Here is a 115,343-nt window from a genome sequence, read left to right on the forward strand (position 1 = left end):
GTCCAACGGGGCAAATGTAGGGCTTACTTGTGTATATGCCAAGTTTTGGGGTGGATATTTTGCGAAAGTGTGCTGAAGAACATAAAAGTTCGCTTTGCCTGCTTGTTGATGTGCTAACAGGCTGATGAACTTTCGCCGTAGCGGGGATTAGTTGGCCGCTAACGCGGGAGACAGAAGAACATAAGGACATAAGGACAGAAGATTTGACGTTTGTGCTTGCCGCTTACCGCGGGAACATAAGAACATAAGTTTTCATAAGATACACATAAGGCCGCTGCGCGGCGGACGGCCACGGACTATCGTCCGGGTGGCCTCAAGAAACATAAGGGCTGACGCCGTAGCGGGACTTGGTTGGCCGCTAACGCGGGAAACAGAAGAACATAAGAACATAAGGACATAAGGCCGCTGCGCGGCTGCGGCCACGGACTGACGTCCGCGTGGCCGGAAGGGACACAAGGGCTGGCGCTGAGAAAGGTGGGCGGTGGATTGTTATTAGGCTGACGCAAAGCGGGTTTTTCTGTTACGGGAGGGCGGATTTTCTGTTATGAGGGAGCGGATTTTCTGTTTCTCCGACCGATTCCTCTCTCTGGCACAAGTGTTTTTTGGGGATTTTGGGGGTGAAAAGACGGGGTGTGATGAGTGATAATTGATAATGGCTGAACAGAAAGTACTCTCTACATATAGGAGCACTGAGATGCCGTGCAATGTGCACCACTGCAGGAGGACACAGACATGATATTGGCGCGGACAGTATAAATACGGTGAAAGTTTACTGTCGCTTGTACCACCATTGAATATATGATGGACATCAAGCCACGGGTAAAGATAAGCACGCACAAAAGCATATGGGTAAGTTTGCGGGAGATGAATACTCGCGTTCTGTATTTTTTTTGTAAGTTTGCCATAATTTGTAAATCACACGACATATATAATATATATAATGAAGCACAAAAACTATTTGTTGGGTTTTGTTTTGGCTGCAATCGTTTGCTGCAGCTGCGCCCATTCCTCGATAGGCAATTTGGTAGGCAGCGACCGCGATGAACATGGCTGTATTGGCTCAGCTGGATATACATGGAGCTATGCCCTGCACAGTTGCGTCAGACTGTGGGAGGCTGGTACACGCTTTGACGCCGGCCCCGAGCAGGTATTCCTTATATATAGTGCCGATTCTACATTTGCCGAAATTTTTCCGTCAAGTAGCAAGTCGGTACTTTGCAAACGTGTTAAGGGCACGAATGTGTGGAAACCGCGCAAAGGACACGAAGAAGTGTCGATACAAAACGGCGTTACTTGCGTCAAGGTGAACAATTATAATTATACCAGGGCTAACGACTGACACAGCACACTGTAGCCCACAACTCAAAGCACAAGCACCAACAAGAGCCAATCGCATTGGGCCCTTGTTGGTGCTTGTATGGTTTGTATGGAAAAGGACAAGTGACGTCCGGACTACAACCATGGGGTATAAAATGAAGCAGCATGCGCCTCACGGCGAACACTGCCTCTCGTCATTTACCTAAAAAACACTATTACCTTATAGCTTGTAATACCTTTATATTGAATGGCAGGCAGATGTGACGCGCTGCGCATTGTTTTGTCATTTTACGTTTGCAAATGTAGTGCTTATTTTCGTTCGCTCCAAACTTTTTAGACAAAGCGACGGTTTTTGTCGACGAATTTGTCGTTATGCAACAATTATGCAAGTTGTATTCATTTTGTGTCAGTATATGAGGATAATTACTACACGTTTGCCACCACTGCGGGGCAAGAACAACTTAATACAACCTTTGTAATAAACGCCGATGACAGGAGCCTCAACAGCATTATAAAGCGCTTGCGTATGGCTTTACAAAACCTCGACGCAATTTCTTTTGACTTCCTTGAAAAGAACACGCATTGTTCGTCCTTACAAAATCGCCTTGTCAAGCCCTGACCGCGCACAGCTTTTTCATACGCACATGATAGGCAACAAGCACCATGGCGCCTGTGAGCACCCACGACAACGGGTATACTTGCAACAACTGTGCGAACCCATGGTAATGCGGACTCACCACAAAGACCCACACCATGCGCAACACGCAGGTGCCGAACACGGTCATGATGGTGGGCAACATGGACTCACCCATGCCACGCAAGGCAGAACCCGAGATTTCGTAGCTGCAGGCCAAGAACTGAAATAGCAGGACGCCCTGCATACGTATGGCTCCGTAGTGAATGACTTCGGGGTCGGCGGTGAAGAAACTGAGGAAGAAGTGGTTCTGCCAAGTGAACAGAGCGTTGGCAGCGAAACAACCTACAAGGCCCATCAACATGCAGATGCGGAAGATGCGACGCACGCGGTCGTATTTGCCAGCACCATAATTCTGACCAATGAACGATATGGCCGCACCGTTGCAAGCCACGATGATGTAGTAGCAATAATACTCAAAGTTGACAGCCGCAGCCGAGCCCGCTATGGCCGCAGAGCCGTAGCCATTGATGGCACTCTGCACCACCACATTGGACAAGGAGAATACCATGCCTTGCAAACCTGCCGGCACGCCAATTTGCAGCATGCGGCGCAGCTCTTTGCCATAAATGCGCATGTGGTTGAACTGCAACTGCAATGCACCCTTTTCACGACGCAGCAACACGACTATACATGCGGCACTGACCATATTGGCTATGGCTGTGGCGATGGCCACACCCTCAACACCAAGGCCGAAGCAGATGACCAACACGAGATTAAGCACGGTGTTAATAACACCAGCCACCACCAAGATGTAAAGCGGACGGCGGGTATCGCCCACACTGCGCAAGATGGCGGCTCCAAAATTGAATATAAGAAAGAAAGGAATGCCCACAAAGTAAAGACGCAGGTAGAGCACGGCCATGTCGAGCACATCGGCCGGGGTGTCCATCAGTTCGAGTATGGGCCGCGACACGCCTATGCCGATAAGCATCAGCAGCACACCACTGACGACGCTGACCAATGACACGGTGCTGACGGTGCGTCGCACACCCTCGTCGTCGCGCTGACCAAGGTGATTGGAGAGCACAACATTGGCACCCATCGATATGCCAACAAAAAGGTTGATTAGCAGACTGATAACGGGTGCGTTACTGCCCACTGCGGCCAAAGCTTTGCTGCTGGCAAAGCGTCCGACCACGGCTACATCGACAGAATTGAACAACTGTTGCAACAAGCTGCTGGCAGCAAGCGGCAGGGCAAATATCAGTATTTTCATAAAAAGAGGACCATTGAGCATGTCCACTTTGGTTGAAGTCTGACTCATCGTATTATGTGTCGTTATTATAAGTAGGTGCAAAGGTACATCTTTCGGCAGGACTGAGGCTTACCCTTATGACCGTTTTTGGTTTATTTACACGTTACAACCGAGTTATAGAAGGTGCAACGCACATAATGCGCCCCACCTTGGAGTGTTACAGACTGACGCAGCGATAATACATGATTATCAATAAAGTAAGCACCACAACACTCTTGACGATAAACAATATTTATAAAAAAGTTGTCTTAAAAGTGGGGAAAAGTGGGGGAAAATCCGTACTTTTGGAAATTCTTAGGAGATATGATGAGATTTACAGGTACAATCGATGCCAAGCTCGATGCCAAAGGGCGCGTGTTTTTGCCGTCTGACTTCCGCAAGCAACTTGCTGAGTCAGACCCACGGTTGGTATTGAAACGCGATGTGTATCAGCCTTGTCTTGTGATATATCCCTATGCGGTGTGGAATGCCGAGGTAGACGCGTTGCGTGCAAGACTCAACCGATGGGACCCTCGGCAGGCTATGCTCTTCCGCCAGTTTCTGGCCAATGTGGAGGTGTTTACGCTCGATGGTAACGGCCGCTTTTTGATTTCACGCAAAATGCTTGACGCTTGCGCCATCACCGACCGCACAGTGCGCTTTATGGGCGTTGACGACCGCATTGAGGTGTGGAGCGTGGCACAGAGCGCCAAACTGCTGATGAGCGACAGCGATTATGCAGAGTCGCTGGCCAAAATCATGGGTAAAACACCCCTTATGGACAACGATCACACCGCAATATATTAAAAACTTTAACCATATAACACCATACAGCGTGTATCATATACCAGTTTTACTCAACGAAACAGTGGACGGGCTTAACATTAAGTCCGGTGGCATCTATGTAGATGTGACCTTTGGCGGAGGCGGACACAGCCGCGAAATATTGCGGAGGCTTAGCGATGACGCCCACCTCTACAGTTTTGACCAAGACGCCGATGCAGAGCAAAACATACCTGATGGCGACAAGCGCTTTACCTTTGTGCGGAGCAATTTCAGGTATCTGAAGAACTGGATGCGCTACTACGATGTGGAGCATGTTGATGGCATACTGGCCGACCTTGGCGTGTCGAGCCACCATTTTGACGATGAGGAACGCGGTTTCTCGTTCCGCTTTGATGCCCCCCTCGACATGCGCATGAATGAACGCGCTGGTGCTAACGCTGCCGATGTGGTGAACAAATATGACGAGGAGCGGCTGGCTAACGTGTTTTACCTATATGGCGAAATGAAAAACAGCCGCCGGCTGGCTTCGACCATTGTCAAGGCACGCAGTGCAAAGGCTATTTGCACCATTAACGACCTGCTTGAGGTGGTAAAGCCACTCATGCCACGCGAAAGGGAGAAAAAGGACCTGGCGCGCGTGTTCCAAGCCCTGCGCATAGAGGTTAACCACGAAATGGAGGCGCTACAAGAGATGCTTGAAGCGGCGTTGCAGGTGCTGCGGCCGGGCGGACGGTTGAGCGTGCTCACCTACCACTCCCTTGAGGACCGTATGGTGAAAAACTTTATTCGCGCCGGACGCATTGACGGCAAGGTGCAACAGGACTTTTACGGCCGCAGGCTGACGCCGTGGCGGGCCATAAACAACAAGGTCTTTTTGCCTTCGGCACAGGAGCAGACCGAAAATCCGCGAAGCCGCTCTGCCAAATTGCGCATTGCCGAAAAACTCTGACTCTACCACATTACCATCAAGACTATAACAACAGAACATGAGCAAGAACGATATGCCCGAAGCCGCTACCGACAACAGGCGCCCTGACTCTGAGGAACAGGAAATTGAACGCGAGGAACAAAATGCCCTGCAAGCTCTGCGCGAACTGACTGCTGACGAGGATACGCCCGCAGGAGAGTCGCGCAGCAAAATTACCTTGGCCTCGATATTGGGCGGCGACATATTGGGTGGACGCTGGTTCAGACGCCAATTTTGGTATATTGTGATGGTTGTGGCCATGATTATTGTGTATGTGAGCAACCGCTACTCGTGCCAGCGGGAAATGATTCAGAGCAAAATGCTGACCGACACGCTGCTCGACCGCCGATATAAGGCGCTGACCCGATCGAGCCAACTCAAAGAGAAAACGCGACGAAGCTGCATTGAGGGGGCTCTGACCGACACCACACTGCAAACGGCCAACACGCCATCGTTTAACTTGAAGGTGGACGAATAGGCTATACGCTACAACGCACATACAATATATTGTATAATAGGCATAAACATTCTTTGTAACACTCTCCTCTCACTACAAACAAGTTGAAATGAATTTCCCCGTCAAGCAAGTTACTAAGCGCTACGCTGTCATAGGATCAGTGTTGGTGCTGGCAGGTCTTTCCATATTAGGAAAGGCCATCTACATCATGACGGTAGAGAAGAACTTTTGGGAACAGGTGAACGACCGCTTTATCAAGGAGAATGAGGAAGTCATACCCACGCGCGGCAACATTCTGGCCGACGACGGTGAGGTGCTGGCAGCCTCATTGCCCGAGTACAAGCTATACATGGATTTCATGTCGTGGGAGAAGGACCCCAAACGACGCGCCAAAGAGCAATTTAACCGCGACAGTTTGCTGCACGCCAAAATGGACTCTATCTGCACGGGCGTACACCGTATATTGCCCGACATAGACCCCGCAGAGTTTAAGGAATTGCTATTGAAAGGCCGCGAGAAGGAGAGCCACCACTGGCTGCTATATAAAAAGCGTGTATCGTATATTACCTACCGACAACTCAAGCAGTTGCCTTTGTTCAAGATGTCGGCCAATGTGGGCGGCTTTCATACCGAAGAGTTCAAAATGCGCAAGAACCCGTTCGGCCACCTGGCAGCACGCACTATTGGCGACCTGTACAAGACCGACGGCAAACCGCGCACAGGACTTGAGTTGAGCTTTGACTCTATTCTGCGTGGCGAGAAGGGGTCGGCACACCGCCAAAAGGTGCTCAACCGCTACCTTACCATCATAGACAAACCCGCCATAGACGGCTACGACGTGATGACCACACTCAACGTAGGCATGCAGGACATCTGCGAAAAAGCTCTCTCGGACAAGCTTACCGAGATCGACGCCAACTCGGGCGTGTGCATACTGATGGAGGTGGGCACCGGCGACATTAAAGCCATGACAAGTCTGCGCCGCATGGCCGACGGCAGCTATCAGGAAATAAATGCCGATGCTGTAAAGAACCTGTACGAGCCAGGGTCGGTGTTCAAACCCATGTCGTTCCTTGTCGGCATGGACGATGGCTACATACACATGACAGATATAGTGGACGTGGGCTGCGGTATTAAAGAGATGTACGGCCGCAAAATGCGCGATGCCAACTGGCGCTCGGGCGGCAGCGGTGTGGTAACTGTGCCACAAATTCTGCAAAAATCGCTCAACGTGGGCGTAAGTACACTCATCGACCGCGCCTACCACGACAATCCTCGCAAATTTGTTGAGGGTATCTACCGCATTGGTGTAGCCGAAGACTTGAAGATACCTATTCCGGGCTATGCCAAACCCCGTATCCGCATGCCAAAGGCTGACGGATCGAACTGGTCGAAAACGGCTCTGCCATGGATGAGCATCGGCTACGAAACTCAAATTCCGCCTATCACCACAGTCAACTTCTACAACGGCATTGCCAACAACGGCAAACTATTGCGGCCACGTCTGGTTAAGGCCATTCTGCACAACGGCGAGGTGGTCAAGGAGTACCCCGTAGTGGTGCTGCGCGAACACATGGCCAAGGCCGAAGCGGTGAAGAACATACAAGACTGCCTTGAAAGCGTGGTGAGCGTGGGACTTGGCAAAAAAGCCGGTTCACCCTACTTCCACGTGTCAGGCAAAACGGGTACCGCACAGGTATGGACCAAAAGCGGCTTTGCCTCACAATATCTTGTGTCGTTTGCAGGCTATTTCCCGTCTGAAAAACCGCTTTACTCGTGCATTGTGTGCATACAAAAGGGCGCCCCAGCTTCGGGCGGCGGCATGTGCGCACCAGTGTTCAAGCGCGTGGCCGAAACTGTGATGGCACAACGCAGGTCGGACGACTACACTGCCGCACGCGACTCCAACAACTGCCTCAACCCGGTGGTGAGTGCCGGCAGTCTGACAGCCGCACAGTCTGTACTCGAACAGCTCGGCATCAAGTTCACTTCGCCCGTCAACACCGAGGACGCACCACTCACCTGGGGCCACTGCAACACCACGAGTCAAGGGCTTAACATGAACGTGGTTGAAGAGGTGAAGGGCAACATTGTGCCCGATGTGCGCGGCTATGGTTTGCGCGACGCCTTGTTCCGCCTCGAAAAGCTCGGACTCAAAGTCAAAGTGCGCGGCATAGGACGTGTAACGCAACAAAACATGCAGCCCGGCTACCATTTTAAGCGCGGCCAGCAAATCGAAATCATACTTGGCGACCCCGAGGATATACCGGCTGCCGAACGCGACACGACACAGCAAAATGCCGAGCAGGCCAAGGCGCAGCCCAACGAGCCTGAAGACTCCGAACTGACGCCCACAGCCGCTGACGAAAAGAAGTACCAGCAGACTGAGCAAGCGCAGCAGCAAAAGATGCAGGAGCGAAAGGCTGAAAAGGCCAAGCAGAACCAGGCTGAGCAGGAAAAGAAAAAGCAAGCGACACAGTCTAAGCCCAAAAAGCAACCGGCTATAGAGCCCAAGCAATCGACAACATCTGCCCAAAAGAAGAGAGACAAAAGGGCCGACAACAAGAAGGCCAAGCCGTCCGCAACTTCTTCAGACAAAAAGGAAAGCAAGAGGGGCACCACAAAGAGTGCAAACACCAGCAAAAAGCATAAGCCGGCAGACTAAAGCCGTAAGTCTTTTGCAAAAAGCATGCCAAGCAAGCTAAGAAGCAAACAACATAGTCAACAACATATATCTACATAGACACTACAATGAAACTATCAGACGCACTGAAAAAAGTAACAGTTGTAGCCGCAAAGGGCGATCTGCAACGTGAAATAACAGGTGTTAATATTGACTCAAGAAAAGTGGCAACCGGCGACCTGTTCGTAGCCGTAAAGGGCACGCAAGCTGACGGTCACCTTTACATACCCAAAGCCATAGAGCAAGGTGCTGCGGCAGTATTGGTAAGCGAACCCATACCAGCCGACACCCCCGATAGTGTGACGTACGTGCAAGTGGCCGACACCGAAGATGCTGTGGGCAAAGTGGCCACACAATTCTACGGCGACCCCACCACCAAACTCAAGCTGGTGGGCGTAACAGGCACCAACGGCAAAACAACCATTGCCACAGTGCTCTACAACATGTTCCGCGCCTTCGGCCACAAATGCGGCCTGTGTTCAACAGTGTGCAACTACATTGACGGACGTGCCATACCCGCCGACCACACCACTCCCGACCCCGTGACTCTGAACAAGCTCCTGGCACAAATGGCCGACGAGGGGTGCGAATACGCCTTTATGGAATGCTCGTCACACGCCATACACCAAAAGCGTATTGGCGGTCTGCGCTTTGTAGGCGGCATATTTACCAATCTCACACGCGACCACCTCGACTATCACAAGACGTTTGAGAACTATCGCAATGCCAAAAAAGCCTTCTTCGACGGACTGCCCAAGGGAGCCTTTGCCATAACCAATGCCGACGACAAGAACGGCATGATTATGGTGCAGAACACACAAGCCACCGTGCGCACCTACTCCACCCGCACCGTAGCCGACTACAAAGGCCGCATTCTGGAGGAGAGCATCGAAGGCATGCTGCTCGACATCGACGGACGCGAAGTAAGCGTGCGCTTTGTCGGCCGTTTCAACGTGTCAAACCTGCTGGCGGTATATGGTGCCGCACTGATGCTGGGCAAGACACCCGAAGACACCCTGCGCGTGCTGTCAACGCTGCACCCCGTCAACGGACGTTTCGAGGCCATTCGTTCGCCCAAGGGCTTCAGTGCCATTGTCGACTATGCCCACACGCCCGACGCCTTGGTCAACGTGCTCACCGCCATCAACGAAATTGTGCGCGGCAAGGGCAAAGTCATCACCGTGTGCGGCGCCGGCGGCAACCGCGACAAAGGCAAGCGCCCGCTCATGGCACAGGAGGCAGCCAACCGTTCTGACCGTGTAATTATCACCAGCGACAACCCACGTTTTGAGGAGCCACAGGACATCATCAACGACATGCTTGCCGGCCTTACCGACGAGCAGAAACAAAAGGTCATCAGCATTGTCGACCGTCGTGAGGCCATACGCACAGCCACCATGCTGGCCCAGCCCGGCGATGTGATACTCGTAGCAGGCAAGGGCCACGAGCCCTATCAAGAAATCAAGGGCGTAAAGCACCACTTCGACGACCACGAGGAGATAAAGAAAGCCTTTGGCATCAACTAACCACCAACCAACACCCAATATTTCGCAACAATGTTATACTACCTTTTCCGTTTCCTCGAGCAGTTCGGCGTGTCGGGTTCGGGCATGTGGTCCTACATATCATTCCGTGCACTCCTGGCCCTCATTCTGGCCCTTGTCATATCGGCATGGTTCGGTGAGTACTTCATAAAGTGGATGAAGCGCCACAACATCAGCGAGACACAGCGCGATGCCAGCATCGACCCCTTTGGCGTGCAAAAGATTAACGTGCCATCAATGGGCGGCATTATCATCATCGTGTCGATACTTGTACCATGCCTGTTGCTCGGCCGTCTGCGCAACATCTACCTCATACTGATGCTCGTCACCACCGTATGGTTAGGCCTGTTGGGCTTTTTAGACGACTACATCAAGATATTCAAGAAGAACAAGGACGGCCTCCCCGGGCGTTTCAAGATAGTGGGGCAAGTGTTGCTCGGGCTGTTTGTCGGACTCACGCTCTACCTCAGCCCCGATGCCACCATACGCGAGAACATCGAAATGCAGCAGCACGGCCAAACTACCGAAATCGTGCACAAGAGCCAAGCCGTCAAGAGCACCAAGACAACCATACCCTTTGTCAAGGAGAACAACTTCGACTACGCTGAGCTTGTAAGCTTCTGCGGCAAGTACAAGACACAAGCCGGTTGGATAGTGTTTGTGCTTGTCACGATATTCGTCATCACAGCCGTATCGAACGGAGCCAACCTCAACGACGGCATGGACGGTATGGCCGCGGGCAACTCCGCCATTATATTCATAGCCCTTGGCATACTGGCCTACGTGTCAAGCCACATAGAGTTTGCCTCATACCTCAACATCATGTATGTACCAGGGTCGCAGGAGCTTGTCATATTCACCTGTGCCACAGTAGGCGCGCTCATCGGTTTTCTATGGTACAACGCCTACCCGGCACAAATATTCATGGGCGACACCGGTTCGCTCGCCATTGGCGGCATCATAGCCGTGTTGGCCATCATCATTCACAAGGAGCTGCTCATACCCATACTGTGCGGCATATTCCTGCTCGAGAGCCTCAGCGTCATACTGCAAGTTGAATGGTACAAGCTCGGCAAGCGCAAAGGCGTGAAGCAGCGCATATTCAAGCGCACGCCCATTCACGACAACTTCCGCGTATTACCCTCGCAGCTCGACCCCGAGTGCAAATATCTGTGCAAGTGGCCGCATGGAGCATGGCACGAGTCAAAGATCACCATACGCTTTTGGATAACCACCATCATACTTGCCGCGCTCACCATCATTACATTGAAAATAAGATAACACAACAAGATAAGTAGGTGTTCAAAATTATTTTTACATTGAAAGTGCATTATCGGGGCGCATATGTTCCCTTCGGGTGAGGGAGCATAGCGGGCTATGTGACCGAGGCCGAAGGGGACAGATGCGTCTCGAGAATGTGCTTTCAATGTGAAAATGACACCTGCTGATTGTATAAAATAATTTTGAACACCTACTTACAAATGAAACTAGTAGTATTAGGAGCAGCCGAGAGCGGCGTAGGAGCCGCCATCCTGGCCCAGAAAGAAGGGTATGAAGTATTTGTGTCAGACATGGGCAGCATCAAGCCGCGCTACAAAGCGATGCTCGACGCCCACCACATAGCCTGGGAAGAAGGACACCACACCGAAGCCAACATACTGTCGGCCGACGAGGTAGTAAAAAGCCCCGGCATACCCGAAACAGCTCCCATGGTGGCCAAGCTCATAGCACAGGGCACCCCCATACTCAGCGAGATAGAGTTTGCCGGCCGCTACACCGACGCCCGCATGATATGCATCACAGGCAGCAACGGCAAGACAACCACCACATCACTCATCTACCACATCATGCGCAAGGCCGGCATAGATGCCGGATTGGCAGGCAACATAGGCCACAGTCTGGCACTGCAAGTAGCCGAAGCCCCCCATAGCACCTACGTGATAGAGTTGTCGTCATTCCAGCTCGACAACATGTACAAGTTCCGGGCCAATGTAGCCGTGCTGCTCAACATCACCCCCGACCACCTCGACCGCTACGACTTCAAGATGCAGAACTACGTTGACGCCAAGATGCGCATACTGCAGAACCAAACGGCCGACGACACCTTTGTATATTGGAAGGAAGACGAGCACGTGCCCAACGAGCTGCCCAAATACAGCGACCCGAGCGCCAAGTGCGGCTTTACCGACGAAGCGCAACCCGGTTCGGCCGGCTATGCGGCCAACGGCACATTCGTAGTCAACGCACCAGTACACTTCGAAATGCCACTCAGCCAGCTTTCATTGCCCGGCCGCCACAACCTGCGCAACTCGCTGGCAGCCGCCATAGCCTGCCTGGCCGCCGGCGTTAGCCCCGAAGTTGTACGCCAGGGCCTGTCAGACTTCCCCGGGGTGGAACACCGCCTCGAAAAGGCCGGCACCGTCAATGGCATACACTTTGTCAACGACTCCAAAGCCACCAACGTAGACGCCTGCTACTGCGCGCTCGAAAGCATGACCACCCCCGTAGTACTGATATTGGGCGGTAAGGACAAAGGCAACGACTATGCCGAAATCATGCCATTTGTCAAGCAAAAGTGCCGTGCGCTGGTATATATGGGTGCCGACAACAGCAAGCTGCACGCCAATTTCGACGCAACAGGCCTGCCCACGGCCGACACCCACTCCATGCGCGAGTGCATGGAGCACGCCGTAGCCCTGGCACAGCCCGGCGACACCGTGTTGCTAAGCCCGTGCTGCGCCAGTTTCGACCTGTTCAAGAACATGGAGGACCGCGGCGAGCAGTTCAAGGCATGGGTCAAGCAGTATGGCGAGGCAAAGTAAGCCACCAACCACACACGTAACGAAACAAAAGAGCCTGCCTGGCAGCAAACAAGCAATGCAAGCCAAGCCAGAACGCTAAATACAAGAAAGGACACAACATGGGTTTCTTTACCAGAAAAGACAAAAGCGAAAGCACCACACCGCAAACGCACGCCCTGCCAAAGTTTGAGGAGAAAGTCGAACGCGAAACCACGCGTCTCGGCTCCCTGTTCATGGGCGACCGCGTGATATGGATTGTCTACTTCTTCCTGTGCGTCATATCACTTGTCGAGGTATACAGTGCCGCCAGCACACTATCGTACAAGTCGGGCCGCTTTTGGGAGCCGCTTGTCAAGCAAGCCCTCTTCTTAGGCGCCGGCACCATCATCGTACTGTTGGTACACCGCATACCATGCCGCATGTTCAAGATACTGCCCATACTGTCCATACCCCTTTCGGTGCTACTACTTATGATCACCCTGTTGTCGGGCGCAGCCACCAACGACGCGGCACGCTGGATAAACTTAGGCTTCATACAGTTCCAGCCCTCCGAAATAGCCAAAGGCTCCCTCATCATCACCGTAGCCCTCATATTGGCACGCACCCAGCGTGAAAACGGTGCCGACAAGCGAGCGTTCAAAATAATCATGTGGGTTACCCTGCCCATAGTAGGCTTAATATTCACCGAGAACCTCTCAACCGCTGGTCTGCTCTTTGGCGTGGTGCTGCTCATGATGTTCATAGGACGCGTGCCACTGGTGCAGTTAGGCAAGCTGTTGGGCGTCATGACCCTCTTGGGCGTGCTGATGGGCGTGTTAGTATACCTGTCGTCTGACGTGCCCTTCCTCCACCGTTTCGAAACGTGGAAAGAGCGCATCGAGACACACTTTGGCGGCGATGAAGACGCGCGCGATGCCGACCCCGCCACCTACGACATAGACAAAGGCGCACAAGTAGCCCATGCCAACATAGCCATCGCCACGAGCAACGGCATAGGCAAAATGCCAGGCAACTCCGTGCAGCGCGACTTTCTTAGCCAAGCCTTCTCCGACTTCATCTACGCTGTCATCATCGAGGAAATGGGACTTTGGGGCGCAGCCATCGTAGTATTCCTCTACATCATACTACTGTTCAGGGCCGGACGCATAGCGAGCCGTTGCGAGCGCAACTTCCCCCCCTTCCTTGTCATGGGCCTGACACTGCTGCTTGTCACCCAAGCCATGGTCAACATGGCAGTAGCCGTAGGCCTCTTCCCCGTCACAGGGCAGCCACTGCCACTCATCAGCCGTGGTGGTACCTCCACACTCATCAACTGCTTCTACATCGGCATGATACTGAGCGTGAGCCGCTACGCCAAACAAGTCAAAACCCCCGTCCACACACAGTTCGACGGCCCCATGAGCGACATCAAGCACGAGTAAGGCACGCCTACGCAGTAGTACGACCTAACCGCACTCAAGCATCAAACGCAAGCACTAATGGGGGCGACGCGTCCCCGCGTCGGGAATGATGCGATGAATGTTCATACACACAAATTAAAGGCTCACAGACAGCGCTAATTACACGCCTGTCTGTGAGCCTTTGCTTTTATCGCCTATGCGGGGACGAGGCTGCTGAAAAAACCGACGCAGCACGAGGCTGCTGAAAAAATTCCCGACGCGAGACGCGTCGCCCCCATTAGAGCTTGCGTTTGGTGGTAACGCTTGGTGCTTGCGTTTGGTGCTAGAAGAAGCGCGAACACTAATGGGGGCGACGCGTCTCGCGTCGGAAAAGATGCAATGAATGTTCCTACACATAAAATAAAGGCTCACAGATAGCGCTAATTACACGCCTGTCTGTGAGCCTTTGCTTTAATCGCCTATATGCAGCACGAGGCTGCTGAAAAAATTCCCGACGCGAGACGCGTCGCCCCCATTAGAGCTTGCGCTTAGAGGTTTTAGTGGTAGCGTTTGGTGCTTGCGTCCTAAATCAGCAACACAGCGCGCTACCAGCTAATTCAGCGCACCATCACACGTTCTGTGCGCAACAGCGCACCACCCTCCCCCATGTAGCGCACAACGTAGGCACCACGCAGGGCAGAGGCCGAACGCTGCCATTGAGCATACCCATCGGGGGAACCTGCAAAACACAAGCGGCCATCAACCGCATAAACCATCACACGCTGCACAACAGGCGAAGCCGTTACCCCATCAATGCCCGACACCAACGCATCAATTTGTGCATCAAGCCAAGGGATACGCGTCTCAAACCATTCCTTCACCTCCCGCACATTGGCAGCCACCGTGGGGAAACCACCTTCGGGGTCGGCAAGCAAACGGCTGGCGTCAATAGCCCGCCCATAATTGCGGGCAAGCGAGTCAGCCATTTCCGTCACACGCGCCATCAGTTTGGGGCGCACCTCCTGCCACACGTCAGCATACAGTTTTACCAATTCGGGACGGGCGAAACAAGCCGGACCATAAAACTGTCTGATTTCATGCACCGAAGCCCACTGCCCCGGCTTGCGGTAGTCCGTATCAAAATCCCACAGAGGCCCCATGCGCAAAGGCGCAGAGTAGCGGTCGTCCTTTATTACAAAAATGTTAGAGCCGCAGCCGTCCCAAGTGCCCAATATGTCGTGTGCCAGGAACCAAGCCATGAGCGAGCGCGTGTCAAACAAGTCGTCGATGGGCTGCCCGCCATACAAAGCGTCCTCAAAGTTGTTGAGCGTATTCTTAATGTAAGCATACGAGTCAGCATCAACCTCCGCCCCATCGGGATACTTAAAAGTGTAAGCCATCGTATACGGCAAGTGGCCAGTGTGCAGCGTGCTGTCGGTAGTGTTCCACCAGTAAGGGTCACACTCCATAATGTAGCCGCTGGCAGATATGTTGCAGCGCGACGGCCCCTCCTTCACCGTCTCGCTGAGCAAATACAAGCCGCGGTAGCGCCCGTTGAGCACAAGGTTCACATAGCGGCTCGCCGGCTTCCAGCCCAAGCCACACAAGCGGCTCACCTCTGGCCCGATGATGCTCTTAAAGTCCCTCGTAGTCAGTTGGTTGAGCAAGGCCCAATGCTTATTGTTAAACACACTGCTGCCCCGCTGCAGCAAATCGCTCTTAGCCTGCAACTTCACCTTGTAAGACGGATTTTCGTAGTAAGCACTGGTATTGCCACGCATACGCAACGTTATGCCCGAAGCATCAACCCTATAAGGGCCACTGTCGTAAAGCACCGAGTCGGCAAGCGTCATCACCATGCGCCCCGTCACAGTGGTGCGGTTAGTAATACCCATACCCGTACACCCCTCTGGTGCCGTCACAAAGTCACACGTAGGCAGGGAACCGTCCGTAGTAGTGACCGTCAGCACCGGAATGTTAAACGCAGGCAACATGGCCACCGTGTCGGCAGCCGTTTGCGCGCGTCCGGTCACAACGGCCAGGGTAGCAGCCCCCACAGCCATCAAGCGCATAAGTTGTTTGAAATGCCACATCATATATTAAGTAGGTGTTCAAAATTATTTTATACAATCAGTAGGTGTCATTTTCACATTGAAAGCACATTCTCGAGGTACATCTGTTCCCTTCGGCCTCGGTCACATAGCCCGCTATGCTCCCTCACCCGAAGGAAACATCTGCACCCCGATAATGCACTTTCAATGTAAAAATAATTTTGAACACCTACTTATGTTACAATAGCGTCAACGTTTCATCACCTCCTCAGTGCGCAGCACCTCACCATTACGCCCTATCGAGCGCAAGATGTAAGCCCCGGGCACAGACGTTTGGGTAGCACGCACCCATTTGGCACAAGCGTCTGGCGTACCCTCAAAACAGAGCCGGCCATCGGCAGCATACACCTTCATGCGCTGCACAGCCCCCATGGGGGCCGCCGTCATGCTACTGTCAGACTGCACCACCAGCAGATTCTCAATATGTTCGTCGAGCCAAGGAATGCGCTCGGCAAACCAATCCTCCACCGCCTTCGCGTTGTCGGCAATAGTGGGCAATGCCCCCCAACGGGCGGCCAGCACGCGACTTGAGTCAACAGCCTCGCCATAGTTAGTACACAGCGAGTCGACCACCGCCTTTACACGCTCTTGCAGCAAGGGGCGCACCTCACGCCACAGGTCCACATACTCCTGCACCAGTTCGGGCCGGCTGAAACACGCCGCGCCATAAAATTGCTGAATGCGGTGCACCGAGGCCCACTCGCCCGACCGCTTAAAGGTGCTGTCAAAGTCCCACAATGGTCCCATGCGCAAGCGCGAGTCCCTGCGGTCGTCCTTTATCAGGAACATGTTCGAGCCACAGCCGTCCCACGTGCCAAGAATGTCGTGTGCCAGGAACCAACCCATGAGCGAGCGCGTGTCAAACAAGTCGTCGATGGGCTGTCCGCCATACAGCGCGTCCTCAAAGTTGTTGATCGTGTTGCGTATGTAAGCAAACGACACCGCATCTATCTCGTCGGCATCAGGATATTTGAAAGTATAGCCCATGGTGTAGGGCAAGTTGTTCGAATGGAAATTACTGTCGTTCTTGGTCCACCAGTAAGAGTCGCACTCCGTCACATAGCCCTCGAGCGGCACATTGCAGCGTCCCTCGCTCTCCTTCACCGTTTCGATGAGCAAGTACACACCACGATAACTGCCATCAATCACCAGATTGACAAACCTGTTGGCCGGCTCCCATCTTGTGCCGCAGAGCATGGCCACCTGCTGCCCCACCATGGTCTTGAAGTCGCGTGTAGTCACTTGGTTGAGCAAGGCCCAATGCTTGTTGCGATAAATGCGCTCGCCACGCTGCAGGAGGTCGGCGCGTTGCTGCAATTTCAGTTTGTACGACGGAGTCAGATTGTAGGAACTTGTGTTGCCGCGCATGTGCAACGTGATGCCAGTCGAGTCGGGCTGGAAAGTGCCGCTGTCGTAGAGCAACGAATCGCCGAGCGTCATCACCAGTCGCCCCGTCACAGTGCTCTTCCGCACAATGCTCTTTCCCACGCAGCCGTCGGGGGGCGACACATAAGTACTCTTGGGCAGTTTGCCCTCAACAGTAGTAATGTTCATGAGCGGCAAGTTAATTTGGCGCAACTGGTCAACTATGCTGTCAGACTGGGCAGCCGTTTGCGCACGACTCGCCACACAGGCCAAAGCCGCAAAAGCCACTGCCAAGGCAAGACGAAAGGTATGTGTGATATAAAACATTGAAATGGATAGCTTTGTTTATGATAAAATGATAGGAACTTCGGAAACCGCAACAACAGGGAACGCAAGCATCAATGCAATGGGGCGACGCGTCCCGATGCTGCTGAAAGAATGCCCCGACGCGAGACGCGTCGCCCCCATTAGTGCTTGCGTTTCTTCAAGCACCAAATACTACCAACAAACGCTAACTCTAATGGGGGCGACGCGTCTCGCGTCGGGGCATTTTCCAGCAGCCCCACAACGTGTCACCCCATTAGTGCGTGCGTATTTTTAATGAATAATACGGCAGATAGTCAGAGCACAATATATCAGTGATATTGACGCTTCAACTATCTGCCGTTGTCAAGTAAGGTTCAGTCCCTCGGTGTGGTGAGTCAGAGCTTTTCGGCCTCCGTCCAATCCTTGTAGGGGTAAGTGCGCAACGACGAGTTGTAATACTTGCGGTCGCCCGTCACCTCGCGCCCCACAAAAGGCGCGCGCTCATAGTCCTCATGCTCGCTGCCCAGCTCCACCTCGGCCACCACGAGCCCCTGGTTGTCGCCATAGAACTCGTCCACCTCGTAGGTGTGGCAGCCAACGGGTACCAGCCAGCGCGTTTTGTCGATGATGCCAGGCTCACACAGCCGCATGAGCGACAGAGCCTCATCCTTGGTTATTTCCTTTTCAAATTCGTAGCGCGACAGTCCACCGTTGAGCGAGGGCCCCTTGATGGTGAGGTAGCCCTTGTCGTCGCGCAGCCTCACGCGCACCGTGCGCCCGCGCCCACTGCAGATGTACCCCTGCATGATGCGGCTGTGCGATGCGGATAGCGACTTGTAGTCGCCCACAACCAAAAATTTGCGTTCTATTTCGAGTGGCATACTTATGCAGTTATCATTACGCTTGCACAAAATAGTAAGCGGCCATTCCCAGCACGAGCAGCAAGAATAGTACACCCACTATGCCAAACATGACATTGCGTGCTTGTTTGCGTTCCATGGCCTCACGGGCCTTCTTTTTAATAGCATGTTTTACTTTCATGGTCATATAGAGTTTAATACGCGGGCAGAAATGGCACACGGGCTGTCATGCAGACGGGCAGGTCAGTCGAGTGCCTGCGTTCATTACCGGTTTGTCGTTAACACCTGCAAGTAGTGCAGCACCCCCCTGCTTGCCACCCCGTCAACCCATATTACTGCCAACGGTTAGAGTTAAATCAATTTACGTGCGTCAATCAATTCACACGGTGGCGGCACTTATTCGTTGCCCTTGTCGGCAAACTCCATAAGGTAAGCCTTAATAAAGCCATCGATTTTGCCGTCCATCACCCCGTTCACATCGCTCGTTTGAAAGCCCGTGCGGTGGTCCTTCACGCGTCGGTCGTCAAACACGTAGCTGCGTATCTGGCTACCCCACTCAATCTTCTTCTTGCCAGCCTCAATCTTGGCCTGTTCTGCCTTGCGCTTTTGCAGGGCACGGTCGTAGAGTTGTGAGCGGAGCAGACGCATGGCATTCTCACGGTTCTCAAGCTGCTTGCGGCTCTCGGTGTTCTCAATCAATATTTCCTCAGTCTCGCCAGTGTCGGGGTCGGTGTACTGGTAGCGCAAGCGCACACCCGTCTCCACCTTGTTCACATTCTGGCCACCCGCACCGCCTGAGCGGAAGAGGTCCCACGATATTTTAGACGGGTCGACATACACCTCGATGGTATCGTCCACCAATGGGGTGACAAACACCGATGCAAACGACGTCATGCGCTTGCCCTGCGCGTTGTAGGGCGACACACGCACCAGGCGGTGCACACCATTCTCGCTCTTCAGGTAACCATAGGCCGAGTCGCCCTCAATCTCCATAGTCACCGTCTTGATGCCAGCCTCATCGCCGTCTTGCAGGTGCGATATGTTGCACTTGTAGTCGTGCGCCTCGGCATAGCGCATATACATACGCATCAGCATCGAAGCCCAGTCCTGGCTCTCGGTGCCACCGGCACCCGAGTTAATTTTGAGCACACACGACATTTGGTCCTCCTCCTGGCGCAGCATGTTGCGCAGTTCGAGTTCCTCGATGGCCTCCATACACTTGCTGTAATTGTCGTCCACCTCTTCCTCGGTCACCATCTCCTCCTTGTAAAAGTCGAAGGCGAGGGCGAGTTCGTCAACAAGAGTCTTGACGTGCTTGTAACCTTCAATCCACTTTTCAATGCCCTTCACCTTCTTCATTTGTTCCTCAGCGCGTTTGGCATCGTCCCAAAATCCGGGGTCCTGTGTGCGCAGCTGCTCCTCTTCGAGCTGCATGGTTTTGGCGTCAATGTCGAGGTACTTGTAAAGGGCCGCCACGCGGTCCTGGGCATCTTTAAGTTGGTCAGAAGTTATCATTATATAGTCGTTATGTTTTTACTATTCAACAGCGGATTATCTGGTTAAGGGACTGACAAACTGTCGGGGTAACAAGTAAGCATACTGTACACCACTTGTTATGTTAAAGTCAGAGTGACGAGAAGCCCGAAAGGCTTGGCAAACTTACCTGTTACGCCGCAAACTTGTTTACTTGTCAACCATTTCCGCCTGCGCGTTATTCAATTCAGCGTGTCACGCCTTGGCAGCGGCCTCAGCCTCAGCCTCGGCATATATTTGTTCTATCTGTTCGGCATAATGCTCATACACCACGCGGCGGCGCACCTTGAGCGTGTTGGTCAGCTCGCCATTGTCCATGGTGAAGGGGTGCGGCAGCAGAATGAAGCGCTTTATCTGCTCGTAGTGGGCAAGATCCTGCTGCAGCGTTTCGATGCGCTCGGTGTAGAACTTTATTATAGCAGGGTGTGTGCATAGTTCCTCGCGCGATGCCACGCTGATGCCCTTGGTCTTGGCATAGTCCTCGAGCAACTTGTAGCTTGGCACAATGAGCGCACTCACAAACTTGCGTTTGTCGGCCACGATAACCGCCTGGTCAAAGTAGCGGTCGAGCACCAGTTTCGACTCTATCATCTGCGGGGCGATGTACTTGCCATTCGATGTTTTGAACAAATCCTTGATGCGCTCACGCAAAAAGAGTTCGCCATTCTTCATATATCCCGCATCGCCCGTGTGGAACCACCCGTCGGCATCGATGGCCTCCTTGGTCTGCGAGTCTTTTTTGTAGTAGCCCGGCGTGATGGTCTTGCCGCGGAGCAGTATCTCATTGTTCTCGCCAAACTTTATCTCTATCTTGTCAATAAGGCGGCCTACCGACCCTATTGTGACGGGCTTGCCCGGTATGTCGCACGACACGGTGGCCAGGCTCTCGGTCAGGCCGTAGCCCACCACCATGTTGATGCCGGCGGCATGGGCAAACACCTCCACCTCGGGTGACACAGCGGCGCCGGCTGTGGGGAAGAAGTTGGCACGCTCCAGGCCCAGCGTCTTGCGCAGCAGCTTGATAATGGTTTTGTCGTAAAGCTTGTACTGCAAGCTCAGGCCCATCGGGGCATTCTTGCCCTTCGCCTTGTAATTCACCCAGTAGCGCTTGCCCACCTCGAGTGCCTCGCGTATGAGTTTGCGCTCCATAAACGAGCCGTTCTCCATCTTTTCGAGCACAGCCTGGTACACCTTTTCCCAAAATCGGGGCACGGCACACATGCACGTGGGGTGCACCTCCTGCATGGAGCGCTGCACGTCGGCCGGACGCAGGTTGATGCACTGCAGTGCACCCTCGGTCAAGCCCAGATAACACCATGCACGCTCAAAGATGTGGGTGTAGGGCAGGAAGTTGAGAAACACATCGTCCTCGCTCAAGGGCAGCACGGCATCGTTCACACGGAAGCCCTCACGATACTGGCCGTAGGTGAGCATCACGCCCTTGCTCTGTCCGGTGGTGCCGCTGGTGTAGAGTATGTTGCACAGGTCGTCGTAGTTGGCATCGGCCTGACGCTTTTTGTATTCATCTTTCAAGGCCTCCGAAATGCCACCAGCCAGTTCCTGTTTCAAGAAATCGGCAAAGTACACCGACAGGTGGTCGGTGGGGTTTTTCTTCACCTTGGGGTCGAATATGATGATGCGCTCGAGCGTGCGCGCCACAGATATCACACTGAAAGCCACATCGTACTGCTGCTGTTCACCTACAAACAAGAAGCGCACCTGCGCATCGTTAAGCATGTAGGTTATTTGTGCAGCACTGCTTGTGGCATAGAATGGTATGGTCACCGCGCGTATGCCGTAGGCACCAAAGTCAACATAGTGAGTTTCGGGTTTGTTCTGCGAGAATACGGCAATATTCTCCTGCACTCCCACGCCCAGGCGCAACAGTGCAAAGGACACCTTTTGCACATTCAGGGCAAACTCTTTCCACGACACGGGCACCCACTTGTTGAGGTCGTAATCGCGATAACTGAGTGCGGCACGGTCGCCGTACTTTTTGGCTTGCTCAAGAATGAGCTTTGACAAGTGACAGATATTTTGCATAGCATGCAGTTTTTTGGGGGCAAGCCCAATGGCGAGGGATGCAAGCGCAACCGGCCAATGTGGCATACATATTATATATATGCGTGTGCCACGCGGACTTCCTGCCCCGTTAAAACGCCTTTTGCCGCCAATGCCCCACCCTAATGGTGCAACACCGCGGCTCTTTGCGTTTTTAGTAATTAAGGAAAGGATGTAAACATCTTTCACGCAAAGGTATTTATTTCTTTGCAAACGTACAACAAAATACGGGCTTATTTGTGCGCTCGTGCCACCAAGCGGCCAAGCGCCAAACGGGGTGCTGCCACGCGGTGCTACGACAGCGGGAGGGCGGTTTGCCCGTTACGGGAGAGCGGATTTTGCGTCGGACGGACTGATTTTCCGCCCTCCCGTAACCGAAAAACCGCCCTCCCGCAAGTGTTCCGCCCGTCTGCCGACGGTGTATGTCCCGTGGCCGACGAATCTGCTGCCACAAGGCGCATGGTGCATAACTTTATATTGCGGTCCGGTAAAACGCCGAAACGCAACTTTTTCCGTCTTAAACCCTTTATAAATAGGGCTTCATGCCCTTTATTTCAAAAAGTAAGCTCCTTTAGTTAACTGTACATAGCCGCAGAACTTTTATTGGCATAAAAGCGAATCACGAAATATGGCAGCGACCACGTTGCCCGTGACACCTTTTTATGCTTTGGAGTTTTACCAGAAAGCAATATGTTACAATCGCTCACGGATCGCACCGATAGCACGGATTTTTTTGCTTGTGCAACGTGCTTTAGCACCACGGAGATGACGGATTTTACGGATTTTGTGAGCATTGCATGCTCACTTCGCTATTAGCTCGTTGCTGCAACCAGGTACCTTACTACATAATCTGTGCTAACGTATTTTGCCACGGGTACGTTACGGGCCCCAATAGCGAAGTGAGCATGCAATGCTCACAAAATCCGTAAAATCCGTCATCTCCGTGGTGCTAAAGCACATTGCATAAGCAAAAAAATCCGTGCAATCTGTGCGATCCGTGAGCGATAATATCAGAATGGGTTAACCGCACAGCAATAATAACTTTATGCGGAATGTAGCGAAATATTATGCACATTATGCAATTTTTATTTGCATAACTCGTGCAAGTTGTAATATTATTTGTATATTTGCAGCATAATTACAAAACAAACACAAGCAGGTGTTCAAATTTATTTTTACATCGAAAGTGCGTTGTCGTGAAGCAAGTGCCTCCTTCGGGCAAAGGGCCATAGCGGGCCATGCCGCTTAAAGCGGAGGAGGCATATGCACCGGGCTACGCACCTGCGGCATAAAAACGGCGCCTGCTGATTGTATAAACACCTATTTATAAATATGAGCAACAGATTGCAGCGCCTTGAGGTGCTAAGAGTGATACTTGCCAGCAGCAACAACCTGAGCAGCCACGAGGAAATACTTGGCGAATTGGCCCAAAATGGCTGCCAGGTGACACAAGCCACCCTGTCGCGCGACTTGGCCAAACTGCACGCCACAAAAATTCTCACGCCCGACGGCTACCGCTACATACTGCCCGAAAGCCCCATGTACCACCGCACGGTGAAACCCGACGTTGTGCCGCACTATCTGCGCAACAGCGGTTTCTTGTCTATTGCCTTTTCGGGACACATGGCGGTGCTCAAAACACGACCGGGATATGCCGCCGGACTGGCATCGGACATTGATGCACACAAGCTGAGCAGCGTGCTCGGCAGCATAGCCGGCGATGACACCATTCTCATTATCATACGCGAGGACTGCACCCGACAGGAGTTTACCGACGAGCTGGGCAATGTGATACCGGCCTTGCGCAGCATCATTCTTTAACGACTATATGCACGCGCCAGGCGGTGCGTACAGCACTTACTTTACTGCATACTTAACACAACCCACAAATAAACTTAACAACGTAATGGAAGAATACGACGATGACATAAGAGTAGTCGTGGCAGACGCCAGCCACGAGAAATACGTCGACACCATACTTAAAACCATAACCGATGCTGCCAAGGTGCGCGGCTCGGGCATTGCAAGCCGCACACACGAGTATGTGGCTACCAAAATGAAGGAGCGCAAGGCTATTATAGCCCTCTACGGCGAGGAGTTTGCCGGCTTTTGCTACATCGAGAGTTGGGAGAACAAGCACTATGTGGCCAACTCGGGCTTGATAGTGGTGCCTAAGTTCCGCGGCCACCACCTGGCCACCCGCATCAAGCGCCTGGCCTTCTCGCTGAGCCGTGTGCGCTGGCCGCACGCCAAAATATTTGGTCTGACCAGTTCGGGCCCCGTCATGCGCATCAACACCTCGTTGGGATATGTGCCAGTGCCGTTCAGCGAACTGACGCAGGACGATGAGTACTGGAAGGGCTGCGGTACACCCGATGCGCCATGCTGCATCAACTGCGATGTGCTGGCACGCACCAAGCGCAAATACTGTGTGTGCACGGGTATGCTCTTTGACCCCGAACGCCACCCTGACGCCAAACTGCCGGTGGAAATTCCGCAGGACGTGCTCGACTTTATCAAAACGCACGAGGCGTAAGGGAACCATCACTTGACAATTTAATACAACACACAACACTCTCAACACGCTATATATCATGTCAAAGAAGAAAGTAGTGGTTGCCTTTAGCGGCGGCCTTGACACATCATACACGGTTATGTACCTGGCCAAAGAAAAAGGGTACGAGGTATATGCAGCCTGCGCCAACACGGGCGGCTTCAGCGCCGAGCAGCTCAAGACGAATGAGGAAAACGCCTACAAACTGGGTGCCACAAAGTATGTGACACTCGACGTAACACACGAGTACTACGACAAGAGCCTCAAGTTTATGGTGTACGGCAATGTGCTGCGCAACAATGTTTACCCCATCTCGGTGTCGTCGGAACGTATATTCCAGGGCATGGCCATTGCTCGCTATGCCAAGGAGATTGGCGCCGATGCCATTGCACACGGCTCAACGGGTGCGGGCAACGACCAGGTGCGCTTTGACATGACCTTCCTGGTGATGTGCCCCGACATGAAGATTATCACCCTTACACGCGATGGCAACCTGTCGCGCAAGGAGGAGGTGGACTACCTCAACCAGCATGGTTTCAAGGCTGACTTTACCAAACTTAAGTACTCGTACAACGTGGGTATTTGGGGCACGAGCATCTGCGGCGGCGAGATATTGGACTCTGCACAGGGGCTGCCCGAGAGTGCTTACCTCAAGCAGGTGACCAAGCAGGGCACCGAACAGCTCAAACTGACCTTCGAGAAGGGTGAGCTCAAGGCCATTAACGGCACACGCTACGACGACCCCATCGAGGCCATAACCAAGGTGGAGGAGATTGGCGCTGCCTATGGCATAGGCCGCGACATGCACGTGGGCGACACCATCATCGGCATCAAGGGCCGTGTGGGCTTTGAGGCTGCCGCACCGGCGCTTATCATTGGTGCTCACCGCTTCCTCGAAAAGTATACGCTCTCGAAGTGGCAGCAGTACTGGAAGGACCAGGTGGCTAACTGGTACGGCATGTTCCTGCACGAGAGCCAGTATCTCGAACCGGTGATGCGCGACATCGAGGCCATGCTCACCAGCTCGCAGCGCAATGTGAATGGTACGGTTATTCTCGAACTGCGTCCGCTTGGTTTCAGCACAGTGGGCGTGGACAGTCCCGACGACTTGGTTAAGACTAAGTTTGGCGAATATGGCGAAACACAGAAGGGCTGGACGGCTGAGGACGCCAAGGGCTTTATCAAGGTGCTCAGCACACCACTCAGAGTGTACTACGCTAACCACCCCGACGGGGAATAAGTAGGTGTTCAAAATTATTTTATACAATCAGTAGGTGTCATTTCCACATTGAAAGCACATTCTCGAGGCGCATCTGTTCCCTTCGCCCTCGGTCACATAGCCCGCTATGACCCCTCACCCGAAGGAAACATCTGCGCCCCGATAATGCACTTTCAATGTAAAAATAATTTTGAACACCTACTTAACTACGACAAAACGCTTCTTTACATGATACGAATTGGTATTATTGGCGGGGCCGGCTACACGGCCGGCGAGTTGTGCCGCATATTGCTCAACCACCCGGAGGCCGAAATCGTGTTTGTCAACAGCGAGAGCAACGCCGGCAACTTGCTGGCCGAGGTGCACGAGGGGCTGTATGGCGAAACGGATATGCGGTTTACCGACCAGCTGCCTTTTGACCAGGTGGACGTGGTGTTCTTTTGCTTTGGACATGGCAAGAGCACCAAGTTCCTGGCCGAACACTACATTCCGGCTGATGTGCGCATCATCGACCTGGCACAGGACTTCCGTCTGGAGTCGGACGACAATGACTACATTTACGGCTTGCCCGAACTCAACCACTCTAAGATACAGAATGCACTGCACGTGGCCAACCCGGGCTGCTTTGCCACTTGTTTGCAACTGGGCTTGCTGCCGCTGGCCGAGGCCGGACTGCTCAACGGCGATGTGATGGTTAATGCCATTACGGGCTCAACGGGTGCGGGGGTGAAGCCGGGGGCGACGACGCACTTTTCGTGGCGCTCGGGCAACATGAGCATCTACAAGGCTTTCGAACACCAGCATGTGCCCGAAATCAAGCAGTCGCTGCGCCAGTTGCAGCCGTCGTTTGACAGTGAGATTGACTTTATACCTTACCGCGGCGACTTTCCACGCGGCATCTTTGCCACGGAGGTTATCAAGTGCGATGCGCCCATCGACGAGATTGAGGGCTACTACCACGACTTTTACAGCGAGGCGCCGTTCACCTTCTACATTGACAAGCCGGTTGACTTGAAGCAGGTTGTCAACACCAACAAGTGTCTTATACATGCCGAACGTCACCGCGACAAGTTGCTCGTGACGTCGTGCATCGACAACCTGCTCAAAGGGGCGTCGGGACAGGCTGTGCAGAACATGAACCTTATGTTCGGCCTTGAGGAAACGACGGGCCTGCGACTCAAGCCTGTGGGATTTTGACGGGTATGGCCTATAAGGGCAAAAGCGCCAAACGCTAACACCAAACGCTAGCTCTAATGGGGGCGACGCGTCTCGCGTCGGGAAAATATGCAGCTATTATTTAGTAGAGACTGAATTTCCTTCCTTTATCTATCCCGACGCGGGACGCGTCGCCCCCATTAGTGCTTGCGTTTCTTCGCAGCGCAATTTTGGTGCGAACCAAGATCTGAAACTTCAATATAACATTGCTCAACATGACTTTATTTCCAGTATATCCACTCTTCGACATCAACATTGTGAAAGGCAAAGGCTGCCATGTGTGGGACGACAAGGGGCAGGAGTATCTTGACCTGTATGGCGGACACGCTGTGATTAGCATAGGACATTGCCACCCGCACTACGTTGACATGCTCACCAAACAGCTTAACACGCTGGGCTTCTACTCTAACTCGGTAATCAACACGCTGCAAAGCCAACTGGCCGAAAGGTTGGGACAGGTGTGTGGCTACCCGGACTATCAGCTGTTCTTGATTAACTCGGGGGCCGAAGCTAACGAGAATGCCTTGAAACTGGCTTCATTCCACACGGGACGCAAGCGCGTGCTGGCTGCGGGAAAGGCTTTTCACGGCCGCACCTCGCTGGCTGTGGAGGCTACCGACAATCCTAAAATTGTGGCACCTGTCAACAGCAACGGCCACGTGACTTTCTTGCCACTCAACGACTTGGCGGCCTTTGAGGCTGAACTGAGCAAGGGCGATGTGGCTGCGGTGATTGTGGAGTGCATTCAGGGTGTGGGCGGCATACGCATGGCCACGGCCGAATTTATGCAAGGGCTGCGCAAGGCTTGCGACAAGACGGGCACGGTGCTTATTTGCGACGAGATACAGTGTGGCTACGGCCGCTCAGGCAAATTCTTTGCTCACCAGCATCTTGGCGTGAAGCCGGACATCATTACTTGTGCCAAGGGTATTGGCAATGGTTTCCCGATGGGGGCAGTCATCATCTCGCCCAAGTTTGAGGCGGTGTATGGCATGTTAGGCACTACCTTTGGCGGCAACCACTTGGCTTGTACGGCGGCCCTTGCGGTGCTCGACGTGATTGAGCAAGAGCAGCTTGTGGACAATGCGGCCAAGGTGGGCGCTTACTTGATGGAGGAGCTTAAAAAGCTGCAACAAACCGATGCGCACATTGTGGACGTGCGCGGCGAGGGCCTTATGATTGGCATTGAATATGACCAGCCTATCAAAGCGCTGCGCAACGCGCTTGTACACGACGAGCATGTGTTTACGGGAGCGGCCTCAACCAACATTCTGCGTTTGCTGCCACCGCTTACGCTCTCGCTCGACGAGGCCAAACTGGCTGTGGAGCATATCAAGCGGGTGAGCAAGGTGCTCGATTAACACTTTCGTTTACAAACAAAGCAACCAACCTCTAATGGGGGCGACGCGTCCCGCGTCGGTAATTTATGTTTGAATCATTGATATTCATATACATTCATTACCGACGCGGGACACGTCGCCCCCATTAGTGCTTGAGTTTAGTGCTTGAGTTTGGTGCTTGCGTTTGGGAGTTGCGTCCGTTCGTATATTTGTGTTTTACCGGACAGAAAACGGGTTGACAAGTAAGACTATCCTTACCTGTCAACCCGTTAACCTGTTTACCTGTCAACCAGTCAACCCATCATTTGAAACCCTCGATAGAGTTGCTGATTATCACGGCCAGCACAATGGCGGTGATGATGGCGTAGAGCCAATCGCGGTCCTTCAAAAAGTCGATGAGCGAAAGGAGTACACGCATGATGGGGGTGAGTATGAGTATGAGCACACCAGTCTGTATCCAGCCCACCGCGGAGAACGAGGCAAGACCGGCAAAGATACCGCGCAAGGTGGTGTAATCGGCATGCGCTGCGGCATTGCCGTAACTAAAGTTTTGGTAGTCGGCAAGGTCGAATGGCTCACTGCCGTGGTTGACCAAATAGATGATGCCGCCCACAAAGGCTACAAGGCAGGCCAACGACACGCCTATGCGCAACGTGTTGCCCACAAGCTGCTGCATGTCGTACTTTTGGCGCTCAGCCGTTGATGTCGTATTGTTGTTCATTGTCAAATTGCTTTAGGTAGTTAATATTTGCCGCCGAAGCCTTGCCATATCATGTTGATGGCTACAAGCACGATGGCTATGCAGAATATCTGGCGCAGCACGCTCACATTGAGGCGCTTGAGCAGACGGGCACCCGTCAAGGCACCGAACAACACGCCTATCATGACGGGGCAGGCTATGCCGGGGGCTATCACGCCGCGCTGCACATATATGACGGCCGAGGCACAGGCGGTTACACCCATCATAAAGTTGCTGGTGGTGGTGCTCACCTTGAAGGGCACCTTCATCATGGCGTCCATGGCCAGCACCTTGAGCACGCCCGAACCTATGCCGAGTATGCCCGACAGCACACCGGCCACGTACATCACACCAAAACCGCCACCAACGTGGCGCAACTGGTAGCTCTTGACGGTGCCGTCCTTTTGGGGCCATGTGCCAAACAACTTGAGACGGCGGGCGGCCTCGGAGCCTACCACGCCGTCGTGGTCGCTCTTGCGGCGCTGCTGCATGGCAGCGGTGAGCAACAACACGCAACCGTAGATGACGGCTATGACGTTGTTGTTAAGATAGATGGCCACCGCAGCACCGCACACGGCACCTATGGTGGTGGCTATCTCGAGGAACATGCCAAGGCGAATGTTGGTGATGCCCTCCTTGACATAGGCTGAGCCTGAGCCGCTTGATGTGGCTATTGAGGCTACAAGGGCTGCACCTACGGCATAGTGAAAGTCTATGCCAAAGCCGAGTGTGAGCACGGGTATCACTACCACTCCGCCACCAAGGCCCGTGAGTGACCCTAACAGGCCGGCGCAGTAGGCTGCCAGCAGCAGTATCAGGGTGAATGCGAGTAAAGTCATTGCGTTTCTGTGTTATATTTATTTGTTATACTTGTCGTTATGTGCGCTTTCGGAGCGCAAAGTTAAGCATTTGCTTTTGAGTATGTGCGCCCTCCCGCCCATAAGATTGGACCGCGGCCCTGGCACTGCGCGCTTTGTGACAGCCATACAAAAAGCCCCCACAGTGATATACACTGCAGGGGCCAGCAAAAATGAAATCTTATGAAACGAATTAAAAGTCTATATGACTCTGCGAGAGTTTACTGTTCCTTAGCCACGCCAATTACCACGCGGTTTGAGTCGTTGTCTTTGAAAGGCTGTACGGTGTCGCCCTTGAAGCCTGAGGTGAGGCGTGAGGCATCGATGCCATACTTCTCGACGAGTATCTTCACTACGCGGGCAGCACGCTTTTCGGAGATGTTGCGGTTGATTTCGGCATTGCCTGTGCCGGCATCGGCATAACCCATCACTTCGGCCTTGGCTGTGGGGTGATTCTTCATCCACTGTGCAAAGTCGCGGAGCTTGCCTTCCTCGGTATCGCGCACGGCCGATGAGCCAATGGTGAAGAATACTTCGGTCTTGGTCTCTGCCAACTGACGCACAACTGGCTTTGGTTCGGGCTTGGGCTCGGGTTTAGGCTCGGGTCTGGGCTCGGGCTTGGGAGCTGGAGCGGGTGCGGGTGGCAGTAGAGCGGGTTCGCTGGGCTTTTCAGCGCGGCCGCGGCCTATCTTAAAGTTTACGCCGAGCAAGGCTTGCAACTGCCAGTCGCCCTTGCCGTTGAGCTTTGAGTTGAATCGGTCGTGCAGGTTGTTGGCAGTAACCTCGAGGTTGATGCCTACAACACGGCTCACCTCGGCGTCGAGCTGCATGCCCACACGGAAGTTGTGTACCAGGCGGTCGTCGTCCCAACGCAGGTTGAGGTTATTTTCGGCAGCGGTGTTGGCCATGCCGTTAAGGTCGTCGTTGTCCCAAGCATAACCAAGACCTACGCCACCAAGCAGGTAGGCGTTGAGCACATGGTGCTTTTTAGGTGCAAAGGCATTGCACAGGTTGAACATAAGGTCGAGGTTTGAGGTAACGAACTTGTAGTCGTACGTCTTTCCCAAACTCTTGAGTCCACCCTTTTCATTGATGCCGCTCACGTGCAGACGGGCGCCCACAACGGGGGTGAACATACCACCTACGCTCACGGCGCCAATAGGTGTGATGAGCTTTTTGGCATCGTAGTTGGTAAAGGTTACTTGACCGCCACCCTGTACGCCAACAAAGACGTAGGGGTAATCGGCCTTCTTTTCGCCGCTCTCTTGTGCAAAAGTGGCTTGTGTGGCCATGCCTGCCAGCAGAACTGAGGCCATTAGGGTCTTGAAGTTTATCATCTATTGGGGTTTTAATTGTTTCCTTTGCGCGCAAAGTTACATAATGTTTTGATATGTTGCAAAAGTTTGAGAGCGTTTCTATATACCGCAGGCCCGTAAAATGTGGCACTTGTCGCTCTGATGCGCACAAAACACTACCCACAAGCGGATATACAACACAAAAGGAGCGCAACCCGCAGGCGCGCTCCTTTTGTTAAATATATTAAGTTAATAGCATCAAGCAGTCATTACTTGGTGCCGTCCTTCTCGGTCATGTCGGTTGGACGCATCGACACAGTGATGCAGTTGTTCTGCTTGAGCAGCACGATGTTGACAAAATCCTGAATATCCTTCGGCGTGATGCTCTTGAGGGTAGCCTCGTAGTTGGTGCGGAGGTCCTTGCCCCAGAGTGTCTTTTGCATGATGAGTCCGTGCCAGTACTCGTTCTTCTTCTGGTTGTCGGCATAGTCCTTGAGTTCGAAGGTTATCACCTTGCTGAGTTCGTCGGCTGTTACACCCTTGGTGGCGATGTCGTTAATGCCTTGCTTCATGAGCAGCAGGGCTGAGTCGAGTTTGGCGGGCTTTACAGGGCACTGTGTGATAATTTGGTAGCTGTCGTACTTGCCAAAGTCGGCCTGTCCGTCGGTTGACACGCTGTAAGCTATGCCGGCGTCCTCGCGAATGCTCTTGAGATAACGCTGTGTAAGCACGGCGCCAAGGGCGTTGACCACGGCAGCCTCCTTCATAGAATAAGGAGTCTTGCCCTGATACATCTGCACGATGATGGCCTGCGGTGTCTCCATGGCACGGAAGAAGTTGTTGCTGCGGGCACCGTCTACGGGGTCGTTCTTTACGTCAACATACTTCTCGCGGCTCTTTACGCCCTTGAGCGGTGCGATGTACTGTTCGGTGAAGGCGCGGAGTGAGTCTACGTCGATGGCTCCAGTAAAGTAGAAGTCGAAGTCGCCGGCTGCGTTGAAGCGCTCAGCATAGAGCTTCTTGATAGTCTCGTAGTTGGCTTTGTCCAGATCGGCACGCTTGAGGCCATCGCACAAGGGGTTGTGGTTGTAGATGGTGTTGACGAGCGAGTCGCTGAAGGCCTTCATGGGCTGCTTTTCAGCATTTTCGAGCGCTGACTTGAGGTAAGACATCGTGTTGTCGTAAGCATCTACATCGTTGGCGGGAGCCTGGAAACGGAGGTAGATGAGTTCGAAGAGCGTGCGGAGGTCCTTGGGAGTGGCAGAGCCTGCGATGTTCTCGGTAAGGTTGCCCAGATTGATGCTGCAGCTTACTTGCTTGCCGGCAAGTTTCTTTTGCAACTCGGTGCTTGTAAAGTTGCCAACGCCAGTTGAGTTCATCACAGTGGGGAGGAGCTTGGTGTTGACGCGGTCCTTGGTGATGATGCTGTTGTTACCGCCAAAGCTGGTGGCAGCAAACTGCACCTCAGAGTCGTTGTAGTCAGTCTTTTTGTAGAACACGCGTGCGCCGTTGGGCAGTGTCCAGCAGGTGTAGCCAAAGTCGGCCTGCGTTTCCTTGGCTATCTTGCCCTTCTTGGGCAATACTGGCACGAGGGGCTCGTTCTTTACATTGTCAACATAAGCCTCCACCTTGGCAGCTTTGGCAGCAGCAATGGCCTGCTTGAACTGGTCGGCAGTGGGCACTGTCACGCCCTCCTTGTCGGGGTACATGGCCAGACACACAAAGTTGGTGTCGGTGCGGGCAGTGAGTTCTTTGAAGAGGTCTGACGCTGCGGGGGCCGTCATCTGCATCTGGCCCATTTGCTGTGCAAGCATCTTGTAGGTGTTGTACTCGTCCTCTACTGATGGTATGGGGTCATTCTCGAGGAAGTGACGCACATACTGCGGCACGTAGAAACCGTTCTGCTGCTTCTCGCGGTTGTTGTAGATAGTCTCTATACCGCTGAGGAACTCCTCGCTGGCACGGTTTATCTCGGTGGCAGTAAAGCCAAACTCGCCGGCGCGCTTAACCTCGGTCATTACGGCCTCGAGTGCCTCCTTGTCCTTGCCGGGTTTGGGCAGGATGTAAATGGTGTAGGCGTCCTTAGTCTTGGCTATGATATAGTTGCCATCTGAGGCCTGTGCCGTAATAAAGGGGCAGTCGGGCTTTTGTGCAGCCTCGTCAAGACGTGCGTTGATGGCGCTCGAAGCCAAAGTCTCAAAGTACTTTACAGTGAGATATGCCGGCGTGTTCTTATATTCGTCGGGCACGAGGTGGTCGTGCTTGAACAATATTTCGATAACAGCCTGGCTCTGCTCCTTGTCCTTGTCGATGATGTAAATGGGCTGGTTGGTGTCGGGCACGGGGTAGTGCTCGTAAGCAGCGGCGTTTTCGGGCATCTTGATGGGCGAGAAGAGTGCCTTTATCTTGGCCTCAACCTTGTCGACATCGATGTCGCCCACAATGATGATGCCCTGCAAGTCGGGGCGGTACCACTTCTCATAATAGGCACGCAGCTCGGCGGGCTTAAAGTTGTCAACCACGCTCATCAAACCGATGGGGAAGCGGTGGCCATAGCGTGAATTGGGATAGAGGGCGGGCAGATTGCGCTCGAAGATGCGGCTTGAGGCACTTGAGCGCATACGCCATTCCTCGTGAATGACACCGCGCTCCTTGTCAATCTCCTTGGGGTCGAGCGTCAAGCCATCGGCCCAGTCGTGCAGAATGAGCAGGCACGAGTCAACATTGCTGTCGGTTACGGGCACATCGTCAATGTTGTACACTGTCTCGTCGGTTGAGGTGTAGGCATTGAGGTTCTGGCCGAACTTCACACCGATGCGCTCACAGAACTTGATGAGCTTGTCGTCGGGGAAATTGTCTGTACCGTTAAAGCACATGTGCTCGAGGAAGTGGGCCAGACCGCGCTGACTTTCCTCCTCCTGCACCGAGCCTACCTTCTGTGCGATGTAGAAGTTGGCACGGTTTTCGGGCAGATTGTTGTGACGGATATAATAAGTCAATCCGTTGGGCAATTTGCCTATGCGCACAGCCTTGTCTACGGGCAGCTGTGGCATTTGCTGGGCCATCACTGGCACTGCGATGAATGCCACGAGCAACAGCCATAAAGCTTTGAGTTTGTTCATTGTTATTAGGTATTTGATAATTACTTTTGATAATATGACGCGGGCAAAGGCGGGTTTGCTACAAAAAGAGGCCGTTTCTTTTAGCAATCTCCAACAATTCACTGTCGTTCCTCTCTGTCAAATAGCTCTTCATCATTTGATACAGATCGCTGATCACAGCCTCGTCCTTTATATTATATATGAGCATGATAAGCTCGTTCTTTAGGGGTTCGTCAGGGTTCAGTGTCAGTGTAGCCATAGTTGTACGTTTATATCATTATGCTATCTATCACTGCAAAAGTAGGCATTTCCGCTTACACTTGCTCTAATTACGAAAAACATTTTGTAAATTCGCGACAAATTATCACGACGCACAGATGATACGCAAATTCGACTTTTTGGTAATTGGTTCCGGTGTGGCCGGAATGAGTTACGCCCTCCAGGTGGCCGCCTCGGGCAAAGGTAAGGTGGCCCTCGTTTGCAAAACCAGTATTGAGGAGGCCAACACGGCCAAAGCACAAGGCGGCGTAGCCTCTGTCACCAACCTCAAGGTAGACAACTTTGCCAAGCACATCAAAGACACGATGATTGCCGGCGACTACATATCCGACCCCCGGGCCGTGGAGCAGGTGGTAAAAAATGCACCCGCTGGCATCGAACGCCTGGTAAAGTGGGGCGTAAACTTTGACAAGAAAGAAGACGGCTCCTTCGACCTTCACCGCGAGGGTGGTCACTCAGAGTTCCGCATTCTGCACCACGCCGACGACACGGGCTTCGAAATACAACGCGGACTGATTGAGGCCGTGCGCCATCACCCCAACATCACCGTGCTCGAGGACCACTTCGCGGTCGAAATCATCACACAGCACCATCTGGGCATTGAGGTCACACGACGCACGCCCGACATTGAGTGCTACGGTGCCTATGTGCTCGACCCCGACACACACAAGATTGACACCTTCCTGTCACGTGTCACCGTGCTCAGCACCGGCGGTTGCGGAGCCGTGTATGCCACCACCACCAACCCCGAGATTGCTACCGGCGACGGCATTGCCATGGCTTACCGCGCCAAGGCTACCGTAGAGGGCATGGAGTTCATACAGTTCCACCCCACCGCACTCTACAACCCACGCGAAAAGCACCCCGCCTACCTCATAACCGAGGCCATGCGCGGCTACGGCGGCATACTGCGACTGCCTAACGGCGAGGAGTTCATGCAGAAGTATGACAAGCGTCTGTCGCTCGCCCCGCGCGACATCGTGGCACGCGCCATCGACAAGGAAATGAAAATTCACGGCCTCGACCACGTGTGCCTTGACGTAACGCACAAAGACCCCGAGCAAACCAAGCAGCACTTCCCCAACATCTACCAGAAGTGCCTCTCCATCGGCATCGACATCACCAAGCAGTACATTCCCGTAGTGCCGTGTGCCCACTACCTCTGCGGCGGCATCAAGGTCGACCTCAACGCTTGCTCGTCCATTCACCGTCTCTACGCCATTGGCGAGTGCTCATGCACCGGGCTGCATGGCGGCAACCGTCTGGCCAGCAACTCGCTCATCGAGGCAGTAGTTTACGCCGACACAGCAGCCAAGCATTCTATTGAGCACATCGACGAGTACGACTTCAACGACCGCGTGCCCGAATGGAACGACGAGGGTACGCTCTCCAACGAGGAGAAGGTGCTCATAGCACAGGACGTGAAGGAGGTGGAACAGGTTATGTCGGCCTATGTGGGCATTGTGCGCTCCGACCTGCGCCTGAAGCGTGCTTGGACACGCCTCGACTTGCTCTACGAGGAGACTGAGGAACTTTACAAGCACGTAAAGGCTACCCGCGACATTTGCGAGCTGCGCAACATGATTAACGTGGGCTACCTCATCACCCGCCAGGCGCTCGAGCGCAAGGAGAGCCGCGGTCTGCACTACACCATCGACTATCCCAAACACGCTTACGACCAGAACTAAGCCACGCCACGCATATATATAATAAAGCGCTGATACGCTGCATTCCCTGTGAGGAATGCCCGTATCAGCGCTTATTCATTGGCGAACCAACCTGCACACTGCAGGTTGTGTCAAACGCACATTGTGTCAATTATAGCTCTGTGCAAAACCGAGGTTGAAGAAGTGAAGCACATCGTCCTCCATCACATAGTTGTCAGCTACAAGTTCGAAGTAGCCGCTAAACTTGTTGGCTTCGGGTGCTACATTGCGGGCTTTGACAATGAATGTAACCTCTGCACCAGCCTCGATGTCGGTCGTATAGCCTTCTGACATGTAATTGACATTTGAACCAAATTCCATGTAGTAAGCATTGCCTTGATCATCTCTAAAATGCTGGCCCAAATCATTACGGAAAGCAACGTTTCTCAAGTGCTTGCCCGTGTTGTTCTTCAGCTTGAAGTACAAGTACACATCGTTAGTGTTTGCGTCGCGCTAAGCCTGCACAAAGGTGTACGACAGTTTGCGGTCGTTGGTCTGCACGCCATTGCTCAGCACACGATTGTCAGCAATTCTCAACTTTTCGAGCGCAATGCCGCTGTATCGCTCCATTCCAAGCGTGTTCGAAGTGGCCTGCACATAGAGCCACACGTTGCGCGCGCTGTTTGTCTCGTCAAAACGTTTCACACGGATTTTCAGCTTGACAGACTCCCCTGCCAGCACCGACACATTGCTCAGGCCTTCCTTATATTCACCACCATTAAGTGAGAAGTTCATGCTATAGCGCAAGTCATTGTTCAAATCATCGCGCGAAAGGCCAAGGTTTTGCCACGTGTCCACACTGAGAGCAAGGTCTTGCACGTCTTTGCCCGATTTGTTTGTAATTGTCATGTCCACTATGAGCACACTACCCACACGGGCGCAACTATCAACGGTTGTCTTGAAATACTTTGGAAAGAGGTTGTTGTCTGCACTTTCCTCTTTTTCTTCTTCGCACGATACAAAGGTGCCGATCATGCAAATTGCGGCAATAATCATTGCCATGTACTTAAACAATTTCATAAAGTAATGCTTGAATTTGTCGGCAGCACAGCTCCACGCCCTTAATGGTACTTGGGCCGCTGCCAAAGGTTTATAATATTAACGCTGCAAATTTAACGTGCACGCGGCAAACACACTTCATTACTTTTGATGATATTTAAGCGTAATGCGCACAAAGAGAGGCAATACGCTGTCAATCACGACAGCATATTGCCTCTCTTTGTATATATTATATATGTGTAGTAATACGCGCTTTACTCGCAGCTCATCACCATTGTAGTAGTGCCGTTTGTCAGCGTCAGGGCATTGTCGGCATTGTAGCCAATGGTGTATGTCGTACCGTCGGCCAAGGTAACTGAGCCTGTGCCAGTAGCCGCATCGTAGGTGTAAGTGCCTGAACCTTCAGGGATAGCCTCTGTTTGATAGGCACAAGTACCATCGGCGTTGAACTGGATATAGAAAGTGCCGTCAGCGTTGCCCCAGAAGAGGTTCTCGCCGGCAATAGCCACGCCCTTTGAGGGTATGCCGTTGAAAGCAATAAGCTTTTGTTCATACACCTTGCCCTGGTACACCTCATAAATGAAGAGCTGCACACTCATGCGTGTCTTGCTTGTCTGACGCGCTAAGTATACGTGCATGGGTGATCTAAAAGGCGTGTTGGCAAAGTCGAGTGTCGACATGCCCACTTTTGCGTCATAGCTCAGCGTGCCGTTTGCGGCCACATAAGTGTCGGTGCCGTCTGTCATATAAAGTGTGCCAACGGTGTCTACCTTCACAGTGGGCTGTGCACCATCTTCGGCAGCCGGAACTACGGTTTTCTTGAGCGAGAGAGCTACATAATAGGTCGTGCCATCGTCAGTATTCTCCGATACCCAAGTACCCAAACTCTCCTGTGCATCATAGGTGGTGAGTGCCGGCATGTCGGTATCGGTGCACGAGGCCAGGCCCCACACGGCTACCACGGCCATGAGCAACTTGCTGATATATTGTTTCATTGTTGTCATTGTGTTATCAGTTTCTTACGGTTAATAACCCTCGTTTTGCTTGATGTTCTTGTTAGCCTGGGTTTCCTGCTGTGGTATGGGCCATGTAAAGCGTATGTTGTTGGCCTCAACCTCAAGGTCTTGCCAGCCGGGAGTGCTCACGAGCACAGGGTTCTGGAACTGCTGTGCGGCCATGCGCTTAAAGCCTAAGTGCCAGCGCTTGAGGTTGTCGAGGCGGAAGCCCTCACCCACAAACTCGCGTGTCCACTCGTCCTGCATCACCTTTACAAGTGCTGCACCCGTCACATTGTCGCCAATATAGTCGGCACTTTCGTTGTAGTCGGTTTCGCCCACGTAACGGTTAATGCGCAGTTCGTTCAGAGCTTCGCGTGCGGCAGCCTCGTCGGGATTTGCCTTGCGCAGGTTAGCCTCAGCAATGATGAGGTAAGCCTCTGAGGCACGGAAAGCCTTGGTCATGTTGTAATTCTGAGAATACCATATATTCTGCTTGCGCAATGTGGGGTTACCCACATATTTGGTAAATACCACGCCACTCTCGGTGTCGCCACTGGCCGTGCTGATGTCGGCAGAAAGTCCAAGCTGATCCAAAGTGGCCAACTGGTAGCCGTTCTGTGTGCCGTAGCCAAAATAGAAAGTATTCTGCCCTTGCTGGTTTTGGAAACTGAAATACACCTGGCGGCGCACATCGTTATCAGAGTACATGTCTACCAAACCCTTGGTGGGCAAGAAATCGGGGTTCATACCTTTCAAGTCGGTGTTCAGGTCGGCTGTAATGATGTTGTAGTTTAGGAAAGTGCCGTAGCTACCCGACAGTTCATCAGGTGTTTGCAGCGGTTCGTAGATTATTTCGCTTCCCTTGTCCAAAATCCAAAGGTCGAGCACGTCGTTTGCGCCACTGGCCAGTGAGTAGTTTTCGCAAATAGTTTTTGCCTCCTCTATGGCCTGGTCGAACTTGTGCTCATACAGATAGAAGCGGGCACGCAGAGCCGTCACGCAGTCAGCGTTGGGCTTGTAGATGCTGGGGGCAATCTGTGCCGTAGGCTTTACACCCTCGTTATATTCGGCCACCTTGTCAAAGTATGCCATGGCGTGGTTCAAGTTAGCCTCAATGGTGTCGCAAGTGGTCTGCAATGAGGCACGTGCGGGCTTGGCCTCGCTGCTCACTGTCTCCACTATGGGCAGACCGAGTTCGTTGGCAGCCGTTTCGGGCTCATAGTCCTTGCAGTAACGTGTTACCATGCGGCTGTAGGCATAAGCGCGTGCAAAGTAGGCAGTAGCCTTAATGTTGTAGATGTTGGCCTTTTGTTGGTCAGACAGCGTGCTGCTGTTTTCAAACTTGCCAATGTTCTGCAGTATGAAGTTGGCCTGCAATATCACCGAGTAGTTGTTGGCCCAAATAATGTCGCCACCAAACTGGCTGCCGGTGAAACGCCAGCTGTGCTCTTGCGAATAGCTGGCTGAAGTCAAACGCTGGTTGAACAAGTCGCTCATCACATCGGTCAGGTAGGCGTTTGAGCCACTGATGTCCGAACGCAGGATGGCGAGCAAACCATTGTACTGGTTTGTAGCATCGTTGTATGTCTTCCACGACTCCTTGTCCGTCAAGCTGTCCGTCGGGAGCTGGTCAAGTTCGCACGAGGTGAACAAGGGCAGCGCAAGAGCCGAGCAAAATATAGCTTTAAGAATATATTTGTTCATTTTATGTAATGCTGTTTAAGTCACTTAATCGTTTAGAAAGTCACGTCTACGCCCAATGTATACTGGCGTGTGGCAGGATAGTTGCCCGCAGTGAGGTTTGAGTCAACCTCGGGGTCCACACCTTTGAACTTGGTCACGGTGAACAAGTTGCGGCCAGTGAAGGTGATGCGTATATTCTCAAAGAAGCGTGTAGCTTGCATCCACGTCGCGGGCAGGTCGTACGACAACTGCAAGTTCTTCAAACGCATGAACGATGAGTTTTCGAGCAGATGGGTGTCGAACTGCGAGTTGTACTTAAAGGCAGGCAGAATAGCGTGGTCGCCCGGCTTCTTCCACATCTGCAAAGCATCGCGGTCAAGGTTCATACCTTGAGTGGCTGCACTCGATGAGGTGTTGAGATAGTAGTCGTTGTTAACCATGTACTTGCCCAGTACGTATGCGAAGTCGGCAGCGAGTGTCAAGCCCTTCCAGCTCACCTGGAAACCAAAGCCACCATGGTGCGGTGCAAAGCGCTTCTTGCCAGTGTCTTGATAGAGGCTTTCAATCTGGCTCTCGTCCTTGGTCATTGTTTCGGGGTTGTAGGTGTAGCCTGCCTCTCCGCTGTAGCCCACCTTGTACCACATGGGGGCACCGTCCTGCTCGTCCACGCCAGCAAAGATTGGCATGTAGTAGTTCAAGCCCTTGCCTACCATATAGCTAATCAACGCACCCTTGTTGTCCCACTGGTCAAGGCCGTAGAACAATTTGTCTATCTTGTTGGTGTTGTATGAATAGGTAGTGTGGAAGTTTACGTACCAATCCTTGGTGCGCACAATGTCGTAGTTGATTTCCACTTCAACACCGCGGTTGGTCATTTCGCCAATGTTCTTCATCATGGCACTCATACCTGTGGTGTAAGGCAAGGGCATGCTCATGAGCATGTTCTTGGTCTTGCGGTTGTACCAGTTGAAGTCGAGGGTGAGCTTGCCAAAGAATGAGGCTGTCAGGCCCACATTGGTCTGTATTTGCTTTTCCCAGCCAAGGTCTGAGTTGGGGAACTGTGCGTAATACGAAGCCTGTTCGCCGCCATACTGCGTGTTGCCCGAGAGTGAGAGGTGGGTGTAGTTACCGATTGAAGAGTTACCGGTTGAACCCACGCTGGCCTTGAGTTGCAAGTTGGTGAGCCATGTCGAGGCGGGACGCATGAAAGCCTCCTGCATCATGTCCCACATCACACCGCCACTGTAGAACATGGCGCGGCGGTTCGACTTACCAAAGCGTGACGAGGCATCAGAACGCACGGTAAAGTTGGCATAGTACTTTTGCTTGAAGTCATAGTCGGCACGGCCGAAGAATGACAGGTACTCGTACTTGTAGTTCGATTCGCTTGCGGCTGCTGGCACCGTACCGGCACTGAGGTTGGTCAGGCGGTCGTCGAGCAAACCATCTGCCTGGGCTGTAAACTCATCGTAGCTGGCCTTTATGCCCTCCTGGCCAACCAGCAAAGTAAAGTGGTTGTTGTCGTTGATGTTGAACTTGTACTCGGCCGTATTGGTGATGGTCCAGGAACTTGATTGTACCGATTGGCGTGCCGCTGAACCCGTGCCGCCACCAGCCAACTGGGCATAACTTGGCATAATCACACTCTTCAATCGGTTGCCAATGGCATACAAACCGAGTTGAGAGCGCAAGGTCAAGCCTTTGACGGGAGTGATTTCGGCAAAAGCTGTTCCATTATATACGAGGTTCTCTACTTTGCTCGGTGCGGCGTCAACATAGTAGTTAGGGTCAAATAGTATGCCCCAAGAGTCAGTGCCCCATACCTGGTGCGTACTCTTCATTGAGTAAGGTTCCCAATAGCGTGGCCAGCTGGCTGCTACAGTTGAGGGCGAATTTACGTTGTCCGACCGAGTGTCGGCAAAACGATTGGCACTATTCTCTGAAAAGCCGATTGATTGTGCAATGCCAAACTTCAGCCAGTCCTTTGCCTTGGTTTCGATGTTGGTGCGCAGTGTGGTACGCTTCACGCTCGAACCATAAGTAATACCATTCTGCTTCAAGAATGAGGCCGACACATAGTAAGTGGTCTTTTCTGAACCGCCGCGAATGCTAAAGTCGGTAGTGTGCAGGGGGGCGGCATTGTCGAACATGTGCTTTTGCCAGTCGGTGTTGGCACCATGTCCTTTGAAATATGCGTATGTTTGCGGATAGATAATACCGTTCTCGAGTTGGAAGTCGAGCAATTCGTCAGCACTCATCGGGTTGCCAATGCTGCGTGCCAACTGGCTCCAGCCCACATTCTGGCTCACGTGTATTTGCGCCTTTTCGTTGCTGCGGCCTTTCTTTGTGGTGATGTAGATTACACCATTGGCGGCACGCGAACCATAGATGGAGGTGGCCGAAGCGTCCTTCAGTGTGGTGATGCTTTCAATATCACTCGGGCCGAGCATTGAAAGCATGGCAGCACCGGCAGGCACGCCGTCTACCACAATAAGCGGTTCTGAACTGGCAGAGAGCGAACCCACGCCACGCACATTGATAGATATATTTTGAGTAGTACCCACATCACCCGAGTTGTTGGCAATGTTAAGGCCGGCCACCTGGCCCTGAAGGGCATCAGCCACATTGGTAGCAGGCTTGTTCTCAACAACTGAACCGCCAACTTTCTTTACCGAACCTACCACAGTACCAACCTTCTTGGCTGTACCGTAACCAATCACTACGGCTTCGCCCAGTTCGTTGTCCTTCAATACCACCTGTACGTTGCCTGCCACGCTGACGGTGGCGGTGTTCATACCGATGTACGATACCATGAGCTTTTTGGCTGAGGCGGGCACGCCGCTCAGCTTAAAGTTACCATTGGCGTCGGTGGTGGTGATTACCTTGGTGCCCGGCACGCGCACGGTGGCACCCATCACGGGCTGGCCCTGTGCGTCGGTCACGTGTCCGGTCACAAGCTTCTGTGCCGAAGCTGTGGCTGCTGTCAAGAGCAGGCCGGCTCCCATGAGCACTAACTTTTTGTTCATATTGATAACCATTTAGTTAAACATTTCGTGTTGTTTCGGTGTGCGGCACCCTCGGTGTGCGCTTGCACAACTTGCGGCGCAAGTAGGGCAGGCAGCCGAAGTTGCTGAAAAAACCGACGCGGGACGAGGCTGCTGAAAAATGCCCGACGCGAGACGCGTCGCCCCCATTAGAGCGCAAATTCCTGGCATAACAGTTCTTCCCATGGCTTCAAATCCGCTTTTTAACCTGTCAATCTGACAGAAAACGCAAGCACTAATGGGGGCGACGCGTCTCGCGTCGGGGCTATTTTCAGCAACCTCGCCTCAGTCCGTGCGCTGTGTCTGCCCAAGCTCATGCAATATCTTCTGCCTCGTCACCTCGGCATAGCGCTGCGTGGTGGCCACACGGGCATGGCCGAGCATAGTGCTGACACTCTCGAGCGACACGCCGCGCTGCAGCATAAGGGTGGCAAAGGTGTGGCGCCTCATGTGCACAATTTAAGCAAAAGCAACGGAAAGTGAAGATGAGAGAAATGAACTGCAAGTGGTTGAGAATGAGCAATATTTCATAATTCTGCCAATTGGCTGCAAAGCAAAGCCGAGCAGGATATTGAGTTATTTCAGTTACCAAACCGTTAGCGGTCAGTTACCGAAACCAACACTGCTAACGAGGTGAAAAACAAATAGTTTGTCACCAGTGTTTGTTGCACTGTTCTGCACAACTTTCAATGACAGAGAATGCTTACTGATTGATTATTTTTGCAAACTAAAAAAGTAAGCAGATGAAAGTTGAAAAATTCAAGGTGCTGCTCTACCTTAAAAAGAGCGGATTGGACAAGAACGGTAAGGCTCCCATCATGGGACGCATCACCCTCAACCGAACAATGGCGCAGTTCGGTTGCAAGTTGTCATGTACGCCAAAGTTATGGAATCCACGTGAGAGCAGACTTGACGGCAAGAGCAAAGAGGCTGTGGAAGTGAACGCCAAGATTGACAAACTGTTGCTGGCAATAAATTCAGCCTACGAGTCACTTGTGGAGCGCAAGACGGATTTTGACGCAAAGGCGATAAAGGATCTGTTTCAATGCAGTGCAGACACTCAGATGACCTTGTTGAAGCAGCTTGACGCCATCATTGCGGACATTGAGTCAAGAATCGGCATCGACTACAAGAAAGGCACGCTTCCAAACTACCAGTACACTCGCCTGACATTGGTATTGTTCGTCAAGAAGCGTTATGGAACTGACGATGTGGCATTCGGTGAGCTTGACGAGCAGTTTATCCGTGAGTACATGGACTTTTGCTTGGACGAGAGAGGTCTTGCACTTGATACAGTCCGCCACTATCTCGCCATCTTGAAGAAGACCTGCCGAATAGCTTTCAAGGCAGGACACTCCGAGCGTTATCATTTCATGCACTTCAAGCTACCTCAAAAGAAAGAGAATCCACCAAAGGCATTGACACGTGAGGACTTCCTGAAAATTCGTGACCTCGAAATACCAGAGCGAAGAAAATCGTTGGCTTTGACCCGTGACCTTTTTCTTTTCGCTTGCTATACAGGCACGGCTTATGCCGATACGGTTTCCATCACGGAAGAAAACCTCTTTCGTGATGAGGAGGGCAGCCTTTGGCTGAAATACCACAGAAAGAAGAACAAGATGCTTGCACGTGTGAAGCTGCTGCCAGAGGCGCTTGCCATGTTGGAGAAATACAAAGACCCGACAAGACCTACTCTTTTACCGCCACAGGAATTTCGAGTGTTGAGAGGTAACATGAAAAGTCTCCGAGTACTATCTGGCATAAGTATGGATTTGGTCTATCATGTTGGACGGCACAGTTTCGCATCGCTCGTTACGCTCGAAGAAGGTGTTCCGATAGAGACTATCAGCAAAATGCTTGGTCACAACAACATTCAGACCACGCAAATCTATGCACGTGTCACCCCGAAAAAGCTATTTGAGGATATGGACAAGTTCATCGAAGCTAACAAGGACTTCAAGTTTGTCCTGTAATATTATCACAAAATAAGAAAGGAACATAACAATGAGAAGTACATACAAGCAGTTTTATTATATCAACCGTGGCAGAGTAAAGGCAGACGGAACCACATCTATATTTTGCCGTATCACGATTGACGGCAAAGTGTCAGCCATAGCAACAGGTCTTTACTGTGCTCCCGAAGAATGGGACACGAAAAAAGGTGAAGCCAAGAATGCAAGAGTGAACGGACAACTGCAAGCGTTCAGACTAAGAATTGACGAAGCCTACGAGCAGGCAACAAAGGAAAAGGGCATCGTTACCGCCGAGATTCTGAAGAATGTTATTGTTGATGCAAATACTATCCCGATGACATTGCTTGCCACTGGCGAGGAGGAGCGTGAACGCCTTAGGCTGCGCTCTATCCGTATTAACTCAACATCTTCTTATCGCCAATCTAAGACATCGCAGCTAAACTTGCGAGAGTTCATCGGGTTACGAGGAATGAATGACATTGCATTTGAAGATTTGACTGAGGAATTTGGCAAATCTTATAAGTTGTTCTTGATTGGCAAAGGGTATAGTGCATCCAATACGAACCATAATCTTTGTTGGCTGCAACGCTTGGTTTATATCGCTGTTGACAGAGGTCTGCTGAAATTCAATCCATTGGAAGATGTCGGATATGAAAAGAAAGGCTCACCAAAGCGTAGACATATATCCAGAAATGACTTGCTGCTCATTATGGAGACTCCTATGGAGGATAAGGCTTTGGAGTTGGCACGCAGAATGTTTGTTTTCTCCAGCCTTACAGGTTTGGCTTATGTCGATTTACGTAACCTGTATCCACACCATATCGGGATGACGGCAGACGGTAGAAAATACATCCGTGAGAAAAGAGCAAAGACCAACAACGAAGCGTTCATTCCCTTGCACCCGATAGCTGAACAGATAATGTCGCTATACAATACAGCGGATGATAGCAAACCAGTTTTCCCTCTTTCTTCACGTGATTCCATGTGGTTTGAATTTCATTCACTCGGTGTGGCTTTGGGTATAAATGAGAACCTTACCGCACATGTTGCAAGACATACATTCGGAGTAAACATGGTTACTTCGGGCATATCAATGGAAAGCATCGCCAAGATGATGGGGCATTCCAATCTGCGAAGCACCCAGGTCTATGCCGTCATCACCGATGACAAGATATCCAAGGATATGGATAAGCTGATGCAGCGCAGAGAAACAAAAGAAACTGACCAGAATAAAAATAAGGAGGACAGGAAATGAACAGAGGTGTTATAACAATCAGTGAGAGCGGAACGGTATCCATGCCGACCGATACTGTATGGATGACCATGCAGGAGATTGCCGACATGTATAATGTATTCGGCTGCTATGTGCGCAAGGCTGTCAAGGCTATATTCAAGGATGGCATTCTGAAAGAGCAGGGTGTATGCCGTCATGTCAGGAAGAACGACCGCATCAGCTATGATGTGTATAGCCTTGAACTCGTCATTGCGGTAGCCTTCCGTATTGACAGCATTGAGAGCAGAGCCTTTCGGGAGTTCATCATGCAGTCCGTCATCGGCAAGCAGACAAGCCGCACTAAACTGGTCTGTATCTTTACAGAGAACGCAATGGCATAGACCTGCCATAAAGCAACGTTCCTTGGAGGCTTTGCGCCTCCAGCCACTTGGGCGAACCACCGCAGTGTGTTTTAGCATGGTATTAGATTTATACAGGTAACACAAATGATACTCGGCAAACACGAACAACTCGGTATAGCCAATAAAACGAGGCGACAACCTATAACAGCCACACTCGGTAAGTTATACGTTGTCGCCTTGTTCATTTCACACACTCATCAAGGACATTCTCCTACACACCTTTCATTCTGTACGCTTCACGATAGTTAGCCATCAGAATCTTCTGAATGTCGGACTCGTGGTAAAGAATCTTTCCGCCAAGCTGGATATACGGGATGACACCGTTGTTTCGGTAGTCCTGCAGGGTTCTTCGGCTCAGTTGCAGCCTGGCGCAAAGCTCCTTGTCCGTCATGAACCGCTCACCGCCAAGCATGGGGCGGTAGTTCATCACGGCACGTTCAAAATTGTCAACCATTCGGTTGAGGTGGTTCACGATATGGTTCATCCACTCGCTGTTTCTTGTCATTACTTCATTGCTCATAGTTGTCTCGTTTTATTGTTGATACTTACGTTACTCGGTTTACTTGCTGCATTGGATAAAGTGGCTGTTGTATATTGACTGCCTAACCTGTGCGCTTGCGAAAGCGCATGTCCTTTTTCTTGTCCTCCACTACTGCTACGATAGCCATCACGTCCTCCGGCTTGTAGTAGGTCTTGTGGCTGATTTGCGTATAAGCCAAAGTTCCGTTGTCCCGAAGCGTCTGCACTGTCCGTGGGCAGATGTTGAGCGTCTGACACACGTCCTGCGTATCGAGCCACTTGTTCATGGTCTTGTCCTCACTGCGCTCACGGATTCTGTCCATGCGCTTCACGAAGTTCTCCAACTGGGCATCAAGATAGTTGAATGCCTCTTCCTCGAATACGATGAATCCCATACTTTTCTTTTTTCTAAGTTTATACTATGTTATATGTCGCAAAGCTCCACGCATATGCTGTGCTCCACGCTTGTGAGTGCAAAGATAGGCACGGCAATCTAAAAACAAGCGTTTTCAATTTCTGTGGCAGTATGTTGCAGTGGTTTGATACACTTCAAGTCCTAAACCGATAGGAAAAACTTGCACGACTGCAACGAATACATGAACAATGATGAGTTGAGAAATACGTTGAAGTTCTCACAACTATCTCGGTATGCAAATAAGCAAGCCACAACTAAATTGCCACGTTACACCCAATCAGTTGCATGGCTGCACTCAGTACACTTACTTTGCACCCGACAATCGGTCAATGGAGCAAACCGTGACCACTATACTAACAAATAAAACAGCATAAGCTATGGCAAGAACAAAAGATGCAGTCTTGGCTCCTGAGCAAAAGGAGCTGATGGAAAAAGAGTATTTGGATTTTGTTAAACCATCTACGTATGGCAACAAAGCCAATCCAAGTAGTTGTAATTCTCTCTATGATGATGTAGAGAACCCAGAGTTGAGAGCAATTGTAGAGAAAGTTGCTGCAACAACTCCCTATCGAGAGGAAACATCAACGAACGAGGCTCAATCGCCACCGAATCCGCTGAAGCGCATCAGCGGCAAGCAGCGCAAGGCAACTTTGGAGGAGTATCAGCAGACCTTCCTCCAAGTTCCAAGGATTGACGGCCGCAAGCCGGTCTTCGTCAGTTCCGATGTACGAGACCGTCTTGATCGTGTCGTCCACATCCTCGGAGGGAGACGCATGAGCGTATCGGGCATCATCGAGAACATCGTGCGCCACCACCTAAGCCTTTATGAAGAGGACTTCGAGGCTTGGCGCAAATTGTGAGAATTAAGGTCTGCGACCTTGGACGTGGATAGCTGAAAGGCTGTAGTTCCAACTAACGTGTTCTGAGAGGGAGCGAGGTTATGTTTTGGGAACCCCAAAACGCCTCGCTCCACCATGAGGGCGGAGGAATTTTGCTCCCGGCGGTCGCAGAAAGTAAGTGTACCAACTGTAAACAGTATATCGAATGACAAGCATACATGAACAGGACAAGAGAAAGGGCGGAAGACCGCCCACGGGCAGGGTTCGCAAGTTGTCGAAGTCTGTCACGGTGAAGTTCTCGAAGCCAAGCTACGAGGCATTGAGACTGAGGGCGAGAAAAGCCAATCGCAAGTTGGCGGAGTATATCCGTGAGTCCGCCTTGAACGGCGAGGTGGTCAGCGGACACAACGCAGAGACGGTAGCCATCGCCAAGAACCTCATTGGCATGGCGAACAACCTCAACCAACTTATCAAGCTGTCGCATCAGAGAGGTTTCCATGAGACCCATGTATATGTGGTGGACTTGTTGAGAAGATTGAAAGAAATCCTTGGCGAGTATCGCCAAGCAAGTTATAAACCTAAGCCAAGCAGTATGGGCAGAAAGGAGGATACCACATGATAGGCAAGCTAAAGAAGGGCAGCTCATTTGGTGGTTGCATCCGCTATGTTACAGGCAAGGACGAGGCAAAAATCATCGCCTCGGATGGTGTGTTACTCGGCACGAATGCCGAGATGACGCAAAGTTTCGAGCTACAGAGGCAGCTAAATCCAAGGATTAAGAAGCCTGTGGGACACATTGCACTCAGTTTCAAGCCCGAGGACAAGCCACGTTTGACGGATGAGTTCATGGCTAAGATAGCCCTTGAATACATGAAGATGATGGGTATCAACGATACCCAATTCATTATCGTAAGGCATCACAACACGGACAATCCACATTGCCATATCGTGTATAACCGCATCAACAATGAGAGCAAACTCTTATCAGACAGGAATGATTACAGGCGTAATGAGCAGGTGACCAAGGCTCTAAAATCCAAGTATGGACTTACTTACGGAACGGACAAGAGCAAGACTAACACTCGCAAATTGCGCAATGCAGAGCGTGCAAAATATGAGATTCACAATGCCGTTAAAGGTGCCTTGAAAGCCGCAGATAGCTGGCAGAAGTTCAAGAATGAACTTGCAAAGCGAGGTGTTCACTTGGAGTTAGTCTATAAGGACAAGGAGAGAACCAAGGTGCAAGGTATCCGTTTCTGCAAGGATGGATATAGTTTCAAGGGGACACAGATTAGCCGAGACTATAGCTTTGGCAAACTGAATGCGAGATTTGAGGGAATGGAGAAACACGTTTCATCAAGAGACAACTCTACTCTGCAATACGAGCAAGGCTATCACAAGAGCAACGATGAGCCATCCATGTCGGATAGCAGCCAAGACCTTTGGAACGGCATTTCTTCCATTAGACTTTTTGCTTCTGGCGACGCTCAGACCTTTGAGTCTTTCCCAGAGGACGAATCATCCAAGAAGAAAAAAAAGAAACGCAGAAGAGGCTTTAGCCTTTGATGCAAGTTACAAACCATTCAAACAACAAAAGAAATATGAAAGAAGAACTATTGGAAGCCATCTACGGCACAGTTGAGAGATTGGAGCAGAAAGTCGATGAACTTTCTGCCTCACCAAAGAATACAGAGGCGGAAAGCACTCCGGTCTCTGTAAGTGTTAATATAAGCAAGCTTGAAAAAGCAATCCTTGCTATGGCTGTAAAAGAAGGGGAGTCTATTGACAAATTGGTAAGATTAAGAGAGGCTATCTGCATCTTTACCGACCTTACCAAGAAAGAAGCAAGTAACGGAGAACAGCGAAGCAAACTCTTGTTTGATGCAATTAATCAGGTGAAACAAGAGCTGAATGCCACATCAAAAAATGTGCAGGACAAACTTCACGCAATGGGTAATACACCTCTGAAGAAAGTTGTGACTCATCGCTTCGAGCCAACTTCAAAGTATGTTCTTCTTTTCATTGGTGGCTTGGCTCTATCTCTTGTTCTCTCCATTTGGGGCAATCTCACCCAATGGCGAGAGCGCCAAGATTGGGAGGAGGCAGATTTGAAGTATCGGGCTTTGAAGATGGTGCTTCCATCCGACGACCCCAATGTTCGATACATCGAAAAGAATTTTTCTGTATGCCCAAATAAAGAAGTTATTGAGAAAGTGAGAACTCATGTAAATATTTACGAGGACTCAATTCGCTATCATAACGAAATGATACAGATGGCAGCAATTAAAGATAGCATGGCTAATAGCCTATTTAAAGAAGCGAATGAAATTAAAAAGAAAATTAATCAGAAATAATAGACAACGACCATCTGGTACAAGCGCATCCTTCGTTTCGACAAGATTAAGACCAACGGCATTCGCATCGTATTCGATAGTGCAAGGGCTTGTCCGTGCATCAACAATGTTTCAGCATACTAAGGAAGAATTATACTCTGCAAAGGAAAGGATAGAAATGTAAATAAACCGTGTCTAACTATAACTTTTATAGCTTGACACAGTTTATCTTGAACTCTCAGCAACTAACGCTGCGGCTGAATTACTCAATGGTAAAAAACATTTCTGGGCACAACTTAGACCTATCATAGACAGAAAGTTCTTCTTTAGATGTGTGAAAATCTATGCATAGTACACACGCTTTTTGCAGATAGTCTGCTATTTTTCGATCATTTTCTTTAACTCCTTTTCTATATTTTTTTTACATCTATATATTTTTCTTTTGTCATCTTTTATATAATTATCACATATAAAAAAAGTTTGATGATAATTTCTGCCTTTTATAGTTAATACTAATCTTGGAGGCAATTTAATTATGTCACAGAGAGTTGCATTCTGTAAGAGTTCATACAGTTCTTGGATTAAAATATCATTATTAATAATGTATTCATTATCATCAAAATAATTTTTTACTAATATTTGCTTACAAACTTTTTTGTTTATAAGGTTAGGATGTATGCTATTTTTACAACAATCACATAGGCAAAACAACCCACAAAAACAAAATATTTTTAGTAATTTATTCATGAATATAGTGTATTTTTATTTATAAAACTCATCCAGCAAGATAGTAGAGCCTTTTACTTGTGGAAATTCGCTTAGGTGTAATTAATATATTCTCTACAAGGTATAAAACCTATGTAGAGAATATATTTTTAAATCCCTATGGTTTCATAGCATGTTTTATAACTGCTTTAATTACACTTTTAAACTCATACTTAGTTTTTTGACCTGGATCAACTAAGACATCCGTGTTAGGAAGCATTTTTGTATCTTCAAATAATTTATTTGGAGTTACATAACTCTTTCCTAAGAAAGACTCTTCACCTTTAATTTCTTTATCTGAAACAGCTCTCACACCTTCTCTTGCGAAAGTAGAGCAATTACGAGACATACCTTTGTAGCCTTTATTTAACTTAATTTCATTTTGTAATGCCTTTTTTGCTCTTTTATCTGTTTGATAATTAGTTGAAATCTTAATAATTCCATCAGGATTACTATTTTCACCACTATTGAAATTATTAGTTTTCATTTCTTTCATAGTTACTTTCGTATCTATTAAAAATAGACCTCTAACACGCTCATCATGTCTCGCTTGTTCAGGAGAATACGAACTAATTGGGAATAGTCCATAGACTGTGATTGTCCCATCTGGTACATATTTTTTCTCTTTAGTACTCCAAGTATAATTGTCAACACCAAAGGCCGCATGCCCATAAGCATCAGGTTGTGATGCCCAAATAATCAGATAAGAATCCTGTCCGTTAGGGTCAATAATTTTGATTGGGTTGTTGAGACTAAAGCAATAACTATGAATATTAGGATACTTATCTTGCTTAGGGTCTGTTCCCAGCCAAATGCTCAACCTCGGTTCATAGTACCTCGCCCCATAGTAATACAATCCCGTCTCCTCGTCGAATTCCTTCGCATTGAAAAGATAAGGCGTATTCCAAATATTGTTGCGCTCCTCAATGAACACTTCACCGAAAGGAACATACTCAATGTGTTGCACCACATCGCCTTCAAGGTTGGTGATGTAACTACTGCTACCCAAGTGGTCTGGGTGATAGTAGAACTGCATCTTCTCGTATGTATCGCCTTCTTGGAAGTTATTCTTTGCAGCTCTCGCTAAAGCTCGTATCTGAGCAGCCTCCAAGCTGCCGTCATTGCAGCAGAAGCCCTTGCCATCGACATAGTCGTTATTGTCCTCGCCATTGTACGGCACTGCAAAGGTTGCATAATTATCCTTGATAACCTGCAACTGCTGAGTATATTTAACTTTATAATCAACAGACAAGCCATCGGTCTCACTGCCTGCATACTGGATGCGGCGTGGGTCCGAACCGTAAGAGTCGAAGTCACCAATCTTGGAAACGACACGCTGACTACCAATGTAGATGTGCTTGGTGTAGCGTCCGCCTTGGTTGGCAACCAAATATGGACTTACATACAAAGAGAACTTGGCTGTGTTCGTGCGACCTCCTGCAAACTCGGAATTTACATACACTTGGTCACTTTCGCCAGATGTTTTCACTGTGCGCTCACCATCAGCATCATACCAATAATTGGTTACAAAGCCGTTATCGTCAGAGGCAAGGAGGCGGTTCTCCTCATCCCACTTGAGTTTGCGCTCTGCGGTTTTCTCGTCAGTCACACCGTCCTTCTTTGTACGGCTTGTGTTGACATAAACAAGATTACCGTTAGCATCATACTCATAAGCATGATTGTTGTTCACATTCTCACTCTCCGAAGGCGTTTCCTCCGTGCGATAATTTACATCTGTCACATGTGCAAGCTGGAACTTCTTGCCTGTCTCTGTTCCATAGGTGTATGACAAATCATAACCTGCATTCAACGTACCGTTGAACTGCACATTGTTCTGCGTGAGAATCTGACGCTTCGATGTGATACGGTGCATGTTGTCGTAACCCATCGCAAGAGTGTAGCTTGCGGTCTTGTTGTCTGCACCTGTATATGTACCAGTTGCACTAACAAGACGATAGAGGGCATCGTAAGTATAGTTATGCGCCATCTGTCCACCAGCCTTGCCACTCTGTGGCACTGACGCACCATTCACCACGCTGAGCACATTGCTCACCGCATCGTAAGTGTAGGCATTGTCCATGATGGTATTGCCACCACTGTTCACGGTGAGGTTCTGCAATCTGCGGCGCTGAGGATCATAGGTGTAGAAAGTCTCCGCACCGTTGCAATACTTCAAATATGTGCGCTGCTCAAACTTGTCATAGCCGATCTTGCTCACATAGTCGTAGCCGTAAGACTTATAGCCATGCACCTTTTCAAGCTGACCGCCGAGGTTGTAAGAATAGGTAATCTTCTCCTCGTCTGGATAAATCATCTCCAACAGACGGTTATGACTGTCGTATGTCCACTGCGTAACGTATGTTGCAATCGCCTGGTTAGGCACAATCATCGTGCGGCGGGTCTTCGTCACCTTGCCCATCTTGCCATAGAAATACTCAATGGCACCCGTTCCGTCCTCACGGAGCATCAAGCGACCGATGCGGTTCTGAGAAGCGTTGCGACCACCATAGTAATACTTCACATTGTTCTCCGGGTGGTCAGGATAGTTGATGCCTGTCAGACGCTGATAGTCGTAATCATAGGTGATGAACTTGCCTTCCTTTGCAAGGTTGGCAGTCTGCTTAGTCAGCACATTGCCGAGCGCATCGTAAGTGAAACTTGTGATGCCGCTTGCAGGATGGTTCACCTCAGTACGGCGGTCACCCATGTCGTAAGTAGAGGCCGTTACATTGCCCTCCGTGTCGGTGACACGAACAAGTCGCTGTATGCCGTCATACTCAAACGAGGTGGTAATCTCACCGTCAGGACCGCTCTTCTGGATGGTCTTCAAGGTCTTGCCACTGCCATTGGTATGGGTAGCCTGCACATTATGAAGCGCATCCGTTACGGTTGTAACGAGAGTATGACTGCTATTGTCAACTGTATATGCCGTAGTTGTCGTAGAGTTGTCCGGCAATGTCACTGAGGTGGCACGGTCGAGCACGTCATAAACAGTAACCGTTGGAGAAACATTGTCAAATGACTTGCTGAATGTGGACTTCGATCCGGTTCCTTCCGTTGTAGGATAGAAAGCCTTTGCCACACGTCCGAAAGCGTCATACACGTTTCTTCCGCTGACTATCATCACGTTCTCGTCCTTGGCAGAGTATCCCTTGGATGCACTTGTCACAACACCGTCCTTCTTCACCTGCACGGCTCTTCCGAAACCGTCAACGAACGTAACGGTCTCCAAGTCGTCGTTAGGGTGCTGGATGTCGTAGTGCTTGGTCACTGCGTAAGCAGGAGCGGTAATGCCACTCTCACCAAAGGTAGCCAATGGCTGATACTCAAAGGCGATGGCATAAGGCACGCCCGTAGCCAACTCATTTGGACCACGCACGCCAGTAATGCGACCGAGGTCATCTACATCAGTCTCGTAGTAGAAGTTGTTGAGGTCACGATGCTCCTTGGCAATGCCATAACGATAGTCGAAGTTGCCTTGCTCGCTGCGGTAACCCCACGCATCGTCAATACGCTCCACATACATGTTCATTTCCGGCTCATAGCGGTACTTGTACCACATGCGCTGTCCCTTGCCGTTGGCAGGGAGGGTCTTCTGGATGATGTTGCCGTAAGAGTCGTACTTGTAATCAGTAACTGCCGCACCGTCATTCAACTGCTGCGTAATCTGGGTGATGTGGTTGGCATAGTTGGTGTTGTACTTTGCCGTCACATGGTGGTAAAGCGAGCCGTCACCGCCAGTCACCGTAACATCTATTGGAAGTCCGAAGATATGCTTCGCTGCATTGTCCGTGTATTTAATGGCGGTTGCATAGTCAAACTTTCCGTTTCCGTCCTCGCCAAGGTTTCCCTTGTCGCTGTACTTGTAGGACTTCAACTCACCATGATAGCCATTGAGGTAGTACTCATTCCATGCCTCGGATGTAACCACACCGTTTGCCGCTCCCTCATACTGCAAGTTTGCCGTATAGCGGAGAGGTACGAATGCAGATGCACGGTCACTCCAAAGGTTCACGTCACGCTTTGCGAACGTGTACTTGTCACCGTCGGCAGTCAGATAGTAACTGTCGTAGCGATTCTTTGTCTCCGTGTATTTGTTGCCGTTGGCATCCTCCACGGAAGTAGCAGTAACATTGCCCTGCGTGTAGTAGTTGGCAACATCGTAGTTCTCAACAGCCTGTCTGTAAACAGAATTGCCATTCTCCGTGTCGAGGTTCTTGGTGATAACCTCACCGAAACCGAGGAACTCACGCTCATGGCGGTCACGCTTTCCGTCCTTATACTCAAAGGCGGTTGTCATGACTGGACCATCGTCATGGATTCCGTCGTCAATCGTCAAGGCAGACATTACCCACTTGCCACCAGGAAGGCCGTAGGTCGGAGTGGTGTGGGCATAGTCCAATGTGAAAGTTCCGCCCAAGGAATTGGTGACTGACTTCAACATGTTTGTCCTGCCAATGGCAGAGCGTGTAACCTTCAACTCGCTTTCCTTCTCAGACTCAACGATGTCAAGATAACCGTCACCATCAACATCCTGCAATGAATAGGTAGGGCGGTTGATGCTATGTGAGGTGGAAGCACCAGGGTTGGTTGAAATCTTGATGCTTATAACAGGAATGTTGATGGTCAAAGTGAACGCTGCGTTTGCAGACTCTGATGTAGAGGCTGATTCACTAAGCGCACTTGCACCCTTCCAACTGATAGGCTCGTCAAAGCCATTGCCTGTATTGAGGGCAACAGTGATACCGTCACCATTCTTCCATACCTTGTCAGGAAGACCGTCAGAATTGATGTCGATAAGATTATACTCCTCTTCGCTTTCAGAGGTTACGAGACCGAAACCTGCTGAGAAACTACCAGAGGCCTTGTTTATACCTTGGTATTTCTCATCTTCAAATTTTCCCCAGTCATGACTTACATCGCCACCTGCGCCAATATTATAAGAAAGGCTCTTACCACTCTGTATGCGGTCAAGTCCCCAATCAATAGGTTCAGTAAAGGCATAGCCCAGATTTAATCTTACTTTCTTGTCGGAAAGAATCTTGTCTGGTAGTCCATCGCCATTGATATCTATGAACGATTCTACAGCTTCATCCGTATTCTTTGGCGCACTGCCGGAAATGGAGAATTGAGCCAGCCATGAACTCTGTTGGTTCTGTGCGGAAGACTTGCTTCCTGAGATAAGTTTTGTAATGCCAGACACAGAAGCTACTGGATTGCCGCCATATCCCCATGCTTCAGAAGCATTGTCAGAGTTATTAGCTCCGATACCCTTGTAGATTTCGCCACTCAGTCCACCAAGAGAGTTGGTGTATTGAATCGTACCACCAGCGATGATGTCCGGGAAACCATCACCATTCATGTCCATCATGGTGACCTCTGTCTTGGCATTACCGCTCGCATCGTTGTGTGTGATACCAAGCGCACCGCCTTGCACTACCGTGCTCTTGCTGGACATCACTTGGCTTACTGCCGCAGCACCAGTACCTTGCAAATACTCACCTGCAAGTCCTGCTACCTCGGTATCGTTCTCCAACGGATTGGAGAGAAGAACATCCTGCTCGGTCAGTCGGGCTGTACTTGCCTCGGTTGCAGTAAGATAGATGTCCTGTCGCTGACCGACCCACTTGTCCATAGAAGTCTGGTCTGTACCCAATGGGGTGAATGCCATCGTGAGCGGATCAACCTTATCATCCTCGTTCTCAGGCAATTTCAGCAATGACTCGTCAATAGGCTTTGCATATCTGCCCTCTGCCGAGTTATAAACAAAACCTCCCCAGCCACGGTAAAGCATACCGAAGCCAAGATTGTCATTCTCTGCATAGAATCCAGCAAGCACATTCTCTGTTACGAGACCTGCCGCATCTTTCAGAATGGAAACAGAGGCTGAAGTAACAGTTTCATTAGAGATTGCTGCCGGATAGCTGTATTCAAACCAGATGTTCTTTCCTGCAGTAGTTGCAAATCGCAGAGTATCGGCTTTCAAGATGCCATTCTCGATATTGAAAGACTTCTTGCCAACAAGTGCATCCTCTGTCTTGGCGGTCAAAGTAACCTGTCCATTGATGGAATTGTCAGAAAGGATAAGTACTGGTGACACGACCAAAACGGTATCAGTCGCAGTGGTCAAGTATGGCTTGCCCTCTGCCAAGGCATTTGCGAAAGTCTTGTAATGTGCAGGAACTGACATGGTCTGCTCAACATTGGCAGAATCCTTGTAAGTTACAGACGCTTGCCAACCGATATTCTTCCAATCAACATTTGAGGTGGATGAAATCTCAAAGCTGAAGTTGGTCAGCTTTTCAGTATTCTCCAGACTGATGTTGAGTGAATCGCCATTGAAAGTCTCATTAGCCTTCAGTGTACGAGCAAAGACCGTCTTCTCGATATAGTTCGGGTTGTCGTTTCCGTCACTGTCTTTCTTTTCATTGCTGCCGATGATGCTGAGAACAACATCGTCGGTTGTTACAGGCTTGTGGAAGGCACTGTGAACTTCAACACTTGAACCATTCTCCACATTGGCAGAGGTGTTCACATCATAGATGGCACCATCCTCAGGCTTGTACTCTGTTGAAGAAAGCCCGTTAGGCAAAACATTAGATTCGCCAGCGTATGTAATGGTAGGCGACCAGTTCACCTTGTCAAATGAGCCGTTGCTTGTTTCCTCGGAACCCGACTGTACACGGAAATAGATTCTGTCACCTCGCTTGACGGCAACAGAAGAGACTGCAGCGGCATAAGAACTGCCGTCGCCCTTTGCAATAGTCTTGTTCCAAAGCTCATTGCCACCCTTTTGGATAGCAACTCTTACGCCGTCTGCTTTTTGGTATTCGTCAGCGTCATAGTCTCCAGTAGGAGCGACAAGGCTTACTTGACCTGCCACGCTTACTGTTCCGTCCTTAGGAGCCTGCCATACACGCACAATATCCTCCATCGGTGAGTTCTTGATGGCTTCCGCCTGCTCATCCTTACTGACCTCCATGACAGAAGTGTCAACCTTGCCACCATAGATGATTGGGCTTGGCGTGTCGGCACTGCTCAATGTAAACGTAGGCACGGCATTGCCAGACTGATCAAACTCCAAATGGTTGAAATATACCTTGCCATTGGAAACGAGGTCAACAAGTCCGTCACCGTTGATGTCGCTGAAATACTGAGTGGTCTTTGTCTTAGTGGTTGACTTGTCCGTTCCGACAACGGCAGTCAGAACATTCCAACCGACAACGGCTTTCGCACCGAAAGAGTTCGTAGAACTTTTGGTTGTCGAGAAGTTACTGATACCCTTTACCTTGACAGGCTCACCATATACTACTTCTCCGTTGTCAGTCTTGACCTGTGGACGATAATATACGGAACCACCAGACTTATATACCTTGTCAGGAAGTCCGTCACCGTTCAAGTCAACGAATGCGGAAAGTCCCTTGCTGGTATCGCTGGAGTAGCTGTAAGAACCTCCTATTGTATTGCCTTTCCATTTGCTTCCGTCCCAAGGTCCCACACCTGCATAGAACGAACCGCTTACAGAAGAACTTGTCGTTCCGCCAAGTGCAGTTGGCTTGTCGCTGAAGCGCTTGCTGACAGTCTTCAATGGATTGACGAAACCTGCGTCAAGTCCGTCATCGTGCGTGTTCCATTTCTCGGAATCGTCCTTGAACGGAACATATCCCTTTTCAGCCTGCACATCATCATAATAGTCGAAGTTCTGGAAAGCCACTTCCTTTCCTGTGTTGTCATACTGTCTGACACCTGTGAGCATTTCCTTGTGGAATGCACCTTCCTTGTAGTCAAAGGCATAGCTGCGCAGGGTCTCGCCCTGGAAATTCACGGTCACTTTCTCCAACAGCTTGTTGGAGGAGGCGAGGAATCCATAGCGGGCATTGTTGGTCTTTACCTGCTTTATCTTGTTGCCTTCAAAGAGTACAACGGTGTGCGGTTCCTGTCCTGCATTACCTGCGTGAACCTCCTTCAGATATGCAGCCTTGGCCTTCAAGCCGCCACGCACATCCTCATCCACGATGTCATACACATATTCTATATAGTCACCGTGGAGTTCCTCGACACGTTTCAGCTTCCATTCGGCAATCACCTCACGGGTATTGCCCGAAGCATCGGTGACATTGCCCTTTACAACAGCTCCGTCACCACCATAGATGTACTTGACACCCTGCTTGTCTGTAACCTCCCAATAATAGTTGGCAGGACTGTCACCCTTGCGGATGATACGGCTGAAATCACCGCCTTGGCGGGTGTAGAACTGGCGGTCAGCCTTTCTGTCCATCTTCTCGCCACGGTGTGCGACTCCCATCTGTCCGTTGTCGTCCATGGTGGAGAGCATTGAACCGGACAAGAGATAAGTCTCCGTCTCTTTTGACTGGTCATAACGAGGCACGCCCCACCGGGTGTCAAGCGTAATGCTTGGCACGCTGACGTTCCAACCCTCGCCAAGCCAACCGCTACCGCCCTCGCTGCTGTACTGCAAGCCAAGGCTTGGCTGCATACCGTTTCGTGCTGGCGGCATCTCGAACGGATACTGCAAGTTGGCAGAGCCACGGTTGTTTGCGCTTGGAGGCGCAATGACATTGAGCTTCGCCGTCGGGTCTGCCGCCTTGATGTCGTTCATCATCGTCGGGGCAAAGCCTTCGGTCTGCGGTGACTCCGGGGCCTGTATCACACCGTTGATCATGTCGGTGAAGTGGGTCGTCTTTGAAACGACACACTCTTCCTTCTTGTCCACACGCACACGCTCCAACGCAACCCAATGCTTCTCGGCCGGGTCGTAGTAATAGGTACGGATGTCGTCCTCGGTATAGCCGCTTGGTATTCTCGTGCGGTCATACTTTATCTTGACTGTCGCACCCTCGCCTGTGAAGTGTGTTCCGTGAGGGAGAAAACGGTAGCCCTGTCCTCCTGCCGTGACATTGGTCATGGCAAAGTCAAGCTCAGGAACGTTCTCCTCTCCGATAGAGTTCACGGAAAGGCTTCTGTTCCGAATGAGGTCTTTCTGAAGAACGACCAGTTTGCTACCTCCTACGGAGATACTGTCAGAGACACCCTTCTTGAAGAGTTTTCTCACGGCTGTCCCGTCCTTTGCCGAAAGGGACAGTGTGGCGGCAAGCAGTAAAACCAATGCCCACGCCACCTTCTGTATATAATTCTTCATGCGTATCTTCCTTTAAGTTACTTTACTGAGATTTTCCTTGTATGCTCCCCATTCTCGGAGATTGCCTTCACGACATACACACCCGATGCGGGAACCTTGAAGTCGGCTTGCTTGACGCTTTCGCCTGTCATTTGGCGTGACACTACCAGTTTGCCTGATACGTCAAATACCATCAATGTGGCTGCAGCAGGCTTGTCCTGTGTGAGTTTAGCCTCGTAGATGCCTGTCGTAGAACCGTTGCCATTGACAGTGAAATCCTCGTCTTCTCCAGAAATGGAGGTATTGTCAGCCTGTCTGTCCGAGCTGCCCACATGGTTCTCCCTTGCCTGTGTTCCGTTAGGCATACTTGCATCACACTCGCTGCCGACATAGACGGTCATCGTTGTCGTACACTTCTTGGGTGTTTCTATCTGCACGTTGCCCCTTGTGGTGAATGAGGTCACAGGCGTACCGTTTACGGTAAGATCTGTGATATGTGTCTCGCCCTTTCCGTACTTGATGCAGAACCGCCATGCACGAAGTGACCAGACATATTCATGATGCACGGTCTGTCCGTTCAACTTGTATGTGACCTGCATATTGCGGACTGTAACACTGAGCACATCGCCCGGCTTGATGGTGACATATTTGGTTAGGCTTGTATATCCACCGGTTATGATATGCGCCTTGTCGCCCCGCACGTCGAAGCCATATTGGGTGATCTCGTCCGTGAGGCTTGGCTCCAATCCCACACGGTAGTTTGATTTTGTATCGTTCACCGTCCATGAGATGTCGCCAGACAGATAGGTCCTGGTGTCATGCGAGTATGAGGTGTAGAGTGCGTTGCCAGTGGCATAAATCTCGTTGCCTCCACCTTGTGATACGGACAGCGCATAGGCGCCGGGGGCAAGATTCGTGATTCTATGCGTGTCACCGAAGAATGTTCCTCTGGCAATGGTTTCTCCTTTTACTTTTCCTGCAACGGTGTCAACGCTGAGCACATAGGAATAGACTGGTGTACCGATGTTGATGCCGATGTCGATATACCCGTCATTGCGTGGAACTCCATTCTCGCAACTTGACGGCGTAGGAGTGGCATCATAGGAAATGCCGTCATAATAGGCGAATGTGAACACATCGCTTCCGCTTCCGTCTGCATCCCATAGGATATTGCGGAATATGGTCTTGCCCCTTGTCATATCAGGCTTGGAGCATCTTATGTTGCTATTGCTGTTGATGTCGAAATCACCTTCACCGCTTGGGTCTATGAGCATGACGGTACGCTTGCGGCAATAGTCTGAGAACTCCCTGTCAGGTGTGAGGTCATAGCTCAACTCTGCCATATAACCGACATCATCTATTCCTCCTGTCCTCAAGCCTGCCATATTCAAGGCGGACTCTGCTCCTTCCGTTCGGATAATGCCCACATTTGTGTCTGTGTCAGTTGCATCCGAAAGGGATATGGTTCTTGTCGCACTTCCTGTTCCGTCAACACGCAGGCAGATGTTTTTGCCTTCCTTGCGGATGGAGATGTCCGTTCCGTCAACATCCGTGGCGATGTATGAATTTGAGACCGCTCCGTTGATGATCGGATAAACAACTCCAGCATTGGTGAACCGGAATCCATACTTGCATGTGCTGCCACCGATGCTTCCGAAGCCAACGTCAAAAGTCGGGTGACTTGTCGGACAGGTGAACTCAAAAGCACCGCCACCTCCAACAAGGGCTGGTGTCGTGGCATAAGCTCCGGAAGCGGCTTTCTCTTGGATGATATTGTCAGTAAAGCCATTCCTTGACACTTCAAGTCCTTGCGCAGTCCATCTTGCCACTGTACTGTCGGGCTTTGACGGCACGTTGGTCTTGACCATCCATGTACGTTTCATGACATGCCACAGGGAATCTGTAGGTGAGGTATATGTTGCAAGTGCCGCATCATCGTCGCCCCAGAAAGTGAAGCCTCTGTCCGGCATCGGATTGCCGTTTTCACGTCCCATGACAAGCAGACGGGAAGCGGATGAAGGGTTGTATGGATTTGCGTCATGATAGGTTCCGTTCTCCTTCAAGGCCGCATACACCGGACTTTCCTCATATGATGTTGCGGAAAGCGGTTGGGAGAGACTTCCTGCCATGTCGGTTCCAACAGCTGTGACCCTATGGTGGTAGGCTTGGTTCTCCGCCATGTCCCAAGTCAGGTTTCCGTCGCTGTCAAGATACGAGCCTTTGAGGGTGATGCCGTACTTTACCGCCAGATAGCTCTCCACTTTTCTGCGCTCATCGGGTGTAAGCATCCTGCTGAAAACAACAAGCTCAGGGGCATATCCCCGGATGGAAGCATTACCGAAGAGCGAGGTCGGGAAATCCGTACCGAAACTGCCCGAGGTGGAAGGTGTTCCTATGAATAATGTGGTATTGGAGTTGTCTCCCCACAATGTTGTTGAAGGATTGCTTACCTTGAAGTAGGACACAACTCGCAGAGCGCTTTCCTTAAAACCGTTCTCGGACAAAGAATCACTTGATTGATAAAGCAGGTCTTCACCCGATGCTGAACCATAGTCCAGTGGTTCAACACCTCTACCCCTTACGGCTTTGTCCTTGCTCAGAATGGCTCCGTCCCCCTTGCGGCCGTCAAGAGCATAGACAACCATATCCTTGCCGATGGTTGCCAGTTCCGGTGAAAAGACACCGATGACGGTAGCCTGCGAGAGGTCGCCGTGCTTGAGGCTGGCACTCAGGCTGCGGAATCCGTCTGCGAGCCAGAGACTCGGATTGAAGTTGAAGTAATGGACTGAACTGTTCGGAAGAGTAAGTTCAGACTTGACGCCACGGCTGTCCAATAGCATCAGCCGTATGGAATCCCCAGAGAAATCCTGCCAACGGTAATAACCTTGCAGGTCTGAGTTCAATGGCGCAGTCTTGAACCACAGTTCGCTTCCGCTGACTCCTCCGGGCGTTTGCGCGAAACTGCCGATAGCGAAGCCTAACAGTAACAAAGAAGTAAACTTTCTCATGCGCTGTCAATTTGGAGTGTTTGAAAAATATAAAAACGTATGCCTCTGCCGCGCAGGGAGAGACCAGTGAGAGAGAGAACGGACTGTTACTACGGAGAAGAATTGTGATATAGGCTTGCTCCGTAAAGTCCTATTGTCACGTGGCAGGCCAATAGGCTTTACCACCAAAATAATGCTGCAAATATACAAAAATAATCTTAATAAACAGATATAATCTTTAAGAAATTTGCTGATTTGGTGTTTTTTTCTTATGATTTCGGTCGATTTTGCAGAAATCTTTTACATCTGTTGTATGTACTGGAGTTAGTTTGGCAAAAATACACAAATGGTCACGGCTTCACTTTCTTATAATAAGAATGTAAATCATGGTTTGAAACTGTACACACTCGGAGTACAAATGAAAACAAGATATGCTTGTGTCGGAAAGGTATATATGAGCTGATGGTAGAGTCGTCATCAACAACACTGACCCCTGATGTGATAAAATCAGCAGGAATACTTGCTATTCATTTAGCGATGGGGTTATGTTCACAAGTTTGAGATTTCATGTAAAAAAGTCCTAATTTCCATATTTCTCTTCTTGTAAATTATGGGATATTAAGAAAAATATCGTATCTTTGTCGCAAATTTAGGCGTTCTTTGGATATTGCAAGGTTGTGAAAGAAAAAGAATATAGCTCGTTTCTAAATCGTTAGCAGTTACATTCTTTTAAATACTTAATTCGTTGATATTCAATCAATAAAAGATTTTGTTGTGACTCGCCACGTGCAGGTGCAGCCTCTGGCGCAGGTGCAACGCATGGCCCATGACGTGCAGGTGGCGGTTGATGGTGCGGTTGTCGGGTACTTGCAGCCAGCCCGCAGCGCAGGGCTGCAGTTTGGGCAGTTTGTCAAGCAGGGCGAGCGTGGCGGTAGTGAGTCGCACCACAGCCTGCTGCCCCGTTTTGTGACGTGGCATGGTGAGCCATGCGCCGCTGCTGTCGCGCTCAATGTGCTGCGGGGTCAGGTGTTTCAAGTCGATATAGGCCAGCCCCGTGTGCGCTGAAAGTACAAACAGGTTGCGCGCAAGTGCCCTTGTACCATGCACATCGAGTGCCGATAATAGGTCAAGCTCATTGCGGGTTAGTGCAAAGTGGCGTTTCTCTACACGCGGCAACTCCGCACCCTGCCACACGCACGAGGTGAGCAGCCCCTTGCGCATGGCCATACGGCAGAAGTGGCGGAGTGCCGACAGGTAAAGCCGCGCGGTTTGGGCGCTGAACGCCATGGTGTGTATGAGATAGCGTGCAAATCCGTTAAAGAACTCGGCATTGACTGCCTTGAGTGGCACGTCGGCTGTCTGGCGGCACTGTGTTATGTAGCCTTGCAGGTGTTTGCAGGTGATGCGGTATTTGCGGAGCGAACTTTCTGAGCGGTCAATACCTACGCGCTCGGCGTATGCGGTGATACATTGTTGCGTAAACTGCAACAGCAATGGCTCACCAGTTGCCAAGGTCTGGCCGCAGTTGGCGCGCATGAGGCTTGCCACACACGCAACAAGGGCTCTCACTTCGTCGGACGTAAACCGCAATTCGAGCCTTACGGGCTGCCCCTTGTGCGCGGCTGATGCTGCCTCGCACGTCAATTTGAACTCGTGTTCTGCATAATAACATTTCATAAAGCTAAAGTATTAGTGATTGAAGTTTCTGATTTATGTTCGCACTACCTGAAAGGCACTGCAAAAAACGCTAACACCAAAGGCAAGCGCTAAACACTAGCACCAAACGCTAGCACCAAACGCTGGCACTAAACGCTAGCATCAAACGCTAGCTCTAATGGGGGCGACGCGTCTCGCGTCGGGATAGAGAAAGGTGTTAAATACGAACGCTACTACTGCTAATAATTCAAGTTTCGGAATTAGCAAGGGCGGGCTGAAGGCCCAAGTATTTACTTAGCCCAGGGCAAGCGAAGCGGCACCCTGGGTATCGCGTGTTGGAGCAGTCGCGCCCTGTAAGGGCAAAAGTAAAAGCTCTGTTACTTCTGCCCTTACAGGGCGTAACTTTTGCGTTCATATCAACCCAGGGTGCCGCTTCGCTTGCCCTGGGCTATGAAGAACATTGGGCCTTCAGCCCGCCCTTGCTAAATCTGAAACTTCAGTACTTGATAGCTGATTTAGCGGTCTTAAAGTGGGACATCGCATGTATATTTTGTTCAACACCTGCGCCATGTCTTAAAGCTTTTGCCCTTACAGGGCGCGACCGCTCCAACACGCGATACCCAGGGTGTCGCTTCGCTTGCCCTGGGCTTGGTGCTTTTGGCCTTTCAGGCCGTTCCCGTCCAAATCCGAAACTTGAATAAACCTTTGCCTTAATGCCCGACGCGGGACGCGTCGCCCCCATTAGTGCTTGCGTTTTGTGCTTGCGTTTAATAATAACGTTTTGTGCTTGCGTTTAATGGTAGCGTTTTGGGCTTGCGTTTAGTGGTAGCGGTACCTTTACCATACTACTACAATCTTACACACCGAATATCTTACATCTTACACTAGCACGCTACAACTCATTGATTGTCAATACTTTACTTAGTATAAGATACTACCATTACCACCTGCACAAACTGCACGCAACCCACGCAACCTGCACACCCCACATGCTGCCACACGACACAGGCACGGGAGGGCGATATCACGGCATAGGGGAACAGAAAAGTCTGTTGCTCCGACAAATTTTTCTACGTCCCTATGGCGTAAAACCCACCGCATACGTCCAAACCGGCAGCGAGGCAGCGGGGTGTGATGTGTAAGATGTATGCAGGGGGTGTGTAAGATACTTTGAAGTCATCTTACACTCTTGAAACATCTGTATATCACCTTGTTACGCACGAAAAGTGTAAGATGGCAGTAAAAGCACACGCATTCATTTATAAGTAGGCAGACGGCGTGGGGGGCAAATGAAGCTCTTATGTTCTTTTGTTCTTATATCCTTATGTTTTTCCGCGTTAGCGGCAAACCTCATAATTTCACACACACGCCCGACGCGGGACGCGTCGCCCCCATTAGTGCTTGCGTTTCTTTCTTTACTTCATCACTTTCCTGCGCCATCACATAGTGCATATCGAAAATCGGTGAATTACGTCATTTGTGATTCGGCGACGCATTGACGAAGTCTGACTGCCCATTGTGCGCAGCTGATGATGCCTTGCACGTCAATTTGAACGCGTGTCCTGCATAAAAACATTTCATAAAGCTAAAATATTAGTATTTGCAACGCGTATCATTATCGCTTGTGTAAGCGAAACGCAGATATCAAAATGCAATCTTTTTAGACCAAAAAGTTAATTTTTTACGACAAACGGGCGAAATAACTTTGCCAAACAGAAATTATGCCCTACTTTTGCAGCATTCGCGTGCTTTGCATCTGCATAATTATTTATTTGCACTGCCACGCCAATAGTTCAAAGGATAGCGACAAATTTTTAACAGACTTGGCACTACGCCAAAAGCATTACCAGCATAAAAGCAAACTAAGCATAAAAATCAGCACGCGTCACACCCCCTCTGCAATGGGGCATATATAAATGCTCGCGTGCGCGCGGCAACACTATTCGTTTGACATCTTTGCTATCTGCACCTCTGCCCCTTCGCACCTCTGCATGCCGGCAGGGCCAAACGGGCGCCTGCCCTACTTGCGCCGCAAGTTGTGCAAGCGCACACCGAGGGTGCCGCGCACCGAAACAACACGAAATGTTTAACTAAATGGTTATCAATATGAACAAAAAGTTAGTGCTCATGGGAGCCGGCCTGCTCTTGACAGCAGCCACAGCTTCGGCACAGAAGCTTGTGACCGGACACGTGACCGACGCACAGGGCCAGCCCGTGATGGGTGCCACAGTGCGCGTGCCGGGCACCAAGGTAATCACCACCACCGACGCCAATGGTAACTTTAAGCTGAGCGGCGTGCCCGCCTCGGCCAAAAAGATCTTGGTATCGTACATCGGTATGAACACCGCCACCGTCAGCGTGGCCGGCAACGTACAGGTGGTATTGAAGGACAACGAACTGAGCGAAGCCGTAGTGATTGGTTACGGTACAGCTAAGAAGGTTGGTACTGTGGTAGGTTCAGTGCAGAAGGTCGGCAGCGAAAAGATTGCCGAAAACCCCACAGCCAACGTGGCTGACGCCCTCCAGGGCAAGGTGGCCGGTTTGCAGGTGCTCAACAATTCGGGCGATGCAGGCGACGTCAACAATGCCTCTATCACCATTCGTGGTATCGGTTCGCTCGGCGCCTCAAGCACTCCTTTGATTGTTATTGATGGCTCACCCGCCGGCACCAGCATGCTCTCCATGCTCAACGACAAGGATATTGAGAGCGTGACTACACTGAAAGACGCCTCGGCCACCTCTATCTATGGTTCGCGTGCTGCCAATGGTGTAATCTACATCACCACCAAAAGGGGCCGCTCTGGCGAGAAAGCCCAAATCAGCGTGAGCCAAAAGATTGGTTGGAGCCAGCTGGCTGGCAAAATCAGCAACCAAATGAACTCTGACGAGTTGCTGCAGTTCCAGCTCGAAAACGGTATCATCACCCCCAACCAGTACCAGGCTTACAAGCTGCATGGCGCCAATACCGACTGGCAGAAGTACTTCTTCGACAATGCAGCCCCCATGTACAACACCGACTTCAGCATGCGCGGCGGTTCTGAAACAACCACCTACTTTGTGTCGGCATCGTACATGAAGCAAAACAACCTGACCCGTGTGGGCCACTTCAACCGCTACACGCTGCGTTCGAACCTTGAAACCAAGCCCAAGAGCTGGCTCAACTTCGGACTCAAGCAGTCGGTAATTTACACTGACCGCCGTACCGAAGGTTACGTCAGCGGCAGCGGTGACATTATAAACGACACTTCAAACCCCGTGGTTAGTGCCTTTATGTACGCTCCTTACTGGGATCCGTACTCAGAGAACGCAAAGAAGACGCACATCTACGACTTTACGCAGCAGTACGACTTTAACTGGCTGCAACGCGAGATGTGCAAATACAAGACCAACGACATTGTATATAATGGTGTGGCCTACGCACAGATTACACCGTTCAAGGGCATGACCCTCAAGTCGCAGCTCGGCCTCTTTGCCACCGACACACGCAGCACTCAGGCCATGAACCCCGAAACACCGGGTGCCACCTCAGCCTGGGCCTACGAAGGCCACGCACGCTCTTCGCTGTGGACCATTACCAACACGGCCGAATACAAGTTCAGCATTGCCGACAAGCACAACGTTACCTTGCTGCTCGGCCAGGAAGGCATCAAAGGCTCGTCACGCGGCTTTGGCGTGATGGGACGAGGCATTACCGACAAGCGACTGATGAACCTTGGTTCTGCCACATCGGCCGACTCACCCGCTGGCTACTACAGTGCCTCAAAGTATGAGTACCTATCGTTCTTCGGACGTGCCGACTACGCATTCAATAACCGCTACTTTGTCAACTTTACCGTGCGTAACGACCGCAGCTCACGCTTCGGTGCCGACAACCGCGCTGCCAACTTCTTGAGCGGCGGTGCCATGTGGCGCATTTCTGACGAAGCTTTCATGACGCCTGCCAAACACTGGTTGAGCGACTTGCAGCTCAAGGTGAGCGTAGGTACTACGGGTAACTCTGAAGTGGGTAACTACAACAGCATCAGCACCACCGGTACTACACAGTACGACGGCGAGAGCGGCTGGGTAATAAGCAGCCCGGGCAACGCTAAGCTGGGTTGGGAAAAGCAAATCCAGACCAACGTGGGCCTGACAGCCGTACTCTTTGAGCGTTTGAACATCGACCTCAACTGGTACAACCGCAAGACCAAGGACATGCTCATGACTGTACCCCTTCCCTATACCACCGGCTTCACCAGCCAGTTGATGAACGTGGGCGGTATCAGCAACCGCGGTTTTGAGGTGGAAGTCAACTACGACATTGTGCGCAACCGCGACTTCTTTGCCAACGTATACGCCAACTATGCTTTCAACAAAACCAAGGTGGACGAGTTGTTCAATGGCCTGAGCAAGTGGCCGTTGCCCGGTACACTCGTACAGTACGAGGAAGGCAAGGACATCAACTTCTACATGCCAATCTACGCCGGTGTTGACAAGGAGGACGGTGCCCCCATGTGGTACAAGAATGGCTACAAGGGCGACATTGTACACGAGTACAACCCCGAGACCATGACCAAGACCTACAGCGACGACCTCTATCAAGACACTGGCGTGAAGTACCAACCCTCACACAACGGCGGCTTTGGCTTCACCATTGGTTGGAAGGGGCTGACTTTGAACGCCGACTTTGCTTACGTATTGGGCAAGCACATGGTCAACGTCGACTATTTCTATGCCACATCAGCCAACAATGCCAAGAGCGGCTTCAACCAGAGCAAGGACATGCTCAATGTGTGGAAAAAGCCGGGTGACATTACCGACCTGCCGGGCATGAACTACTCTGTCGACGGTTTCGACACCCGCATTCTGCAGAACGCTTCATTCCTGCGCTTGAAGAACATCACGCTGGCCTACGACCTGCCCAAGACTTGGATGGCAGCTACCCGCTTCTTTGAAAATGTGCGCTTCAGCTTCACTGGCCGCAACATCTTCACCATCACCAAGTACAAAGGCGGCGACCCTGAGCTCGACAATTACCTCGCACTCGGTTTCTTCCCCGGCACACGCCAGTACACACTCGGCGTAGAGGTGACATTCTAACACACCACAATCAGTTTCACAACTAACAATACATAGACATTACTATTATGAACAAGTATATAGTTAAGGCCATGTTGTTTGGCGCGGTTGCTTTGGGCGGCCTCACCTCGTGCGAGCTCGACCAGTACCCCGAAACAAGTCTGCCTACGGGCCAGACATGGCAAAAGCTGAGCGATGCTGCCAACTACAACATTGGCTTGAAGTCTGCCGTGCGCTTAATATGCGGCGGTATCTATGCTGAAAAGCCCGACTTGCAGTCCGACCTCTTCAACATGACAACGGCCAACAGCACAAGCTCTATCTACCAACTTCAGGACTGGAGCTTCGAAAGTGCTTCAGGCATGGGCGATGGCTTGTGGGCCAACTGCTACGGCGTCATTTCAAACGCCAACAACATCATCAACAACATCGACAAAATCAGCGTAGAGGAAGGCTCACAGGACGAGGCTGACCGCAACTACTACAAGGGTGCCGCCTACTTTGCACGCGCACTGGCTTACGACAAGCTGGCACGCCGTTTCTGCAAGGCATACGACAAGGCTACTGCCGACCAAACCCTCGGTCTGCCCCTCGTCACCAGCATCGATGTGAACCACAAGCCCTCACGCTCTTCGCTCAAGGCCACTTACGACCTTATAAAGGAGGACATCAAGCAGGCCAAACTGCTGATGGGCGAGAACGACGTGCACAACGCCGACAACTCGCTGATTAGCTACAACACGGCCGACGCACTTGATGCGCGCATCAGCCTCAACTGTCAGGACTACGACAACGCCATTGCTTGCGCCCAGCGCACCATCAGCAAGTACGCCCTTTGCAGCACGGCTGAGGACTTTGCAAACATGTGGAAGAACGACGAAGGTTCTGAAATCATATTCCAGCCCGTACAGACAAAGGACGAGCGCACCAACTCATACGATGCCTACATTTCATTCAGCACTGCCAACAATGGTTACAGCCCCGACTACATACCCACACAGGGCTTGATTGACCTGTACGAGGCCAACGACATGCGCCAGTACACCTACTTTGCCGCCACTGGTGCTGTAACCAACGACCTCGCCGACGAGAATGTAGTCATCTTCAACAAGTACCCCGGCAACCCCGCATTGGTCAAGACTTCGGCACAGACTGAATTCTACAACATGACCAAGGAACTGCGCGTGGGCGAGATGTACCTGATTGCTGCTGAGGCATCGTACATGAAGGACGGCAGCGGCTTGAGCTTCCTCAACGACTTGCGCTCAAAGCGTGGTGCCACCGCACTACTCAACCTGAGCGGCGCACAACTGTTCAGCCAGATTAAGGACGAATGGGCACGCGAAACCTGCGGCGAGGGCTTCCGCCTCGACTGCCTCAAGCGTTGGGGCGATGGTTGCCGCCGCATGACAGCTCAGCACCTGACCGACGGTTTCCTGCGCAACGACCCCAACTACCTCGACCTCAAAGTGCCTGCCACCGACAAGCACTTTGTGTGGGAGCTGCCGCAGAACGACACCCAGGCCAACACCAACCTGCAAAAGAACTGGGAGTAACAGACACATTCAACATAACGCTTCATAAAACGCTAAAGCAATGAAACTCAACATAAAGACATTGGCAGCTTGCCTGCTGGCGAGTTCGGCTCTCGTTTCGTGTAACAACGAATTTGAGGACGGCGCTTCAGGAGTAAGCTACCCCGAACAAATAGAACTCGGCAAGTGGGCACCAAGCTACACTGTTGACGGCTCGAACAAGTACACGCTCAACCTCACCGTCAACGAGCAGGGCGACACCATTTGCGATGTGACAGTATACAACCCCGTAACCGAACAGGCCAACGTGCTTGGCGGCGGAAAGGTGAGCTACAACAAGCAAACGGGTATGATTACTGCCAATTACGACGACTCTTTCTATGGTGGACAGGCACGTGTGCAGATGGCCATCAAAAACGACATGAAGAGCGCTGTGGCCTACATCTACACCGTAACAACCAACAACAATGGTCAGGAAACGCTCAAGCGTCAGGACTATGTAAACATGGTTGAAAGCGACACCATCTCAATGCTCGGCATGTGGGCTTTGGCCAATGGCCAGAACCTCACGCTCTACATGAGCGGCAAGGCCGACGTGTCGCAGAATGGTGAAGTGATTGCCACCGGCACATTTGCCAAGAACGCACTTGGCACAGCCGTCACCACTACCGACAACAAGGTGTACCAACTCTCTACCAACGAAAAGGGGCAGACATACGCCACCGTTGACGGACAGACCTACTATGCTGCTCACGAAAAGACAACCTACGTAGACGACTGGGAAGAGGTAAGCACGGGTGCTTACTACACCTCGGCATTCGACTTTGAGGTACCCGACTACGTTGTGCTTGAATACTCTCCCTGCCGCGCCGAATACCGCATCAACATGTACAACGTGTTCGGACAGATGCAATTACCCGCTCCAAGAACCGACAACTACCTGTCGTTTAACTGGAACAAGAAGACTAACAAGGTGTCACTCACCTCGTCGACCAAGTTCTGCACCGGCTTCGAGCTTGAACAGAACGGCCAAAACTATGGTGTTGTAAACGGCATTCCTTCGGGTAGCACCTGCAAGTACGAGGACGGCAAGTTCACCTTCGGCATCACTTACGCCATCGATGGCGTGGGCCCACTGCTGAATGGCGAAGACACCTTCACACCTGCTGAGCAGTAAACTCTGCTTACTGAAAATACTCTATCTAACGCAAAAGGGGCAGACCATAATGATTGGTCTGCCCCTTTTGCGCAGTTGTGTGAAACGCGTTGCAAAATAACGCAAGCACTAGCACCAAATGCCAGTTCCAAACGCTAGCTCAACGCTAGCTCTAATGGGGGCGACGCGTCTCGCGTCGGGAAAAGATTCAGCTATTATTTAGTATAGCTTGTTTCTTTCCTTTTAATTTTCCCGACGCGAGACGCGTCGCCCCCATTAGTGCTTGCGTTTCTTCAAACTCCAAAAAATAGCACCAAATGCCAGTTCCAAACGCTAACTCTAAACGCTAGCTCTATACGCTAGCTCTAATGGGGGCGACGCGTCTCGCGTCGGGAAAAGATTCAGCTTTTATTTAGTATAGCTTGTATCTTTCCTTTTAATTATCCCGACGCGAGACGCGTCGCCCCCATTAGTGCTTGCGTTTCTTCAAACTCCAAACACTAGCACCAAATGCCAGTTCCAAACGCTAGCTCTAAACGCTAGCTCTAATGGGGGCGACGCGTCTCGCGTCGGGAAAAGATTCAGCTATTATTTAGTATAGTTTGTATCTTTCCTTTTAATTTTCCCGACGCGAGACGCGTCGCCCCCATTAGTGCTTGCGTTTCTTCAAACTCCAAGCAATAGCACCAAATGCCAGTTCCAAACGCTAACTCTAAACGCTAGCTCTAAACGCAAGCACTAATGGGGGCGACGCGTCTCGCGTCGGGAAAAGATGCAGCTATTATTTAGTATAGCTTGTATTTTTCCTTTTAATTATCCCGACGCGAGACGCGTCGCCCCCATTAGTGCTTGCGTTTTTTTCGCAGCGCGTTTCAGGCAACTTAATTTCTTTTTCAAACGCCACGCAGCATGGCATCATACAACTGCAATGCCTCGCGCAACTCGCTCACACAAATGTACTCCTCGGCCGTGTGCGAACGCGACGACTGGCCGGGGCCCATCTTCAACGAGGGGAAACGCATCAGCGCCTGGTCGCTCAATGTGGGCGAACCGAACAGTTCGCGGCCGAGGCGCATGGCTGCCCGCACAAGGGGGTGGTCAAGCGATATGTGCGAGGAATGCAGACGGGTGGAGCGCGGCACCACATCGCACCCCTGTGTGTGGGCGGCTATGATGCTGAGCACCTGCTCGTTGGTGTAACACTCGTTGGGACGCACATCTACCACAAAAGTGCACGTGTCGGGTACCACATTGTGCTGCGTGCCGGCATTTATCATGGTCACACTCATCTTTACCGGACCGAGCACCGGCGAGGTTTTCTCAAACTTGTAGTTGCCGAACCACTCCACATAGGGCAGTGCCTTGTAAAGGGCATTGTCGCCTTCGTTGCGGGCGGCGTGCCCCGAACGTCCGTGCGTGGTGCAGTCGAGCACCATCAAGCCCTTTTCGGCCACAGCGGCCTGCATGCCGGTGGGTTCACCCACGAGGCCCACATCGATGGACGGCAGCAGCGGCAGCACAGCTTCAATGCCCTGTTTGCCCGACACCTCCTCCTCTGCCGAAGCAAGGAACACCAGGTGATAAGGCAAGTCGGTGTGGCGCAGCGCAAGGAAGGTGTGCAGCAGTGTGACAAGGCCCCCGCCGCAGTCGTTGCTGCCGAGGCCATAAAGGCGGTCACCCTCGAGCGTGGGCACAAATGGGTTGTGCTGCCAGGTGGCGGCCGGTTTCACGGTGTCGATGTGGGCATTGAGCAGCAAAGTGGGTTTGTCGCCTTTGGGCAGGGGTTGCTCGCACCAAATGTTGTTGTAGTGGCGCTGCGGATTGGCACCACGCTGTTCAAGATAGTCATACAGGAAGTCGGCCGCAGCCGTCTCATCGCGGCTCACCGAGGGTATGGCCACAAGGCCCTGCAGCAGTTGCAGGGCCTCAGCAGTGATATGGTCAAGTTGTTGTGCTGTCATGGTCGGAATTTGTGGGTTTACGGGGTGACGGGTTAACGGGTTGACGGGTAAGAGTGCATTACTTGTCAATGCGTTAATTCATAGTTTTTCAGACTGCCAACGTGTCAACGTGTCGCGTCGTCTACCTTTCAACTTGTCAAGCAATGCCCCGCTTACCCATGCAAAGGTATAAAGGAATGCCGACTTTTGCGCTTTGTTATGAAAATATATTTGCGCCGTTCGCATCTTGAACGTATCTTTGTGCGAGGGTTATTGGGTTAGGGGGTTAAGGGGTTAGGAGGTTAAAAGAATACCTCTGCTTCTCAAAAGCTTAAAGTAACTCAAGTTTCGGATTTGGGGAAGGCGGGCTGAAAGCCCAAAGGAGCACATAGCCCAGGGCAAGCGAAGCGGCACCCTGGGTATCGCATGTTGGAGCAGTCGCGCCCTGTAAGGGCAAAAGCTTTAAGACATGGCGCAGGTATTGAACAAAATATACATACGATGTTCCTCTTTAAGACCGCTAAATCAGTTATCAAGTAAGAATAACAACATAAAGGGGTAAAGCTTTTGCCCTTACAGGGCGCGACTGCTCCAACACGCTATACCCAGGGTGTCGCTTCGCTTGCCCTGGGCTCCGTGCTCCATTGGGCTTTCAGCCCGCCTTTCCCAAATCCAAAACTTGAGTTAAAGTAACTTTTTAACCTCCTAACCCCTTAACCCAATAACCCCCTAACCCAATAACCCCCTAACCCATACCCAATAACCCCTTAACCCCCTTACCCCCATGACTACAACCCTCATTATTCTGAGCCTTGCAGCCATACTGTTTGTGAGCGGACGCATAAGGTCCGACCTCGTGGCCGTGTGTGCCGCACTGGCACTTGTTGTATGCGGCGTGCTGACCCCCGAGGAGGCACTGGCCGGATTTTCCAACCCCATTGTCATCATGATGCTCGGCCTCTTTGTGGTAGGCGGCGGCATATTCAGCACAGGCTTGGCCAAACGCCTCGGCACAGGCATATTGGGACTGGCCGGCAAGAGCGAAACAAAGCTGTTCGTGCTGCTCATGCTCACCACCGCCGGCGTGGGCGCCTTTGTGAGTAACACCGGCACAGTGGCACTGATGCTGCCCATTGTGGTGAGCATGGCACGCGGAGCCGGTCTGTCGTCGGCACGGTTGCTCATGCCACTGGCCTTTGCAGGCAGCATGGGCGGCATGCTCACCCTCATTGGCACCCCACCCAACCTGATAGTGCGCGATGCGCTGGTGGCAGCAGGCTATGAACCGTTGGGCTTCTTTTCATTCACCCCCGTGGGCATTGTTTGCATCGTAGTGGGCACACTGGTGCTCATTCCGCTCACGCGGCGTTTCCTTAAAGAACGCACAGGTAACAACGCGGCAAATACTGGCAAGACGTTGCAACAGCTGGCCAGTGAGTACAAGGTGACGCAGAATGTGCAGCAAGTGGTGGTTACACCACAATCGCGCATGGTGGGCCACACGCTCAAGGAGCTTGACGTGCACGGACGCTATGGCGTGACGGTGATTGAGGTGCGTCGCCAACCGTCGTCGAACACCCCACTCGGCAAGGTGCAACAACTGTCTATGGCCAACGTGGCCATTGAGGAGGGCGACTTGCTGTTTATAACCGACGATGCCGGACGTGTGGCTGACTTCATAACGGACTTTGCACTGACGGCTGCCGACGAGATGCACGACGGCAAACTGCACTTTTACGATGTGGGCATGGCCGAAATTCTGCTGCTGCCCGGCTCTACGCTGGTGGGGCACACGGTGGGCGAGACGGACTTCCGCGCTAACTACGGACTTAGTGTGCTGGGCATACGCCGCCACCAAGACTATTTGCTCGACAACCTGAAGGACCAACGGTTGAACGCGGCAGACATTGTGCTGGTGCAAGGCCCTTGGGAGCAGATTGCACGCCTCAACAAGCACGACGGTCAGGAGTGGGTGGTGATAGGCCAGCCCGAGGAGCAAGCGGCGCGCGTGACGCTCGACTACAAAGCGCCCCTTGCGGCCCTCATCATGCTGCTCATGGTGGCGGCGATGGCCTTCGACTTTATTCCTGTTGCCCCCGTCACGGCGGTGATGCTGGCTGCCGTGGCCATGATATTTACGGGTTGTCTGCGCAATGTGGAGGCGGCCTACAAAACTATCAACTGGGAAAGCATTGTGCTGTTTGGGGCCATGCTGCCCATGTCGACGGCGCTCGAAAAGACGGGTGCCGACCAACTGGTGTCGCACGCGCTGGTGCAGCTCACGGGCAGCGGCGGTACGTACTTGCTGATAGCGGCCATATATGTGGCGACATCGCTGCTCACTTTTTTCATATCGAACACGGTGACGGCGGTACTCATGGCGCCTATTGCGCTGCAGGCGGCCCACGCGCAGGGCATCAGTGCTGTGCCCGTGCTCATGGCGGTGACGGTGGCGGCAAGCATGTGTTTTGCATCGCCCTTCTCTACCCCGCCCAATGCGCTGGTGATGTCGGCGGGCGGCTACAAACCTATTGACTATGTGCGCGTGGGATTGCCCCTGCAAATTGTCATTGGCATTGTCATGGTGCTGCTGTTGCCGCTGATTTACTAATATTGCTGTCGGCTAAATTACTATCGCTCACGGATCGCACCGATTGCACGGATTTTTTTACTCGTGCAGCGTGCTTTAGCACCACGGAGATGACGGAATTGACGGATTTTGTGAGCATTGCATGCTCACTTCGCTATTAGCTCGTTGCTGCGACCAGGTCCCTTACTACATAATCTGTGCTAACGTATTTCGCCACGAGTACATTACGAGCCAATAGCGAAGTGAGCATGCAATGCTCACAAAATCCGTAAAATCCGTCATCTCCGTGGTGCTAAAGCACATTGCATAAGCAAAAAAATCCGTGCAATCGGTGCGATCCGTGAGCGATAATATCAGAATGGGTTAACCGGACAGCAATAATTTACTAAGGGCCGCGCTTGCGCCCTCACGCAACTGGATTTCTGCCCCGGCACATGACGCGCTGCCGGATATGAGAAAAGCCAAGGAACACCCCGGGGGGAGTTCCTTGGCTTTTCAGCTATTATAATGATTGTTTGACGCGATACTAATGCGCGGCTTACTTGCCAAGCTTGGCAGAAAGTTTTTGCAGCATGTCCACTGTCATGCGGTCGAGATCGTACTCGGGCTTCCAGTCCCATTCCTGACGTGCACAAGTGTCGTCGAGGCTGTTGGGCCATGAGTCGGCATTGGCCTGCTTGAGAGGCTCAACCTTGTACTCCATTTCGAACTCTGGCTTGTACTTGCGTATGGCAGCGAGCACACCCTCGGGGTCGAAGCTCATGGCGGCAATGTTGAATGCGTTGCGGTGAACAAGGCGTGTGGGGTCGGCCTCCATCAGCTCAACAGCTGCGCGCAGGGCATCGGGCATGTACATCATGTCCATGTAAGTGCCTTTGGCAATGGGGCATACAAACTTTTCGCCACGAACGGCCGAATAGTAGATGTCGCAAGCATAGTCGGTGGTGCCGCCACCAGGCAATGTGACGTATGAGATGAGACCGGGGAAACGCACGGCACGGGTGTCAACGCCATACTTGCGATAGTAGTAGTCGGAGAGCAACTCGGTGGTTACCTTTGACACACCATAGATGGTGCGCGGGCGCTGAATGGTATCTTGTGGTACGTGATTGGGAGGCGTTTCGGGACCGAACGAACCGATTGAGCTTGGGGTGAACACCGCACACTCGTGTTCGCGTGCTACCTCGAGCACATTCCAAAGGCCGTCAATGCCAATTTTCCATGCCAACTGCGGACGGCCCTCGGCCACCACGCTCAACAATGCGGCAAGGTTGTAGACGGTGTCGACCTTGTGCTTGAGCACTACTTCGGCTATCATCTCGCCATTGGTAACGTCGCAGATTTCAGCTGGACCACTTTCAGCCAATTCGCCCTTGGGGGCTGCACTGGGAATGTAACCGCACACTACGTGGTCGTTGCCATAAATGCCGCGCAACTTCATGGTAAGCTCAGAACCTATCTGTCCTGTAGCACCAATCACCAAAATATTCTTCATCTTTTTTGTATAAAGGATTTTGTTAGTTTGACGTGTCTGTTATTACACACGTGCAAAGGTGCAATCTTTTTTTGAGATTTATGCGCACTCTGTGGTTATTTTTCAAAAAAAATACGTTACTTTGCGGTGACTACGACAAGGGGCGCATGGCGCGCCTTGCCGCTGCTTGGTGAGAAATCTTTTTATAAATCACACTTATACAAATGTACGGTAAATTTCAAGAACATCTTCAGCAGGAGCTGAAGGATATTAAGGACGCTGGCCTCTACAAGGAGGAGCGCCTGATTGAAGGCCCCCAGCAGGCCGCTATCCAGGTTAAGGGCAAGGAAGTGCTCAACTTTTGCGCCAACAACTACCTTGGTCTGTCAAACAACCCGCGCCTTATAAAGGCTGCCAAGGACATGATGGACCGCCGCGGCTACGGCATGTCGAGCGTGCGCTTTATTTGCGGTACACAGGACGTGCACAAGGAGCTTGAGGCTGCCATCTCAAAGTTCTTCAAGACTGAGGACACCATTCTTTACGCTGCTTGCTTTGATGCCAACGGCGGTGTGTTTGAGCCATTGCTCACTGCCGACGATGCCATCATTTCGGACGCGCTGAACCACGCCTCTATCATTGACGGTGTGCGTCTGTGCAAGGCTAAGCGTTACCGCTATGCCAACGCCGACATGGAGGACCTTGAGCGCCAGTTGCAGGCTGCCCAGGAACAGCGTTTCCGCATTATCGTGACCGACGGTGTGTTCTCAATGGACGGCAACGTGGCTCCTATCGACAAGATTTGCGACTTGGCCGAGAAGTACGACGCTCTGGTGATGGTTGACGAGAGCCACTCTGCCGGCGTGGTAGGCCCCACTGGCCGCGGTGTGAGTGAGTTCTTCAACACTTACGGCCGTGTAGACATCTACACCGGCACACTGGGCAAGGCCTTTGGTGGTGCCATGGGTGGCTTTACTACTGGCCGCAAGGAGATAATCGACATGTTGCGCCAGCGCTCACGTCCTTACCTCTTCTCTAACTCTGTTGCCCCTGCCATTGTGGGTGCTGCACTCGAAACGTTCAAGATGTTGGACGAGAGCAACGAAATTCACGACAAGTTGGTTGAGAACGTGAACTACTTCCGCGACAAGATGATGGCTGCCGGCTTTGACATCAAGCCTACACAGAGCGCCATCTGCGCCGTGATGCTTTACGATGCCAAACTGTCGCAGGTGTATGCTGCCAAGCTGCAAGAGGAGGGTATCTACGTAACGGGCTTCTACTACCCCGTTGTGCCTAAGGACCAGGCCCGTATTCGTGTGCAGATTTCGGCCGGCCACAACCGCGAACACCTCGACAAGTGTATCGCTGCCTTTATCAAGGTGGGCAAGGAACTGGGTGTGCTGAAGTAAGCCTCTGCCCATAGACGCGACACATATATTTATACTATTAAAGCCAGAAAGCGGCATCTCTTGCTAAAGATGCTGTTTCCTGGCTTTTTTCTTTTCCTGACTTCGTCAATGCGTCACCCAAATCGATTATAGCGGGCTGACAAGGTAGAATATGTCTTATCCTACATTGGGAGCAACGAGCCTTGTTCTTTGTTTTAAGGGCTGTTCGCCCTTGTGCCGCTTACCGCGGGAGACATAAGTACATAAGCTACATAAGTAACATAAGGCTGACGCCGTGGTTTTTTACATAAGCTTAGGCAGGGCTTTCCGCCCTGCCTGTAAGAGACATAAGGGCTGACGCCTGATAAAGAGAACGCTTTAATTGTGTTCCATTATGTTATCACGACAAACTACATTAGAGCCAACGACACGGCGCCAGCCTTATGTTCTCTTACAAGCAGGGCGGGAAGCCCTGCCTAAGCTTATGTAAAAAACCACGGCGTCAGCCTTATGTTACTTATGTAGCTTATGTACTTATGTCTTCGCGGTAAGCGGTACAAGGGCGAACAGCCCTTAAAAGAGCAAAACAAGGTTCGCTTCTTTGCTTGCTTCACCCTGCGTCACCCAATTTAATTACGTAACTCGTTGATTTTCAATACGCACTATATAATGGCGCAAAAAAGTGATGAAGTCAGGAGCCAGAAAGCGGCATCTCTTGCTAAAGATGCCGCTTTCTGGCTTTTTCTTTTTTGGGGGAGGGAGTGCGTGTGAAAATCAGAATTTGATGAATGGTATCACGTTAATTGTGTGGCCACGCTCCTCTATTACACATTCCTCACCCATTGTTACTATGCACAAGTTGTTGCATTTAAGTTCGCCGGCACACTCTATGAGGCTGTTTATTTCGCGCTTTGCGGCCTTGGCCGATGTCATATCATAGCACACCTGCACAAGCCTCTCGACCACATGGCCACTGCGCACGACGAAATCGACCTCCTTGTCATTGCGCGAGCGGTAGTAGAATAAGGACTTTTCGGTGTCGTAGCCGCGACGTATGAGTTCGACAAACACCATGTTTTCAAGCAGACGGCCTAAATTTTCGCCCAAGTTAAACGCCTTGGCCGTTACAAAGCCATTATCGACAACATACACCTTTTGGGGTGCCTTGGCCATTAACTTGAGTTTGTTGTTGTATCGCGGCAGATAATAAAAGAGGTAAGGTTCCCTTAAATACTCCATATACTTTTTGGTAGTCGCTACGCTTGAAAAGCCCAAGTCGGAGGCCAAATCAGTGGCGCTAAAAGGATTGCAAAAGTTTGAAAGCATATACATTGCCAAATCGTTCAGATCGGACACATTGCGCACTCTATGACGCTTGGCTGTGTCCTTCCACACTATCGAGTCAAACAATGTGGAGAGGTAGCTCCGTGCTATGTTTCTCGATATGACGGTTTCGGGGTAACCCCCATTGCGCAAATAATCGGCTTGCAGGGCTTCGGCTTGGGCCGTTTGCTCAGGCGCCAGTTGCTTCAGTTCTAAGTGATGCCAGGCAAAGAACTCGTCGATGCTGAAAGGCAACATGCTGACCTGTATGTAACGGCCTGTCAGCAATGTGGCCATCTCGCTGCTTAGCAGTTTGGCATTACTACCCGTTACAACCAAGTTGATTCCATTGCGATATAACTTTGACACCCATAAATCCCAGCCATCAAGATTTTGCACCTCATCTAATAACAGGTAGTCAAATGCAGGGTACACTTGCTGCAAGGCTTGCCACACCGCGTTCTCGTCCCAGGCAGAAAGCAGCTGCCCGTCATCGAAGTTGAGATAGGCAAAATTCTTGTTTTTAAGCATCAATATGGCCTCTGTTGATTTGCCCGTACGGCGAGGCCCGGTTATCAACTTTATTTGTGGACACGACAACAACGCATCTGTATCGTATGGCGTACGTCGCGACAAATATGGCCGCGCAACAAGCACGTCGCGCTCTTTCTTTTGGTTGGTGATGATGGTTAGCATGGTTTTGCGCTTTGTTTGAAGCACAAATATAGCCGATTTTGTTCAGTTTGTGCATCGTATTGAATAAAAAACATACTATTTTATTCAATACAACATGCGAATTGAACAAAATCGATGTTTTTAGCGGGCGTGCTGTTGCGGCGGCACGGACACAAAAAATGGCGGAAACAGATGCGCTGCCCTGTGTGGGGGGGCGAGGCTTTCTGTTTCCGCCATTATAATTTAGTCAGTGGCTATGTCAAGGCGCGCATCAGCACACCTTTTCGAGTTTCTTCATTACGCTGAAGATGAATATGAACGAGATGAGGCAGAGGGCTACCAACACGCCCCACACGACTACCAAGGGTACTTTGCCCCAAAGGAAACCGGGGATTGACACGAGCATGTTGCCGGCAGCAGTGGCTACAAACCAACCGCCCATCATGGTACCCTTGAGCTTGGGAGGGGCTACCTTTGACACGAACGAGATGCCCATGGGCGAGAGCAACAGCTCGCCGAAGGTGAGAATGAGGTAGGTGAGGATAAGCCAGTTGGGTGACACGCGGTCGCCTTCGCTCACACCGATTGAGGCCAATATCATGACTACATAGCCAATGCCGGCCACGAGCATGCCGAGCCCGATTTTGCGGGGTGCCGAGGGCTCCTTGCCCTTGCTGGCGAGCCAGCCGAAAATGGCCATGCTCACGGGGGTGAGACCTACTACGAAGCAGGGGTTGAACTGCTGGAAGATGGGGGCCTGAATGCTGATGCCGTCGGGGCTGAGGGCGGTGTACTTGTAGCCTAAGGCTGCAAGGCATGCCAATATGACGATGCCCGAAATGCCCTTGCCCTTGCCCGTTTTGCTCTGGAAGAGTGAGAAGAGGGCGTAGATGATGACGATGCACAACAGGAGGTTGGTGACGTCGAAGGCCATGCTCTCAAGACCACTGCTGTGGGTGGCGGTGTATTCCTCGGCAAAGAGGGTGAGGGTGAGGCCGTTCTGGTGGAAGGCCATCCAGAAGAAGATGACTACGGCAAACACGAGGCAGAGGGCCACGATGCGGTCCTTGGTGTCCTGCTTGCTGAGCTCGGGCTCAGACTCGGCAGTGGCGTCCTTGCTGGCAGCGGTCTTGGGGGCCGGTGCTGAAATGACTTGCTTGAAGGTGCTCTGGAAACCGTAGTAGATGCCTATTGACACGATGAGCGAGATGCAGGCCACGCCAAAGGCGTAGTGGTAGGAGTCGGCCTCGCTCACGCCAAGGCTATGCTGGGCGTACTCCATAATTTTGACTGCAGCGGTAGGTGCAAAGAGGGCGCCGATGTTGATGGCCATGTAGAAGATGGAGAAGGCGGAGTCGCGCTTGCCTTGCATCTCAGGCGAGTTGTAGAGGTCGCCGACCATTACTTGCAGGTTGCCCTTGAAGAGGCTGGTGCCGACGCTGATCATGATGAGGGCGCCGAACATGATGGCTGCGGCCAATGTGCCTGCTCCGGCTGGTATGGAGAGCATGGCGTAGCCAAGGAACATGACGATGATGCCAGTGGTGACGCACTTGCTGTAACCGATTTTGTCGGCCAGCATACCGCCAAACAATGGCAACAGATATACAAGGGCCAGGAAGCTGGAGTAGACAGCTCCGGCGGTGCCTGCCTCCCAACCGAAGTTGGCCTTGAGGAAGAGCACGAACACGGCTAACATGGTGTAGTAGCCAAAACGCTCGCCAGTGTTGGCAAGGGCAAGGGCATAGAGCCCTTTGGGTTGTCCTTCGAACATAGATGGATAATTATTTGTTGTTTGAATTTATAAAATTGTCGGTTTGTTGTGCAGTGTATGGCGGTGTGAGTTCGGCTTTGAGGAATTTGCCTGTGTAGCCCACCCCGCTCTCGGCCAAGCCCTCGGGGGTGCCCTCGTAGAGCAGTTGGCCACCGCCGCGTCCGCCTTCGGGCCCCATGTCGATAAGGTAGTCGGCCACCTTGATGACGTCGAGGTTGTGCTCAATGACTATCACCGTGTTGCCACGGTTGACAAGGCGCTGCAGCACGTCCATGAGCACGCGTATGTCTTCGAAATGGAGGCCTGTGGTGGGTTCGTCGAGTATGTAGATGGTTTGTCCGGTGTCGCGCTTTGAGAGTTCGGTAGCCAACTTTACGCGCTGGCTTTCGCCGCCCGACAGGGTGGTTGAGCTTTGCCCAAGTTTGATGTAACCCAGGCCGACGTCTTGCAACACTTTGATTTTGTGCAAGATGTTTGGCACGTTCTCGAAGAACTCTACGGCCTGGTTGATGGTCATGTCGAGCACATCGGCTATGCTTTTGCCCTTGAAGCGCACCTCGAGTGTTTCGTGGTTGTAGCGCTTGCCGTGGCATGCCTCGCAAGGCACGTACACGTCGGGCAGGAAGTTCATTTCGATGGTTTTGTAGCCATTGCCCTTGCACACCTCGCAACGCCCGCCACGCACGTTAAAACTGAAACGGCCAGGCTTGTAGCCGCGTATTTTGGCCTCGGGCAGGTTGACGTAGAGCGAGCGTATGTCGGAGAACACGCCTGTGTAGGTGGCGGGGTTGGAGCGCGGGGTGCGCCCGAGGGGACTTTGGTCGACTGCTACCACCTTGTCCACGTGTTCAAGGCCTTCGATACGGTCGTAGGCCAACGGCTCGCGCAATGAGCGGTAGAAGTGCTGCGAGAGTATGGGCAGCAGGGTGTCGTTGATAAGGGTGCTCTTGCCCGACCCCGACACACCGGTCACGCCGATGAGGGTGCCGAGCGGAAAGCTGACGGTGACGCCCTTCAAGTTGTTGCCCCTCGCTCCCACCAGACGCAACACATGGCCGTTGCCCTTGCGGCGGGTGGCTGGCACCTCGATGGCGCGACGGCCGTTGAGGTACTGCGAGGTGAGGGTCTGCGTCTGGAGCATTTGGGCGGGGGTGCCTTCGAACACTACCTCTCCACCCAATCGGCCGGCGCGCGGCCCGATGTCGACCACATAGTCGGCGGCGAGCATCATGTCCTTGTCGTGCTCAACGACCACCACGGTGTTGCCAAGGTCGCGCAACTCCTTGAGCGAGTTGATAAGGCGCACGTTGTCGCGCTGGTGGAGGCCGATGCTGGGCTCGTCGAGTATGTAAAGCACGTTGACGAGTTGCGAACCTATCTGTGTGGCTAACCTGATGCGCTGGCTCTCGCCGCCCGAGAGGGTCATGGAGGAGCGCGACAACGACAGGTAGTCGAGTCCGACATCGAGCAGGAACTTGAGGCGCGACATCAGCTCTTTGAGTATTTCGTGTGCAATGGCCCGGTGTTTGTTGTCTAACTGTACCTCGACGTTGGACAGGAAGTCGTATAGCTCGGCTATGTCCATATTGGAGAGTTCGGCTATGGTTTTGCCGGCAAAGCGGTAGGCCATGGCCTCCTTGTTGAGGCGGGCGCCGTGGCATTCGGGACAGACGGTGGTCTTTGAGAACTGCTCGGCCCAACGCTGCGAGGCGGCTCCCATGTCGGAGTCGGCCATTTGCTGTATGTATTTGACAAGGCCGTCAAACTCTACGTAGTAGTCGTCGGTGGTGTGGGCTACCTGTGCTGGTATGCGCAGGCGGTCGGCACGGCCGTTTAACACCTCGTCGAGGGCCTCAGGCGGGAGGTCGCATATGGGGGTTTTAAGATCGCAGTCGTAGTCGGCAAGCACCGACTGTATCTCCCAAAATATGAGTGCGTTGCGGTATTTGCCCAATGGGGCAAGGCCGCCTTCGCGTATGCTCAACTTGTCGTCGGGCACCACTTTGTCGTGGTCCATCACGCTCACATAGCCCAGGCCCTTGCACTTGGGGCAGGCGCCTTGGGCTGAGTTGAACGAAAAGTTGTGCGGGGCTGGCTCGCGGTAGGCTATGCCCGACGCGGGATCCATGAGCTGCTTGGAGAAGAAGCGTGTTTGGTTGTCGGCAGCGTCGAGCACCATCATCACGCCCCCACCCTGCTGCAAGGTCTGGCCCACACTTTTGTGCAGTCGTTCAGCGTCCTTGGCCTTTACGGCGAGTTTGTCTACCACCACTTCGATGTCGTGGTTTTTGTAACGGTCGAGGCGCATGCCGGGTGTGGCCTCGCGCAGCTCACCGTCGACGCGGACGGTGAGGAAGCCCTTGCGGCGCACCGTTTCAAACAGCTCCTTGTAATGGCCCTTGCGACTGCGCACAAGGGGGGCGAGCAGGTATACTTTGTGCCCTTCGTAGGCAGTGAGTATCATGTCGACAATGCGCTCCTCGGTGTATTTTACCATCTTCTCGCCCGTGACGTAGGAGTAGGCCTCGGCCGCACGGGCATAAAGCAGGCGCAGGAAATCGTATATCTCGGTTACCGTGCCTACGGTGGAGCGCGGATTTTTGCTGGTGGTTTTCTGCTCTATGCTTATGACGGGGCTGAGACCGGTGATTTTGTCGACGTCGGGGCGCTCAAGGTTGTCGAGGAAGTTGCGCGCGTAGGCCGAGAATGTCTCGATATAACGGCGCTGGCCCTCGGCGTAGAGTGTGTCGAACGCGAGCGAACTCTTGCCCGAACCGCTCAGGCCGGTTATGACGCACAGGCTGTGGCGCGGCAGTGTCACGTCCACATTTTTCAAGTTGTGCACGCGTGCGCCATATATTTCGATGTTATTGTCTGATTTAGTTTCTGACATCAGTGCATTTAGGTTTATTCTGTCGTCGTGCCGCTCTCGGTGTAACCGCGCAACACGTTTATCACCTTTTTGATGTTGTAGTGCTTGCCGTCGGCACCACGTGCCTGAATGTTGAGGTAGTATCCGCCATCGGGCACTGCATGGCCGGCGCTGCGACCGTCCCAACCGCCGGCAGGGTCGGTCCACTCATAGAGTTTCTTGCCCCAACGGTCGAACACCATGGCCTTGAACGACACGATGCTCTTGTACCCCTCCTTGACGCGGAACACGTCGTTGACACCATCGCCATTGGGAGTGAAGGCGTTCGGCACTTCGAGCTTTGACTCGGATATGGCTATGCTGAAAGGCTCGTCCATCTCGTAGGCTAGGGTGTCGGTGCCCTGCACAAAACTGACACGCAACTCGACGCTGAATGTGCCTGACTGCAAGAACTCATATTCGGTGTCTTGGTCGTAACGCACAAGGAATGGGGCTGTTTCGCCGCTGCGCGTGAAACGCCACTCGTAAAGGGAGGTGTAGTTGCCCGTGTGCTCGGGACAAGCCTTGAACGTGGCTTTGAACGGGGCAGAACCGTCGTATTGGGTCTCGCTCACCTCCTGCCCGTCATCGTCGGTGTAGGTCATGACGGGATTGGCGGTGGGCAGGTCATCGCTCTGCGCAGCTATGGCAATGATGCTGCACACTAACGTGAGCAAAAATGATATGAAGCGCTGCATAAGTGGTTGTATCTGATTAGAGGAATTGTCTTGAAATGCAAAAGTAATAAATTATGTGCAATATGTAAGCTGCGCACCCCCTAAATCTGTCAGAATGAAGCCTTATGAGCGTCTGAGATGCTTACAAATTTAATATTTAACATTCGGGGTTGCGGGGCGCTACTTTCGGTGGGTTGTTAAACACTTGTTAACCGTCTAAGAAGTGCCGACTCAGCCCATAAATACAAGGGGTCTGCAAGCTGGGAGCACGCAAAGGGGGACGCTTTTAGCAAGTCTTAAAAATGGGCCTTACAGAACGGCAATGTGGTGATAATCAAGGCGGAACACTTGCGCACCTCGTCAAAAATTCGTACCTTTGCACCCGTAAACCTCACGAGGCGGACATTTGGCAACCCTCCGGGCAAGCCGAAAGTCCCTTGGTGCATTTGCCGTTTTATCTGCAGATTCCGCTGCAAGCATCACAGGCTCAAAGGCAGTATGGCTAAACTGACCACTATTGGAGCCGGCGGCAATCCTCGTGGCAAAACTTATCAGATGACTATCAAACAAGTAATTCTTATCTTAGCAACTCTCGTAACATTCGCATTCCCCACAACCGCCGCTGCACAGCAGCATGGCAAAGCATCTTACTACAGCAACAGACTGCACGGACGCCGCACCAGCGACGGCTCGCGCTACCATAAAGACAGCCTCACATGCGCACACCGCACTCTGCCGTTCGGCACACTGCTCAAAGTGACTAACAAGAACAATGGCAAAGAGGTGGTGGTGAAGGTTACCGACCGCGGGCCTTTCGGCCACGGACGCGTGGTGGACCTCTCCATGGCCGCCGCACGCGAACTGGGCATGGTGGGTCATGGTGTGGCCTCGGTAAAGGTTGAACGCATCGGCACTGAAGGACAGGCCGCCGACGACAGACCTGCCGGACTGCCCGAAATGAAATATCTTGACCCCGCTACGGGCAGATACTACTCAATGAAGGAGTGGAAAGCACGTGGCGAGGAACGTCGAAAGCAGCAAGCACACTACCGCGTGCTCAACACTAAACTGACTGCTAAAAACGCAACAAGAACGTCTACACATAAACGCAACAAGTAGCATTCCGCTACACATTGTCCTTGTAGGTGGTGCACGGGCGCCTTACGCCTAAAACACCTACCCACAAGCAGCGGAATCTGACTCTTTATAATACAGCCTCTGCCCCACCACGGGCGGAGGCTTTCTTTTTGCACGGCTCACTGTCCCACAGGCTACCGAGGGGTGGACTAACAAGGGGGGCACTAAAGGCTGGACCGAGTTGCACAATATGCAAAATTGTACGTATATTTGCAGAAACAAACCTAACACCGCACATTATGGCCCGCTATATTAACCCTTTTACAGACTGGGGCTTCAAACACATTTTCGGACAAGAAATAACAAAGGACTTGCTCATCAGCTTTCTTAACGACTTATTCGAAGGTGAGTTTTGCATAGCCTCGCTCGAATTTAAGAACAACGAGCACATTGGCTTGACCGAGGATGCACGAAAAGTTATTTTCGACATCTACTGCACCACCAATGAAGGACGACACCTCATCATTGAAATGCAAAACCGCATGCAGGAGCATTTCATCGACCGCGCGCTCTACTACTCCTCACGTGCTATTATCACACAAGGGCAAAAGGGCGAATGGGACTACGAGCTGATGCCGGTCTATACCATCTGCTTCCTCAACTTTGAGGATGCGCACCTAAAAGAGCGCAAGTTCCGTACAGACCTTGTATTGGCTGACCGCGACACAGGACAGGCTGTTACCGACCACCTGCGCATTGTTTATTTAACGCTCCCATTATTTACGAAAAAGGAGCACGAGTGTAATAACGACTTTGAACGTTGGATATATGTATTGAAGAATATGAATGTATTTGAAAGAATGCCCTTCATGGCCAAGAATGCTGTGTTTCGCAAGTTGGCCGAAATCTCCGACATTACAGCACTGAGCAAAGAGGAACACGAGAAATACGACGAAAGTATCAAAATACTGCGCGACAATTATGCCACCTTCAAATTCGCCATAAAAGAGGGACACGACAAGGGGCGTGCTGAGGGACGTGCTGAGGGACGTGCTGAGGGACGTGCCGAGGGACGCGCTGAGGGACGTGCTGAGGGACGCGCTGAGGGACGCGCTGAGGGGCAAACTAAGGAGAAGAGGCAGATCGCACAAAACATGCTGAAAGAAGGCATGGCCGTCAGCCTTATATGCAAGATGACGGGACTTGACGAGCAAGAGGTTTTGAAACTCAAAGACGAGTAGCACAGACTACTGCCGAAAGGCCATGCACATCACATTATAACAAGGCGCCAACCATTTGTCGTACCCACCTCCACGCAGGAGGGGTACCGACAATATGTATTGAAGAATATGAATGTATTTGAAAGAATGCCCTTCATGGCCAAGAATGCTGTATTCCGCAAGTTGGCCGAAATCTCCGACATTACAGCACTGAGCAAAGAGGAACACGAGAAATACGATGAAAGCATCAAAATCCTGCGCGACAATTATGCTACCTTCAAATTCGCCATAAAAGAAGGACACGACAAGGGACGTATTGAGGGACGTGCTGAGGGGCAAACTAAGGAGAAGAAGCAGATCGCACAAAACATGCTGAAAGAAGGCATGGCCGTCAGCCTTATATGCAAAATGACGGGACTTGACGAGCAAGAGGTTTTGAAACTCAAAGACGAGTAGCACAGACTACTGCCGAAAGGCCATGCACATCACATTATAACAAGGCGCCAACCATTTGTCATACCCACCTTCACGCAGGGGGGGACCGACAAATGGTTGGCGCCTTGGGCTTTATTGTAATCCGCCATCACTTTATTGAGGAGAGGACGGCTGCACCTACACAATAGCGGCACACACGTCCAACATGGCACAATGTAACGTTACAATGTAGTTGGTGCATCAATTCCAACTGATGAATTTGCCATCGGCAGTGATGCCACGCACACTCACGTCAAGCGTCTGGCCGTTGTGCGAATTTGTAAAGAACACCACACTGGCACTGCCCTGTGCATCGCTGCATACGCGCGGTGCCCACATCAATGTGCGGCGTACATCGCGCTCCGAAGGCAAATCGAACTTGCGGTAGTTGGGCGAATAGAACTTTGTGGCCGGGCTAAAGCCTTGTATGTGGCGGTACTCGCGGCCCTTCTTGTTATTCGTGCGATAGGCATCGGGCATTTCGTAAATATATACCGCATAGCGGGCCCACGAGCCACGCACTTCGTCACCAGTTATGGCACTCTCGCGCTTATTGTCCTCGACAAAAGCTACCGACTTCGTATTCTCACAATCAACGCGCATCAGAGCCGAACCGATGTTGCGGGTCGTATCAACAAAGCAATTATTCATGTACACAAATATGACATGGCTGCCGTTGTTCTCATACGAGCCGCTAAACCAATTGTCGGCATAGCTGGCATCGCCCTTACGGTCGGCCGAGGCCCAAAAGTCTTCAGCGCTCTGCCCCTTTTCGCGTTGCACATTATCAAGCTCGTCAAGCAGCCGGGTGTCGTCCACCAAACCATAGCGGTCGTATTCCAGGTCAGTGCCGAGCAGCCTCAGCACGTCTACGAACTCCACCTTCGAGTCATAACCAAGGTCCTTGATGTGCTCCCACGTCTTTTGCACATTGATGTAGTGCTGCGTTTTCGACAAGCCATTACGCTCACCGCCGCCATAAGTATAGCGGTTACCCGTAAAGCCCTTGTACTTGCGTGCACGTGCCACAACTTCAGCCGTACCACTGATGTTCACCACCACGCGCTGCAGTGTGTCTTTCCATTCAAAGAGCCTGTCCTCAACAGGCGGCACACCCGCCGGCACCTGTGTGGGCTGATAAAGTGGCAGGTTCATCTGCGGGGCGAACAAGGGCCGCAAGCGCGGTTCAAACCAGCGGTCTATGGCCAGGCGGCTCCAACAGCGCTTGTTATTCTCGCGCAGACTGAATTGGGTGAGGTATTCGCCCACAAAGTCTACATTCGATTCAAAAGCAAAACACCCTTGGGCATCTGTCACAGTGGCGCCCTCTATGCCCTCGCCCGTAAGGGCATTGCCAGCATACCGGTAGCCACGCAGGTCGAGCGACACGCCGGCATAAGGTTCCCGCTTGTTGTTGTCGCGATAAACAGTGCCACGCACAATCAGTTTATCCTCAATAGGCTGCCGCAATTTGAACGTGTCGCGACCGCACATCACATCAAAAGTGTTAGCTTGCCACCCCTGCACCCGCAGCAGCAGGTCGAGCATGCGCCTGTGTGCCGCATCATTGCGCACAAAGTACAAGTCGGGGCGGTTGATATAGCCACGCACCTCCGAGGCAAGCAGCAAGTTGGCAGCCATACCCCCGTCGGCCGTTTGCGTTATGTTGCCCTGCTCATCGCGCACAGCCACCGACATCATGGCACCGCTCACCGGCCGCTTGTTGGCATCAACGGCCTTGATGGTGACAACAGCGGGCGAGAACGGGTCGTACTCGGCCGCATTCTGCCTCACGTCGAGCGTGGCCATGCGCAATGTGTCGGCATGGTCGAGTGGCACCCAAAACAAGCGGTTGGCAAGGCTGCGCCCGTCGGCACCAAACAGTTCGAGCCGATTCACGCCACCACGCAAAGCCCGCTGCGGCACAAGCAGCTCCACAGGCTCCACGCCCATCGTAAGGGTGTCAAAGTAGCACACATTCTCGCGGTTAAACACGGCCAGGCCGAGCAAGTTGTCAAGACGTGCCAACGAGTCGGAAGCCGTCACCACCACGTCGACCCCCTCAGCTGTCACATCAGCCGTCAGCGCATAGCCCTGCACCGCGTCGGGCAAAGGCAGTTGCTTTCGTTCGCCACCCTTCACTTTGCGCTGCACGTTGAGATGGTGGCCGCCCACCGTAGCATAGCCGTTGCCAAAACCGGCCGGCAAGTCAAAGTCGCCCATACCCTCATACTCAGGCTGGGCTGTAAGGGCGAGCGAGCCGTCGGCACGGTACACACTTATGGTGTCGTCTACCGGATTGCCGCGTCCGTCGGTCAACTTAAATGCCAGGCGCTGCCCCACCCCGCTGATGCGGTTTCCGCCCTCGGGGTAAAAGGTGAGCATGCGGTCGTCAGACTTTGTCATGGAATAAGGCCGCGGACAAGCCAGACTCAAGTGGGTGTTACGCTCAATACTGGGAATGTAGAGTTGCGTGATGTCGGCTTGTGCGGGCGCAACCGATTTCTTTTGAGGATTAGTGCCCACCGCAAACACCGGTATCACACGCGAGTAGCAAGCAGCCTCGCCCCAGTTCACCATTTCACGCGTGTAAGCCCGTATTTCGTAGTAGCCGGCATGCACAGGCATGGCCAGACTCATAGCACCGTCTGCCGTGCCCATACTGTCGAGTTTGAGCAGTTGTTTGCACATCTGTTGGCCGTCGGCATCATTCAGTTCAACATACAGCACGCGGCTGAGCGTAGTAGGCTTCAGCGACGAGGCGCGCACCACGTATGCCTTGTACCACAAGGTGTCGCCCTCAAGGTAGGCCGAATTGTCAAGGTGCAAATACACCTTCTCACGCGGAAAGTCATAGTCAAAGCGTGCCGCAGCCTTGAACTTTGCAAACAGGGCCTCCACATCGCTTGTTGGCTGCGCCTTGCCCACAAGTGCAAGCAGCAACATGACGGCAAATAATAGGTTCCTCATTGTCAGTATAAATAACGGAGTGACAAGTTGATAAGTTGATAAGTTGACAAGTTGACAAGTTAACGGGTTGACGGGTAAGTTTATATACGTTCCTTATAACACCACAAATAGTGCAAAACATACTTACCTGTCAACCCGTCAACTTATCAACTAACCCATCACATCAGCCCAGGAGCTGCTTTACGAGAGTCGAAATAGCCTTGCCATCGGCACGCCCGGCCAGTTTCTTGCTGGCCACGCCCATCACCTTGCCCATATCCTTCATGCTTGTGGCACCAGTTTCGGCAATGATAGACTTAATTTCGGCCTCCAGTTCCTCAGCGCTGAGTGCCTTGGGCAGATATTCCTCAATCACCGCAGCCTGAGCTTCCTCCTCCTCGGCCAGGTCCGGACGGCTCTGTTCGCGGTAGAGCGCAGCTGTGTCGCGGCCCTGCTTAGCCAGTTTCGACAAAATTTTGAGCGCGGTGGCGTCATCAAGCGTATCGTTGGCTCCCGGGGCAGTCTTAGCCTCGATAAAGAATTTCTTCACGTTGCGCAAGGCCTCAAGGCGCATTTTATCCTTAGCCTTCATCGCAGCAATAATGTCCTTACTTACCTTTTCAAATATGTCCATTTTTGCGTTGTGTATTTGTTATACATGCTATTTATCTTCGTGTCAGCGGCCTACCTGCGCGAGAGTTCGCTGATACTCTGCAAGCATTCAGCCGAGCGCTTGAAGGTAGGCACCTCCTCCACCTGTTTGAGCAGCGCCTCATTGTTGAGGTCATCATCGTTAAATATGTAGCAGCGAGCGCGTCGGCGCACCCGTGTCGATGTGCCATAGTAAACCGTGCGGCGCCCCAACTTATCAGCATCGTCAGCGTCAACCTCCAGTTTGTTGTTCCGCTCGCGTTTCTTCGTACCATACAGTCCAAAGCCCGAGGCTATAATAGTAATTTTGATAGTCTGCCCCAACTGCGGGTCAAAGGCCAGTCCCCACTTCGTTTCAATGTCCGAGTTAAAATGTCCCATAAAGGCATTTATCTCGTCCACCTCGCCCGTACGCAAGGTAGCACCATCATCGCTGCTCGTGGTGATGGCTATCAGTATATGGCTGGCGTCAAACACATCATTGTTGTTGAGCAGCGGCGAGTTGAGCGCATCATTGATAGCCCTCGTCACACGGTTCTCGCCCTCGGCATATCCCGTCGACATCACCGCCACACCGCCATTGCGCAGCGTCGTGTTCACGTCCTGGAAATCCAGGTTCACGCGGCCGTGCATCGAAATAATCTCGGTGATGGAGCTCACCGCCGTCGACAGCGTCTCGTCAGCCCGCTTAAAAGCATTGATAATGCTCAAGTCGCTGTAGATGTCACACAAGCGCTGGTTGTTAATCACCAGCATGGCGTCCACCTCCTTCGACAGCTTATCAAGGCCGTCGAGCGCCTTGTCAATCTGCTTTTCGCGTTCAAACAAAAACGGTATCGTCACAATGCCCACCGTCAGAATGCCCTTTTCACGAGCCGCATGCGCTATCACGGGCGAAGCCCCCGTACCTGTGCCACCGCCCATACCAGCCGTTACAAACACCATTTTGGTCTCATCGTCAAGCGCGGCGTTTATCTGGTCAAGACATTCGTTGGCCAGCGCGGCCCCACGTTCGGGGTCGCCCCCCGCCCCGAGTCCCGGTCCGAGTTGCAGGTGGTCAGGCACAATATTGTCGTCGAGTGCCTTCTTGTCGGTATTAGCCACAAGATAGCGCACCTCGGGTATGTTGTCGCGATACATCTGGCCCACGGCATTACCGCCGCCGCCGCCCACACCAATCACCTTGATAATGCGCGGTGTTGTCACATTCGCTATCTGTATCAATTCATCTTCCACTTCCATACTTTCCTGGTGTGTTTAACGTCATGGGCGCAACAAGGTTATAAAGCCGCACCTCATGCGCAGCATTATAACCTTGTACCTTACATATATATTGCCTTATGACGTAGTATTTACATTAAAAAGAGATTACCGAACCCGGCGCGGCGGCAGGTGCGGCAGCGTTCAGGCTCTCAGGCTCAATAGCCACATTGCTGTACGACTTAGCCTTGATGTCCGAGAGTGCCTCCTTTGAGCGCTTGTAAGTCGGTGTCAGCTCCACGAGCGAGATAATCTCCTCGTTGTCAAGGTCGTCAAGCCCAAACAAGAAGAAGCGCGGACGGCGGCGGAGCGTACCCTTCTTGTCGCCACCGTAAAAGTTAGAGCGGCGTTCCTCATTCTCCTCGTCCTTTTCAATCTCCATTTGTCGGCGGCTCTCAGCCTCAGCATCGAGCTTGCTCTTCATACCCGTCACATTGCTTATGCCAAAGCCTGTGGCCAGAATGGTTATCTTAACCTGCTTGCCCAGCGTCGGGTCAGTGTTCAAGCCCCACTTGGTCTCCACATCATCGTGGAACTTCGACATAAAGTCGTGCACCTCGTTCATCTCGTCCATCATGAGCGTGTCGCCCTCCTTTTCGGCGCAGAACGAGATAGAGAGCAGCACCTTCTTCGAGTTAAAGATATCGTTGTTGTTGAGCAGCGGTGAATGCAGCGCTGCCTCAATAGCCTTGCTCACACGGTTTTCGCCCTCGCCGTAGCCCGTCGACATGATAGCCACACCACCGTCCTTGAGCACGGTGCACACATCGCGGAAGTCGAGGTTGATAATACCGTGCATCGTAATAATCTCTGCTATTGAGCGTGCTGCGATGCTCAGCGTGTTGTCAGCCTTTTCAAAGGCCGAGAGCACATTGAGTTCGGGGTAAATCTCGCGCAGACGTTCGTTGTTGATAACCAGCAGCGCGTCGACATGCTTCGAAATCTCCTCCACACCGTCAAGCGCCTGGTCAATCTTCTTGTTACCTTCAAACAGGAAAGGAATGGTCACGATGCCCACCGTCAAGATGCCCATCGACTTAGCCTCGCGTGCAATGACAGGTGCGGCACCCGTACCCGTACCACCGCCCATACCGGCTGTGATAAACACCATTTTAGTACCATCGTTGAGCATGTTGTGAATTTGCTCCACGCTCTCCTCGGCCGCCTCGCGGGCCCTTGCCGGACGGTTACCGGCACCAAGTCCCTCCTTGCCTATTTGCAGGCGCACAGGCACTGGCGAGTCGGCCAGTGCCTTAGAGTCGGTGTTACACACCACAAAGTTCACATCGTGAATACCCTCACGGTACATGTGGTTAACGGCATTACCGCCGCCACCGCCCACACCGATAACCTTTATAATCGAAGGCGTGGTAGTAGGCACGCCCATATCTATCAACAAATCGTTGTTATTATCTTCTGCCATGACTTTCAGTCGTTGTTATGGGTGGTTCTAAAAACAGATTTTTTAGTTCCCCTTATGTTATACACAGTGCACACACGACGGTGTATCACGCATCGCTGTCCTCCTTCACCAGGTTGCCAAAGAAGTTGCTCATGCGCTTCCAGGAGTTCTTCCACTTGTTGCGGCGTTTCTTCTTAGCCTCCTCACGTTCCTTGCGCTCACGTTCGCGCTCCTCTATTTCGGCCTTGATGCGTGCTTCCTCCTCAGCCTTGCGTTGTGCTTCAGCCTCCTCAGCCTTTTTCTTGGCCTCGGCAGCAGCCAGTTCCTCAGCGCTCGGTTCGGGCTCTGTGTCCTTCGGTTCGTCAAACAAGTCGGGCTGGCCCAAAGTCCCGCCGCAACAGTTAATTTCACCCTTGTCAATAAGGGCTATCGCCGCATTGCAGTCGCCATCGTTGTTAAGACCGGGATAGTCGGGTGTGCGGAGCGGAATGCGAATGCTGCGCACGAAGCGTATCTTCTCAAACTTGGTGTCGCGTGTAAAAGCCTTGTCGATATTGCGAATGTTGGCAGCGCCACCCGTCACAATCAAGCCACCAATGAGCTGGCTCACGTCGTAGTTCGACAATGATATTTGGTTCTTCACGTTCAGTACAATCTCCTCAACGCGTGCCTCAACCAGACCCATAAATTCGTCGTACGGAATGGTACGTCCGTCGCGCAGGGCGATAGGCTTGTGCGCGTCAGTGTCGCTCTCCTGCACAGCCGAGCCATACTTCAGTTTGAGTTCTTCAGCCTCGTCGTCCTCAATCTGCAGCGACATGATGTCGCGGTTGATGTTGGCACCACCGAGCGGTATAACTGCCAAGTGGCGCAGCAAGTTGTTCTTGTACACCGCCACCGAGGTCGTTTCGGCACCCATGTCCACAAACACACAGCCCGAGCGCTTTTCGGGTTCGGTAAGCATAGAGTCGGCCAGTGCCTGCACGGTGATGGGCAGGTCGGCAATAGTCACCCCCGCCGTGCGGAAGCAGTTGCGTATCTCCTCGCGCACCGACGAGTTGGCCACGATGTTAAGGTAGTGTCCCTCAATGCTGTCGGCGAGTATGCCCACAGGGTCGATAGTAGTCTGCGCCCCCAGGTGGTACTCCTGCGGCACCGATTCAAGAATGTCGCGGTCGGCGCTGGCCGAAGTGCGGTTCTCGTCGCTGATGGCATCTACCATCTCCTGCGTAATCTCCACTTTCGAGTCAAAGTGGCGTGCCACCGTGTTGGCCACGGTGTGCATGCCCATACCGCCAATGCCCACATACACGCGGCTGATGCTCTTCTGCATCTTCTGCTCCAGCTTTTCACGCATGCTGATGATGCACTGCGTCATTTTGCTCACATTGTTGATGCGGCCCTTGCGTATGAAAGTGGTCGAAGGCTCCTGGGCGAAGGCAAGTACTTGAATGGCGCCGTCGGGCTGCTTGCGGCCTGCCACACCGGTCACCTTTGACGAGCCAAGCTCGATAGCTACTATAAAGTTGTCTTCTGTTGCCATTTATGTTGTTCGTTTTATTTTATACTAATGTAAGTTGGCGCTCACCCCTTTACGGGTTTGCGCCCCACTATCTGCGACACGTGTTCCACCGATATCTCGCTATACTTGTTCCACCCCACCTGGGGCAGCACCTTAGTGTAAAAGGTGTAAAGGTTGCGAAATTTGAGGCTGATGCTGTCCGTATCGCCAAAGTCAATAGTGTGTCCGCCCACACGCGGCACCAGCGTAAGGTGTTGCTGCGACGTCACATATATTTGTTCTATCTGATTGTTCCAAAAGGGGTCGTCGCGCAGAAAGTTGCCCAGTCGCACCAGTTGCTTCTGTGCAAAGGGGCGCGATATGCTGCCCGTGGCCACCACCAGGTCGGCCGAGTAGCCCTGCGGGTTCATGATATGTCCGTGTTCGTCGATGTAGTAATCATCGCCATTGTCGGCCATCACGCGCAGCAGCGGCAAGCGTTGCTGTATGAGCACATTCAGCACCCCGCCCGGCGACTTGTAGCACTGCACCGAGTCAATAAAGGAGTTGCGGCGGAGTGCTTGCTCTATGGCAGCCCCGTCCACCTTGTCCATTTGGCGCCCCACGGGGTACAGCCCCGAGTTGCGCAGCAGACGGTCGGCCTCCTCGGCCGTGATAAAGCCCGCGTGCGAGCTGTCGGCCACCGTAAAGTTCACTTGCCGGCACGTTGTGGTGTCGGCATGCGAGCTAAAATCGACAAAGGCAAAACACAGATAGACTATGATGCCCACCAAGAGTATGAGTTTGATAAACGTCTTCACCGCAATATGCTGTTGAGAGTTGTGGCGGCGCCCACACACAGAGGCTGTGCCCTGCGCGCCCCACTACTTGTGTTCGAGTATCTCCTTAATTTGCGGCACATAATCCACCGCATCACCGGCACCGAGCACTATCAGCACATCAAAGTCGTGCGACTTGACAAAGGCGGGAATGTCCTTCTTCTCTATCAAATGCTTCTCTATGCCCGGACGCAAATTGTCGTAAATAATCTGGCTCGTAATGCCAGGTATGGGCTTCTCGCGTGCCGGATAAATCTCTGTCAGTATCACCTCGTCCAACAGCGAGAGGCTGTCGGCAAAGTCCTTATAAAAATCGCGCGTACGCGTGTAAAGGTGCGGTTGGAAGATGGCCGCAATTTTGCGTCCGTCAAACACCTCGCGTATGCTCAGAATGCTCTGCTTTATTTCGGCCGGGTGGTGTGCATAGTCCGACAGCAGCACGTGCTTGTCGTTTTTCAGTGCAAAGTCAAAACGGCGGTCCACACCGGCAAACGATGCCATGCCGCGGCGTATTTCGTCGGCCGTGGCACCGGCCAGCTGGGCCAGGGCCATGGCAGCAATGCCATTGTCGATGTTGATGCTCACCGGCACACCAAGCTCAATGTTGGCTATGTTCTCAATGGGCGACACGAGGTCGAACACGATGTGTCCGCCGCCAATGCGTATGTTCTCGGCATGAAAATCGCCCTCCGTGCGGTCGTAAGTGTACACGCGCACACCCTCCTGCGGGTTGGACTGCATTTTGAGTCCGCGGTGAATAATGAGCGCGCCACCCGGCTGGATAAGCTCGGTGTAGTGGCGGAAACTCTCAAGATAAGCCTCCTCGGTGCCGTAAATGTCGAGGTGGTCGGCATCGGTTGCCGTAATAACTGTGGCATACGGGCGCAAGTGGTGGAACGAGCGGTCAAACTCGTCGGCCTCTATCACCACATAGGGCGACGTCTTGCTCAGCAAGTAGTTGGTGCCATAGTTCTTGGTTATGCCGCCAAGAAAGGCGTTGCAGCCCACGTGGCTCTCGTGCAGCAGGTGTGCCGTCATCGAGGTGGTGGTAGTCTTGCCATGCGTGCCGGCCACGCAGAGGCCCTTCATTGAGCGTGTGAGGGTGCCGAGCACCTGCGCACGCTTCTGTATGTCAAATCCGTTCTCGCGGAAGTAGGTCAGTTCCTTGTGTGTGGCAGGAATGGCGGGTGTATAAACCACCAGTGTCTCTGCCTTGTCACGACAAGCCTCGGGTATGAGGTCGGGATTGTCCTCATAGTGTATGTCAGCGCCCTCGGCTCTGAGTTCTTCAGTCAGTTCGCAAGCTGTGCGGTCGTAACCGGCCACCACCAAACCTTGTGACAGAAAATAGCGCTCCAGGGCGCTCATGCCGATGCCACCTGCACCGACGAAGTATACTGATTTCATTGTGGTGTTTGCTATATGAATGTGTGTGTTGGGCGCATTCCACAGCGGGGCCGGCCTTAGCAATGATGCAAAGCCCCGGCCCGGGATATTGGAAATGGCTCGACTGGTAATCTTGTATTGTCAGGCGTTCGTACGTACCATGTGTGTGGCAGCCGCCACGCCCCTCGGTTTATTTGCCCTCAGCCAGTTTTATCACCTCATCGGCTATGTCGGACGCGGCATTTGGACGCGCCAGCTGTATGATGTTGTGACTCAGCGATTCAAGCTTTTCGTGGTCGGCCACGGTATTGATGGCCAGCGGCAACAGGGTGCGGCGTGCCTCGGCGTCGGGCACGTAGAGTGCAGCGTTTTTCTGCACAAGCGCCAGGGCGTTTTTGGTTTGATGGTCCTCGGCCACATTGGGCGATGGCACCAGTATCACGGGTTTGCCTAACAGACAGAACTCTGATATGCTGCCGGCTCCGGCACGTGAAATCACGAGATCGGCGGCGGCATAAGCCTGTTTCATGTCGGCTATAAAGTCCATCACCTTCAGGTTGTCAGGACAGCCGCGACGGTCGAGCTCCTCCTTGATGGCACTGCTGTAGTACTTGCCCGTTTGCCACACAAACTGCACATTGCTCTGCTGCTTGACAAGGGGCAGATTGCCCAGTATGCTCTCGTTGAGGGTGCGTGCACCGAGCGAACCGCCAATCACCAGTATGGTGCGTTTGCCCGGCACCAGGCCGAAGCTGCGCACGGCATCGTCCTTCTGCACCGTACCCTCGAGCAGGTTCTGGCGCACGGGATTTCCCGTAAAGAGTATTTTGTCGGCAGGGAAGAAACGCGACATGCCGTCGTAAGCCACACATATCTTGCGTGCCTTTTTGGCAAGCAGTTTGTTGGTCACGCCGGCATAAGAGTTCTGCTCTTGCAACAAAGTGGGTATGCCCATGCTTTCGGCCACATTGAGTGTGGGCCCGCTGGCATAGCCGCCCACGCCTACTGCCACCTGCGGACGGAAGTCGCGCAAGATGCGGCGCGCCATGCGGCGGCTTTCCAGTATTTTGAACAGCACGGGTATGTTCTTCAACAAATTTTTGCGATTAAAGCCGGCTATGGGCAGTCCCTTGATGGGGTAGCCTGCTGCTGGCACACGCTGCATTTCCATACGTCCCTCAGCGCCTACAAAAAGTATCTTGGCATCGGGGCGTTTGGCCTTTATTTCGTTGGCGATGGACACGGCCGGAAAGATGTGGCCTCCAGTACCTCCACCGCTGATGATGACTCTCAATTCGTCGTTCATAGGTCGTCACTATATAGTACAGCGCAAATTTAGCACTTTTTTTGGTGTTGACACTTATTTGCTGCCACGTTTTTGATAAAAAAATTGCACGTGATAGGGAATGTGCCAATGTGGGAATGTGGTAATGTGTTAAATGTTTGGTAATGTGGTGATATGCGCAATGGACTAATGTGCTGACACCGTAGCGCTACTTGGCAGCCGCTAACGCAGAAGTTTAGAGTGTTTAACGGCTGTTCGCCGTTGCGCTTACCGCGGTAACATAAGAACATAAGCTACATAAGAAACATAATTTGGACGTCCGGGAACTGCGTTCCCAGACTTTAAGAAACATAAGGGCTGGCGCCGTAGCGTAGCTTGGCAACCGCTAACGCGGGAAACAAAAGAACATAAGAACATAAGGCCGCTGCGCGGCTGACAGCCACGGACTGATGTCTGCGTGGCTCAAGAACATAAGGGCTGACGCCGTAGTATTACAAGTTGTAGCGCTACGGCGTCAGCCCTTATGTTTCTTAAAGTCTGAGGCGAAGTCTCAGACGCCCAAATTATGTTTCTTATGTGGCTTATGTTCTTATGTTACCGCGGTAAGCGCAACGGCGAACAGCCGTTAAACACTCCAAACCTCCGCGTTAGCGGCTGCCAAGGAACGCTACGGCGTCAGCCCATTACCACATTGACTGCCTCAGAGCAGTGCCCTCAGCTCGTCAATGCTCGTAGCCACGCTGTAGTAGTCGGCCGGCTGGCCGCTCACAAGTCCCTGTGCAAACAGGTTGTCAAGCGCTGCAAGCACAGCGTCCCAACAGCCGTCCACATTGTAGAACACCAACGGCTGGCGGCATATACCTATCACCGTGTTGGCCATGACGGTAAACACCTCGTCGAGCGTGCCTATGCCACCCGGAAGGGCCACAAGCACATCGCTCTCGCGGTTCATCATCTGCTTGCGGTCGCTCAGGTCAACACACCTGAAGGTCACGTCCACCGCATCGCTCACAAGACCGCGTTGCTCAATGATTTCGGGCACCATGCCGTACACACGGCCGCCACTGGCCTTGACGCTCTGCGCCAGCACCTCCATCAATCCTTTGCGCGCACCGCCATACACCAGCGTGCGCCCCGTGCTGCCTATGAGGTGGCCCACCTGGCGGGCGGCCTCAACATAGCTGGCGGGCAGATTGTCCTTCGACGAGAGATAAACACCAATCTTCTGTGCCATACCGCGTCACTTTACGGCAATGCACTCTATTTCGATGCGGGCATTTTTGGGCAGCGTCTTGACAGCCACAGCCGAGCGTGCGGGGAAGGGTGCTTCAAAAAATTGGGCATACACTTCGTTCATCTCGGCAAAGTCGTTCATGTCGGCCAGGAACACACTGGTTTTCACCACATTGCCCATAGTAAGTCCAGCTTGTTCGAGTATGTGCTTGATGTTGGTGAGCGACTGGCGTGTAAGCTCCTTTATGCCGCCTTCGGCAAAGGCGCCCGTAGCGGGGTCGATGGGCAGCTGGCCTGATACGTATACTGTGCCGCCGGCCTCAATGGCCTGGCTGTAAGGACCGATGGCCGCAGGGGCCTGGGTGGTTGATATTGCTGATTTCATAAAATATGTTTGATAAATTAGTAAACGCGATTGACAGTGCAGGCGCAGCCGCCTCAACTCAAAATGAAGAGTATGGCCAGCCAATGGGCCACCGAACCGAGGAGCACAAATATGTGCCACACACCGTGGTAGTAGGGACGGCTGTCGTGGGCAAAAAAGTAGGTACCCGAGGTATAGAAAAACCCTTCAGCACCAAGGCTTACGAGGGCCGGCGTTGAGATGCGTGTGCACACGGGTTCGGCAATGAACACAAAGGTCCAGCCCATAACCAGATAGATGAGCAGCGACAAGCGCGGCCAGCGCCCCATGGCAGTGATTTTGTACACCGCACCGCCCAAGGCCACCGCCCACAGCAGACCGAACACGGTCCAGCCCAAGGCACCGCCCACCACACCGATGCAGATGGGGGTGTACGAGGCGGCTATCATCACGTAGATGCTGATGTGGTCGAGCACACGCAGCCGCCGCTTGCCGTGGCCGGGCAGCCACCAGTGGTAAAGGGTGCTGGCGGCGTACATGAGCAGCATGCCACAGGTAAAGAAGGTGGTGCCGAAGGCGTTTTTCCAGCCACTGCCCCACCCCAAGCGCAATATCACCCAGGCAGCTGCCAGGGTGAACACCACACCACCCAGGTGGGTGAGGGTGTTGAAGCGTTCTTCGCTTGTTCGTTTGCCCAGTGTGTTCATGTTGCAAAGGTAGCGTTTTAATTGTAATCTGCACGGCACGGCACCACAAAAAAAGCGCGTCTGCCACCGTGCCCGCCTCACTCCCTCCGTGCGTGCGGCACACAGCTGCGCCACGCTGGAGAAAAACGCTCACGGGAGACCGATTTTTTCGTTTCTCCAGCCCGGATTTCTACCTCGCACGACTGTTTTTTCTACCTCCCGTTGCAGTGCATGCGGCATGGTGTGGCAGATGGCTAATTTTGGGGGCTGGTTCTGCCTTTCTCACCGCACAAAATTGCCTGAAAATTATTATCACTTTGATTATCACCTTAATTGTCACCTTGAAACCCTGTTAAAACATTTGATTATCAATACGTTGCACGATTGCAGATTTCCAAAATTGTCACCTTGATTGTCACCTTAATTGTCAACAATAAGAATAAGATTACAAAGAAGAAGAGTTAGGGGGTGTGGGGTGAGATGCGCGCTGACGCGCTCACGCCCGCGAAAAGGGCGGCAAAAATTGCAGCTGTCTGAAAAAAAATTGCTACATTTGCTACCTAATCGGGCCGCAGGCTGCCAAACGGGCCGCGGCCACTACCAAACCGACACAAAACAACATCATGCTTGAAATAAAAAACCTCCATGCCTCGGTTGAAGGCAAAGAAATTCTGCGCGGCGTAAACCTCACCATTCGCGATGGCGAGGTGCACGTGCTCATGGGCCCCAACGGCTCGGGCAAAAGCACACTGAGCAACGTGCTGGTGGGCAACCCCAAATACGAGGTGACCGAAGGATCGATTACCTTCAACGGCAAGGACCTGCTGGCACTGCCGCCCGAGGACCGTGCCCACGAGGGTGTGTTCATGTCGTTCCAGGCCCCCACCGAAATTCCCGGTGTATCGATGACCAACTTCATGCGTGCCGCCCTCAACGCCAAACGCAAGTATTTCGGGCAGGAGCCCATACCGGCCGGCGAATTTCTGAAACTGCTCAAGGAGAAACGCAAACTCGTGGGACTCGACGCGCACTTTATGAGCCGAGGGGTGAACGAGGGTTTTTCGGGCGGTGAACGCAAACGCAACGAGATATTCCAGATGGCGGTGCTCGAACCCACCTTCTCCATTCTCGACGAGACGGACTCGGGCCTCGACGTGGACGCACTGCGCATTGTAGCCGAGGGCTTCAACATGCTGCGCACCCCGCAGACAAGTGCCATGGTCATTACGCACTACCAGCGCATGCTCGACTACCTCAAGCCCGACTTTGTGCACGTGCTGGTGAAGGGCCGCATCGTGAAGGACGGCACGGCCAGCCTTGGCTACGAAATTGAAGACAAGGGCTTTGACTGGATTGTTAACAGCTTGACTGAGGAGGCATAAGGCATGATGGAGAGTCACAAACAATACACTGGCATTTACCGCACCCACCGCGACATGGTGGACGACGGCAGCAACGCGGTGATGAACAGCCACCGCGAGGCAGCGGCCGCCCAGCTCGACCTGCAAGGACTGCCCACTACCAAGGTGGAGCGCTACAAGTACACCGACGCCGAGGCGGCCTTTGCGCCCGACTACGGGCTTAACCTGCGCCGCCTGGCTCCAGGGGCCGACCCTTACGCCACCTTCAAGTGCAATGTGCCGAACCTGAGCACATCGCTCTTCTTCGTGGTGAACGATGTGCCTTGTGCCGCACCGCAGAGCTCGCGGGCACTGCTGCCCGAGGGGGTGATGGTGTGTACGCTGAACGAGGCGGCACAGCACCACGCCGACATTGTGGAGCGATACTACAACCGCGCTGCGGCTACCGACCGCGACTTCAGGACGGGGCACGACGGGGTGACACTGCTCAACACCATGCTGGCACAGGACGGCATGCTGATTTACCTGCCCGAGGGCTGCCGGCTGAAGGTGCCCATACAGGTGGTGAACGTGGCATCGGCCAAGGCCGACATGATGAGCGTGCGCCGCATTGTGGTGGTGGCCGGACGGGGGGCCAAGGGCTCGGTGCTGCTGTGCGACCACGCTGAGGGCGAGGGACGCTACCTTACCACCCAGGTGGCCGAGGTGTATGCCGAGGAGGGGGCTGAACTCAATGTTTACAGCATTGAGGAGACTAACGCCCGCACCACGCGCTTTTCGACCATCTACGTGGAGCAGCAGGCTAACAGCCGCTTTAGCTACGACGGCATTGCACTGACGTGCGGACAGAGCCGCAACCGGCTCGACGTGCGCTTGCGCGGCGAGGGGGCTACGGCGGAAATGTACGGGGCGGTGATTGCCGACAGCGAACAGCGTGCCGACAACAACATTGTGGTGGAACACCTGGCGCCAAAGTGTACGAGCGACATGCTCTACAAGTATGTGCTTGGCGGCCACAGCACGGGGGCTTTTGCCGGCAAGGTGTATGTGGCACCGGGGGCTCAGCAAACGGCCTCGGAGCAGACTAACGCCAACTTGTGCGCTTCGCCCACAGCACGTGCCTACAGCCAGCCCATGCTTGAGATTTATGCCGACGACGTGAAGTGTAACCACGGCTCGACGATTGGCAAACTTGACGAGGGGGCGCTCTTCTACATGCGTCAGCGCGGCATTCCCGAGGCGGAGGCGCGCTTGTTGTTGCAGCATGCCTTTGTCAACGAGGTGTTGCGCCATGTGGACATTGAACACTTGCACGACCGCCTCTCACACTTGGTTGAGATGCGTTTCCGCGGCGAACTGGGCAGCCAATGCCACGGGTGCCGGGGGTGCGGCAAGAAATAAATCACCGAAGTTTCGGATTTAGCAAGTGCGGGCTGAAGGCCCAAGTATTTACTCAGCCCAGGGCAACGCCCTGGGTAAAATTGAGCAAGGTTGTGACGCCCTGTAAGGGCAGAAGTAGAAAAACTTCATCATACTTTTGCCCTTACAGGGCGTCACTTTTCCTCTTGATGATAACCCAAGGCGCTGCCTTGGGCTATGGAATTCATTGGGCTTTCAGCCCGCCCTTGCTAAATCCGAAAGTTGAATATAACAAACGTGCTACTACCGATAACAGCCAAACAAAATGACAATGCCCCTATTCTTTGCTATACTATCAAGTATCGTTTTTGCAGGATTCGGCGTTTACGTCTACTTTTATGGCGACACTGATTCCAACGGGCGTAAGCATCATGCCGAACAATCTTGAAAAGTAAACATGCGAATGGACTCAAGCGCCAAACGCTACCACTAATGGTGGCGACGCGTCCCGCGTCGGGAAAAATGCAGCTATATTTAATAGCGTCCGTATTTTTCACCTTTTCCTATCCCGACGCGAGACGCGTCGCCCCCATTAGTGCTTGCGTTTTTTGCAGCACGTTTCAGGCAACTTAAATACATTTCGATACATGTACGACATCAACACAGTCCGCAAGGATTTTCCCATACTTGGCCGCGAGGTGTACAAACGGCCGTTGGTGTACCTTGACAACGCGGCTACCACACAGAAGCCGCGCTGCGTGGTCGAGGCCATAGCCAACGAATACTATTCGGTGAACGCCAATGTGCACCGCGGGGTGCACTTTCTGTCGCAGCAGGCTACCGACCTGCACGAGGCGGCCCGCGAAACGGTGCGCCGCTTTATCAACGCACGCGATGTGGCTGAGGTGGTGTTTACACGCGGCACTACCGAGAGCCTCAACCTGGTGGCAAGCTCGTATGGCGAGGCTTTTCTGCACGAGGGCGACGAGGTGATTGTGACGGTGATGGAACACCACAGCGACATTGTGCCCTGGCAACTGCTGCGCGAGCGCAAGGGCATTGTGCTGAAGGTGGTGCCTATGACCGACGAGGGGGTGCTCGATCTCGATGCCTATGAGCAGCTGTTCACTCCGCGCACACGGCTGGTGTGTGTGGCTCATGTGAGCAATGTGCTCGGCACGGTGAACCCGGTGAAGCGCATGGCGGAGATTGCCCACGCGCACGGGGCGCACATACTGGTGGACGGGGCGCAGAGTGTGCCGCACTTCAAGGTGGACGTGCAGGACATTGGTTGCGACTTTATGGTGTTCAGCGGGCATAAGGTGTATGGCCCCACGGGCATCGGTGTGCTTTACGGCCGCGAAGACTTGCTCGACCGCATGCCGCCCTACCAGGGTGGCGGCGAAATGATAGCACGCGTTACGTTTGAGCATACTACCTACGAGCGTCTGCCTTTCAAGTTTGAGGCTGGCACGCCCGACTATGTGGGCAGTCATGCGCTGGCTGTGGCGCTCGACTATGTGTCGGCCCTGGGCATGGACCACATTCACGCCCACGAGCGTGCACTGACGCAGTATGCCATGGAGCAGATGCAGGCCATTGAGGGCATGCACTTGTTTGGCACCGCTCCCGGCAAGGACGCTGTGGTGGCCTTTAACGTAGGAAACATTCACCCGCTCGACCTTGGCACACTGCTCGACCGCCTGGGCATTGCTATTCGCACTGGTCACCATTGTGCGCAGCCGCTCATGCAGCGCTGTGGCGTGGAGGGCATGGCGCGTGCCTCGTTTGCGCTGTACAACACGCGCGAGGAGGTGGACGCTCTGGTGCAGGGCATTGACCGTGTGCGCAAGATGTTTTAGTTTTTTGAGTTGACGGGGTGACCGGTTAACAAGTTAACAGGTATGACACTCTTACCTGTCAACCCGTTAACCTGTCAACCCGTTAACCAATCCCCCTATCCCCCTAACTATGCTTTTACCCATATTCAACACGCAAGGACTTATTGAAGCTGGCTGCGACGAGGCCGGACGTGGCTGTCTGGCAGGCAGTGTGTATGCCGCAGCGGTGATACTGCCACCTGGCTACACCAACGATGAACTGAACGACTCTAAAAAGCTCTCGGCAAAGCGCCGCTATGCCTTGCGCGAGGTGATAGAGCGCGATGCAGTGGCTTGGGCCGTGGGGGTGGCGACGGCAGCGGAAATTGACGAGATTAACATTCTGAACGCGTCGATACTGGCCATGCACCGCGCGCTTGACAAACTGGCGGTACGTCCTGAATTTGTGATTGTGGACGGCAACCGCTTTAAGCCGTACCACGATGTGCCGCACCAAACGATTGTGAAGGGTGACGGCAAGTATCTGGCCATTGCGGCGGCCTCTATCCTGGCCAAGACGTACCGCGATGACTATATGCACGAATTGCACAAGGAGTTTCCTTACTATGGTTGGGACCGCAATGCGGGATACCCTACCAAGCAGCACCGCGAGGGGATTGCCGAACACGGACTGACGCCGTATCACAGGCTGACGTTTGCAAGCGGTGCACGATAATATGCTGATGGGGTAATGTGCTAAACTCAAACTCCAAACGCTACCTCTAATGGGGGCGACGCGTCCCGCGTCGGGAAAATAAGGCAATGTTCATACACTAAATAAAGGCTCACAGACAGCAGTATCTACACTTCTGTCTGTGAGCCTTTGCCTTTATTCCCGACGCGAGACGCGTCGCCCCCATTAGAGGTAGCGTTTTCTATCAGATTGACAGGGTAAGCGGATTTGAAGCCAAGGAAAGAACTGTTATGCCAGGGAATTGCGCTCTAATGGGGGCGACGCGTCTCGCGTCGGGAAAATAAGGCAATGTTCATACACTAAATAAAGGCTCACAGACAGCAGTATTTACACTTCTGTCTGTGAGCCTTTCCTTAATGCCCCGACGCGAGACGCGTCGCCCCATTAGTGGTAGCGTTTTCTATCAGATTGACAGGGTAAGCGGATTTGAAGCCAAGGAAAGAACTGTTATGCCAGGGTATTGCGCTCTAATGGGGGGCGACGCGTCCCGCGTCGGGCATTAAGGCAAAGGCTCACAGACAGAAGTGTAATTACTGCTGTCTGTGAGCCTTAATTTAGTGTATGAACATTGCCTTAATGCCCCGACGCGGGACGCGTCGCCCCCATTAGAGGTAGCGTTTGGAGCTTGCGACTTGTTTGTGCTTGAGATTAGCACATTGTCATATTAACATATTCCCAACTGCGCTGCCACGTCGCACAGCTCGTCGTACCACGCCTGTCCGAAACGGCGAATGAGCGGGTCCTTTAAGAACTGGTATATGCGCAGATTGAGCTCGCGGCCCTTCTTTACAGCCGCGTGGCACACACTCCAGCGGTGGTAGTGCAAGCCACTCGTGCCGTTGCTGAAACGCTTTTCGCGTATGGGGTAAAGGGCGCACGATATGGGTTTGCACCAGGCGGTGCGCCCCTCGCGATAAGCCTTGTCGGTGGCACAATAACAGCAGCCGTCGGCACCATAGCAGGTGAACACACAGTCGCGGCCGTTGACAATGCTCGTAACGAGGTCGCCCTCGCTGTCGGTGTAGGCCACGCCCTGATGGTCGATGGTAGCTTGTGCCTTGGCACTGAGCTGCGGCCATACGTCGTCGAGCACGCTCTCAAGCTGGCCCACCTCGTCGAGGGTGAGCGGAGCACCACTGTCGCCCTCAACGCAGCACTGGCCCTTGCAGGCGTCGAGGTCGCAGCAAAAGCATTCGGTTAATATGTCGGACGACAGCAACACGTCGCCCACTTGTATGATTGGTGGTATACGTTGATCCATAAATTGTGTGTGTTTGGTTAACGGGGTGACGGGTTGACAAGTAAGTATGCCATACATTGCTTATCATGTTAAGCTGAATGGCGGGATGTCTGAAAAGGCTATGCAAACCTACTTTTCAACTTGTTAACTTGTTAACTTGTCAACTCATGTGCGTTACCAGTTAATAGGCGATATGCCATGTTTGATAAGGTAGTCGTTGCACAGAGTGAAGTGGTGATTGCCAAAAAAGCCGTGGTAGGCCGACAGGGGCGAGGGGTGTGCCGAGCAGAGCACAAGGTGGCGCGAGCGGTCGATTACCTGGCCTTTCTTTTGTGCATAGCTGCCCCAGAGTATGAATACGAGGTGATCGCGCTGGGCAGAGAGCTGGCGTATGACGGCATCGGTAAATGTCTCCCAGCCGTGGCCGGCATGCGAGGCGGCCTGGTGCTCGCGCACGGTGAGGGTGGCGTTGAGCAGCAGCACGCCCTGCTCGGCCCAGCGGCGCAAACTGCCTGTGGCGGGCATGGGACGGCCGGTGTCGGCCTCAATCTCCTTGAATATGTTGACCAACGACGGGGGCATGCGCACACCGTCTTTGACCGAGAAGCACAGACCTTCGGCCTGTCCGGGACCATGGTAGGGGTCTTGGCCGATGATGACGACCTTCACCTGGGAGAAGGGGCAGAGATTGAAGGCGTTGAATATTTCGTTGCCTGGGGGATAGCACGTGCCTTGGGCATATTCGTGGCGCACAAAGTCGGTGAGCTGCTTGAAATAGGGTGCATCGAACTCGCTCTGCAGCTGTGTGGCCCACGAGGGGTGTATCTTTACATTCATAATGTGCAAAGGTAGCTATTATGACACGAAAAAGGCGCACTGCAGGTTTGGTTTCTTGCAGTGCGCCATGTGTTTTGTGCGGTTGGGTGTTTAGTTCTCGGCGGCAGCGGTGTCGTCGTCATCGCTCCAACCGGCATTGTCCCATTCCTTTTTGTTGCTCCAGCGGTCGTCGGTTGAGCCGCCAGACACGTTCATCAGTATGCTTTCGTCGAGCCCGAGCTGGTAAATCTGCATGGCGGGACGTATATATTGCTTTTTCATTATGTCGTTTTTGTGTTTAGTTTAAGTGTGTGCGTGCGATTACTGTGCCATGAATTTGCGTCCGCCCTTGATGTAGAGGCTGCCCTTGACGGTGCGCTGCACGCGGCGGCCGCTGAGGTCGTAGATGGGGGCGTTATCGGCGCTCTGTGCTGAAATGGCGGTGTTGATGTTTGTAACCATGCCATTGCCAAAGTTCATGGCCACGGCATTGACGGCCTCTTGTGCGGGCTTGTCGAGGTAGGCGCGGTTGGCGGGCAGCGGAGCATCGCCTGCTGCGGTGTAGAAGCCCACGCGACGGGTGACTTTGTCGCGTCCGAACACATACACCTGGCTGAGGTCGGTCATTTCGTCGTTTGTGCCTTTGAGATCGTTGTCGATGGCATCGGCGGTGTTGACCACCTTGACGGTTACCTCGCTCACGCCCATGGCGGCTTTGAGTATGACGCCTTGGTTGGCGGGCACATTGCCCTCGATTTCTTTCATGTCGAGTTCCTTGCCATCGGCACTGAGTTTGCCGGCATAGGCTTTCACATCGTCGCCCACGATGGCAAAGTTGAATGGTGTGCATGTGGTGGCAAAGGCTGCATTGTCGGCCTCGGAGTTGTGGAGGGGGAGGACATAAGTGGCTTCGATGGCCTGGAATGCAAAGGCATCGCTGGTGTTGGGGGCATTGGCGTCAATCTTTTCGAAAGAGACCTTGGAGCCATTGAATTTCCACGCTACATTGCCGCTGCCTATTCCCCAATTATTGTAATCGTAAAGACCAAAGGCTTTGTCGGAAATTTTGTAGATTTTCCAAGTGTCATGCCCACCAGCTGCGCCAGGTGACAGCCAAAGTTGTGTCAAAATAGAATTAGAAAGTGCCAAATACGACATGGCAGTCGTGCCGCTCCCCACATTATGGAACTTCAAACCATCGTAGGGGTTGCCTGTCACATACCACAAATCGTTGCGCATGGCGGTGAGGTTGTCGGCCTGTGCCTCAGCACGCAAATTCAGATCTTCGCCATTAGCATAGAGCATGGTGCGTCCTTCGGTGCCAGCACCCGCTACCAGGTAATAGTACACGCGGTTGGCATCGGTGCTGAGGGTGAAGGGCAAGTCGGGGGTACACTCTATATTGATGGTTGTGCCATTATCCTCGGGCTTTATCTCGCCCTCTGGCGCATTTGCCTTGATAAAGTCGGGAACCGTTACTGCGGGATAAGGTTTGTAAGTGTAGACTTCAAACTTCTCGGTCTTTTTGCTATCGCCACCGTAGAGATAGTTGTAGGTGAAAGACACTTTCTCGGGGAATTGGGTGACCTCGTAAAACTCAAAGGTGATGTCGCTGCGTGTAGTAGACGTTTGTTGGTAGCCAATGTTGTGCGGAGCATTGGCCTTGTCGGAGTTGCTTAGGTTCACATTGTCAACTACGTAGACTTCCACCTCGTCATTATGCTCTGTGTATCTTCCAAACTTACCTGTATAATACTTATGAGCACTTGTGGTTTTGAGTTTGAAGCCACTTCCGTCTGACACAAGCGCAAAAGCATTCTCGGTTCCATTCATCGGGAAGTCATTGGGCACCCATTTTTTGTCGTCTTCGCTGACAAACCCCAATGTTTTACTCTGTCCGCCCGAAGCTTTAGACCAATAAGTGTTAGCTGTAAAACTCTGTATGGTGATTTTTCCATCGTCTTTCCTTACCACCCTCCAAAGGTAGGTGTAGTGGTCCTCGCTTAACGGGTTCTCTGTTACTACCTTCAATGCGGTATTGTCGCTCTCACCGTATGCATGAGAGTCCTTATAATACACCCAAGCACCATCTGTACCTGGAATGCGGTCCGATTTCATGCGCAACATATAAACGCCCGTCTGCACATCAGTTACGGGTGTGGTTGCCACTCTTTGTGCCAGCGCACCAAATACGCAGCACGCGAGCATTGCCACCAGTGTGGCCAGTTTCTTAGTCATAGCGTTTAGTTTAGTTATTGTTGTTCTGTTCTTTCGTTTCTGTGAATTACCGCCACATTACCGCACAAAAGTGCATGCGCAAATAGCAAATAGCCGTTTTATGTTGTACAACATATTTTCGGGCACAAACCATACCGCTTGAGGCCTCCGCGGCCCTATGGTGTACCAAAAATCCGGCAGCGGACTGCTTTTGCTCGTCCACTGCCGGATTGGTGTGCGTGATGTGTGTTTAATGTATGTATCTTTCGTGAGACACCATCATAGCTTTAAGGCTTTGAGCGTCTTACTTTTTAAGATAGTCGTCGAAGTAGCGTGTGATGCGCTCGTGCAGGTGCACCATGTCGTGGCCCATCATGTTGTGACCGTCGCCGGGATAGACAAAGTAGTCGGGCTGGGTGCCGGCGTCCTCGCAGGCGCGGAGGAATGACAGGCTGTGCTGCATGACGCAGGTGGGGTCGTTGTAGCCTACAATTATCTGGAGACGGCCCTTGAGGTTCTTGGCCTTGTTGAGGAGCGACGACGAGGCGTAGCCCTCGGGGTTCTCTTGCGGGGTGTCCATGTAGCGCTCGCCGTACATCACCTCGTATAACTTCCAGTCGATAACGGGGCCACCGGCCACACCTACCTTGAACACGTCGGGGTAAGAACACATGAGGTTGGTGGTCATGAAACCGCCAAACGACCAGCCGTGTACGCCAATGCGGTCGGCATCAACGTAGGGGAGCGACTTGAGGAACTTGACGCCCTCGAGCTGGTCCTGCATCTCGATGTCGCCAAGGTGGCGGTGGGTGCAGCTCTCAAACTCGAAACCGCGATTTTCGGAACCGCGGTTGTCAACCACAAAGATGACGTAGCCGCGCTGTGCCATGTATATCTCCCAGGGGCGGGCCAGATAGTTCCACGCTGCCTCCACATTGTGGGCGTGCGGGCCACCATACACATAGACTACTGTGGGGTACTTTTTGGCAGGGTCGAAGCCGACGGGCTTTACAAGGCGGTAGTAGAGGTCGGTTTTGCCATCGGAAGCCTTGATTTTGCCACCGCTGATTTCGGGCACATTGTAGGCTTTCCAAGGGTCGGCATCGGCGTGCAACTTGACGGCTGCTGCGGGCTGGGTGGTGCCGAGCAGGTCGTACTGGCGGAAGGTGGTGGGCGATGACCAGCGGTCGGACAGGTAGAGGCCGTTCTCTGACAGGGCGGCGTAGTGTGTGCCCTGGCCATTGTCGAGGCGGGCCACCTTGCCCGTGGCCACATTCACGCTATAATTGCTGTACTGTATGGGGTTGTCCTGGTTGCTTTGGTAGATGATGCTCTTGGCCTTGGTGTTGAAGCCGAGCACACTGATTACCTCGAACTGGCCCTTGGTGAGCTGCCTGAGCTGGCGGCCGTCGGCAGTGAAGAGGTAGAGGTGGTTGTAGCCGTCGCGGCGGGTTTGCATGACAAACTTTGTGGCGTCCCACGGCAGGAACTGTATGGGGTTGCACGGCTCTACGTAGCGGGCATTGCTTTCGGTGTAGAGCACGCCCTTGCGTG

Annotated in this window: 80 protein-coding genes (1 of these 80 running past the window's edge); 34 read left to right on the forward strand and 46 right to left on the reverse strand. The window is 52.4% G+C overall.

The annotated features are described in order from the left end of the window. The first annotated feature begins 940 nt into the window (after positions 1 to 940). A complete protein-coding gene (locus BQ5453_RS00355) occupies positions 941 to 1,339 on the forward strand; it encodes a hypothetical protein (RefSeq protein WP_071121664.1) in 399 nt (132 codons plus the stop codon). A gap of 586 nt (positions 1,340 to 1,925) precedes the next feature. Here the strand turns inward: BQ5453_RS00355 and BQ5453_RS00365 are convergent. Beyond that, positions 1,926 to 3,230, reverse strand: a complete 1,305-nt coding sequence (locus BQ5453_RS00365; protein ID WP_235860000.1) for an MATE family efflux transporter — start codon at positions 3,228 to 3,230, stop codon at positions 1,926 to 1,928. 345 nt (positions 3,231 to 3,575) lie between these two features. On the opposite strand from BQ5453_RS00365, the gene BQ5453_RS00370 reads away from it, so the two are divergent. The 8 genes from BQ5453_RS00370 (at position 3,576) to BQ5453_RS00405 (ending at position 13,907) form a co-directional block, all read left to right on the forward strand. After that, positions 3,576 to 4,055: a division/cell wall cluster transcriptional repressor MraZ gene (locus tag BQ5453_RS00370; RefSeq protein ID WP_074027630.1), complete on the forward strand. Its 480-nt coding sequence runs from the start codon at positions 3,576 to 3,578 to the stop codon at positions 4,053 to 4,055. Positions 4,056 to 4,083: 28 nt separating this feature from the next. After that, the gene (rsmH, locus tag BQ5453_RS00375) at positions 4,084 to 4,983 is read left to right on the forward strand and encodes a 16S rRNA (cytosine(1402)-N(4))-methyltransferase RsmH (protein WP_235860001.1); all 900 of its coding nucleotides are present in this window, start codon (positions 4,084 to 4,086) and stop codon (positions 4,981 to 4,983) included. 37 nt (positions 4,984 to 5,020) lie between these two features. Then, positions 5,021 to 5,479, forward strand: coding sequence for an FtsL-like putative cell division protein (locus BQ5453_RS00380; protein ID WP_083361064.1), 459 nt, complete (start codon positions 5,021 to 5,023; stop codon positions 5,477 to 5,479). 88 nt (positions 5,480 to 5,567) lie between these two features. Further along, positions 5,568 to 8,123 (forward strand): penicillin-binding transpeptidase domain-containing protein, encoded by a 2,556-nt coding sequence (locus BQ5453_RS00385; RefSeq protein WP_071121668.1) that lies wholly within the window; start codon positions 5,568 to 5,570, stop codon positions 8,121 to 8,123. A gap of 86 nt (positions 8,124 to 8,209) precedes the next feature. After that, the gene (locus BQ5453_RS00390; RefSeq protein WP_071121669.1) at positions 8,210 to 9,667 is read left to right on the forward strand and encodes a UDP-N-acetylmuramoyl-L-alanyl-D-glutamate--2,6-diaminopimelate ligase; all 1,458 of its coding nucleotides are present in this window, start codon (positions 8,210 to 8,212) and stop codon (positions 9,665 to 9,667) included. Between the two features lie 30 nt (positions 9,668 to 9,697). Continuing rightward, positions 9,698 to 10,966, forward strand: a complete 1,269-nt coding sequence (gene mraY / locus BQ5453_RS00395) for a phospho-N-acetylmuramoyl-pentapeptide-transferase (protein WP_022102282.1) — start codon at positions 9,698 to 9,700, stop codon at positions 10,964 to 10,966. 200 nt (positions 10,967 to 11,166) lie between these two features. Then, positions 11,167 to 12,507 carry a UDP-N-acetylmuramoyl-L-alanine--D-glutamate ligase gene (gene murD, locus BQ5453_RS00400; RefSeq protein ID WP_071121670.1) on the forward strand — a complete coding sequence of 447 codons (1,341 nt, stop codon included), beginning with the start codon at positions 11,167 to 11,169 and terminating at the stop codon, positions 12,505 to 12,507. Positions 12,508 to 12,719: 212 nt separating this feature from the next. Beyond that, positions 12,720 to 13,907 carry an FtsW/RodA/SpoVE family cell cycle protein gene (locus BQ5453_RS00405; protein WP_071121732.1) on the forward strand — a complete coding sequence of 396 codons (1,188 nt, stop codon included), beginning with the start codon at positions 12,720 to 12,722 and terminating at the stop codon, positions 13,905 to 13,907. Positions 13,908 to 14,482: 575 nt separating this feature from the next. On the opposite strand, the gene BQ5453_RS00410 is transcribed toward BQ5453_RS00405, so the two are convergent. The 6 genes from BQ5453_RS00410 to BQ5453_RS00430 all read right to left on the reverse strand — a co-directional run bounded on the left by BQ5453_RS00410 (position 14,483) and on the right by BQ5453_RS00430 (position 22,083). After that, on the reverse strand, positions 14,483 to 15,961 hold the full coding sequence (locus BQ5453_RS00410) for a CotH kinase family protein (protein WP_071121671.1): 1,479 nt from the start codon (positions 15,959 to 15,961) through the stop codon (positions 14,483 to 14,485). Positions 15,962 to 16,165: 204 nt separating this feature from the next. Then, positions 16,166 to 17,668: a CotH kinase family protein gene (locus tag BQ5453_RS00415; protein ID WP_071121672.1), complete on the reverse strand. Its 1,503-nt coding sequence runs from the start codon at positions 17,666 to 17,668 to the stop codon at positions 16,166 to 16,168. 374 nt (positions 17,669 to 18,042) lie between these two features. Next, on the reverse strand, positions 18,043 to 18,528 hold the full coding sequence (locus tag BQ5453_RS00420; RefSeq protein ID WP_071121673.1) for a CYTH domain-containing protein: 486 nt from the start codon (positions 18,526 to 18,528) through the stop codon (positions 18,043 to 18,045). 16 nt (positions 18,529 to 18,544) lie between these two features. Continuing rightward, entirely contained in the window at positions 18,545 to 18,688 is a 144-nt protein-coding gene (locus BQ5453_RS14240) for a hypothetical protein (protein WP_022102336.1), read from the reverse strand. 215 nt (positions 18,689 to 18,903) lie between these two features. Continuing rightward, complete coding sequence (prfB, locus tag BQ5453_RS00425; RefSeq protein ID WP_022102335.1) at positions 18,904 to 20,022, reverse strand: peptide chain release factor 2; 1,119 nt, start codon at positions 20,020 to 20,022, stop codon at positions 18,904 to 18,906. Positions 20,023 to 20,235: 213 nt separating this feature from the next. After that, complete coding sequence (locus BQ5453_RS00430; RefSeq protein ID WP_071121733.1) at positions 20,236 to 22,083, reverse strand: AMP-dependent synthetase/ligase; 1,848 nt, start codon at positions 22,081 to 22,083, stop codon at positions 20,236 to 20,238. 1,350 nt (positions 22,084 to 23,433) lie between these two features. Between BQ5453_RS00430 and BQ5453_RS00435 the strand changes: the two genes are divergently transcribed. The 5 genes from BQ5453_RS00435 (at position 23,434) to BQ5453_RS00455 (ending at position 28,450) form a co-directional block, all read left to right on the forward strand. Beyond that, positions 23,434 to 23,922 carry an arginine repressor gene (locus BQ5453_RS00435; RefSeq protein WP_071121674.1) on the forward strand — a complete coding sequence of 163 codons (489 nt, stop codon included), beginning with the start codon at positions 23,434 to 23,436 and terminating at the stop codon, positions 23,920 to 23,922. A gap of 85 nt (positions 23,923 to 24,007) precedes the next feature. After that, positions 24,008 to 24,637: a GNAT family N-acetyltransferase gene (locus BQ5453_RS00440; RefSeq protein WP_071121675.1), complete on the forward strand. Its 630-nt coding sequence runs from the start codon at positions 24,008 to 24,010 to the stop codon at positions 24,635 to 24,637. A gap of 58 nt (positions 24,638 to 24,695) precedes the next feature. Continuing rightward, complete coding sequence (locus tag BQ5453_RS00445) at positions 24,696 to 25,895, forward strand: argininosuccinate synthase (protein WP_071121676.1); 1,200 nt, start codon at positions 24,696 to 24,698, stop codon at positions 25,893 to 25,895. A gap of 207 nt (positions 25,896 to 26,102) precedes the next feature. Continuing rightward, positions 26,103 to 27,071, forward strand: coding sequence for an N-acetyl-gamma-glutamyl-phosphate reductase (gene argC / locus BQ5453_RS00450; RefSeq protein ID WP_022102330.1), 969 nt, complete (start codon positions 26,103 to 26,105; stop codon positions 27,069 to 27,071). A 233-nt stretch (positions 27,072 to 27,304) separates the two neighbouring features. Beyond that, positions 27,305 to 28,450: an aspartate aminotransferase family protein gene (locus BQ5453_RS00455; RefSeq protein ID WP_071121677.1), complete on the forward strand. Its 1,146-nt coding sequence runs from the start codon at positions 27,305 to 27,307 to the stop codon at positions 28,448 to 28,450. 280 nt (positions 28,451 to 28,730) lie between these two features. Here BQ5453_RS00455 and BQ5453_RS00460 read toward each other — a convergent pair whose 3' ends face one another. The 5 genes from BQ5453_RS00460 to BQ5453_RS00480 all read right to left on the reverse strand — a co-directional run bounded on the left by BQ5453_RS00460 (position 28,731) and on the right by BQ5453_RS00480 (position 34,680). Next, positions 28,731 to 29,150: a DUF1634 domain-containing protein gene (locus BQ5453_RS00460; RefSeq protein WP_071121678.1), complete on the reverse strand. Its 420-nt coding sequence runs from the start codon at positions 29,148 to 29,150 to the stop codon at positions 28,731 to 28,733. Between the two features lie 20 nt (positions 29,151 to 29,170). Then, complete coding sequence (locus BQ5453_RS00465; protein ID WP_071121679.1) at positions 29,171 to 30,007, reverse strand: sulfite exporter TauE/SafE family protein; 837 nt, start codon at positions 30,005 to 30,007, stop codon at positions 29,171 to 29,173. Positions 30,008 to 30,246: 239 nt separating this feature from the next. Further along, the gene (locus BQ5453_RS00470) at positions 30,247 to 31,362 is read right to left on the reverse strand and encodes an OmpA family protein (RefSeq protein ID WP_083361066.1); all 1,116 of its coding nucleotides are present in this window, start codon (positions 31,360 to 31,362) and stop codon (positions 30,247 to 30,249) included. 227 nt (positions 31,363 to 31,589) lie between these two features. Next, the gene (locus BQ5453_RS00475; protein WP_083361067.1) at positions 31,590 to 34,442 is read right to left on the reverse strand and encodes a M16 family metallopeptidase; all 2,853 of its coding nucleotides are present in this window, start codon (positions 34,440 to 34,442) and stop codon (positions 31,590 to 31,592) included. A gap of 58 nt (positions 34,443 to 34,500) precedes the next feature. Further along, complete coding sequence (locus tag BQ5453_RS00480; RefSeq protein WP_071121680.1) at positions 34,501 to 34,680, reverse strand: hypothetical protein; 180 nt, start codon at positions 34,678 to 34,680, stop codon at positions 34,501 to 34,503. Positions 34,681 to 34,798: 118 nt separating this feature from the next. Between BQ5453_RS00480 and nadB the strand changes: the two genes are divergently transcribed. Further along, complete coding sequence (nadB, locus tag BQ5453_RS00485; protein WP_071121681.1) at positions 34,799 to 36,388, forward strand: L-aspartate oxidase; 1,590 nt, start codon at positions 34,799 to 34,801, stop codon at positions 36,386 to 36,388. Between the two features lie 126 nt (positions 36,389 to 36,514). Here the strand turns inward: nadB and BQ5453_RS00490 are convergent, their stop codons facing one another. The 6 genes from BQ5453_RS00490 to BQ5453_RS13660 all read right to left on the reverse strand — a co-directional run bounded on the left by BQ5453_RS00490 (position 36,515) and on the right by BQ5453_RS13660 (position 43,580). Beyond that, positions 36,515 to 36,832 carry a hypothetical protein gene (locus tag BQ5453_RS00490; protein ID WP_143033238.1) on the reverse strand — a complete coding sequence of 106 codons (318 nt, stop codon included), beginning with the start codon at positions 36,830 to 36,832 and terminating at the stop codon, positions 36,515 to 36,517. Positions 36,833 to 36,859: 27 nt separating this feature from the next. Continuing rightward, positions 36,860 to 37,426: a hypothetical protein gene (locus BQ5453_RS00495; protein ID WP_143033239.1), complete on the reverse strand. Its 567-nt coding sequence runs from the start codon at positions 37,424 to 37,426 to the stop codon at positions 36,860 to 36,862. 233 nt (positions 37,427 to 37,659) lie between these two features. Beyond that, entirely contained in the window at positions 37,660 to 38,400 is a 741-nt protein-coding gene (locus BQ5453_RS00500; RefSeq protein WP_071121684.1) for a hypothetical protein, read from the reverse strand. Positions 38,401 to 38,430: 30 nt separating this feature from the next. After that, positions 38,431 to 40,107 (reverse strand): RagB/SusD family nutrient uptake outer membrane protein, encoded by a 1,677-nt coding sequence (locus BQ5453_RS00505; RefSeq protein WP_071121685.1) that lies wholly within the window; start codon positions 40,105 to 40,107, stop codon positions 38,431 to 38,433. A 32-nt stretch (positions 40,108 to 40,139) separates the two neighbouring features. Further along, positions 40,140 to 43,112, reverse strand: a complete 2,973-nt coding sequence (locus BQ5453_RS00510) for a SusC/RagA family TonB-linked outer membrane protein (protein ID WP_071121736.1) — start codon at positions 43,110 to 43,112, stop codon at positions 40,140 to 40,142. Positions 43,113 to 43,415: 303 nt separating this feature from the next. Further along, positions 43,416 to 43,580, reverse strand: a complete 165-nt coding sequence (locus tag BQ5453_RS13660) for a tyrosine-type recombinase/integrase (protein WP_074027629.1) — start codon at positions 43,578 to 43,580, stop codon at positions 43,416 to 43,418. A gap of 293 nt (positions 43,581 to 43,873) precedes the next feature. Here BQ5453_RS13660 and BQ5453_RS00515 point away from each other — a divergent pair, with 293 nt between their 5' ends. The 3 genes from BQ5453_RS00515 to BQ5453_RS00525 are packed head-to-tail and all read left to right on the forward strand — an operon-like array spanning position 43,874 to position 46,717. Continuing rightward, the gene (locus BQ5453_RS00515; protein WP_071121686.1) at positions 43,874 to 45,103 is read left to right on the forward strand and encodes a site-specific integrase; all 1,230 of its coding nucleotides are present in this window, start codon (positions 43,874 to 43,876) and stop codon (positions 45,101 to 45,103) included. Positions 45,104 to 45,134: 31 nt separating this feature from the next. After that, a complete protein-coding gene (locus BQ5453_RS00520) occupies positions 45,135 to 46,358 on the forward strand; it encodes a site-specific integrase (protein WP_071121687.1) in 1,224 nt (407 codons plus the stop codon). Next, a complete protein-coding gene (locus BQ5453_RS00525) occupies positions 46,355 to 46,717 on the forward strand; it encodes a virulence RhuM family protein (protein ID WP_071121688.1) in 363 nt (120 codons plus the stop codon). Before BQ5453_RS00520 ends, BQ5453_RS00525 begins: the two co-directional genes overlap by 4 nt. A gap of 232 nt (positions 46,718 to 46,949) precedes the next feature. On the opposite strand, the gene BQ5453_RS00530 is transcribed toward BQ5453_RS00525, so the two are convergent. Both BQ5453_RS00530 and BQ5453_RS00535 read right to left on the reverse strand, forming a co-directional pair. Continuing rightward, positions 46,950 to 47,258, reverse strand: a complete 309-nt coding sequence (locus BQ5453_RS00530; protein WP_071121689.1) for a helix-turn-helix domain-containing protein — start codon at positions 47,256 to 47,258, stop codon at positions 46,950 to 46,952. Positions 47,259 to 47,340: 82 nt separating this feature from the next. After that, positions 47,341 to 47,652: a helix-turn-helix domain-containing protein gene (locus BQ5453_RS00535; protein WP_008656559.1), complete on the reverse strand. Its 312-nt coding sequence runs from the start codon at positions 47,650 to 47,652 to the stop codon at positions 47,341 to 47,343. Between the two features lie 397 nt (positions 47,653 to 48,049). On the opposite strand from BQ5453_RS00535, the gene BQ5453_RS00540 reads away from it, so the two are divergent. The 4 genes from BQ5453_RS00540 to BQ5453_RS00555 all read left to right on the forward strand — a co-directional run bounded on the left by BQ5453_RS00540 (position 48,050) and on the right by BQ5453_RS00555 (position 50,865). Continuing rightward, positions 48,050 to 48,532, forward strand: a complete 483-nt coding sequence (locus BQ5453_RS00540) for a DUF3408 domain-containing protein (protein ID WP_071121690.1) — start codon at positions 48,050 to 48,052, stop codon at positions 48,530 to 48,532. 184 nt (positions 48,533 to 48,716) lie between these two features. Next, on the forward strand, positions 48,717 to 49,130 hold the full coding sequence (locus tag BQ5453_RS00545; protein ID WP_071121691.1) for a plasmid mobilization protein: 414 nt from the start codon (positions 48,717 to 48,719) through the stop codon (positions 49,128 to 49,130). Next, positions 49,127 to 50,077: a relaxase/mobilization nuclease domain-containing protein gene (locus tag BQ5453_RS00550; protein WP_071121692.1), complete on the forward strand. Its 951-nt coding sequence runs from the start codon at positions 49,127 to 49,129 to the stop codon at positions 50,075 to 50,077. Before BQ5453_RS00545 ends, BQ5453_RS00550 begins: the two co-directional genes overlap by 4 nt. A 35-nt stretch (positions 50,078 to 50,112) precedes the next feature. Next, a complete protein-coding gene (locus BQ5453_RS00555; RefSeq protein WP_071121737.1) occupies positions 50,113 to 50,865 on the forward strand; it encodes a hypothetical protein in 753 nt (250 codons plus the stop codon). A gap of 357 nt (positions 50,866 to 51,222) precedes the next feature. On the opposite strand, the gene BQ5453_RS00560 is transcribed toward BQ5453_RS00555, so the two are convergent. The 4 genes from BQ5453_RS00560 to BQ5453_RS00575 all read right to left on the reverse strand — a co-directional run bounded on the left by BQ5453_RS00560 (position 51,223) and on the right by BQ5453_RS00575 (position 65,412). Next, positions 51,223 to 51,591, reverse strand: a complete 369-nt coding sequence (locus BQ5453_RS00560; RefSeq protein WP_071121693.1) for a hypothetical protein — start codon at positions 51,589 to 51,591, stop codon at positions 51,223 to 51,225. Positions 51,592 to 51,727: 136 nt separating this feature from the next. Then, on the reverse strand, positions 51,728 to 60,769 hold the full coding sequence (locus tag BQ5453_RS00565) for a toxin TcdB middle/N-terminal domain-containing protein (RefSeq protein ID WP_083361068.1): 9,042 nt from the start codon (positions 60,767 to 60,769) through the stop codon (positions 51,728 to 51,730). Positions 60,770 to 60,786: 17 nt separating this feature from the next. Next, positions 60,787 to 63,756, reverse strand: a complete 2,970-nt coding sequence (locus BQ5453_RS00570) for a T9SS type A sorting domain-containing protein (protein WP_071121694.1) — start codon at positions 63,754 to 63,756, stop codon at positions 60,787 to 60,789. Between the two features lie 735 nt (positions 63,757 to 64,491). Then, positions 64,492 to 65,412 (reverse strand): tyrosine-type recombinase/integrase, encoded by a 921-nt coding sequence (locus BQ5453_RS00575; RefSeq protein WP_071121695.1) that lies wholly within the window; start codon positions 65,410 to 65,412, stop codon positions 64,492 to 64,494. Between the two features lie 2,085 nt (positions 65,413 to 67,497). Between BQ5453_RS00575 and BQ5453_RS00580 the strand changes: the two genes are divergently transcribed. The 3 genes from BQ5453_RS00580 to BQ5453_RS00590 are packed head-to-tail and all read left to right on the forward strand — an operon-like array spanning position 67,498 to position 73,161. Then, on the forward strand, positions 67,498 to 70,470 hold the full coding sequence (locus BQ5453_RS00580) for a SusC/RagA family TonB-linked outer membrane protein (RefSeq protein ID WP_071121738.1): 2,973 nt from the start codon (positions 67,498 to 67,500) through the stop codon (positions 70,468 to 70,470). A gap of 47 nt (positions 70,471 to 70,517) precedes the next feature. Then, the gene (locus BQ5453_RS00585) at positions 70,518 to 72,005 is read left to right on the forward strand and encodes a RagB/SusD family nutrient uptake outer membrane protein (RefSeq protein WP_071121696.1); all 1,488 of its coding nucleotides are present in this window, start codon (positions 70,518 to 70,520) and stop codon (positions 72,003 to 72,005) included. 40 nt (positions 72,006 to 72,045) lie between these two features. Continuing rightward, positions 72,046 to 73,161 (forward strand): hypothetical protein, encoded by a 1,116-nt coding sequence (locus BQ5453_RS00590; RefSeq protein ID WP_071121697.1) that lies wholly within the window; start codon positions 72,046 to 72,048, stop codon positions 73,159 to 73,161. Between the two features lie 872 nt (positions 73,162 to 74,033). Here BQ5453_RS00590 and BQ5453_RS00595 read toward each other — a convergent pair. Continuing rightward, positions 74,034 to 75,101 (reverse strand): M20 family metallo-hydrolase, encoded by a 1,068-nt coding sequence (locus BQ5453_RS00595; RefSeq protein WP_071121698.1) that lies wholly within the window; start codon positions 75,099 to 75,101, stop codon positions 74,034 to 74,036. A 763-nt stretch (positions 75,102 to 75,864) separates the two neighbouring features. On the opposite strand from BQ5453_RS00595, the gene BQ5453_RS00600 reads away from it, so the two are divergent. Then, on the forward strand, positions 75,865 to 77,691 hold the full coding sequence (locus BQ5453_RS00600; protein WP_071121699.1) for an SLC13 family permease: 1,827 nt from the start codon (positions 75,865 to 75,867) through the stop codon (positions 77,689 to 77,691). Between the two features lie 517 nt (positions 77,692 to 78,208). On the opposite strand, the gene BQ5453_RS00605 is transcribed toward BQ5453_RS00600, so the two are convergent. Beyond that, a complete protein-coding gene (locus tag BQ5453_RS00605) occupies positions 78,209 to 79,165 on the reverse strand; it encodes an NAD-dependent epimerase/dehydratase family protein (RefSeq protein WP_022101254.1) in 957 nt (318 codons plus the stop codon). Between the two features lie 203 nt (positions 79,166 to 79,368). Between BQ5453_RS00605 and kbl the strand changes: the two genes are divergently transcribed. Further along, complete coding sequence (gene kbl, locus BQ5453_RS00610; RefSeq protein ID WP_071121700.1) at positions 79,369 to 80,556, forward strand: glycine C-acetyltransferase; 1,188 nt, start codon at positions 79,369 to 79,371, stop codon at positions 80,554 to 80,556. Between the two features lie 753 nt (positions 80,557 to 81,309). Here kbl and BQ5453_RS00615 read toward each other — a convergent pair. The 4 genes from BQ5453_RS00615 to BQ5453_RS00630 all read right to left on the reverse strand — a co-directional run bounded on the left by BQ5453_RS00615 (position 81,310) and on the right by BQ5453_RS00630 (position 87,916). Further along, entirely contained in the window at positions 81,310 to 82,554 is a 1,245-nt protein-coding gene (locus BQ5453_RS00615) for an ATP-binding protein (RefSeq protein WP_071121701.1), read from the reverse strand. Positions 82,555 to 82,804: 250 nt separating this feature from the next. Then, positions 82,805 to 84,307 (reverse strand): peptide MFS transporter, encoded by a 1,503-nt coding sequence (locus BQ5453_RS00620; protein ID WP_071121702.1) that lies wholly within the window; start codon positions 84,305 to 84,307, stop codon positions 82,805 to 82,807. A 10-nt stretch (positions 84,308 to 84,317) separates the two neighbouring features. Beyond that, the gene (gene uvrA / locus BQ5453_RS00625; protein ID WP_071121703.1) at positions 84,318 to 87,200 is read right to left on the reverse strand and encodes an excinuclease ABC subunit UvrA; all 2,883 of its coding nucleotides are present in this window, start codon (positions 87,198 to 87,200) and stop codon (positions 84,318 to 84,320) included. Positions 87,201 to 87,214: 14 nt separating this feature from the next. After that, a complete protein-coding gene (locus BQ5453_RS00630; protein WP_071121704.1) occupies positions 87,215 to 87,916 on the reverse strand; it encodes a T9SS type B sorting domain-containing protein in 702 nt (233 codons plus the stop codon). 477 nt (positions 87,917 to 88,393) lie between these two features. Here BQ5453_RS00630 and BQ5453_RS00640 point away from each other — a divergent pair, with 477 nt between their 5' ends. From BQ5453_RS00640 to BQ5453_RS00650, 3 genes are all read left to right on the forward strand, one after another. Next, positions 88,394 to 89,014 carry a septal ring lytic transglycosylase RlpA family protein gene (locus tag BQ5453_RS00640; RefSeq protein ID WP_083361069.1) on the forward strand — a complete coding sequence of 207 codons (621 nt, stop codon included), beginning with the start codon at positions 88,394 to 88,396 and terminating at the stop codon, positions 89,012 to 89,014. Between the two features lie 257 nt (positions 89,015 to 89,271). After that, the gene (locus tag BQ5453_RS00645; RefSeq protein WP_071121706.1) at positions 89,272 to 90,213 is read left to right on the forward strand and encodes an Rpn family recombination-promoting nuclease/putative transposase; all 942 of its coding nucleotides are present in this window, start codon (positions 89,272 to 89,274) and stop codon (positions 90,211 to 90,213) included. A gap of 108 nt (positions 90,214 to 90,321) precedes the next feature. After that, positions 90,322 to 90,648, forward strand: coding sequence for an RpnC/YadD family protein (locus BQ5453_RS00650; protein WP_071121707.1), 327 nt, complete (start codon positions 90,322 to 90,324; stop codon positions 90,646 to 90,648). A gap of 219 nt (positions 90,649 to 90,867) precedes the next feature. Here BQ5453_RS00650 and BQ5453_RS00655 read toward each other — a convergent pair whose 3' ends face one another. The 11 genes from BQ5453_RS00655 to trhA form a co-directional block, all read right to left on the reverse strand. Next, entirely contained in the window at positions 90,868 to 93,636 is a 2,769-nt protein-coding gene (locus BQ5453_RS00655; protein WP_143033240.1) for an alpha-2-macroglobulin family protein, read from the reverse strand. A 163-nt stretch (positions 93,637 to 93,799) separates the two neighbouring features. Then, positions 93,800 to 94,249, reverse strand: coding sequence for a GatB/YqeY domain-containing protein (locus BQ5453_RS00660; RefSeq protein ID WP_071121709.1), 450 nt, complete (start codon positions 94,247 to 94,249; stop codon positions 93,800 to 93,802). A 50-nt stretch (positions 94,250 to 94,299) separates the two neighbouring features. Beyond that, on the reverse strand, positions 94,300 to 95,508 hold the full coding sequence (gene ftsZ / locus BQ5453_RS00665; protein ID WP_071121710.1) for a cell division protein FtsZ: 1,209 nt from the start codon (positions 95,506 to 95,508) through the stop codon (positions 94,300 to 94,302). A 115-nt stretch (positions 95,509 to 95,623) separates the two neighbouring features. Next, on the reverse strand, positions 95,624 to 96,949 hold the full coding sequence (gene ftsZ / locus BQ5453_RS00670) for a cell division protein FtsZ (protein ID WP_022102868.1): 1,326 nt from the start codon (positions 96,947 to 96,949) through the stop codon (positions 95,624 to 95,626). Between the two features lie 85 nt (positions 96,950 to 97,034). Further along, complete coding sequence (ftsA, locus tag BQ5453_RS00675) at positions 97,035 to 98,471, reverse strand: cell division protein FtsA (protein WP_071121711.1); 1,437 nt, start codon at positions 98,469 to 98,471, stop codon at positions 97,035 to 97,037. Positions 98,472 to 98,512: 41 nt separating this feature from the next. Further along, on the reverse strand, positions 98,513 to 99,250 hold the full coding sequence (locus BQ5453_RS00680) for a cell division protein FtsQ/DivIB (RefSeq protein WP_071121712.1): 738 nt from the start codon (positions 99,248 to 99,250) through the stop codon (positions 98,513 to 98,515). Positions 99,251 to 99,313: 63 nt separating this feature from the next. After that, complete coding sequence (gene murC, locus BQ5453_RS00685; RefSeq protein ID WP_071121740.1) at positions 99,314 to 100,675, reverse strand: UDP-N-acetylmuramate--L-alanine ligase; 1,362 nt, start codon at positions 100,673 to 100,675, stop codon at positions 99,314 to 99,316. 169 nt (positions 100,676 to 100,844) lie between these two features. Then, positions 100,845 to 101,960 carry an undecaprenyldiphospho-muramoylpentapeptide beta-N-acetylglucosaminyltransferase gene (gene murG / locus BQ5453_RS00690; protein ID WP_071121713.1) on the reverse strand — a complete coding sequence of 372 codons (1,116 nt, stop codon included), beginning with the start codon at positions 101,958 to 101,960 and terminating at the stop codon, positions 100,845 to 100,847. A 679-nt stretch (positions 101,961 to 102,639) separates the two neighbouring features. Beyond that, entirely contained in the window at positions 102,640 to 103,173 is a 534-nt protein-coding gene (locus BQ5453_RS00695) for an LOG family protein (protein WP_071121714.1), read from the reverse strand. Positions 103,174 to 103,179: 6 nt separating this feature from the next. Next, complete coding sequence (locus BQ5453_RS00700) at positions 103,180 to 103,557, reverse strand: RidA family protein (protein ID WP_022102874.1); 378 nt, start codon at positions 103,555 to 103,557, stop codon at positions 103,180 to 103,182. Positions 103,558 to 103,610: 53 nt separating this feature from the next. Then, on the reverse strand, positions 103,611 to 104,243 hold the full coding sequence (trhA, locus tag BQ5453_RS00705; protein WP_022102875.1) for a PAQR family membrane homeostasis protein TrhA: 633 nt from the start codon (positions 104,241 to 104,243) through the stop codon (positions 103,611 to 103,613). Between the two features lie 602 nt (positions 104,244 to 104,845). Here trhA and sufC point away from each other — a divergent pair. The 4 genes from sufC to BQ5453_RS00725 all read left to right on the forward strand — a co-directional run bounded on the left by sufC (position 104,846) and on the right by BQ5453_RS00725 (position 109,498). Further along, positions 104,846 to 105,604, forward strand: coding sequence for a Fe-S cluster assembly ATPase SufC (sufC, locus tag BQ5453_RS00710; protein WP_022102877.1), 759 nt, complete (start codon positions 104,846 to 104,848; stop codon positions 105,602 to 105,604). 3 nt (positions 105,605 to 105,607) lie between these two features. Beyond that, positions 105,608 to 106,984, forward strand: coding sequence for a Fe-S cluster assembly protein SufD (gene sufD, locus BQ5453_RS00715; RefSeq protein ID WP_317039433.1), 1,377 nt, complete (start codon positions 105,608 to 105,610; stop codon positions 106,982 to 106,984). Between the two features lie 605 nt (positions 106,985 to 107,589). Further along, the gene (locus BQ5453_RS00720; RefSeq protein ID WP_071121715.1) at positions 107,590 to 108,804 is read left to right on the forward strand and encodes an aminotransferase class V-fold PLP-dependent enzyme; all 1,215 of its coding nucleotides are present in this window, start codon (positions 107,590 to 107,592) and stop codon (positions 108,802 to 108,804) included. A 109-nt stretch (positions 108,805 to 108,913) separates the two neighbouring features. Further along, the gene (locus BQ5453_RS00725) at positions 108,914 to 109,498 is read left to right on the forward strand and encodes a ribonuclease HII (protein ID WP_071121716.1); all 585 of its coding nucleotides are present in this window, start codon (positions 108,914 to 108,916) and stop codon (positions 109,496 to 109,498) included. A gap of 682 nt (positions 109,499 to 110,180) precedes the next feature. Here BQ5453_RS00725 and BQ5453_RS00730 read toward each other — a convergent pair. From BQ5453_RS00730 to BQ5453_RS00745, 5 genes are all read right to left on the reverse strand, one after another. After that, entirely contained in the window at positions 110,181 to 110,777 is a 597-nt protein-coding gene (locus BQ5453_RS00730) for a DUF3109 family protein (RefSeq protein WP_071121742.1), read from the reverse strand. Positions 110,778 to 110,930: 153 nt separating this feature from the next. Further along, positions 110,931 to 111,593 (reverse strand): uracil-DNA glycosylase, encoded by a 663-nt coding sequence (gene ung / locus BQ5453_RS00735; protein WP_071121717.1) that lies wholly within the window; start codon positions 111,591 to 111,593, stop codon positions 110,931 to 110,933. Between the two features lie 90 nt (positions 111,594 to 111,683). Further along, the gene (locus tag BQ5453_RS14245) at positions 111,684 to 111,854 is read right to left on the reverse strand and encodes a hypothetical protein (RefSeq protein WP_022103140.1); all 171 of its coding nucleotides are present in this window, start codon (positions 111,852 to 111,854) and stop codon (positions 111,684 to 111,686) included. A 39-nt stretch (positions 111,855 to 111,893) separates the two neighbouring features. Continuing rightward, the gene (locus BQ5453_RS00740; protein ID WP_071121718.1) at positions 111,894 to 113,810 is read right to left on the reverse strand and encodes a hypothetical protein; all 1,917 of its coding nucleotides are present in this window, start codon (positions 113,808 to 113,810) and stop codon (positions 111,894 to 111,896) included. Between the two features lie 283 nt (positions 113,811 to 114,093). Beyond that, positions 114,094 to 115,343, reverse strand: the 3' portion of a protein-coding gene (locus BQ5453_RS00745) for a S9 family peptidase (protein WP_071121743.1). It continues 922 nt past the right edge of the window; the window shows 1,250 of its 2,172 coding nt (coding positions 923-2,172); its start codon lies beyond the right edge, outside the window; the stop codon is at positions 114,094 to 114,096.

This window comes from Prevotellamassilia timonensis (genome assembly GCF_900106785.1).
Taxonomy (GTDB): Bacteria; Bacteroidota; Bacteroidia; order Bacteroidales; family Bacteroidaceae; genus Alloprevotella; species Alloprevotella timonensis.

Excerpts from the sequence above, each read along its gene's own strand:
- BQ5453_RS00355 (WP_071121664.1), top strand. The coding sequence starts at position 941 with ATGAAGCACAAAAACTATTTGTTGGGTTTTGTTTTGGCTGCAATCGTT.
- BQ5453_RS00365 (WP_235860000.1), bottom strand. The coding sequence starts at position 3,230 with ATGAAAATACTGATATTTGCCCTGCCGCTTGCTGCCAGCAGCTTGTTG.
- BQ5453_RS00370 (WP_074027630.1), top strand. The coding sequence starts at position 3,576 with ATGAGATTTACAGGTACAATCGATGCCAAGCTCGATGCCAAAGGGCGC.
- BQ5453_RS00380 (WP_083361064.1), top strand. The coding sequence starts at position 5,021 with ATGAGCAAGAACGATATGCCCGAAGCCGCTACCGACAACAGGCGCCCT.
- BQ5453_RS00385 (WP_071121668.1), top strand. The coding sequence starts at position 5,568 with ATGAATTTCCCCGTCAAGCAAGTTACTAAGCGCTACGCTGTCATAGGA.
- BQ5453_RS00390 (WP_071121669.1), top strand. The coding sequence starts at position 8,210 with ATGAAACTATCAGACGCACTGAAAAAAGTAACAGTTGTAGCCGCAAAG.
- mraY (WP_022102282.1), top strand. The coding sequence starts at position 9,698 with ATGTTATACTACCTTTTCCGTTTCCTCGAGCAGTTCGGCGTGTCGGGT.
- murD (WP_071121670.1), top strand. The coding sequence starts at position 11,167 with ATGAAACTAGTAGTATTAGGAGCAGCCGAGAGCGGCGTAGGAGCCGCC.
- BQ5453_RS00405 (WP_071121732.1), top strand. The coding sequence starts at position 12,720 with ATGGGCGACCGCGTGATATGGATTGTCTACTTCTTCCTGTGCGTCATA.
- BQ5453_RS00410 (WP_071121671.1), bottom strand. The coding sequence starts at position 15,961 with ATGATGTGGCATTTCAAACAACTTATGCGCTTGATGGCTGTGGGGGCT.
- BQ5453_RS00415 (WP_071121672.1), bottom strand. The coding sequence starts at position 17,668 with ATGTTTTATATCACACATACCTTTCGTCTTGCCTTGGCAGTGGCTTTT.
- BQ5453_RS00420 (WP_071121673.1), bottom strand. The coding sequence starts at position 18,528 with ATGCCACTCGAAATAGAACGCAAATTTTTGGTTGTGGGCGACTACAAG.
- BQ5453_RS14240 (WP_022102336.1), bottom strand. The coding sequence starts at position 18,688 with ATGAAAGTAAAACATGCTATTAAAAAGAAGGCCCGTGAGGCCATGGAA.
- prfB (WP_022102335.1), bottom strand. The coding sequence starts at position 20,022 with ATGATAACTTCTGACCAACTTAAAGATGCCCAGGACCGCGTGGCGGCC.
- BQ5453_RS00430 (WP_071121733.1), bottom strand. The coding sequence starts at position 22,083 with ATGCAAAATATCTGTCACTTGTCAAAGCTCATTCTTGAGCAAGCCAAA.
- BQ5453_RS00435 (WP_071121674.1), top strand. The coding sequence starts at position 23,434 with ATGAGCAACAGATTGCAGCGCCTTGAGGTGCTAAGAGTGATACTTGCC.
- BQ5453_RS00440 (WP_071121675.1), top strand. The coding sequence starts at position 24,008 with ATGGAAGAATACGACGATGACATAAGAGTAGTCGTGGCAGACGCCAGC.
- BQ5453_RS00445 (WP_071121676.1), top strand. The coding sequence starts at position 24,696 with ATGTCAAAGAAGAAAGTAGTGGTTGCCTTTAGCGGCGGCCTTGACACA.
- argC (WP_022102330.1), top strand. The coding sequence starts at position 26,103 with ATGATACGAATTGGTATTATTGGCGGGGCCGGCTACACGGCCGGCGAG.
- BQ5453_RS00455 (WP_071121677.1), top strand. The coding sequence starts at position 27,305 with ATGACTTTATTTCCAGTATATCCACTCTTCGACATCAACATTGTGAAA.
- BQ5453_RS00460 (WP_071121678.1), bottom strand. The coding sequence starts at position 29,150 with ATGAACAACAATACGACATCAACGGCTGAGCGCCAAAAGTACGACATG.
- BQ5453_RS00465 (WP_071121679.1), bottom strand. The coding sequence starts at position 30,007 with ATGACTTTACTCGCATTCACCCTGATACTGCTGCTGGCAGCCTACTGC.
- BQ5453_RS00470 (WP_083361066.1), bottom strand. The coding sequence starts at position 31,362 with ATGATAAACTTCAAGACCCTAATGGCCTCAGTTCTGCTGGCAGGCATG.
- BQ5453_RS00475 (WP_083361067.1), bottom strand. The coding sequence starts at position 34,442 with ATGAACAAACTCAAAGCTTTATGGCTGTTGCTCGTGGCATTCATCGCA.
- BQ5453_RS00480 (WP_071121680.1), bottom strand. The coding sequence starts at position 34,680 with ATGGCTACACTGACACTGAACCCTGACGAACCCCTAAAGAACGAGCTT.
- nadB (WP_071121681.1), top strand. The coding sequence starts at position 34,799 with ATGATACGCAAATTCGACTTTTTGGTAATTGGTTCCGGTGTGGCCGGA.
- BQ5453_RS00495 (WP_143033239.1), bottom strand. The coding sequence starts at position 37,426 with ATGAAATTGTTTAAGTACATGGCAATGATTATTGCCGCAATTTGCATG.
- BQ5453_RS00500 (WP_071121684.1), bottom strand. The coding sequence starts at position 38,400 with ATGAAACAATATATCAGCAAGTTGCTCATGGCCGTGGTAGCCGTGTGG.
- BQ5453_RS00505 (WP_071121685.1), bottom strand. The coding sequence starts at position 40,107 with ATGAACAAATATATTCTTAAAGCTATATTTTGCTCGGCTCTTGCGCTG.
- BQ5453_RS00510 (WP_071121736.1), bottom strand. The coding sequence starts at position 43,112 with ATGAACAAAAAGTTAGTGCTCATGGGAGCCGGCCTGCTCTTGACAGCA.
- BQ5453_RS13660 (WP_074027629.1), bottom strand. The coding sequence starts at position 43,580 with ATGAGGCGCCACACCTTTGCCACCCTTATGCTGCAGCGCGGCGTGTCG.
- BQ5453_RS00515 (WP_071121686.1), top strand. The coding sequence starts at position 43,874 with ATGAAAGTTGAAAAATTCAAGGTGCTGCTCTACCTTAAAAAGAGCGGA.
- BQ5453_RS00520 (WP_071121687.1), top strand. The coding sequence starts at position 45,135 with ATGAGAAGTACATACAAGCAGTTTTATTATATCAACCGTGGCAGAGTA.
- BQ5453_RS00525 (WP_071121688.1), top strand. The coding sequence starts at position 46,355 with ATGAACAGAGGTGTTATAACAATCAGTGAGAGCGGAACGGTATCCATG.
- BQ5453_RS00530 (WP_071121689.1), bottom strand. The coding sequence starts at position 47,258 with ATGAGCAATGAAGTAATGACAAGAAACAGCGAGTGGATGAACCATATC.
- BQ5453_RS00535 (WP_008656559.1), bottom strand. The coding sequence starts at position 47,652 with ATGGGATTCATCGTATTCGAGGAAGAGGCATTCAACTATCTTGATGCC.
- BQ5453_RS00540 (WP_071121690.1), top strand. The coding sequence starts at position 48,050 with ATGGCAAGAACAAAAGATGCAGTCTTGGCTCCTGAGCAAAAGGAGCTG.
- BQ5453_RS00545 (WP_071121691.1), top strand. The coding sequence starts at position 48,717 with ATGACAAGCATACATGAACAGGACAAGAGAAAGGGCGGAAGACCGCCC.
- BQ5453_RS00550 (WP_071121692.1), top strand. The coding sequence starts at position 49,127 with ATGATAGGCAAGCTAAAGAAGGGCAGCTCATTTGGTGGTTGCATCCGC.
- BQ5453_RS00555 (WP_071121737.1), top strand. The coding sequence starts at position 50,113 with ATGAAAGAAGAACTATTGGAAGCCATCTACGGCACAGTTGAGAGATTG.
- BQ5453_RS00560 (WP_071121693.1), bottom strand. The coding sequence starts at position 51,591 with ATGAATAAATTACTAAAAATATTTTGTTTTTGTGGGTTGTTTTGCCTA.
- BQ5453_RS00565 (WP_083361068.1), bottom strand. The coding sequence starts at position 60,769 with ATGAAGAATTATATACAGAAGGTGGCGTGGGCATTGGTTTTACTGCTT.
- BQ5453_RS00570 (WP_071121694.1), bottom strand. The coding sequence starts at position 63,756 with ATGAGAAAGTTTACTTCTTTGTTACTGTTAGGCTTCGCTATCGGCAGT.
- BQ5453_RS00575 (WP_071121695.1), bottom strand. The coding sequence starts at position 65,412 with ATGAAATGTTATTATGCAGAACACGAGTTCAAATTGACGTGCGAGGCA.
- BQ5453_RS00580 (WP_071121738.1), top strand. The coding sequence starts at position 67,498 with ATGAACAAAAAGTTAGTGCTCATGGGAGCCGGCCTGCTCTTGACAGCA.
- BQ5453_RS00585 (WP_071121696.1), top strand. The coding sequence starts at position 70,518 with ATGAACAAGTATATAGTTAAGGCCATGTTGTTTGGCGCGGTTGCTTTG.
- BQ5453_RS00590 (WP_071121697.1), top strand. The coding sequence starts at position 72,046 with ATGAAACTCAACATAAAGACATTGGCAGCTTGCCTGCTGGCGAGTTCG.
- BQ5453_RS00595 (WP_071121698.1), bottom strand. The coding sequence starts at position 75,101 with ATGACAGCACAACAACTTGACCATATCACTGCTGAGGCCCTGCAACTG.
- BQ5453_RS00600 (WP_071121699.1), top strand. The coding sequence starts at position 75,865 with ATGACTACAACCCTCATTATTCTGAGCCTTGCAGCCATACTGTTTGTG.
- BQ5453_RS00605 (WP_022101254.1), bottom strand. The coding sequence starts at position 79,165 with ATGAAGAATATTTTGGTGATTGGTGCTACAGGACAGATAGGTTCTGAG.
- kbl (WP_071121700.1), top strand. The coding sequence starts at position 79,369 with ATGTACGGTAAATTTCAAGAACATCTTCAGCAGGAGCTGAAGGATATT.
- BQ5453_RS00615 (WP_071121701.1), bottom strand. The coding sequence starts at position 82,554 with ATGCTAACCATCATCACCAACCAAAAGAAAGAGCGCGACGTGCTTGTT.
- BQ5453_RS00620 (WP_071121702.1), bottom strand. The coding sequence starts at position 84,307 with ATGTTCGAAGGACAACCCAAAGGGCTCTATGCCCTTGCCCTTGCCAAC.
- uvrA (WP_071121703.1), bottom strand. The coding sequence starts at position 87,200 with ATGTCAGAAACTAAATCAGACAATAACATCGAAATATATGGCGCACGC.
- BQ5453_RS00630 (WP_071121704.1), bottom strand. The coding sequence starts at position 87,916 with ATGCAGCGCTTCATATCATTTTTGCTCACGTTAGTGTGCAGCATCATT.
- BQ5453_RS00640 (WP_083361069.1), top strand. The coding sequence starts at position 88,394 with ATGGCTAAACTGACCACTATTGGAGCCGGCGGCAATCCTCGTGGCAAA.
- BQ5453_RS00645 (WP_071121706.1), top strand. The coding sequence starts at position 89,272 with ATGGCCCGCTATATTAACCCTTTTACAGACTGGGGCTTCAAACACATT.
- BQ5453_RS00650 (WP_071121707.1), top strand. The coding sequence starts at position 90,322 with ATGAATGTATTTGAAAGAATGCCCTTCATGGCCAAGAATGCTGTATTC.
- BQ5453_RS00655 (WP_143033240.1), bottom strand. The coding sequence starts at position 93,636 with ATGAGGAACCTATTATTTGCCGTCATGTTGCTGCTTGCACTTGTGGGC.
- BQ5453_RS00660 (WP_071121709.1), bottom strand. The coding sequence starts at position 94,249 with ATGGACATATTTGAAAAGGTAAGTAAGGACATTATTGCTGCGATGAAG.
- ftsZ (WP_071121710.1), bottom strand. The coding sequence starts at position 95,508 with ATGGAAGTGGAAGATGAATTGATACAGATAGCGAATGTGACAACACCG.
- ftsZ (WP_022102868.1), bottom strand. The coding sequence starts at position 96,949 with ATGGCAGAAGATAATAACAACGATTTGTTGATAGATATGGGCGTGCCT.
- ftsA (WP_071121711.1), bottom strand. The coding sequence starts at position 98,471 with ATGGCAACAGAAGACAACTTTATAGTAGCTATCGAGCTTGGCTCGTCA.
- murC (WP_071121740.1), bottom strand. The coding sequence starts at position 100,675 with ATGAAATCAGTATACTTCGTCGGTGCAGGTGGCATCGGCATGAGCGCC.
- murG (WP_071121713.1), bottom strand. The coding sequence starts at position 101,960 with ATGAACGACGAATTGAGAGTCATCATCAGCGGTGGAGGTACTGGAGGC.
- BQ5453_RS00695 (WP_071121714.1), bottom strand. The coding sequence starts at position 103,173 with ATGGCACAGAAGATTGGTGTTTATCTCTCGTCGAAGGACAATCTGCCC.
- BQ5453_RS00700 (WP_022102874.1), bottom strand. The coding sequence starts at position 103,557 with ATGAAATCAGCAATATCAACCACCCAGGCCCCTGCGGCCATCGGTCCT.
- trhA (WP_022102875.1), bottom strand. The coding sequence starts at position 104,243 with ATGAACACACTGGGCAAACGAACAAGCGAAGAACGCTTCAACACCCTC.
- sufC (WP_022102877.1), top strand. The coding sequence starts at position 104,846 with ATGCTTGAAATAAAAAACCTCCATGCCTCGGTTGAAGGCAAAGAAATT.
- sufD (WP_317039433.1), top strand. The coding sequence starts at position 105,608 with ATGATGGAGAGTCACAAACAATACACTGGCATTTACCGCACCCACCGC.
- BQ5453_RS00720 (WP_071121715.1), top strand. The coding sequence starts at position 107,590 with ATGTACGACATCAACACAGTCCGCAAGGATTTTCCCATACTTGGCCGC.
- BQ5453_RS00725 (WP_071121716.1), top strand. The coding sequence starts at position 108,914 with ATGCTTTTACCCATATTCAACACGCAAGGACTTATTGAAGCTGGCTGC.
- BQ5453_RS00730 (WP_071121742.1), bottom strand. The coding sequence starts at position 110,777 with ATGGATCAACGTATACCACCAATCATACAAGTGGGCGACGTGTTGCTG.
- ung (WP_071121717.1), bottom strand. The coding sequence starts at position 111,593 with ATGAATGTAAAGATACACCCCTCGTGGGCCACACAGCTGCAGAGCGAG.
- BQ5453_RS14245 (WP_022103140.1), bottom strand. The coding sequence starts at position 111,854 with ATGAAAAAGCAATATATACGTCCCGCCATGCAGATTTACCAGCTCGGG.
- BQ5453_RS00740 (WP_071121718.1), bottom strand. The coding sequence starts at position 113,810 with ATGACTAAGAAACTGGCCACACTGGTGGCAATGCTCGCGTGCTGCGTA.